The organism is Streptomyces sp. NPDC107765 (genome assembly GCF_055657085.1).
Genome location: NZ_JBVKBL010000007.1, coordinates 339,143 through 442,833, shown reverse-complemented (window position 1 = coordinate 442,833; position 103,691 = coordinate 339,143). Strand labels below are relative to the sequence as shown.

Genomic DNA, 103,691 nt, shown 5'->3' with positions numbered 1-103,691 from the left:
GCGGCGCGGGCCAGGTCGATGGAGGTCTGCGGGGTGATGGAGGACATGTCGATCAGCAGCGCGCCGCGCTGGGCGTTTTCCAGGATGCCGTCGGGTCCGTAGGCGATGGCTTCGACCTGGGGGGAGGCCGGGACCATGGTGATGACCACGTCCGCGTCGGTGACGGCTTCGGCGATCGAGCCGGCTGCGGTGCCGCCGGCCTGGGCCAGTCGCTGGAGCTTGTCGGCCTCCAGGGTGTAGCCGGTGACGGTGTAGCCGGCCTTGATCAGGTTCTCGGCCATGGGCGAGCCCATGATGCCCAGACCGATCCATGCGATCTTGGGGAGGTTGCTCACAAGGGTGCCTTTCACATGCTGGTACGTCAGTCACAGGGCCGCGCCGAAATGGCGGGCGGGAGGGTTACTTCGCCGCCCGCAGCGGTGCCGGCAGCCATGCGAAGGCACCGGCGCTGGGGCCGTCGCCCGGCTTGTACTCCAGGCCCACCCAGCCTCGGTAGCCGGCCTTCTTGAGCCGGTCGAGCAGGTCGTCGAGGTCCAGCTCGCCCGTGCCCGGGGCGCCGCGGCCGGGGTTGTCGGCGATCTGCACGTGCGCGGTCTTGGCGGTGTAGCGGTCGATGACCTCCTCGAGGTCCTCGCCGTTCATCGACAGGTGGTACAGGTCCATCAGGAACCGGGCGTTGTCCAACCCGGTCGCGGCGTTGACCGCGTCGACGATCTCGATGGCCTTCGGCGCCGAGACGATCGGGCACCTGGGGGATTCGGGCGCATTGAGCGCCTCGATCAGCAGCGTGCCCCCGACCTCACCGACCGCCCGCGCCGCGAAGACCAGATTCTCCAACGCCAGCGCATCCTGCTCCGCCGCATCCACGCCCTCGACGCGGTTGCCGTACAGGGCGTTGAAGGTCGTGCAGCCCAGCGAGCGGGCGAACTCGATCGCCACCGGCACGTTCGCCCGGAACTTCTCCGACTCCTCCCCCGGAACCGACAGCGCGCCGCGATCGGGGCCCGGCAGCTGACCGGCGTAGAAGTTCAGCCCCACCAGCTGCGTGCCAGCATCGGTCAGTGCGTCGCGCAGTGCGGCCAGCTCCGCCGCGTCCGGAACCGGGGCGTCCACCCACGGCCACCACAGCTCCACCGCCGTGAAACCCGCCGCCCGCGCGGCCGCCGGCCGCTCCAGCAACGGAAGCTCGGTGAACAGGATCGACAGATTGACGTTGAAGCGCGTGTCCGTGAAACCCATGAGGGCCGGCGCTCCTTCCGGATAGCGGATTTTAGTTTCTGCATTACGGTATGTCCGTGCTACGGGATGGTGACGAGGCCGGGCGCGCCGGTCAAGAGCGCGCCCGGTTCGCCTCCGGATCCGGCCCGGCGGCGGAACGCCGGGCCGGTCCGGCGTCAGGACTTGAGCGGCTTGATCGCGGTGGGGGCGTGCCCCGGCTCGGTCGCGATCTCTTCCCACTCGTTGACGCTGGCGATGTCGCTGCCGCTCATCGAGATGTTGGTGATCCGCTCCAGGACGGCCTCGACGACGACCGGGACGCGGTACTCGGCGGCCAGCTTCTTGGCCTCCTCGAAGGCGGCGCCCAGCTCGTTCGGGTCGGTGACCCGGATGGCCTTGCAGCCCAGGCCCTCGGCGACCTTGACGTGGTCCACGCCGTAGACACCGATCTCCGGCGAGTTGATGTTCTCGAACTCCAGGTTGACCTGGAAGTTGATGTCCAGGTTGCGCTGCGCCTGCCGGATCAGGCCCAGGTACGCGTTGTTCACCAGGACGTGGACGTAGGGGATCCTGTGCTGGGCACCGACCGCCAGCTCCTCGATCATGAACTGGAAGTCGTAGTCGCCGGAGAGGGCGACCACCGGCGCCTCGGGGTCGGCGGTGGCGACGCCCAGCGCGGCCGGGATGGTCCAGCCGAGCGGGCCGGCCTGGCCGCAGTTGATCCAGTGGCGCGGCTTGTAGACGTGCAGCATCTGCGCGCCGGCGATCTGGGACAGGCCGATGGTGGTGACGTAGCGGGTCTCCGGGCCGAAGGCCTTGTTCATCTCCTCGTAGACGCGCTGCGGCTTCATCGGGATGTTGTCGAAGTGCGTACGGCGCTGCAGCTGGGCCTTGCGCTCCTGGGTGGAGGCGGCCCACTCGCCGCGGTCGGGCAGCTTGCCGGCGGCCTTGAGCTCCTTGGCCACCTCGACGAACAACTCCAGCGCGGCCCTGGCGTCCGAGGCGATGCCGTAGTCCGGGGCGAAGATCTTGCCGATCTGGGTGGGCTCGATGTCGACGTGGACGAACTTGCGGCCCTGGGTGTAGACGTCCAGCTTGCCGGTGTGACGGTTGGCCCAGCGATTGCCGATGCCCAGGACGAAGTCCGACTCCAGGAAGTTGGCGTTGCCGTAGCGGTGCGAGGTCTGCAGACCGACCATGCCGGCGTTCAGCTCGTGGTCGTCGGCGAGGATGCCCCAGCCCATCAGGGTCGGGACGACCGGGGTGCCGGTCAGCTCGGCGAACTCGACCAGCAGGTCGGCGGCGTCGGCGTTGATGATGCCGCCGCCGGCGACGATCAGCGGGCGCTCCGACTCGTTGAGCAGCGCGAGGGCCTTCTCGATCTGCGCGCGGGTCGCGGTCGGCTTGAAGGCCGGCAGCGGCTCGTAGGTCTCCGGGTCGAAGTCGATCTCGGTGAGCTGGACGTCGATCGGCAGGTCGATCAGGACCGGGCCCGGCCGGCCGGAGCGCATCAGGTGGAAGGCCTGCTGGAAGACGCCGGGGACCTGGGCGGCCTCCATGACGGTGGTCGCGGCCTTGGTGACCGGCTTGGCGATCGAGGCGATGTCGACGGCCTGGAAGTCCTCCTTCTGGATCACCGCGGTCGGCGCCTGGCCGGTGATGCAGAGGATCGGGATGGAGTCGCCGATCGCGGAGTAGAGGCCGGTGATCATGTCCGTGCCGGCCGGGCCGGAGGTGCCGATGCAGACGCCGATGTTGCCCGGGTGGGTCCGGGTGTAGCCCTCGGCCATGTGCGAAGCGCCCTCGACGTGCCGGGCCAGCGTGTGGTCGATCCCGCCGGCGCCCTTGAGCGCGGCGTAGAAGGGGTTGATCGCGGCACCCGGCACTCCGAAGGCGTTGGTCACGCCCTCCCGCTTGAGGATCTCCACCGCGGCGCGGGCGGCTGTCATTCGAGGCATCGCGTACTCCTGCGTCGACCTGTCACGAGCGGACCCCGGCGAGAGCCGGGACACCTGATTCCGTATCGTGGAATCAATGTTTTGCTTTATGGAAGGAAGTTAGAGCGCGCCGATCGGCGCGTCAAGGGGCGCCGGGGCATCGGCGGCGAAAACGCGCAGATGGGGGCGGTGCGGCGGGCCGGTACGGCCGTGGCGAGGTGCAACGTCGAGCGCGGCGGACAGGCGGCCCCGACGACGGACGAGCCGATTCGGCGGGCGGGCAGGCAGCCGCGACGGCGGGCGAGCCGATTCGGCGGCCGGAACCTGCCACCATGGCTCTGTCGGCCCGGACGGACGGCCGGGCCCTCGCTCTCACCTGGAGGAGCAGCCCATGACTCCACAGCAGGCCCGCGACCTCGTCCGCAGCGTCTTCGGCGACGGGATCCACGCCGAGGTGACCGGCTTCCCCGGCGGCAATCTCTCCCTCGCCCTCTGCGGCAGCCGGCACTCCGCCACCGTCGACGGGCACCCCGACACCGGCTGGGCCTACACCGTCGACCCCGGCGAGGACGACGGTTTCACCGGCCACGACCAGGCGGCCGACACCCTGGAGGAGGCCCTGCGGGCCATCCACGGGACGCTGACCGACTGACCCACCCGGTCGATCTCCCGCATTTCTCCCGAGGACGGCCGGGGGCCACTCCCGGACGTCGAAAAAGGCCCCACCCTCAAAGAGAGCGGGGCCTTTGCGGCACCACGCGTCCAAGCGTCCACCGGGGCCCTGTCGGGCGGCGGCTCACCGGATGAGGCGCGCCTGGCGGATTCGCTACGCTTCGGCCGGATCTTCCTTTCCCGCAAGTCGCTCGCGGCTTGTGGCCACGAAGTCGTTGTACGCACTGATCAGTGCGCCTTCTTCTGCATGAGCGTGGGTTCCAGCTCCTCAGTGCGTAGCGCTCCGTCCTCTGCCCTGACCAGTAACCAGTCCTCGATCGCGGCGATGAAATCCGTGTTGGCTTCGCCTATGACCCAGGCGGAGGTCGTGACATCCCTCGGCCCGAAAGAGCTGATGTGGTGGCATGCGATCCGGAGGTTAACGGCCTCTCAGCGCAATTCATGGAGAACTTCTTGAGCTGCCGCAAGATCCGACGGCCCTTGGCCCGCGACACCGAAAGGCGTTTCACGTCGGGCGTAAGCGCTGTGCAGTTGGCGACTTCGCGCTCCGCCGAATGCTGCCTTCCGGGGGGCCTTATGGCGCTCGCGTGTCCGCGCCATAAGGGCTGCGGGGTCCTACCGTGTAGGCATTCCAGACCGAACCGCCCTCGGTGTTCTACCGGTTCCACCGATCCCAGCCAAGCATCGGCTCGTTATCCGATTGAACGCCTCCCCACCAATTCGGGTAGGATGATCACAGCCTCGGGGGAGCCAAGGAGCAGCACATTCTTTCCTGCCTCGTACCACTCCCCCACGGGCCGGCAAGCGTGAAATCAACATGGGGGGATCAGAAAATGAAGATGCGCGGTTTGGCAAAGAAGGGTGCTCTCGTTGCAGCGACGAGTGGCCTCCTTTTGATTTCCGGTGGCCCCGCACAGGCCTCTTCGGGTTGGGACTACAAGGGCGCCACCAATTTCTACAACGGGGGTGGCGACAGGTTCTACACCCACGACGTGTATTCGACGGGCGGCTCCCTCAAGGTCTGCATCAACACGTCCGCCACCAAGAGCCAGAGCTACGACCTGTTCGAGCACGACAGCACGGGCGCTGACGAGTACGTCACCAGCGTGAACAGCGGCGGCTGCTACACCTTCAGCAACATCGGGAAGTACGTGGACGGCGACAACGGCAAGGCCGAGTTCTACATGTTCACCTATGACCAGTCCGCTGTGAGTGTCCAGTGGTGGGACTGACGCGCGGTGACCAGATGATTCGGTGAGGTCCGCACCGAACAACGCGGTGTGCACTGAGCATCACGCATGAGACGACTGAGGGGCCGACCGGCATGTACATCGCCGGTCGGCCCCCTAGGTATTTTCGCTTGGATCCGTCGGTCGTTGTCCCCCACGCCCCTTGTTGGCGCCTCTGCGCCCTGCTGAACGCCGCGTTCCACTGGCAGGCTCTCGTCTTCTGACCGAGGGGGAGTTCATGCCGTCTGCGTGCCCGCGCTGCAAGGACCACACCCAGGTGGTGCACTGGCCGGAGTTCTACAAGTCGCTTCCGCGCGAGTCGGAGCTGAGGTCTCAGGCACCGCAACCTGCGGACTACAAGGCCCAGTTGCTGCTACCTGCCGGCGCGTGCGCGGTCGGGGCGGTGGCGCTCGTATCGGGCGCGGTCGCTGCGGGGCTCCTGCTGGTGGCCGGCGGCATCGGTGTGGGTGTGTGGCTGTGGCGGAAGTCGTCGGCAGCGGATGATGCGCGGGCGAGGTGGGCGCGGACTCTGTACTGCCGGCGGTGCCCGGTGCGGTTCCTGCCGGAGGAAGCCGTGGCCGTTTAATCCGGTAGGCGTGCTTCAGTGAGGAGAGACCCCACCCTCCGCGAAGGGCGGGCACTCTCCTCGCCGGGTCGATCCATGCACGTCCTGCGGCAGCGGTGCCCTACCGGATCGGCATCCCCGACAGCGTCCGCGCGATGACCAGCCGCTGGATCTCGCTGGTGCCTTCGAAGATCGTGTAGATCGCGGCGTCGCGGTGCATGCGCTCGACCGGGTATTCGCGGGTGAAGCCGTTGCCGCCGAGGATCTGGATGGCCTGGGCCGTGACCTTCTTGGCGGTCTCACTCGCGAACAGCTTGGACATCGAGCCCTCGGCGGAGGTGAAGGGCTTGCCCGTGGTGGCCATCCAGGAGGCGCGCCAGACCAGGAGGCGGGCCGCGTCGATCTGGGTGCGCATGTCGGCGAGTTGGAAGGCGACGCCCTGGTTGTCGATGATCGGGCGGCCGAACTGCTCGCGGGTGGTGGCGTACTCCAGCGCCACCTCGTAGGCGGCGCGGGCGGTGCCGACGGCCATGGCGCCGACGGCCGGGCGGGACGCCTCGAACGTCGCCATCGCGGCGTTCTTCACCCTCTCCCCACCCGCCTTGGCCTTCTCGCGGGCCCGGGCGAGGCGCTCGTCGAGCTTCTCCTTGCCGCCGAGCAGGCAGTGGCCGGGCACCCGGACGTCCTCCAGGACGACCTCGGCGGTGTGCGAGGCGCGGATGCCGTGCTTCTTGAACTTCTGGCCCTGACTCAGGCCGGGGGTGTTCGGCGGGACGATGAAGGAGGCGTGGCCCTTGGAACCCAGTTCGGGGTCGACGACCGCGACGACCACGTGGACGCCTGCGATACCGCCGTTGGTCGCCCAGGTCTTGGTGCCGTTGAGGACCCACTCGTCCTTGGCCTCGTCGTAGACGGCGCGGGTGCGCATCGAGGCGACGTCCGAGCCGGCGTCGGGCTCGGAGGAGCAGAAGGCGGCCACCTTGACGTCGTTGGCGTCGCCGTACATCTGCGGGACCCAGGTGCCGATCTGTTCCTCGGTGCCGTTGGCGAGGACGCCGACGGCGGCCAGGCCGGTGCCGACGATGGACAGCGCGATGCCCGCGTCGCCCCAGAAGAGCTCCTCCATGGTCATCGGGATGCCGAGGCCGGTGGGGTCGAAGAACTGCTGGGCGTAGAAGTCCAGCGAGTACAGGCCGATCTTCGCCGCCTCCTGGATGACGGGCCAGGGGGTCTCCTCGCGCTCGTCCCACTCGGCGGCGGCGGGGCGCACGACGTCCGCGGCGAAGCCGTGAATCCAGTCACGGACTTCCTTCTGCTCGTCGTTGAGCTCCATGGTGAACTCGGCCATGTCCCCTCCAGTGCAGGCATTTCTCGTGTTACTAGCGGTAACGCGAAGTGTGTTACTCGTCAGTAAGTGATGTCAACTCCCCCTGTGCCGGATTACCGGCGAAGATCGGGTGTTACGTTGCGCGAGCGCCACGGAGTCACGAGGGTGGGGAGCACGACCATGGAGAGCACCGACAACAGCGGCCGCCGGCATTCGGCGACCGAGCGCAGACGGCGGGAGCTGCTGGAGGCCGCCGAGCGCATCGTGCTGCGCGACGGCCCGGACGCCTCGATGAACGCCATCGCCGCGGAGGCGGGCATCACCAAGCCGATCCTCTACCGGCACTTCGGCGACAAGGGCGGCCTGTACCGCGCGCTGGCCGTCCGGCACACCGACGCCCTCCTGCTCAACCTGCGCACCGCGCTGGACGCATCGGTCCTGCGCCGCGACCGGGTCGAGGCCACCCTCGACGCCTATCTGCTCGCGATCGAGGCCCGTCCGCAGGTGTACCGCTTCCTGATGCACCCGGCGGAGGAGAACAGCCCGTCGGAATCCGGTTTCGACGTGGGGCGGCACGCCGCTCCGCTGCTGCGCCGGCTCGGCGAGGAGCTGGCCACCGTGATCATCGAACGGCTCGACCTCGGTCCCGGCGGCGAGGAGCGGGCCCGGGTCTGGGGCCACGGCATCGTCGGCATGATGCACGGCGCCGGCGACTGGTGGCTGCGCGAACGGCCCTGCTCCCGCGAGCAGTTGGTCCAGCACCTGACCGATCTGCTGTGGGGCCAGCTGGCCGCCCTCAAGGACCGCGAGGACAGCCCCGGGTTCTGAGGACGTACGACGAACAGAGGGGCCGGGGGCCAGAGGGCCGGACGAGGAGCCGGCCGGTCAGCGGCCGGATGTCTCCGGGTCCGCGGCCCACGGCGACCGGGCCGCGGCGCGCAGCACCCGGCGGCGGCGCAGCCCGGTGAGGTGGTCGACGTACAGACCGCCGTCGAGGTGGTCGCACTCGTGCTGCAGACAGCGGGCGAAGAAGCCGGTGCCGGTCACCGTCCGCGGCTCGCCGGACGCGCTGAAGCCGGTCACCACGGCCCGGTCGAGGCGCGGGGTGCCGGCCTCGATGCCGGGGAGCGAGAGGCACCCCTCGGGCCCGCGGATCACCGGTCCGTCGGTCTCGACGAGCCGGGGGTTGACCAGGTGGCCGAGGTGGCGGCGGTCCTCGTCGTCGGGGCAGTCGTAGACGAAGACCCGCAGCGGGACGCCGATCTGGTTGGCGGCGAGCCCGACACCGTGCGCGGCGTACATCGTGGCGAACATGTCCTCGATGAGCGCGGCCAGCTCCTCGTCGAACGCGGTGACCTCCTGACAGGGCCCCGTCAGGGCCGGATCGCCGAGCAGACGCAGCGGGCGGGGGCGGCCGGAACTGCCGGGGATGGTGCGGAGGCGCATGGGACAAGCGTACGGTCCTGGGCACCGCCGGATGTCGCCGGACGGGTGGCGGGGTTCGGGGCCGCCGCCGGATCTCGATAGGCTGATCCCCGACCGAAGCCTCCGGCCGGTCGTCGGCAACGGAGGAGGCGTTCCACCGGCAGCCGCACGCCGGGCGCCGGATGCAAGGAGGATCTAGGACGATGGCAGGCAACACGGAGCCGCTGTCGCCGCGGGCCAAGCTGGCCGTGACGGCGGGCAAGGCCGCGGCGGCGGTGTCGCGCGCGGCGGGCCGCGGCAGCGGATCGGTGATCGGTGGCCGGGTGGCGCTGAAGCTCGACCCCGACCTGCTGGCACGGCTCGCCGGGCACCTGGACGTCGTCCTGGTGTCGGCGACCAACGGCAAGACCACGACGACGCGGCTGATCGCGGAGGCGCTGCGGGCCAGCGGCCCGGTGGTCTCCAACGCGCTCGGTGCCAACATGCCGGCCGGCATCACCTCCGCCCTCGCCGGCGGCTCGGACGCCAAGTACGGCGTCATCGAGGTCGACGAGAAGTACCTCGCCGGGGTGGCGCGGGACGTCACGCCGAAGGCCATAGCGCTGCTGAACCTCTCGCGCGACCAGCTCGACCGGGCCGCCGAGACCCGGATGCTGGCGGAGAAGTGGCGCGAGGGACTGGCCGGCTCCAAGGCCCTGATCGTCGCCAACGCCGACGACCCGCTGATCGTGTGGGCGGCCTCGTCCTCCGCGAACGTGGTGTGGGTCGCGGCCGGCCAGGAGTGGAAGGACGACGCCTGGTCCTGCCCGTCGTGCGGTGGGGTGATGCAGCGGCCGGGCGACGACTGGTTCTGCGCCGAGTGCGGTTTCCGCCGCCCCACGCCGAGCTGGGCGCTCTCCGGCGACCACGTCCTGGACCCGCACGGCAGTGCCTGGCCGATCAAGCTCCAGCTTCCGGGGCGGGCCAACAAGGCCAACGCGACCACCTCCGCGGCGGTCGCCGCCGCCTTCGGGGTGCCGCCGCAGGTGGCCCTGGAGCGGATGTTCTCGGTGCAGGCGGTCGCCGGCCGCTACGACGTGGTCACGTTCCAGCAGCGTGAGCTGCGGCTGCTGCTGGCGAAGAACCCGGCCGGCTGGCTGGAGACCTTCTCGCTGATCGACCCGCCGCCGACCCCGGTGATCATGTCGGTGAACGCCCGCGGCGCGGACGGCACGGACACCTCCTGGCTGTGGGACGTCGACTACACCCGGCTGGCCGGGCACCCGATCTTCGTGCTCGGTGACCGCAAGCTGGACCTGGCGGTGCGACTGGAGGTGGCCGGCCTCGACTTCCAGGTGTGCGAGAGCCTGGACGAGGCGGTGCAGCTGGTGCCGCCCGGCCGCATCGAGGTCATCGCCAACTACACGGCCTTCCAGGACCTGCGCCGGCGCGTGGGCAACTGACGTGATCCAGCCACCCTCTCGACAAGGACGAGCACGCATGAGTGACAACAGCCTGCGCCTGGTCTGGATCTACCCGGACCTGCTGAGCACCTACGGCGACCAGGGCAACGCCCTGGTGGTGGAGCGGCGGGCGCGCCAGCGCGGTCTGGACGTCCAGCGCGTGGACGTACGCTCCGACCAGCAGATCCCCACCTCCGGCGACATCTACCTGATCGGCGGCGGTGAGGACCGGCCGCAGCGGCTGGCCTCCGAGCGGCTGATCCGCGACGGCGGTCTGAGCCGCGCGGTCTCCAACGGCGCGATCGTCTTCTCGGTGTGCGCCGGCTACCAGATCCTGGGCCACGAGTTCATCAACGACCTGGGTGAGCGGCAGCAGGGCCTGGGGCTGCTGGACGTGGTGTCCACCCGCGGCGAGGGCGAGCGCTGCGTCGGTGACGTACTCGCCGACATCGACCCGCAGTTGGGGCTGCCGCCGCTGACCGGCTTCGAGAACCACCAGGGCGTGACGCATCTGGGCGCGACCGCCCGGCCGTTCGCCAAGGTCCGGTTCGGCAAGGGCAACGGCGTCGGCGACGGCTACGAGGGCGCGTACAACGACACCGTCTTCGGCACGTACATGCACGGCCCGGTGATGGCCCGCAACCCGCACATCGCCGACCTGCTGATCAAGCTGGCGCTGGACGTGAACGCCCTGCCTCCGGTGGAGGACCGCTGGTACGAGGCGCTCCGCCAGGAGCGGATCGCCGCCGCGACCCAGCCCGCCTGAGCAAAATCTCCCTTTTCACGGCCTTTCGTACGCCCGCAGTCCGCACTGCGGGCGTACGTGTGCCCGGGGGCCCCGCGCTTGTAGGGTGAGCGGCATACAACCGGACGACGGGGTCCGGGCCCCCCGGTTACGTTGCAGAGGGTTTTCGAGCAATGCGTATTGGTGTCCTCACCTCCGGCGGCGACTGCCCCGGTCTGAACGCCGTCATCCGCTCCGTCGTCCACCGTGCCACCGCCGACCACGGCGATGAGGTGATCGGTTTCCGCGACGGCTGGAAGGGCCTGCTGGAAGCCGATTACCGCAAGCTCGACCTCGATGCCGTCGGCGGCATCCTGGCCCGCGGCGGCACCATCCTCGGGTCGTCCCGGGTGCAGCCGGCCCATCTGCGCGACGGCGTGGAGCGGGCCCGCGGCCATGTCGCCGAGCTGGGCCTGGACGCGATCATCCCGATCGGCGGCGAGGGCACGCTGAAGGCGGCGCGGCTGCTGTCGGACGCCGGGCTGCCGATCGTCGGCGTACCGAAGACCATCGACAACGACATCGCGGTCACCGACGTGACGTTCGGTTTCGACACCGCGGTGGGCGTCGCCACGGAGGCCCTGGACCGGCTCAAGACGACCGCCGAGTCCCACCAGCGGGTCATGATCGTCGAGGTGATGGGGCGGCACACCGGCTGGATCGCGCTGCACTCCGGCATGGCGGCCGGTGCGCACGCGATCGTGGTGCCGGAGCGTCCCTTCGACATCGACGAGCTCACCGCCCGGGTCTCGGCCCGCTTCGAGGCCGGCAAGAAGTTCGCCATCGTGGTGGTCGCGGAGGGCGCCAAGCCGCGCGAGGGCACCATGTCGTTCGACGTCGGCGGCAAGGACATCTACGGGCACGAGCGGTTCGCGGGCGTGGCCCGGCAGCTCTCCGTCGAGCTGGAGAACCGCCTCGGCAAGGAGGCCCGGCCGGTCATCCTCGGCCACGTCCAGCGCGGCGGCACCCCGACCGCGTACGACCGGGTGCTGGCCACCCGCTTCGGCTGGCACGCCGTCGAGGCCGCGCACCGCGGCGAGTTCGGCATGATGACCGCGCTGCGCGGCACGGACATCACGCTGGTCCCGCTGGCCGAGGCCGTGGAGACCCTGAAGACCGTGCCGGCCGCGCGCTACGACGAGGCCGAGTGCGTACTGTGACCCCGGCCACCGCGCACGGCAGCGCCGTCCGCTCCGCACGGTAGTTCCCCGCTGTACGAACCGCCCCCGGCCACGATCACGGCCGGGGGCGGTTCTACGCTTGTCGCCGGAGCATTGGTACGAATCAGGAGCGAGCGGATGGATCACAGCGGGCACGGCATGGACGGCATGCAGATGGATCTACCGCCGTTCACGCTGGGGCGGGGCCTCGCGTTCGGTGGTGATCCGGTCTTCCTCATCGGCTGCCTGCTGGCCCTCGGGCTGTACGGCTGGGCGGTCGTCCGGCTGCGGCGCCGGGGCGATGCCTGGCCGCTCGGCCGGATCGTCGCCTGGGCCCTGGGCGTGCTCACCGTGGCGCTGTCGATGTGCACCCGGCTGAACGACTACGGCATGCTGATGTTCAGCGTGCACATGGTCCAGCACATGATCGTGAGCATGCTCTCGCCGATCCTGCTGCTGCTCGGTGCGCCGGTGACGCTGGCGCTGCGGGCGCTGCCCACCGCCGGGCGCGGCCGCAAGGGCCCGCGGGAGCTGCTGGTGGCGCTGCTGCACAGCCGCTACATGCGGATCATCACGCACCCCGCCTTCACCATCCCGCTGTTCATCGCGAGCCTCTACGCGCTGTACTTCTCGCCGCTGTTCGACTTCCTGATGGAGTCCCGGGCCGGGCACATCGCGATGATGGTGCACTTCCTCGCGGTCGGCCTGGTCTTCTTCTGGCCGATCATGGGCGTCGACCCGGGGCCGCACCGGCCCGGTTACGTGATGCGGATGCTGGAGCTCTTCGCGGGCATGCCGTTCCACGCCTTCTTCGGCATCGCGCTGATGATGGCCTCCGAGCCGATGGTCGACACCTTCCTGCACCCGCCGGCCTCGCTCGGCATCGAGGCGCTGTCCGACCAGCAGGCCGCCGGCGGCATCGCCTGGGCGTTCAGCGAGATCCCGTCCGTCGTGGTGCTGATCGCGCTGGTCTTCCAGTGGTACAAGTCCGAGGAGCGGCAGTCGCAACGCGCCGACCGGGCCGCCGACCGCAACGGCGACCAGGACCTCGCCGACTACAACGCGTACCTCGCCTCGCTCAATGCGCGGGGGCGGTAGGGCCGCAAGCGGGTGGGGCGACCATCTGGCGGTACGGGCCGCGGCCGGGGACGATGGTCCCATGGCCGCGGCCCGCTGCGTTGCCGGCTCCGGGCTGCCGTGAGGAGGATGCGGGATGCCCGGATCTGTGAGGACGATGGCCGTGTGCACGGTGACCGGTCTGGTGGCCGCCACCGCCTACACCGTGGCGCTGGGCGCGAATGGCTGGCTCTGGTTCTGCTGGGTGATCCTGGCCCTGGTGACGGTCGGGGTGGTGGCGGCCCGGCCGAACTGAGGGCGCTCAGAAGCGGAAGACCGGCCCGGTGGCGGAGTGCATCATGCACGCGTTGGGGAATTCCTTCCGCCAGTTCACCGGACCGCCACGCCAGTTGCCGGTCGCGGTGACGGTGACCGGGTCGTACTCCCGGGTGCAGGCGTGCGGCTCGCCGGGCAGCGCGTCCAGATCGCCGCGTGCCCAGGTCAGCGCGTCGCAGGCGGCGGCCGCGTGGGGGTGTCTGCCGTAGATGTCCGGGCAGGCGAGCCGCACCCCGCGGATCCAGGTGTCGTGGTCGCCGGAGACGGTCAGCAGCAGCCCCTGGCCGGCGGCGGGCGGCGGCGGTTCGGTGGCGCCGGCCGGACCGGCACAGAAAGCTCCGGCCAGCACGGCGGACACGGTCGCGGCCACAGCGGCGGCGGGCACGGCGGCCCGCACGGTGCGGCGTCGGTGGTGCACGGGCATCGGTGCCTCCTGGGGAACGCTGGGGGGCTTCAGGCCACCCCGCCGGCCCCCGACACGCAAGCGGCCACGCCGCGGGGTCGCCCGTACGGTCCCGTTCCCGAGCCGTTCCGGGGCCCCCTCGGTCTGCGCCGGGCCCGCCCGGAAGAAGGTGGCCGGTGACGGAGGAGGCGGCTTCCGTCACCGGCCACCGGACCGGAGGGGGTCATCGCGAACGGGCTCTCACCCCGGGCTCCCGCACCGGGGGCGTCCCGCCCGGGCTAGCCCACGCGCTCGATGCGGGCGTGCCGGATCAGGAACTTGCCCTCCTCCCGTACCTGCTCGAACGCGGCGTTGTTGAGCAGCACACAGCTGCCCGACGTCGAGGTGACGGACACCGTCGTCGACTTGTTGTTGTCCAGGTTGGTCACCTTCAGTTTCGTGCCGGCGGGGAACTGGTCGCTGGAGGCGGCCGGTGCGCCGCCCTCGCCGGAGAGGGTGACCGTCGAGCCGGGGCAGACCACGTCGCCGCCGGCCGCGGGCGGGGCACCGGACGCGGACGGGTCGGCCGAGCCCGGCGGGGCGGCCGAGGAGCTCGGGTCGGCCGAGGAACCCGGTGGTGCCTCGGAGGCGGGCGGTGCACTGCTCTGGGGCGGCGCACCGCCCTGGGGTGGCGCACCCGCCTCGGCACCGCCGCCTCCCCCACTGCAGCCGGCGGCCTGCTGCTTGACCTGGATCTCCTTGATCACCGCCTGTCTGTTGGCGATCCGCGCCGCCGACTGGGCGTCGGGGTGGGCCTGTTGATCGGCGATGAACTTCTGGTTGTTGCTCAGGGCGGTGGCCAGTCCGTCGCAGGCCACCGACGCCTGGCTGGTGCCGGTCGTGACGATGGCGATACCACCCACCAGCGCCGCGGCGCTCACCGCGACCACGATCTTCTGTCGCCGGGTGACTCTTCTCTTGCGGGACATGTAGGGCTCCTGTCCTTGGCCCGGAAGCTGGTCCCGGGCTCGCTTGCCGGTCAGTACGGGAACCCGACTACCGGGCTCTCAGGGCAGGTGGAAAGTTGTCCGCGGATGCCAAATCCGCTGCCGGGCGTCAGCATCGATGCGCGTCGAGGTGGTTACTCCCGGCGGCGGTTGCTCCTACACTCACTGCCGCCTCGGCCGCGGAGGGAGCCGCCCGTGTTCTACCAGGTGCTCAAGTACGTCCTGTTGGGACCGCTGTTGCGGCTGGTGTTCCGGCCGCGGGTGGAGGGCCTGGAGCACGTCCCCGAGGAGGGCGCCGCGATCATCGCCGGCAACCACCTCTCGTTCGCCGACCACTTCGTGATGCCGGCGATCGTGCCGCGCCGGGTGACGTTCCTGGCCAAGTCCGAGTACTTCACCGGACCAGGGCTCAAGGGCCGGCTGACCGCGGCGTTCTTCCGCGGGGCCGGGCAGATCCCGGTGGACCGGTCCGGCGGCCGCGCCTCCCGGGCGGCGATCGCGTCGGGCCTGGCCGTGCTGCGCAAGGGCCGGCTGCTCGGGATCTATCCGGAGGGCACCCGTTCGCACGACGGCCGGCTCTACAAGGGGCGCACCGGGGTCGCCGCGATGGCCCTGCAGGCCGGGGTGCCGGTGATCCCCTGTGCCGTGATCGGCACGTTCGAGGCGCAGCCGACCGGCCGGCGGCTGCCGCGGGCCATGCGGATCACCATCCGCTTCGGCGCACCGCTGGACTTCTCCCGGTACGCCGGCCTGGCCGACGAGCGCACCGCGCTGCGTGCCGTCACCGACCGGATCATGTACGCGATCCTCTCCCTCTCCGGGCAGGAGTACGTCGACCTGTACGCCACCGAGGCCAAGGCCCGGGCCCAGGCGCACCCGCAGGTGCGCCGTCGGCGGACGACGCCGGGCACCCCGCCCGAAGCGCCCTAACGTCGCGGGTACGACGACGGGCAGCGCGGACGATGCGGCGCCGGCCGGCCGCCCGTTATTCGATCGCGCGCCCCACCCCGGGCCTCTACCGTGATCATCATGTGGCCGTGGAGAGAAGGGCGCCGTCGATGAGCGCCCGTTTGCGGGGGATGGCGCAGGAGACCGAGCGGATCGTTGCGCAGGGGAGGTACCGGGCGCCGAGCGGGCGGCCGGTGGAGATCGCGGAGCAGGTGGCGCGGGCCCGGGCCGGGACGCGGTTGTACGGGCCGGAGCCGGTCGCGGTGCCGGAGCCGGAGGACGGCGGCCGGGAGACCGTGTGCGAGGTGACGGGGGAAGGCAGCCTGACGGCGGGGCGGCGGCTGGCCGGGAGCGGTGGCGGGCCGGTCGCGGTGCTGAACTTCGCCTCGGCGCGGAATCCCGGCGGTGGGTACCTCAACGGTGCGCAGGCGCAGGAGGAGGCGCTGTGCCGGGGGTCGGCGCTGTACGCGTGCGTGCGCGAGGCGCCGGAGTTCTACGCGGCGCACCGGCGGGAACCGACTCCGTTCTACAGTGACCGGGTGATCCTCTCGCCGGGCGTGCCGGTGTTCCGGGACGATCGCGGAGTGCTGCTCGAAGTGCCGTACGAGGCGGGGTTCTTGACGGCGGCGGCGCCCAACGCGGGGGTGATCGCGCGGCAGCGGCCGGCCGAGGCGGGGCGGGTGCCGGCGGCGCTGGCCGTACGGGCGGAGCGGGTGCTGGAGGTCGCGGCGGCCGGCGGGTACCGTCAGCTGGTCCTCGGCGCCTGGGGGTGCGGGGTGTTCCGCAACGAACCCGCCGATGTGGCGCGGGCGTTCGCCGCGCAGCTGCTGGGTGCCGGCCGGTTCGCCGACCGGTTCGGCCGGGTGGTGTTCGCGGTGCTGGACCGCCGTACGGACTCCCCCACCAGGGCCGCCTTCGCCGAGGCGTTCGCGGCGTGCGCACCAGGAAGGGAAACGAGGACGGCGTGAGTGAGCACGAGACGTACACCAAGCTGATCGGGCTGCTGGAGGAGCGTGGGGCACGCTTCCGGATCTACGAGCACGCTCCGGAGGGCGCGACCGAGGCGGTGAGCGCGCTGCGCGGGAACGTGGTCGAGCAGGCCGCCAAGTGCATCGTCGTGATGGTCAAGCTCGGGAAGAAGACCAAGCGCTACGTGCTGGCGGTGGTGCCCGGTGACCGGCGGGTGGATCTCGGTGCGGTGAAGGCGCTGCTGGGCGGGTCGTACGCCGGGTTCGCGACACCGGAGGTCGCGGAGCGGCTGGCGCGCAGCGTCAGTGGCACGATCCTGCCGTTCTCCTTCGACGAGGAGCTGACGCTGGTGGTCGATCCGGCGCTGCTGGAGCAGCCGGAGATCTACTTCAACGCGGCGCGGCTGGACCGCTCGCTGGCGCTGGTGACCGAGGACTACGTGGCGATCGCGGAGCCGCGGGTGGAGCCGATCGCGGGCTGAGCCGGGGCCGGACACGGGGCGAGGGCGGCCGGGAGATTCCCGGCCGCCCTCTTCTCCTGGTGGTTCCGGTGGGTTACCGGGCTGCCGGGAGGTCGGCCTTGCCCGCCGCCGCGGCGGCCTTGGCCGGCGAGGCGGCCGGCTTCGGCGTGGCGTGCGGGGCGCAGGTCACGTCCTGGGCGTCGGTCCTGCCCTCCAGGAAGTACGCGTCGACCCGGTCGTTGATGCAGGGGTTGACCAGGCCGGTGACGCCGTGCGAACCGGCGTCCCGCTCGGTGATCAGGCGGGAGCCCGCGAACCGCTTGTGCAGCTCGACGGCGCCGTCGTAGGGCGTCGCCGCGTCACGGGTGCTCTGCACGATGAGCACGCTCGGCAGGCCCTTGCCGGTGCGGACCTCGACCGGACGCTGCTGCTTGACCGGCCAGGTGGCGCAGGGCAGGTTCATCCAGGCGTTGGCCCAGGTCATGAACGGGGCCTGCTGGTGGATGCGGGTGTTGTCGCGGTCCCACTTGCGCCAGCTGGTGGGCCACTTGGTGTCGGTGCACTCGACGGCCGTGTAGACGGCGTTGCCGTTCTCCGCGGCGATGTTGCCCGCGGTGTCCTTGAGGTCAGGACCGGCGTTCTCGATCAGCGGCTTCGGGTCGCCGGCGCGGTAGGCGCTCCAGACCTGCGCGACGGTGGCCCACATCGAGTCGTAGTAGGGCGCGTTCTGGAAGAAGCCGGTGAGCTCGGCCGGCCCGACCACGCCGCCGATGGCGTCCTTCTTGGCGGTGGCGCGCAGCTGCTCCCACGCCTTCTGGACCTTCTCGGGGGTGTCACCGATGTGGTAGGTGGCGTCGTTCTTGGCGACCCACTTCTTCCAGTCGCCCCAGCGGGTCTCGAAGGCGATGTCCTGGTCGAGGTTGGCCTGATACCAGACGCTCTCGCGGGACGGGTTGACGACGCTGTCGACGAGCATCCGGCGCACATGGCCCGGGAAGAGCGTCGCGTAGACGGCGCCGAGGTACGTGCCGTACGAGACGCCCAGGTAGTTGAGCTTCTTCTCGTGCAGCGCGGCGCGGATCACGTCGATGTCGCGGGCGGTGTTCGCGGTGGTCATGTACGGCAGCAGGGCGCCGCTGCGCTCCTTGCAGCCGTCCGCGTACTCCTTGGCGAGCTTGCGCTGGGCGCGCTTGTCCGCCTCGCTGTCCGGTACCGGGTCGGCCTTCGGGGCCTTGACGAACTCCTGCGGGTCGATGCAGGAGATCGGGGCGGAGTGGCCGACACCGCGGGGGTCGAAGCCGACGAAGTCGTACGCCTTCGCGGTCTTGGCCCACAGCGGGTTCTTGGTGGTGATGCGGTTCGGGAAGCGCATGCCCGAACCGCCCGGTCCACCGGGGTTGTAGAGGAGGGAGCCCTGGCGCTCCTCCTTGCCGCCGGTGCTGACCGCACGGTCGACAGCGATCTTGATGGTGCGGCCGTCGGGCCGGGCGTAGTCGACCGGGACGGTGACGAAACCGCACTGGACGGGCGACTTCAGACCCCAGTCGGCGGGGCAGTCCTGCCAGTCGATGCCCTGCTTGGCCGCACGCGCGGCGGCGACATGGACTCCCCGGGCCTCGGCCGAGCCCTTCTTGTGGTGTTCCCCCGCGCTGGCGGGTGTGGCTATCGCGGTGGCGAGGAGAGCCCCGGTCACCAGGGTGCCGGCGGCGCCGAGCACTGCTGATTTTCTCACGTGGTGTGTTCCCCCTGCATGGTGCGCCACTTGTGGCGGCGTTGATCACAGGCCTACGAGGGGATCCTGTCGCCTGCGTGCCCCTCCTGAACAGGTTTGACCCGCAATTCTTTACCAAGCTGTAGGTTTCCGGCCGTTGCCGGGCCGGGAGTTGACACGACGGGTGCCGGCCGGACGCCGCAAGGGAACCCTGTCTTTCCGGCCAAGCGGCGGAAGGGCCGGGCGGGCGGTGTTGCCTCCGCTGCGCGGGTCTGCCCGCGAGCGTCAACTCGTGCTGGTGAGAGGTGATGTGACGGGGTGACAGGAGCCGCTGCCAGGGGTGCCGCAGGGGGCCCGGGGGACCGCTCGGCCGGCTGCCGCAGCACCGTCGAAGGGCGAGAACGCGTCAATTGCCTTGAACCTGCCCACGAGGCATGTGCCACGCGCACACCTTCAGTAACCTTCCGTGAAGGCTCTCCCACGCAGCGCCACCCGGGAGGGCTTCGGCGTTTCCGCCCCGTCCGGAGCGCCGTCCCGTCGTCCGAGCCGTCGTCCAAGCCTCGCGAAGGAGATCCGAAGTGCCGGGTATCGATCAGGTGTTGGCCCAGGCGATGGGAATCCCGGGGGTGCTGGGGGCCGGACTGATCGACTGGACCAGCGGGCTGACGCTCGGGACGGCCGGCCAGGCACCGAACGGGGACCATGACGCGGCCGCCGCGGACACCGCCGAGGTCGTCCAGGCGGTGGCGCGCAACGCCACCTTCGACACCACCGGGGCCACCGCCTCCGCCCTGGAGGACCTGATCATCACGGCCGCCGGCAGCTACCACCTGATCCGTTTCGTGCACACCGCCTTCGACAGCCAGACCTATCTGTACCTCTGGCTGGACCGCGCGCAGGCGAATCTCGCCGTGGCCCGGATACGGCTGCGCGAGCTGGCGGCGGGGCTGGTCGCGTCCTGACGTACCCGCGCTGCCAGTTCGCACGAACGGTGAGGGAACCAGCCATGGGCCTGCCCCCGTCTCCCCCGCCCGGCCCGGCCGGGCTGCTCGACCGCTGTGCCGCCGCACGCGTCACCGGCGCGCTGCGGGGCCCGCACGGCTGTGTCTACCTGCGCGACGGTGCGGTCACCTGGGTCGAGGGGGCCGCGGCGCCCGGGATCGAGGTGCGGCTCAGCGCGGCGGGGAAGGTTCCGCCGCAGGGCTGGCGGTACGCGGTCGAGACCGCGGGGCCGGCGCGGCAGGGCGGCCGGTTCCTGGTCAGCGAGGGCTGGCTGACCCAGGGCGAGTTGGAGATCTGCCATCTCGCCGCCCTGCTCGACGCGGCGTTCTTCGCGCTGCCGCTGCCGCCGGAGACCACGTCCTTCACCCCCGGGACCGGGCACTGGCTGGGGGTCGTACGCCCGATCAGCGCGGGGGACCTCCAGCGGGCGACGGCCCGCCGCCGGGCGCTGCTGGACCGGCTGCGCCCCTGGGCGGCGGTCGACACCCAGCCCGTGGTGCCGGCCGGCCCCGGCGCTCCGGCCGGTACGACACCCCGGCAGCGACGGCTGCTCGCGTATGCCGACGGCCGGCACACCCCGTGCGAACTCGCCCGCGTGCTGGGCCAGTCCGCGTTCCTGACGCTGCTGGACATCCGCCGGCTGGCCGCGGCCGGTCTGGTCCGGATGCCGCCCGGCGGGCTCCCCCGCCGCCGGCCGGGCGCCGCACCGGCCGGGCATCCGCCACCCGGCGCCGGCGGATGCCGCACCCCCACCTGGCAACCACCGGTGCCGGAACTCCTCGACACCCGGGACCCGGACGTTGCCCTCCTTGTCCGACTGCGCACGGCGCTGGAGGAAAACCTGTGACCCCTTGCCCACGAAGACCGTGCACGGCATGAGGCGCGCCCTCGGAAGGCGGGCCGCGAAAAGGAGACTGATGACGATAGAACCCCGGATACGGGACGAACTGCTGACGCTGCGCGGTCAGGTGCGGCATTTCCACGGCGGCATGGTCGCGAGCGCGGACGGCATGGTGATCGCGCACGATCTGCCGGACATCGAGCCGGACGGGCTGGCCGCGCTGACCGCGGCGGCCATCGGGGTCGCCAAGCGGCTCACCGAGGCGACCGGGCAGGGCGCTTTCGAGGAGTCCTTGACCCGTGGCACCGACGGCTACATCGCCGCCTACTCGGCCGGCCGCCGTGCCGTGCTCACCGCCGTGACCGGCCCGGACACCAATGTGGGCCGGCTGCATCTGCAGGCCAGGAGGGCGGCCGAGCGCATCGGGGCGCTCGTCGACGCGGCCCCGCGCCGGTAGGCAGGCCCGCCGCCCGCCCCCCCTGATCCACCGCACACCGCAACATCTCCACCCATTCGAAAGGTCACCACCCCTCATGGCTCAGATGGAATCCGCCCTCTCCGACGCGATGTCGACCATCGAAGGCGCGATAGGCGTCGCCCTGGTCGACTACACCAGCGGCATGGCGCTGGCCACGCTCGGCGACAACCAGGCCCTGGACCTCAATATCGCCGCGGCCGGCAACACCGATGTCGTCCGCGCCAAGATGCGCACGATGGAGATGCTCGAACTCCAGGGCGCCATCGAGGACATGCTCATCACGCTGACCTCGCAGTACCACATCATCCGGCCGGTCACCGGCAAGAGCGGCAGCGGGCTCTTCCTCTACCTGGTGCTGGACCGCAAGCGCGCCAATCTGGCGCTGGCACGCCACCGACTGGCCCGGCTGGAGGCCGAACTGGAGGTGTGATCCTCAGCCGCCGAGCCCGCGCGCGGCCTCGTCCAGGAGGCGGCGCAGCCGTAGCCCGTCCGGGGCGACGGCCGTGGCCAGCGCGCCGGGACCGGCCAGCGGCGCCAGGACGCCCTGGGCGTCGGGCCGTTGGTCACCGGGCGGCCGGCCGCGGTGCGGCTGGTCACCGGTCGCGCCGAGCAGCCGCACCTCGGCCGGTGTGTCCTCGAACTCCGGTGTCACGACGAGGAGTTGGCCGACGGCCCGGTGGCCGCCCAGGACGGCCGAGGTGTCCCAGCCGGGGGCGCCGGGCCCGTAGGCGGTCTCCTGGTCGAGCAGGGTGTGTCCGGCGCGCCGGACGGTGAGCCGGCTGCGCAGGGCGCCGGTCGGTTCGCCGCTGCGGCCCAGGACCTGTTCCTCGCGGAGCACGAGCCGGGCGGTGGCGGCCAGTTCGACGGTCGTGGTCATCCGCAGGTCGCTGCCGGCGGCCGAGATCAGCGGCTCGGGCAGCCACTCCAGCCGGGCGCCCTCGCCCACCGTGAGGCGTACGTCGTAGTGGGCCGGCTCGCCGGTGCGGCCGGGCAGTGCGACGGTGGCCGCGGCGGCCGTGAGGTGCAGGGCGCTGCCGGCCTCGGCGGTGGCCTCGACGGCCAGCCGGTCACCGCCGAGCGGGGCGCTCATGGCGCCGACGACGCACACCCGGGCCGGGCCGCCGTGCCCGCGGAGCCGGCGCAGCGCGAACGGGCCGTCGCCGTCCAGGACGGGCAGCCGGGTGGTGCCGTCGGCACCGGCGCGGGCGACGATGCGGGCGGTGGCGCGCAGGCCGGCCGGGGACGGTGCGGCGGTCGCCGGTGCGGTCCGCGGAGGAAGGGCGAGCGTCATGCCGGGCCCGCGGTCCAGTCCGCCAGCCGGGCCCGGACCCAGTCCGACACGGGCCGCACGCCGTTCTCCGTCTTCAACGCGGTGAAGGCGACCGGGAGTTCGCCGCGCTGGGCCTTGGCGTCCCGGGCCATGCCGGCCAGGTCGACGCCGACGTACGGGGCGAGGTCGGTCTTGTTGATGACGAGCAGGTCGGCGGTGGTGACGCCGGGGCCGCCCTTGCGCGGGATGTCGTCGCCGCCCGCGACGTCGATGACGAAGATCTGGAAGTCGACCAGGCCCTTGGAGAAGGTCGCGGTGAGGTTGTCGCCGCCGGACTCGACCAGGATGAGGTCGAGCGGGCCGACGGTGTCCTCCAGGTCCTCGACGGCCTCCAGGTTGGCGGAGATGTCGTCGCGGATCGCGGTGTGCGGGCAGGCGCCGGTCTCCACCGCGGAGATCCGCTCGGCCGGCAGCACGGCCTCGCGGAGCAGGAAATCGGCGTCCTCGCGGGTGTAGATGTCGTTGGTGACCACGGCGAGGGACAGCTCGTCGCGCAGCGCGCGGCAGAGCGCGGCGACGGTGGCGGTCTTGCCGGTGCCGACCGGGCCGCCCAGGCCGATGCGCAGCGCCCGGCGGCGCCCGTCCGTCCGTACGGGTGCGGCGGCGCTGTAGGTGTGGCGTTCGGGGAAGGTCTCGTGGTGGTCGAGGTGCATGGTCACTCCGGTGGTTCGTACGGCCGCCGGGGGCGGCGCGGGTGCCGGCCGGGGCCGGGTGGGGTCAGGAGGCGAAGAGGCGGACCGGCCAGGCGGCGTGCGCTTCCGCGGTGATGTCGAGCAGCGGCGCGGACGCGGCGGGCAGCGCGTCGGCTCCTTCGGCGGCGACCCGCTGCCCGGCCGCGGCGCCCTGTTCGGCGACGTGGTCGACGTCCGGGGCCAGGTGGGCGAGCACCGCGGTCGCGTCGAACGGGTCCAGGCTGAGCAGGCGGACGGCGGCGGTGGCCGGGCCGCTGAGGCTCTCGTAGGCCACGGCGTACGCCGCGTCCTGCGGCGACAGTCCGGCGGACCGGGCGGCCAGGCCCAGGACGACGGGCTGGTGGGCGCCGCGCGGCCGGGCCGCGGCGAGCGCGTCGAGTGCGGGGTCCGGCCAGGTGGCGCGGGCCGCCCGCATCATCTGCCGGCCGAGCCGCCGGGCCACCTGCCGGAGTGCCGGTACGGGCGTGCGGGCGTCGGCGGCGTCGTCCAGGAGGAGCGGGTCGCAGCCGGCCGCGGCCGCCGCGGCGAGCGCGGCGGCGACCAGGCCCGCGGTGTGCAGCCGGCCCCGGCAGAAGCTCTCCAGGGTGGCGGCGTCCTTGATGCGCCCCGCGGCGACGGCCGGTTCGGCGCCGCCCGAGTGGGCGTGCCCTCCGGCGGGGAACCGGCCGTCGGCGAGGACGAGCAGCGCGGCGCGGCTCATCGGTGGTCCGTGGTGGTGTTCATCGGGATCTTCCTCATGGCGGGTCAGAAGAGGAAGTACCGCTGGGCCATGGGGAGTTCGGCGGCCGGGTGGGGTTCGACCACCTCGCCGTCGATGGTGACCGTGAAGGTGTCGGGGTCGACGTGGACCCGCGGCAGGGCGTCGTTGTTGCGCATGTCCGCCTTGGTGACGCCGCGGGTGGAGCGGATCGCCTGGTACGCCTTGGCCAGCGGCAGGCGCCCGGGGAGGTCGTCCTCCAGGGCCTGCGGGGAGACGAAGTTGACCGAGTTGCTGCCGGGGGCCTTGCCGGTGGCGCCGAACATCGGGCGGGGCAGGACCGGCTGCGGGGTGGGGATGGAGGCGTTGGCGTCGCCCATCTGCGCGTACGCGATCTGCCCGCCCTTGATGACCAGTTGGGGCTTGACGCCGAAGAACGCCGGGTCCCACAGGACGAGGTCGGCGAGCTTGCCGTCCTCGACGGAGCCGACGAGGTGGTCGATGCCCTGGGCGAGGGCCGCGTTGATGGTGTACTTCGCGACGTAGCGGCGGGCCCGGTGGTTGTCCGCGCCGCCGTCGCCGGCCAGGGCGCCGCGGCGCCGCTTCATCACGTGCGCGGTCTGCCAGGTGCGCAGCACGACCTCGCCGATCCGGCCCATGGCCTGGGCGTCGGAGGCCATGATCGAGATGGCACCGAGGTCGTGCAGGATGTCCTCGGCGGCGATGGTGGAGGGCCGGATCCGGGACTCGGCGAACGCCAGGTCCTCGGGGACGGCCGGGTTGAGGTGGTGGCAGACCATCAGCATGTCGAGGTGTTCCTCGACGGTGTTGACGGTGTGCGGCCGCGTGGGGTTGGTGGACGCGGGCAGCACGTTCGGCTCGGAGACCATGGCGATCATGTCGGGGGCGTGGCCGCCGCCGGCGCCCTCGACGTGGAACGCATGGAGGGAGCGGCCGGCGATGGCGGCGAGGGTGTCGCCGAGGAAGCCGGCCTCGTTCAGGGTGTCCGTGTGGATCGCGAGCTGGGCGCCGCTCTCCTCGCAGACGGTCAGGCAGGCGTCGATGACGGCGGGGGTGGCGCCCCAGTCCTCGTGGATCTTGAAGCCGAGGACGCCGGCCCGCAGCTGGTCGCGCATCGAGGCGAGGGAGGTGGTGTTGCCCTTGCCGAGCAGTCCGACGTTGACCGGGAAGGAGTCCATCGACTCCAGCAGCCGGGCGATGTGCCAGGCGCCGGGGGTGATGGTGGTGGCCTTGCTGCCCTCGGCCGGTCCGGTGCCGCCGCCGATGAGCGTGGTCACGCCGGAGGCGAGCGCCTCGTCCGCCTGCTGGGGGCAGATGAAGTGGACGTGGGTGTCGATGCCGCCGGCGGTGAGGATCTTGCCGTTGCCGGCGATGATCTCGGTCTCGGGGCCGATGACCAGGTCGGGGTGGACGCCGTCCATGGTGTCGGGGTTGCCGGCCTTGCCGAGGGCGGTGATCCGGCCGTCGCGGATGCCGACGTCGGCCTTGACGACGCCCCAGTGGTCGAGGACCACGGCACCGGTGATCACGGTGTCCGGGGCGCCCTCGGCGCGGGTGGTGCGGGACTGGCCCATCGACTCGCGGATGACCTTGCCGCCGCCGAAGACCGCCTCGTCGCCGGCCCGGCCGGGTCCGCCGGAGCGGTCCTCGGTGATCTCGATGACCAGGTCGGTGTCGGCGAGCCGGATCCGGTCGCCGGTGGTCGGGCCGAAGAGGTCGGCGTAGGCCTGACGGGTCAGCTCAGCCATCGAGGGTGCCTCCGGTCCGACCGCGCAGCCCCGGCACGATCCGCTTGCCCGCGAGGGGGACCAGCTCGACCTCGGTGGGGATGCCGGGCTCGAAGCGCACGGCGGAGCCGGCCGGGACGTTCAGCCGCTTGCCGTGCGCGGCCGCGCGGTCGAAGTCGAGACCGGGGTTGGCCTCGGCGAAGTGGTAGTGGGAGCCGACCTGGACGGGGCGGTCGGCGGCGTTGAGGACGGTCATGCGCGTGCGGGGGAGTCCTTCGTTGAGGCGTACCGGCTCGTCGGCGTGGAGGATCTGTCCCGGGATCATCGTCTGCTCTCCCACGGTCAGTTGATGGGTTCGTGGACGGTGACGAGCTTGGTGCCGTCGGGGAAGGTGGCCTCGACCTGAACGTCGTGGATCATCTCGGGCACGCCCTCCATCACCTCGTCACGGGTGAGGACCTTGCGGCCGGAGGACATCAGCTCGGCGACGGTACGGCCGTCCCGGGCGCCTTCGAGGATGTGCACGGTCAGCAGCGCGATCGACTCGGGGTGGTTGAGCCGCAACCCTCGGGCACGGCGCTTTTCGGCCACGTCTGCCGCCACATGAATCATCAAGCGTTCTTGTTCATGCGGGGTCAGTTGCATACCTTCCACCTCACTGTCTTCCCGCCCGGGCATTTGCCCAGGTCACAGGCGTGGGCACACCCGTATCGGTAGATGTATCACGCAGTAATTAAAGGGGGAGCAAACCGACTTCCAGCACTTGGCCATCCAGAGCCCCATCGGGGCAGGCTAGTTCGGCCGGATTTCGGCGGCGTAACGGCGCATGACGCGGAGGTATCGCAGCACATCGCTGGCGCATTCCTTACGCCGACGGGGCCCCCGCTCACCGATACAGACGAACCCCGGAAGCGCCGATCGCGACATACCGGGCGCACTCCGCTCTGCGAACTCCGTTGTCCGATATGCGCTCTTGACGATCTCTCAAGTGATCGCAATTCTCATGTGCGCGTCAAAACGCTCCGCACCATCCCCCCACACCTGTATCGGAGCCTTCACTGTGACCCGTTCTGCACGAATACGCCGGGCCGCGCTGGCCACCGGCTGCGTCACCGCCCTGGCCGCCACCCTCTTCACCGCGGCCGGCGCCCACGCCGACCCCGCACCGGCGGCCGCCCCGGACATCGACGTCAAGGCCGTCAAGGCCGACCTGGACCAGCTCCAGTCCATCGCCGACGCCAACGGCGGCAACCGCGCCCACGGCAAGCCCGGCCACAAGGCGTCCATCGACTTCCTCAAGGGCAAGCTGGACCAGGCCGGATTCAAGACCCAGGTCCAGGAGTTCGACAACAACGGCGCCACCGGCTACAACCTCGTCGCCGACTGGCCGGGCGGCGACGAGAGCAAGACCGTCATGGCCGGCGCCCACGTGGACTCGGTCGACGCCGGTCCCGGCATCAACGACAACGGTTCCGGCTCGGCCGGCATCCTCGAAGTCGCGCTCGCCGTCGCCAAGTCCGGCCTCAAGCCCACCCACCACCTCCGGTTCGCCTGGTTCGGCGACGAGGAGGACGGCATGGTCGGCTCGCAGTCCTACGTCAAGAAGCTCGGCGCCGACACCAAGAAGATCGACGCGTACCTGAACTTCGACATGATCGGGTCGCCGAACCCGGGCTACTTCGTCTACGACGACGACGCGCGCCTGGAGAAGGTCTTCAAGGACTGGTTCGCCGCGAAGAACATCGCCACCGAGAAGGAGACCGAGGGCGACGGGCGCTCGGACCACGCCTCCTTCAAGGACGCCGGCGTCGCGGTCGGCGGGCTCTTCTCGGGCGCGGACTACAAGAAGACCGAGAAGCAGGCGAAGGACTGGGGCGGCGAGGCGGGCAAGGCGTTCGACGCCTGCTACCACCAGTCCTGCGACACCTCGAAGAACATCGACGAGAAGGCGCTGGACACCAACACGGACGCCATCGCCGCCGCGATCTGGCAGCTCAGCTCCTGACTCCTCTCCCGGTCAGCCCACGCTGACCGTCATCTCTCGCGACCCGGTCGCCGGTCCCCGGCGGCCGGGTCGCGGTGTTCCGCGGCGATGCCGAAGCGCCGCCGTTCGCCCGGAGCGGACGACAGGGGCCGGACGGCAGAGACCGTGCTGATCACCTGCTCGTCCTCCGCGCTCTGCTCGCGCCGCCCCAGCTCTTCGAGAAGCTGCAGGTCAGCGGCGGAAACCAGCGCCACGAGCGGCTTGCCGTGGCGGGTGACGACCACCCGCTCGCCGCCGTAGACGACGCGGTTGATCAGATCCGCCAGCTCCGCCCGGGCTTGCGTCACCGGAATTTCGTAGGCCATGCTCCCATTCTAACGGGATGTACATCCTGTACATTTTCTACAGACGAAAGGGGCAGACCATGCTGCGACCGACGGCCCGCTACGTCCTTCCGGAGTTCACCGAGCGCACCACACAGGGGACGGTGACGATGGACCCGTACTCCAAGCTGCTCAGCGAGCGGATCATCTTTCTGGGAACCCCGATCGACGACACCGCCGCCAACGACGTCATGGCGCAGCTGATCCACCTCGAACACGCCGCGCCCGAGCGGGACATCTCGCTCTACATCAACTCCCCCGGCGGCTCGGTCACCGCGATGACCGCGATCTACGACACGATGCGCTTCGTGTCGTGCGACGTGGAGACCGTCTGCCTGGGGCAGGCCGCGTCCTCCGCCGCGGTGCTGCTGGCCGCCGGTGCCCCCGGCAAGCGGCTGGCGCTCCCGGGCGCCCGGGTGCTGATCCACCAGCCGTCGGTGAGCGAACCGTTCGAGGGCCAGGCCACCGACCTCTACATCCAGGCGCAGGAACTGCTGCGCAGCCGCGCCATGCTGGAGGAGATGCTGGCGCTGCACACCGGCCAGCCCCGCGAGCGGATCGCCGCGGACATCGAGCGGGACAAGATCTTCGACGCCCCCGCCGCGCAGGCGTACGGCCTGATCGACGGGCTCACCCGCAACCGCAAGCAGTCGGCCGACCAGCGCGTCGGGCGGTGAGCCCGATGTGGCCGCCGGAGACCCCGCCGCTGCCCGCCCTGACCCGCGCCGAGGGGCAGCTGATCGACTGCTATCTGGAGGCGCTCGACCTGCTGGGCCGGATCAACCCGGCCCGCGGCGACGGCACCTACCGCGCCCTGCGCGCCGCCCAGGCCCTGGTGGGCAAGGCCGCCGAACTGCGGGACGCGCTGACGCTGATGCACAACCGGGGCGAGCACGAGCTGCACGGCGAGACGCTGGCCCGGGCGCTGCGGGAGCTGGACGGGGAACGCCGGTCCGGATACGTGAGGGTGCCGCCGGCCCGGGAACCGTGATCCGACACGCGCGTCCGCGCTGCCCGGACGGCGTAGCGTCCGCACGTGCGGTAAGGGGGCGACGAATTGCGCGGGACACCGGAATTACTGCGGTTGCCGATGTTTCGCCCCAGGTCCGGGGGGTGCCGGAGGAGACCCTCAAGCCCGCAACGGGGCAAATCCCACCATTCGGCGCAACTGTGGCGCATGTCACATTCGGCATTTTCAACTCGGAATTCGGGTGGCGGGTGCGTGAGGATCCCTTCGACGACAAGACCCCGCCACAGCGACGGGGCGGTCCGGCCGGGCGCCTAATCCCGCCGCCGTGCCGGATGTCCGGTCGATGCGTGTGGATCGGCGGGAGCGGAGGACCCGAGCAGTACGGGGTCCGGGGCCCGCACGGCCCGACGGACTCCTTGGGGTGAAGCCGTGGAAGCGGCCGGGCATCTTCGCCTGCCCGAACCCGACAGGTCTTCCTTCGCAGGCGGCTGACGAAGGGTTTGCGCATGACCGTGCGCACGCATACGCCGCATCTGCTGGCCCGCGCCGGCGCCGTGTCCGCACTGGCACTGGCCACGCTCGGCGGGACCACGCTCGCCCCGGGAACCACCCCCGACGCCCAGGCCGCGACCGTCTCCGCACATGCGCTGCAGATCGCGGCCTCCAAGCGGGGCTCGCCCTACCAGTACGGGGCCATGGGGCCGTACCGCTTCGACTGTTCGGGCCTGACCGTGTACTCGTTCAAGCGCGCCGGCCGGGAACTGCCGCGGACCGCCGCGCAGCAGTACGGCCGCACCCTGCACATCCCGGCCGCCGCCCGGAAACGCGGGGACCTGGTCTTCTTCCACTCGCGCAACGGCATCTACCACGTCGGCATCTACGCCGGGCACGGCCGGATGTGGCATGCGCCCAAGGCCGGCAGCGTGGTGCGGCTGGAGAGGATCTGGAGCCGCACGGTCTCGTACGGAAGAGTGCGCTGACCTGCGGCGACGCCAGGCACCCGGTGAAGTGTCGGTGGCTCCCGGTAACTTGACGGGGTGACCTCGGAACTGAGCAAGGTGCTGACGGCCGCGGCGCGGGGCAGCTTCCCGCCCGCGGACGGTTCGGTGACGGTGCTGCCCCAGCCGTCCCCGCGGGACGTCGGCGTGGTGGCGTTCACCTGCCATGCCGTGGTGTTCGCGGACGTGGAGCCGTCCTGGGTGCACAACCGGATAGCCCCCGGCGACCTCGCCGGACCGCTCAGCCCGCCGTTCCTCACCGCGCTCGGCGAGCGGACCGGCCGCGAGGCCAACAACATCGACCTGGCCACGGTCGCCGAGGCGCTGCCCGGGCCGCCGCCGCTGGAGCTGGTGGCGACCACGGACCGCAGCCATCCGCGGATCGTACGGGCGCTGCGCCACCGCGACGAGGTGCGGGTCTGGACGACCGGGGACGGCGGGACGCTGGTCATCGGCCGGGGCGTGGCCGGCCGCTGGGAGCTGGCGGTGGAGGTCGAGGGCGCCGGCCAGGGCCGCGGCCTCGGCCGCCGGCTGGCGCACGCCGCCCGCCATCTCATACCGGCGGGCGAACGGCTCTGGGCCCAGGCCGCCCCCGGCAACGCCCGCAGCGTCCGCGCCCTGCTGGCCGCGGGGTTCGTACCGGTGGGCGCGGAGGTGCTGATGGTGCCGGTCGGCGGGCGGGGCTGAGCAGAAGCCGCTGCCCCCGTGCCGTGACGGCGGCCCTCCGTGACAGCGGCTTTCCCGTGACGGCGGCCCTCCGTGACGGCCGCGTCGTTCAGCCGATCGCGACCCGCCAGGGCAGGCTGATCCACACGGTCTTGCCGCCCGTGGCGGTCGGGGCGACAAAGAGCCGGCCGCCGGCCTCCGCGGCGAGGAAGCGGATGATGACCAGCCCCCGGCCGTTGTCCTGCTGGACCGCGGCGGGCAGCCGGCGCGGGCGGCGCGGATGACTGTCGGTGACCCCGACGCGCAGCTCCTCGTCGCGGTCCAGGCGGAGTTCGAGGGTGAAGGTCGGGGACTGGCCGAAGGTGTGCTGGACGGCGTTGGTGGCGAGTTCCGAGACGATCAGGCGGACCGCGTCGGCGGTGGTGGAACCGGCGGGCAGACCCCATTCGGTGAGCACTGCGAGGGCGTGTGCGCGGGCGAGGCGGACCGATTCCGGGGCGCTCGGCAGGGTGAGTGCGGATTCCTGGTGGTCTGCCATCGCGACGCCGTCCCTTTCCCACCGAGACCGGCTCCGGTCCGCTGACCGGGGCGCCGGCGTGCCGCTCGGGTCAACGATTCGGCCTCGGGCTTCTGCTGGAGCGCCAGACTGCCACCCGTGCCCCCGGTGTGGTGCTCGATCCAGCAACATATACAGATATCTATCGCTCGATGCGGTGAACTCTGCGACGGGAGACCGGATGTGGGAGGCCGTGCCGGTCACCCACCGTGACCGGGGATCAGGTCATCGGCGGCGCGGTGGCGACGATCGTGTCCACCGCCCGATCGACCTGACCAGCCGTCAGGTCCGCGCGGGCGGTGAGCCGCAGCCGGGAGATCCCGTCCGGAACGGACGGCGGGCGGAAGCACCCGACCGCGAGGCCGGCCGTGCGGCAGTCGGCGGCCCAGCGGACCGCGGCCTTGGGCGAGGGCGCGCGGACGGACACCACCGCGGCGTCCGGCCGTACCGCCGTCAGGCCGGCCGCGGTCAGCCGGCGGTGCAGTTCACGGGCGACCTCCCCGGCCCGGGCGGCGCGCTCGGGTTCGCGGCCGATCAGCCGCAGCGCGGCCAGCGCGCCGCCGGTCGCGGCGGGGGCCAGCCCGGTGTCGAAGATGAACGTCCGGGCGGTGTTGACCAGGTGCTCGATGACCCGGGCCGGGCCGAGCACCGCGCCGCCCTGGGAGCCGAGCGACTTGGAGAGCGTCACGGTGGCGACCACGTCGGCGTCCCCGGCCAGTCCGGCCGCCGCGAGCGCCCCCCGGCCGCCGTCGCCGAGGACCCCCAGGCCATGGGCGTCGTCGACGAGCAGCGCGGCGCCGTGCGACCGGCAGGCGGCGGCCAGTGCGGGCAGCGGTGCGGCGTCGCCGTCGACCGAGAACACCGAGTCGGTGACCACCAGCGCCCGCCCGCTGTGGCCGGCCAGAGTCCTGCGTACGGCTTCGGGGTCGGCGTGCGGGGCGACCTCGGTGCGGGCCCGGGAGAGCCGGCAGCCGTCGATGAGGGAGGCGTGGTTGCCGGCGTCGGAGACGACCAGGGTGCCGGGTGCGGTCAGCGCGGTGACCGCGGCCAGATTCGCGGCGTATCCGGACGACAGCACCAGAGCTGCCTCGAAGCCGCAGAACGCGGCGAGTTCCGCCTCCAGCCGGGCGTGGAGTTCGGTGCTGCCGGAGACCAGCCGGGAGCCGGTGGCGCCGGCGCCCCAGAGCTGCGCGGCCCCGGCCGCGGCGTGGGTGACCTCCGGATGCCGGGAGAGTCCGAGATAGTCGTTTCCGGCAAGGTCGAGCAGCGGGCAGTCGGCCGGGCGGGGGCGCAGTGCGCGGACCAGGCCGGCACGTCGGCGTTCGGCGCGGGCGGTGTCGAGCCAGTCGAAGGCCGAGCGGGGGGCGGGTCCGGCGGCGGGCGGGGGCGCGGTGTCGCGCTGCGGCGGCGCGGCGGAGTCCTGCGGCATCGGCGTCCTTCGTCGGGGGCTCGATTGTGGGCTGTCGATAGACGTTAGCGGTCGTTCCGCACGGTCACGGTGTGGCGATACACACACCCCGATCGACGCGCGTTGTGGGAATCCTCCTTGGCCGGGGGCGGGGGCGTAGGACAGGATCATCGCCATGGACCTGCTGAACACACTGGTGGACAAGGGACTGCGGCGCGAGTTGCCGACCCGTGAAGAGGCGCTGGCCGTGCTGGCGACTTCCGATGACGAACTGCTCGACGTCGTGGCCGCGGCCGGAAAGGTGCGCCGCCAGTGGTTCGGGCGGCGGGTCAAGCTCAACTACCTCGTCAACCTCAAGTCGGGCCTGTGCCCGGAGGACTGCTCGTACTGCTCGCAGCGGCTGGGGTCGAAGGCCGAGATCCTCAAGTACACCTGGCTGAAGCCCGATGACGCCTCCAAGGCGGCCGCCGCCGGGGTGGCCGGCGGCGCCAAGCGGGTGTGCCTGGTGGCCAGCGGCCGCGGCCCGACGGACAAGGACGTGGACCGGGTCTCGCAGACCATCTCCGCGATCAAGGAGCAGAACGAGGGCGTGGAGGTGTGCGCCTGTCTGGGGCTGCTCTCCGACGGCCAGGCCGAGCGGCTGCGCGCGGCGGGTGCCGATGCCTACAACCACAACCTCAACACCTCGGAAGCCACCTACGGCGACATCTGCACCACGCATGACTTCTCCGACCGGGTCTCCACCGTCCAGCAGGCCCAGGCCGCGGGCATGTCCGCCTGCTCCGGGCTGATCGCCGGTATGGGTGAGAGCGACGCCGACCTCGTCGACGTGGTGTTCGCACTGCGTGAGCTCGACCCGGACTCGGTGCCGGTCAACTTCCTGATCCCGTTCGAGGGCACCCCGCTCGCCAAGGAGTGGAACCTCACCCCGCAGCGTGCGCTGCGCATCCTGGCGATGGTGCGGTTCGTCTGCCCGGACATCGAGGTGCGGCTGGCCGGCGGCCGCGAGGTGCACCTGCGCAGTCTGCAGCCGCTGGCCCTGCACCTGGTCAACTCCATCTTCCTGGGCGACTACCTGACCAGCGAGGGGCAGGCCGGCAAGGACGACCTGGCGATGATCGAGGACGCCGGCTTCGAGGTGGAGGGCTCGGACACCACGACGCTGCCCGAGCACCGCCGGCCGTGCGGCGGGACGGCGGCCGCGGCCCCCGGGACGGACGCCGAGGCGCCCGCCGCCACGGTCCCCGCCCCGTCCGACGAGGCCCGCCGCGATCTGGTGTCGGTGCGCCGCCGCGGCGCCGGTACCGACCTCCCGCCCAATGCCTGAGCCGCTCGGCCCCCGCGAACTGCTCGCCCTGGACCGGCAGCACGTCTGGCACCCGTACGGGCCGATGCCCGGCACCGCCGCGCCGCTGCTGGTCGAGTCGGCCTCCGGCGTCCGGCTGCGGCTGGCCGAACCGGCCGAGGGGCACGACGAGTTGGTGGACGGGATGTCCTCCTGGTGGTCGGCGGTGCACGGCTACAACCACCCGGTGCTCAACGACGCCGCCCGCGGCCAGCTGGAGCGGATGAGCCATGTGATGTTCGGCGGGCTCACCCACGAGCCCGCGGTGCGGCTGGTCAAGCGGCTGGTCGACATCACGCCGGAGCCGCTGCAGCACGTCTTCCTCGCCGACTCCGGTTCGGTGTCGGTCGAGGTCGCCGTGAAGATGTGCCTGCAGTACTGGCGTTCCCTGGGAAAGCCCCGCAAACAGCGGCTGCTGACCTGGCGCGGCGGCTACCACGGCGACACCTGGCAGCCGATGTCGGTGTGCGATCCGGACGGCGGGATGCACGAGCTGTGGCAGGGGGTGCTGCCGCGGCAGGTCTTCGCGGACACCCCGCCGCCCGGTTTCGACGCCCCGGCCGACCCGGCGTACGCGGACCAGCTGCGCGAGCTGATCGGCCGGCACGCCGACGAGCTGGCGGCGGTGATCGTCGAGCCGGTGGTGCAGGGCGCGGGCGGGATGTCGTTCCACTCCCCCGAGTACCTCCGGGTGCTGCGGGAGGCCTGCGACGCGCACGACGTGCTGCTGGTGTTCGACGAGATCGCCACCGGCTTCGGCCGTACCGGTGCGCTCTTCGCCGCCGGGCACGCGGGCGTGGCGCCCGATGTGATGTGCCTCGGCAAGGCGCTGACCGGCGGTTATCTGACGCTGGCCGCGACGCTGTGCACCACGGCGGTGGCGGACGGGATCTCCCGCGGCGAACTGCCGGTGCTGGCACACGGTCCGACGTTCATGGGCAACCCGCTGGCCGCCGCGGTCGCCGACGCCTCGATCGAGCTGCTGCTGTCGCAGGACTGGGCGCAGGAGGTCAAGCGCATCGAGGCCGGACTGCGGGCCGGGCTGGCGCCCGCCGCGGACCTCCCCGGAGTGCGCGACGTCCGGGTGCTCGGCGCGATCGGCGTGGTGCAGCTCGACCACGCGGTGGACATGGCGGCCGCGACCCGGGCGGCCGTCGGTGCGGGTGTCTGGCTGCGGCCGTTCCGGGATCTGATCTACACGATGCCGCCGTACATCACCGGTGACGCCGACGTGGCGCGGATCTGCGCCGCGGTGTGCGCCGCGGCGCGCGAGGGCTGAGGACCGGGAATCCGGGACCATCCGAACGACACGGCCTTCGGCCGTTGAGGAGTGACGAAGAGATGTCGGTGTTGTTCGTGACGGGCACGGGCACGGAGATCGGCAAGACGGTGACCACGGCCGCGATCGCGGCGGCCGCGCTCGCCCGGGGCCGTTCGGTGGCGGTGCTGAAGCCGGCCCAGACCGGGGTCACCGCGGACGAGACGGGCGATGCCGCGGAGGTCGAGCGGCTGGCCGGCCCGGTCACCGCCGTGGAACTCGCCCGCTATCCCGATCCGTTGGCGCCCGCGACGGCCGCCCTGCGGGCAGGTCTGCCGCCGGTGGGGCCGGGGGAGATCGCCGAGGCCGCCGCCAAGCTGGCCGTCTCGCACGACCTGGTGCTGGTCGAGGGCGCGGGCGGGCTGCTCGTCCGGCTGGACGCACAGGGCCACACCCTCGCCGACGCGGCCCGGCTGGCGGACGCCCCCGTGCTGGTGGTCGTCCAGGCCGGGCTGGGCACCCTCAACTCCACCGCGCTGACCGCCCTGGCGCTGCGCCAGTACGGTCTCGACTCCCCCGGCATCGTCGTCGGCAGCTGGCCGGCCGACCCCGATCTGGCGTCCCGCTGCAATCTGACGGACCTTCCGGAGGCCGCCGGGGCCCCGCTGCTGGGCGTGATCCCGGAAGGCTCCGGCGCGCTGCCGCCGAGCGGCTTCCGGGCCGCGGCCCCGACGTGGCTGGCCCCGGCGCTCGGCGGCAGCAAGGCGCCTCAGAGGACCGCGACGGTCTCCGTGTTCGCGTAGCTGAACCCGTCCTCGTCGAAGTAGAAGACGCTCAGCTTCACCTTGTCGCCCTTGGCGAAGTGCGAGCCGACGGCCGGGCGCAGGGTGATCTGCGCGGTGTGGTCGGCGTAGTCGCAGACGAGGTTGGCCTTCTTGATGGTGCCGGCCGCGATCGACTCCTCGTGGCCGGTGGTGTTGAGCTTGGTGGCGTTGGCGACCAGCTGGTGGTTCATGCCCTCGTCGCAGGAGTACGTGACCTTCGCCTGCAGGCCGGGCTGGTGGAGCGTGACCTTGTTGATCGTCAGCAGGTTGGCCTTGGCCGCCGCGGACGGCGCGGCGGCCAGTGCGCCGGCGCCCAGCAGGAGCGTGGCGGCGGCGGTACCGGCGAGGCGGCGCCGGATACGGGTGGACTTGGTCGACGTCATCGACTTCATCGTGTTCCTTCCCCCTGGTGCGGTCACCGTGGTCGGGCATGGCGGAGGATTTCCGCATGCGCGGTGACTGCGACAGTTGTTCGGTTTGACGGCTGATCATACGGGATCTTCCCGGCGGAAATCGGCGAGCCGTCGCACCCGTTGGCGGGCACACTGCGGGGATGGTGGATGTCGCGTACGCGGACCGGAGCCTCGCCCAGTGGTACGACCTCCTCAACCCCTGGGGGCCGGGCGACGACTTCTACCTGGACCTGGTGATGTCCGCGGACTCCGTCCTGGACGTCGGCTGCGGTACGGGCACCCTGTTGCACCGCGCCCGGGCGCGCGGCCACCGGGGCCGGCTGTGCGGACTCGATCCGGCGGCCGGAATGCTGGAACGGGCGCGCCGGCACACCGACATCGAATGGCGCGCGGGCGACGCACTGTCACTGGCCGGCAAGAATCGTCCCGGCCCGGTCTTCGACCTGGTCGTGATGACCGGGCACGCCTTCCAATGCCTCGTGGGGGAAGGGGAGTTGCGGGGTTCGCTGGCGGCGGTCCGCGCCACGCTGGCGAAGGGCGGCCGGTTCGCCTTCGAGACCCGTAACCCGCTGGTGCGGCCCTGGGAGCGGTGGACGCCGGACCGGGCGGTCGAGGTGCGGGACGCGGACGGGGTCACGGTGCGCGTCGCCCACCGGGTCGACCTGCCGGTGCGCGGGGACGTCGTCCACTTCACGGAGACCTTCAGCGGTCCGGACGGCACCCGGCCGCAGGTGAGCCGCAGCAGTCTGCGGTTCCTCGACGCCCGGACGCTGGGTGAGCGCCTGGCCGGGGCGGGGCTCACCGTCGAGGAGCAGTACGGCGACTGGGACCGCCGCCCGCTCACCGCGGACGCCCCGGAGATCATCACCGTCTGCCGGGCCACGCCGGCCGGGACTCGCCGCGCCTTCCCCTGGGGAGACTGACAGCAGCGGGCATCGGGCAGCGCGGGAGCACCGGGGACACCGGGAACACAGGGGACACAGGAAAAAGGGGTCGTCATGAGGCAGCGCAGGGGAGTTCCGCTCGGCAGCGTCCACCATCCGGTCTTCGCCCGCTTCTACGCGACCTGCTGCGGGCCGGCCGCGGATGCGCGGGCGGGGGTGGCACGGCTCCGCAGGGAGCTGCTGACCGGGGCGACCGGCCGGGTCATCGAGGTCGGCGCGGGCACCGGGCTGAACTTCGCGCACTATCCGGGCACGGTCTCGGAGGTGGTGGCGATCGAGCCGGAGCCGACGCTGCGCCAGGTGGCGCGGGCGGCGGCGGCCCGGGCGGAGGTGCCGGTGGACCTGGTGCCGGGGGTGGCGGAGGCGCTGCCGGTGAAGAGCGAGGCGTTCGACACGGCGGTGGCGTCGCTGGTGCTGTGCTCCGTACGGGAGACCCGGCGGGCGCTGGCGGAGCTGCGGCGGGTGCTGCGGCCCGGCGGGGAACTGCGGTTCTTCGAGCACGGGCGGGCCGCGGGTCGCGGCCTGGCGGCGGTGCAGTGGTCGCTGGACCACACGGTGTGGCCGCTGCTGATGGGTGGCTGCCACACCGGCCGGGACCCGCTGGGCGAGATCCGGGCGGCCGGTTTCGAGGTGGTGCGGGTGCGGCGGCTGACGGTCCCGGAGCGGGGTCCGACGCTGCCGACCTCCCCGGCGGTGCTGGGGCTGGCCCGGCGGCCGGCGGACTGACCGCGCCGGGCCGGGCGCGCCGGGCCGGGCGCGCCGGGCCGGGCGCGCCGGGCCGGGCGCCACCGGTCGCCGGTTCCCCCGCGGGACCGGCCGGCTCGTCACAGGATCCAGGTGCGCAGTTCGTCCGCGATGGCGTGGACGTCCGCGGTGCCCTCCTTGATGAGCCGGGCGAGGTCGCGGACCCGCTCGGGCGAGGTGGTGATCTTCAGTCCGCTGGCGACGAGGTAGCCGTAGGCGACGGCGGTCGCGAACATCGCGTTCGAGCGCTCCAACGCCGGTACCTGGAGCAGGAGTTGCAGCAGCGCGGCGGCGCGGTCCGGCGGGTCGGGGTAGACGGGTACGCCGAATATCTCGGCGTCGTGGCGGCTGACCGCGGCCACCAGGGCGCCCCAGTCGGTGACCTGGGGGTCCCCGGGGGTGTGCTGTTCGGCGATCAGGAGGAGCCAGGGGAGGTCGATGCGCAGCGTCACGTCGTGCCCGGCAGTCCCTCGCGGTCCGCGGGTGCGGCGGGGCCGGGCGCGCTGCCCGCGTCCCGGCCGAATTCCTCGGCGAAGACCCGCTCGTACTGCTTCATGAAGTCGGAGGCGGCCTCGACGAAGGTCTGGCCCACCTCGCCGGCGTCGCGCAGGACGAGCTCCTCGATATAGCGGTTCATGCTCACTCCCCGCTGCAGGGCGCGCTCCCGCGCCGCTTCGGCGGTGGCCTCGTCCACCCGGACGTTCAGCTGTGTCTTCGCCACCCCTTCACGCTAGCGCGCTGGCGCTAGCACCGGCAAGCGCCACCGGTGCGCCCGGCCCGCGGTCCGCGTGCCGCTGCCGGAGGCGCCGGGGCGGATGGCGCACGATGTGATCCGTTGTGCGACCGGACCGTCCACGACCGCTCGGCCGTCAGGAGGACCACCGCCGTGTCCGTGCCCGCTCCCGTGCCGCATCTGAAGCGCAGCCTGCGGCGCTTCGACATCATGGCGATCGGCATCGCCGCCGTGATCTCCTTCGATGTGATCGGGCAGATCGCCGCCGGCGGCGGTCAGGCCGTCACCTGGATCGGGGTGATCGCGGTGGCGTTCCTGCTGCCGTACGCACTGATCTTCGCCGAGACCGGCGCCGCGTTCCCCCAGGAGGGCGGCCCCTACGTGTGGGTGGAGGTGGCGTTCGGCCGGCTGCCCGCCGTGCTCACCACGATGTTCTACTGGGTGACCAACCCGGTCTGGCTCGGCGGTTCGCTGGTGTTCCTGGCCGCCGAGGCCTGGGACGGCTTCGTCTTCCCGCTCGGCACCGGCACGGTGGCCGACTACGCCTTCAAACTGGTCTTCATCTGGATCGCGATCCTCACCGCGGTGATCTCGCTGCGCCGCGGCAAGTGGATCACCACGGCCGGTGCCGGCGCCAAGGTCCTGGCGCTGGCCTTCTTCACCGCGACGGCGGTGGCGTACGGCCTCCAGCACGGCTTCCGCGGCCTGACGACGGCCGGTTTCGCGCCCACCGCGGCCGGGTTCCTGGCACTGGTCCCGGTGCTGCTGTTCGCGTTCGTCGGGTTCGAGGCGCCGAACGCGGCCGGGGACGAGATGCTCGATCCGCGGCGCGACGTACCGGTCGCGATCGCGGTGTCCGCGGCCGTCGCCACCTGCTGCTATCTGCTGCCGGTGCTGGCCATCCTGTCCGCCGCCCCGGCCGGCCGGATCACCGGCGTCGGCGGCTTCATGGAGGCGGCCCGGCTGGTCTTCGGGATCTACGGGAGCTGGCGCGGACCGCTGCTGTCCTTCGTCGCCGTGCTGTTCGCGCTGTCGCTGCTGACGCAGGGCAGCGCCTGGATGATCGTCGCCGACCGGATGCAGGCGATGGCCGCCGCCGACGGCGGGTTCTTCACCCGGGCCCTGGGCGCCTTCCATCCGCGACTGGGCACCCCGGTCCGGATGAACCTGCTGTCCGGCGTCACCGCCACCGTCTTCATGGCGGCGGCGATGAACCTGGCGAACGGCGACGCCTCGGCGATCTTCGGCGTGGTGCTCACCGTCGCCATCACCACCCTGCTGCTGTCGTACATCGCCGTGATCCCCGCCCTGCTGGCACTCCGCCTGCGCCACCGCGCGGCCCCCCGCCCGTACCGCGTCCCGTTCGGCACCCGCGGATTCACGGTCGCCACCCTGCTCGTCTACGCCTGGATCCTGCTCGGCTGCTGGGTGGCGCTGTTCCCCGGCACGCTGGAGCACCTCGTCGGGTTCCGCTACGACTTCCGGGCCACCTGGGGCGTCTCCCGGCTCACCTTCGAGGCGTTCACCCTCGGTACGGTCGCGGTGCTGCTGGCGATCGCGGCGGCCGGCTATCTGGTGCAGCGGTGGCGGGCCCCGTCGGCGGACGACCGGACGCCCTGACGTGAACGGGCCGTGCTGTCATGGGAGTTGACCGGTCGCGACCGGCACCGATCACCGCATCGACGAGGGGGTTCCATGCCACGTCCGTTCCGCTTCGGCGTCAACATGCTCACGCTGGAGACCGGGGATTCCTGGCGCCGGAAGTGCCGCCGGGCCGAGGAGCTGGGCTATGACGTCCTGCTCGTACCGGACCACCTGGGGATGCCGGCGCCGTTCCCCGCACTGATCGCCGCGGCGGAGGCGACCGAACGTCCGCGGGTGGGCACGTTCGTGCTCAACGCGGGGTTCTGGAACCCGGCGCTGCTGGCCCGCGAGGTGGCGACCACCGACGCACTCACCGGTGGGCGGCTGGAGTTGGGGCTGGGCACCGGGTACGTCCGCGCCGAGCACGAGACCGCCGGACTGCCCTGGGGGTCGCCCCGCGAACGGGTGGACCATCTGGAGCGCACCGTCGAGGAGCTGGACCGGCTGCTGGGCGACCCGGACCAGGCGCCACGGCCGGCACAGCGGCCACGGCCGCCGCTGCTGATCGGCGGGAACGGCCCGCGGATGCTGCGGCTGGCGGCCGAGCACGCCGAGATCGCGGCCTTCACCGGCGGCCGCCAGGCACCCGGCAGACCGGAGGGCACCCTGGAGCTGATGCCCGCGGACGAACTGGCGGCGTCCGTGGCCCGCTACGAGCGGTACGCGGCCGGCCGCCCGGAGCCGGCCGAGCGCAACCTCCTCGTCCAGCAGGTGCGGAACACGAACGACCGGCGGGCGGTCGCCCGGGAGCTCGCGGACCGCGGCATCGGGCTGGACGAGGAGCAGGCGCTGGAGGTGCCGACGCTGCTGATCGGCACCCCGCGGCAGATGGCCGAGCAGCTGCGGGAGCGCCGCGAGCGGTTCGGATTCTCGTACCTCACGGTCCTGGATTCCGCGCTGGAGGAGTTCGCTCCGGTGCTGGCGGAGCTGCGCGGCAGCTGACCGTCCCGGGGTACGGAATGCGGTGGCGGGCCGGGGACCGCGGCTGCTTGGCTCTCCGCATGACCGAGACGGACATCCGGCCGGCCGCTCCCTCCGACGCCGAGGCAGTGCTCGGCTTCTGGGAGGCGGCCGCCGAGGGCACGAGCATCAGCGACGACGTGGACGGGGTGCGGCGCCTCATCGAGCGCGACCCGGAGGCACTGCTCCTGGCCGAGTCGCAGGGGACGCTGGTCGGCACGGTGATCGCCGGCTGGGACGGCTGGCGGGCCTCGCTGTACCGGCTCGCCGTGCATCCGTCCCACCGCCGGCGGGGCATCTCGAAGGCACTGCTGGCCGCGGCCGAGGAACGCTTCGTGAAGCTGGGCGGGCGGCGCGGGGACGCCATGGTGCTGGTGGCGAACGAGCGGGCCCAGCACGCCTGGGCGGCGGCGGGCTACCAGCACGAGGAGCAGTGGCGCCGCTGGACGAAACCGCTGGTCTGAGCGCCGCCGGAACCGGAATCCAGCCAGCCCGGAGCCCGTCCCGACACCTCCGGGGCGGGCTCTCCCCACAACGCCACTTTGCCGATCCTTTACCATGGTCCTTCCCGGCCACGAGCGAAAGGTGTGTGAGCGTCCAGCCATGGGCGAGCCTCCCGGTAGTCGAGCATCCCGGCGACGATGCGCGAACCTCCCCGTCCTGTACCAGCATGGGACGGAGGTGACCCGATGACCGACCTGCTCTTCCTGGGCGTGGCGCTCCTCCTGACCCTCGCCTGTGGTGTCTTCGTGGCGGCCGAGTTCTCGCTGACGACCGTCGAGCGCAGCGACCTCGAACGCGCCGCCGAGCGCGGCGAGCGCGGGGCGGAGAGCGCGCTGAAGGCGGTCCGCGGCCTGACCTTCCAGCTCTCCGGTGCCCAGCTCGGCATCACCGTCACCGGCCTGGTCATCGGCATGCTGTCCAAGCCGGCCATCGCCACCCTGCTGACGGGCCCGCTGGGAGCCGTGGGGCTGTCGCACGGGGTGGCGGAGTCGGTGGCGCTGGTCCTCGGCACCGCGCTCTCCACGGTCGTCCTGATGGTGGTCGGCGAGCTGGTCCCCAAGAACTGGGCCATCTCCCACCCGCTGGGCGTCGCCAAGAAGGTCGCGACCGCCCAGCGCGGGTTCAGCGCCGCCTTCAAGCCGTTCATCCGGCACCTCAACAACACCGCCAACCGCACCGTCCGACGGATGGGCCTGGAGCCCGCCGAGGAGCTGGCCTCGGCCCGCGGCCCGCAGGAGCTGGTCGCACTGGCCCGGCACTCGGCCAAGGAGGGCGCACTGGAGGCGGACACCGCCGAGCTGTTCGTCCGGACCCTCAACCTCGCCGACCTGACCGCGGAGAACGTCATGACCCCCCGGGTCCAGGTGGTGGCGCTGGAGGTGCAGTCCACCGCCGAGGACGTCGCCAACGTGACCCGGGCCACCGGGCTGTCCCGCTTCCCGGTCTACCGCGGCAGCCTCGACAGCGTCGTCGGCGTGGCGCACATCAAGGACGTGCTGACCGTCCCGGCCGAACGCCGGCTGCGCCACCCGGTCTCCGAGCTGCTGCGCGAACCGCTGCTGGTGCCGGCGACGCTGACCGTGGACCGGCTGCTGGACCGGCTGTCCGGCCGGCGCACGATGGCCGTGGTCATCGACGAGTACGGCGGCACGGCCGGCGTCGTCACGCTGGAGGACATCGTCGAGGAGGTCGTCGGCGAGGTACGCGACGAGCACGACCCGCTGGAGACCCCCGACCTGGCCCCGGCCGGCTCCGACGCCGAGGGCCGCAGCGCCTACCAGGCCGACGGCGGCGCCCGCACCGACCAGCTGGAACGCATCGGCCTGCGGGCCCCGGAAGGCCCGTACGAGACGCTGGCCGGACTGATCGCCACCGAGCTGGGCCGGATACCGGTCGCCGGTGACCACCTGGAAGTGGCCGGCTGGACGATGGACGTCCTGGACGCCTCCGGCCACCGCGCGGCGCGGGTGCTGCTGCACGCCCCGCTGCCGGGCAGCACCGACGAGGGGCCGGAGGCCGCCCGATGACCGCGCTCCAGCTGTTCGTGGGCCTGCTGACGCTGGTCGTCAACGCCTTCTTCGTCGGCGCCGAGTTCGCCCTGATCTCGGTGCGCCGCAGCCAGATCGAGCCGTACGCCGAACGCGGGGACCGGCGGGCGGCCAGCGTGCTGTGGGGGCTCTCCCACGTGTCGGCCCTGCTGGCCGCGGCCCAGCTCGGGATCACCCTGTGCACCCTGGTCCTGGGCGCGGTCGCCGAACCGGCCATCGCGCACCTGTTGGAACCGGTCTTCCACGCGGTGGGCATCTCGCACGCGCTGGTCCACCCGATCTCGTTCGTGATCGCCCTGAGCCTGGCCACGTACCTGCACATGCTGTTCGGCGAGATGGTGCCGAAGAACGTGGCACTTGCCGAGCCGGTACGCACCGCGCTGGCCCTCGGGCCGCCGCTGGTCGCGCTGGCCCGGGCACTGCGGCCGGTGATCTTCACGATCAACGCGTTCGCCAACGTGCTGCTCAAGCTGCTGCGGGTGGAGACCAGGAACGAGGTGGCCGCGACCTTCTCGGACGCCCAACTGGCGCGGATGGTCGAGGACTCCCGGGAGGCCGGACTCCTCGACGAGCGGGCCCAGGAACGCCTCCGGGACGCCCTGGAACTGGGCCGCCGACCGGTCCGGGACGTGATCCTCCCCGCCGAGAAGGTGGTCTCGGCCCGCATGGGCACCACCGCCGAGGAACTGGAACAGCTGGCCGCGGAATCCGGCTTCTCCCGCTTCCCGGTCCTCGACGACACCCGCCGCATCCTTGGCTACCTCCACGTCAAGGACGCGCTGGACGCCGCCGCGCGCAACGTGCCGTTCCCCGTCTCGGCCCTCCGCCCCATCGCCCGGGTCCGCGCCGCGACCCCGCTGGACGACGTCCTGACCGCCATGCGGGGCTCGCGCACCCACCTGGCGGCCGTCATCGGCGACGACGGCCGCCTGGCCGGCCTGGTCACGATGGAAGACGTCCTGCGGGAGCTCGTTCTTCAATAACCCGTCCGCGGCGCTTTGCGGTGCCGCCCACGTACCTGGCTTTCCCGCCGCGGTTGTTGTTCGCCGTTGCGCTTTGCGGCGCCCCGTACGTAGCTGGCCGTCCCGCCGCGGGTGTTTCTCGCCGTTGCGCTTTGCGGCGCCCCGCACGTGCCCGTGTGTCCCGCCGCGGGGCTTGGTCGCCGTTGCGCCTGCGGCGGGCTGGGTGGGTGTCGGGTGCGGTGACTGGCCTACGGGGCCTTGTTCGTGGACTGCTGTCGCTTTACGTCCACGAACAAGGCCCCTCCGGCCCGTCCCCTCCCGTGAGGGAGTAGGAATGCGGTGCGTGGGGGTGGGCGTTGAGGCCTGCAAGGGGGCTTGGGTACCCCTACGGGATGGTCGAACAGAACCCGTAAGGGTCGCGAGGGCCCCCTGCGGGGCCAACCCGACGGCTGGGCGAGGCATTCCCAACACCTCACACCACCAGATGCTCGCTCAACGACGCGCGCCCCCACCCACCCCCACACTCCCCCAACGGGAGGGGACGGGCCGGAGGGGCCGGTTGTGTGGACGTAAAGCGTCAGCAGTCCACACAACCGGCCCCGGAGGCCCGTCACCGCACCCACAACCAACCCAGCCCGCCGCAGGCGCAACGGCGAACAACACCCGCGGCGGGAGAGACGAGTACGTGGGAGGCGCCGCAAAGCGCAACGGCGAGCAACACCCACGGCGGGACGGCCAAGTACGTGGGGCCATATAGCATCCGCATGTGTCGTACACCAGTTTCGTAGCCATAGGTGACAGCTTCACCGAAGGAATGTCGGACGGGCTTCCCGACGGGTCCTACCGTGGTTGGGCCGACCTGCTCGCCGCGCGGCTGGCGGCGCGGACGCCGGGCTTCCGGTATGCCAACCTCGCGGTGCGCGGGAAGCTGATCGGGCAGATCCTGGACGACCAGTGCGGCCCGGCCGCGTCGATGGGCGCGGACCTCGTGACGCTGGTGGGCGGGCTCAACGACGTGCTGCGCCCGAAGTGCGACGTCGCGCGGGTGTGCGCGCAACTGGAGACCGCGGCCGAGTTGCTGGTGAAGGGCGGCGGCCGGCTCGTGCTGATGCGCAGCCCGGCCCGCCAGGGGCCCGTACTGGAGCGCTTCCGGCCGCGGATGGAGCAGCTCTTCGCGCGGATCGACGAGATCGCCGCGCGGCACGGCGCGCTGGTCGTGGACCTGTACGCGTCGAAGGCGCTGGCCGACCCGCGGATGTGGGCGGACGATCGGCTGCATCTGAACGCCGAGGGGCACCAACGGGTGGCCGAGGCGGTCTGGCAGGCGCTCGGGCTGCCCGCCGAGTCGGACTGGGACGCCCCGCTGCCGGCGGCCGCACCGCCGGGCTGGCGGGCCCGGCGGGCCGCCGACCTGCGGTTCGCGCGCGAGCACCTCGGGCCCTGGATAGGCCGGCGGCTGACCGGCCGCTCCTCGGGGGACGGCCGGACGGGCGCCCATGTGAGTCCTGAGCTGGGCACGGCCTTCTGGGTCGGCCCGGCGGACCCCACGGACCCCGGACCGGTGACCGCCTGGGGCCAGGTCGGGGCGTGACGCAGGCGCGGTCGCCGGCCACCGCACGGGCCAGAGGCGGGTCGGAGGCGGGCCGGACGCGGGCCGGCGTGCGGAATACTGCCGGGCACAAGTGCGGGCACGGGGTGGGGGTAGTGGGTGCGACCGTTGACCAAGGGCGATCCGCAGCGGATCGGGCCGTTCCGGATCGTCGGGCTGCTCGGGGGCGGCGGTATGGGCCGGGTGTATCTCGGCCGTGCGGCGGACGGGCGGACGGTGGCGGTGAAGACCGCGCGGTCCGAACTCGCCGACGACCGGGGTTTCCGGACCCGTTTCGCCCGTGAGGTGGCCGCCGCCCGGCGGGTGGGCGGCCCGTTCGTGGCGCCGGTGGTCGACGCCGCGCCCCACGACGACGTGCCGTGGATGGCGACCGACTACGTGCCGGGTGTCTCGCTGACCGATGCCGTGCACGACGGCGGGCCGTTGCCGGAGCAGGCCGTGCGGCTGCTGACGGCGGGCCTGCTGGAGGCCCTGGCGGCGGTGCACGCGCAGGGCCTGGTGCACCGCGACCTCAAGCCGTCGAACGTCCTGCTCACGGCCGAGGGGCCGCGGGTGATCGACTTCGGCATCGCGTACTCGGCCGCGGACACCGCTCTGACGATGACCGGCACCGCCCTCGGCACACCGGGGTTCATGGCGCCCGAGCAGCTCGTCATGACGGGTCCGAACGTCACGGGCGCGGCGGACGTGTTCGCGCTCGGCGGGGTGATCGTGTTCGCGGCGACCGGCGGCGGTCCGTACGGGAGCGCCGAGCCGCAGATCCTGATGTACCGCACGGTGCACGAGGAACCGCGGCTGGACGGTCTCCCGGCGGGGCTGACGGAGGTGGCGGCGGCCTGCCTGGCCAAGGAGCCGGAGCAGCGGCCCGCGCTGCCCGACCTGATGGCGCGGGTGGGCCCACCCGGCCCGTACGGCGACTGGCTGCCCGCCCCCGTCGCCGTTCAGCTCCGCCGTCTGTCCGCGCAGCTCGCCGACCCCAGGTCCCCGGACGCCCCCGTCCCGCGGCATGTGGCCCGTGGGCCGGCCGGCGTCCCGTTCGAGCAGCTGCCGACCCGTACGAGTCCGGCCGGCCCGCCGCCCCCGCCGTCGCCCGTGGGGACGCCGGCCTGGCCCGCGCACACCGCCACGCCCCCGCTGCCCGCCCCGCCGGGGCCGAGCCGGCGCCGGGTGCTCGCCGCACTGTCCGTGGCGGGGGGCCTGGCCGGCACCGGGGCGCTGGGCTGGGCGTTGTGGCCGCAGGGCGGGGACCGGGCCAGTGACGGGAAGGGCGCCGGGGGACGGCCCGCCGGCTCCCCGGAACCGGCCGGCCGGTTGCCGCAGGAGATCCGTGACAAGGGCACGGTCACCATCGGCTCGGACATCGCCTACGCGCCCATGGAGTTCGTCAGGGACGGCAGGCCCGCGGGAGTCGACGTCGATATCGCGAACGCCCTCGGCCGCGAACTGGGTGTGCGCGTCACCTTCGAGAACGCCGTCTTCGACGCACTGCTCGCCGGCCTGGCCGCGGGCCGTTTCGACCTGGTCATGTCGGCGCTGGCCGACACCAAGGACCGGCAGCAGGGGATCGCGGACGGCACGAAGACCGGCAGCGGCGTCGACCTGATCGACTATTTCCGGGCCGGGCTCGTGCTCGTCGTCCGCAAGGGCGACCCGGAGGGCATCCGCAAGCCCGCGGACCTGGCGGGCAGGACGGTCGCCGTCCAGCGTGGCTCCACGGCCCGGGACTACGTGGACGGGCTCGGCCGGAAGGTCGCCAAGGGGCTGAGGGTCCGGGAGTTCGACTCGCAGGCGGAGATCTACGACGACGTCGCCAAGGGCCGTTCCTCGGCCTGTCTGGACGACTTCCCGGTGGCGGCGCACACCGCCGCCGCTCTCTCGGGCGGCGGCGTCCTCGCCCTCGTCGGCGAGCAGATCGACCCCCTGCCCTACGGCATCGCGGTGGCCAAGAACCACCCGGCCCTGCGGGACGCGGTGCGCGGTGCCCTCGACCGCCTGATCAGGAGCGGCGAGTACGCGAAGATCCTCAAGAGGTGGTTCGTCGAGGGCGGCGCGGTGGAGCGGGCGGCCGTCAACGGGGGCAGGTAGCGGGGCCGGCCCGCACCTGTAGGAACGCACAGCCGGGACCGGGGCGCTGGCCTGCGCGAATCGCCAGTAGACTCTGACCACGTGACTGCTGTGTCTGCGAAGCCTCGCATCCCCAATGTTCTGGCCGGCCGCTACGCCTCCGCGGAGCTGGCCGTGCTCTGGTCCCCCGAGTACAAGGTCAAGCTGGAGCGGAAGCTGTGGCTCGCCGTGCTGCGTGCGCAGAAGGACCTGGGGGTGGCGGTCCCCGAGGAGGCGCTGGCCGACTACGAGCGGGTCCTGGAGGACGTCGACCTGGCGTCGATCGCCGAGCGCGAGAAGGTCACCCGGCACGACGTGAAGGCGCGGATCGAGGAGTTCAACGCGCTGGCCGGGCACGAGCAGGTCCACAAGGGCATGACCTCCCGCGACCTGACCGAGAACGTCGAGCAGCTCCAGGTGCGACTGTCGCTGGAGCTGATGCGGGACCGCACGGTCGCCGTGCTGGCGCGCCTGGGTTCGCTGGCCGGCCAGCACGCCGAACTGGTGCTGGCGGGCCGCTCGCACAACGTCGCCGCGCAGACCACGACGCTGGGCAAGCGGTTCGCGACCGCGGCGGACGAGCTGCTGGTGGCGTACGCGCGCCTGGAAGACCTGCTCTCCCGTTACCCGCTGCGCGGCATCAAGGGCCCCGTGGGGACCGCGCAGGACATGCTGGACCTGCTGGGCGGTGACGCGGCGAAGCTGGCCGAGCTGGAGCAGCGGATCGCCGCGCACCTCGGCTTCGGGCAGGCCTTCACGTCCGTCGGCCAGGTCTACCCGCGCTCGCTGGACTACGACGTGGTCACCTCGCTGGTGCAGCTGGCCGCCGCGCCCTCGTCGCTGGCGAAGACGATCCGGCTGATGGCCGGGCACGAGCTGGTCACCGAGGGCTTCAAGCCCGGCCAGGTCGGCTCGTCGGCGATGCCGCACAAGATGAACACCCGCTCCTGCGAGCGCGTCAACGGCCTGATGGTGATCCTGCGGGGCTACGCCTCGATGGCCGGTGAGCTCTCCGGTGACCAGTGGAACGAGGGCGACGTGTCCTGCTCCGTGGTGCGCCGGGTCGCCCTGCCGGACTCGTTCTTCGCGCTGGACGGGCTGCTGGAGACGTTCCTGACGGTGCTCGACGAGTTCGGCGCGTTCCCCGCCGTCGTCGCCCGTGAGCTGGACCGTTACCTGCCGTTCCTCGCCACGACGAAGGTGCTGATGGGGGCCGTCCGCGCCGGGGTGGGCCGCGAGGAGGCCCACGAGGCGATCAAGGAGAACGCGGTGGCGTCGGCGCTGGCCATGCGCGAGCAGGGCGCCGAGCGGAACGAGCTGCTGGACAAGCTGGCGGCGGACGCCCGGATTCCGCTGGACCGGGCGCAGCTGGACGCGCTGATGGCGGACAAGCTGTCGTTCACGGGTGCGGCCGCCGACCAGGTCGCGTCGGTCGTCGCCCGGATCGAGGAGATCGCCAAGCAGCACCCGGAGGCCGCCGGCTACACCCCGGGCGCGATCCTCTGACCCGGGAGCCTTGAGGTGCGCTTCACCCCGGAGGAACTGCAGGCCGCTCGTGACCGCCTCGTCCCGGACGTGGCGGCGAGCGGTCTGCGGGTCCTCTTCTGCGGGATCAACCCCGGGCTGATGTCGGCGGCGACCGGCCACCATTTCGCCCGGCCCGGCAACCGCTTCTGGCCGGTGCTGCACGCGGCCGGCTTCACGCCGCGGCGGCTGCACCCCCATGAGCAGGAGGAGCTGCTCGCGCACGGTGTCGGGATCACCAATGTCGTCGCGCGGGCGACCGCCCGGGCGGACGAGCTGACCGCGGAGGAGTTCCGTGAGGGCGGCCGGCTGCTGGCGGAGAAGGTGGCCCGGCTGCGGCCGCGCTGGCTCGCCGTCGCCGGGGTCACGGCCTACCGCGTCGCCTTCGACGACAAGCGCGCGACAGTCGGTCCGCAGGCTCGTACGCTGGGGGAAACGCGGATCTGGGCGCTGCCCAACCCCAGCGGGCTGAACGCCCATTGGACGCCGGCGACGATGGCGGAGGAGTACGGGCGGCTGCGCGCCGCGGCGTTCGCGGAGGACCAGGACGCGTAGCGGGTCCCGCCTTGCGGGACCGGGTGGCGGACAGACGGCGGGCGTTCGGCCAACCGTCATCTTGAAGGCGTGTACATGTCACCTCGGTGGCTCTACTCTGTCGCCGCCCGTGCACGCCCCCACTCTTCCGTACGGAGGCAGTCGTGCCCACTCCGTCCCCCTCGCCTTCCCCCTCCGCCGCCGGGTCCCCGGCGAACCCCCGCGGCCGCCGCTCGCGCCGCCACAAGCTCACCGCGCTCGCCGGGGCGTTCGGCCTCGCCACCGCCGGACTCGGCATCTGGGCCGGCAACGGCTTCGGGGCCGAGGCCGCCGCGGCCGGCGTGCCCAGCCCCGACCACGTGGTCGTGGTGGTCTTCGAGAACCACGCCTACCACCAGGTGCTGGGCAGCTCCAGCGCCCCGTACATCAACTCGCTGGCCTCCGGCGGCGCCAGCCTCACCGCCTCGTACGCCGAGACCCACCCCAGCCAGCCCAACTACTACGCGATGTTCTCCGGCGACACCCAGGGCGTCACCGACGACAGCTGCGTCACCCCCGGTTTCAGCTCCGCGGCCAACCTCGCCTCCGAGGTGACCGCGGCCGGCAAGTCCTGGGCGAGCTACAACGAGTCGCTGCCGTCCGAGGGCTCCACCACCTGCCGGAGCGGCAAGTACGCGCAGAAGCACAACCCCTGGTTCGGCTTCGGCAACGTGCCCACGAACACGGCGCACACCTTCGACGCGTTCCCCACGGACTTCAGCACGCTGCCGACCGTGTCGTTCGTTGTGCCGAACCTGTGCAGCGACATGCACGACTGCTCGGTCTCCACCGGCGACACCTGGCTGAAGAACCACCTCAAGAGCTACGCGGACTGGGCCAAGACCCACAACAGCCTGCTGCTGGTCACCTTCGACGAGGACAACCGCCTCAGCGGCAACCGCATCCCGACCGTCCTGTACGGCCAGCCGGTGCAGCCCGGCTCCACCTCGGGCACCACCTACAACCACTACGACGTGCTGCGCACCCTCGAGGACATGTACGGCACCTCGCACGCCGGGAAGGCCGCCGACGCCAAGGACATCACCGGCGTCTGGGCGAGCTGAGGTGTACCTCGCGGACAGCCGCGCCGCCCCCACGACGGCCGGCCCGGGCGCACGCCCGGGCCGGCCGGTCCGGGCCGCGGTCCCCGGCACCGTCCTCGTCCTGGGCACCGTCAGCCTGATCACCGACGTCTCCTCGGAGATGGTCACCGCCGTCCTGCCGCTGTACCTCGTCGCCGAACTCGGCCTGTCCCCGCTCGGGTTCGGGCTGCTGGACGGGGTGTACAACGGTGTCAGCGCGCTCGTCCGGCTGATCGGCGGGCGGGTCTCGGACCGCGGCGGGGGCGGCGGCCACAAGAGCGTCGCGGTGGTGGGATACGGCCTCTCGGCCCTGTGCAAACCGCTGTTGCTGCTCGTGCACACACTGCCGCTGATCGGTGCCGTGCTGGCCGTCGACCGCACCGGCAAGGGGCTGCGCACCGCACCGCGCGACGCGATGATCTCGCTCGCCGGCGAACCGGCGGTCCGCGGCCGGGCGTTCGGCGTGCACCGGGCGATGGACACCGCGGGCGCGCTGCTCGGCCCGCTGGTCGCCTTCCTCGTGCTGCGCGCCGCGGCCGGGGGGTACGACGCGGTGTTCACAGTCAGCGGCTGTGTGGCCGCGCTCGGCGTGGCCGTCCTGCTGCTCTTCGTCCCCGCCCGGATCCGGCCCCCCGCACCGGCCACCACCGAGGCCGCCGGCCGGCCCCCGTCCCCGGCGCGCGGCTCGCTCCCGTCGCCGGCGCACGGTCCGGCGTCGCCCAGCCCGCCGCGCGAACCCGGGTCCACCCGTCCGCGGGCCCCGGCGTCCGCCCCTCCGCTGCGGCCGTTGCTGCGGCTGCCCGCGTTGCGCCGGCTCACCGGCTGCGCCGTGCTGCTCGGCCTGACGACGGTCAGCGACTCCTTCCTCTACCTCACCCTCCAGCGCCGGCTCGGGCTGTCCGGGGCGTGGTTCCCGCTGCTGCCGCTGGGCACCGCCGCGGCCTTCCTGCTGCTGGCCGTGCCGCTGGGAGCGGTCGCGGACCGGTGGGGCCGCCGCCGGCTGTTCCTGCTCGGCCATCTCGCGCTGCTCGGCGCCTACGGGGTGCTGCTCGCGCCGTCCGCCGCCTCGCCGGTGCTGACGGGCCTGGTCCTCGTCCTGCACGGGGGCTTCTACGCGTCCACCGACGGGGTGCTCGCCGCGGCCACCGCCGACGCGGTGCCGGACGCCTGGCGCGGCAGCGGGCTGGCGGTGGTGCAGACCGGCCAGGCCGCGGCCCGCTTCGGCTGCTCGCTGGCCTTCGGCGCGGCCTGGACCGCCTGGGGCGACCGCTGGGCGCTCGCCCTCGCCGCGGCCGGTCTGGCGCTCGCCGCCGCGATCAGCGCCCGGCTGCTGCGCACCGCCCCCGGCACCGACGCCGCTCCACACCCGGCCGATGTCACCCCCACCCCTTCGGAGCCCGCACCGTGAGCCGCACCGCCCGCCTCCTGGTCCTGTTCGTCACCGTCCTCGTCCTCGGCGGGATCGCGGTCGGCGCCACCCTGCACGCCGCCGGCCGGGCCGCCGAGAAGGACCGCGCCCGGGCCGGCGGGCCCGCGGTCGCCTCCGGGACGGTACGGCTGAGCGATCCACACCGCGCGCTCTTCCGCAACATGGCCTGGGGCCCGCACCGCGACGAGATCACCGCCGTCCCGGCCGGCCGGCCCGCCGGCCCGCGCACCGCCTCCGGCGTCCGCTGCCTGCGCTTCCACGCGGCCGCCGGCACCGGCATCTGCCTGCGGGCCGTGCACGGCGAACTCCGCGACACCTACCGGGCGGTGGTCCTCGACGACCGGCTGCACGAGCGGCGCCACTACGACCTGGCCGGCACCCCGACCCGGGCCCGGGTCTCCCCCGGCGGCCACACCGTCGGCTGGACCGTCTTCGTCAGCGGCGACTCCTACGCGGGCACCGCCTTCTCCACCCGGACCTCGATCCTCGACACCCGCACCGGACACCTGGACGCCAACCTGGAGACGTACGCACTGTCCGTCGGCGGACACCGGGTGCACGCGGCCGACGTCAACATCTGGGGCGTCACCTTCGCCGACGACGACCACTTCTACGCCACCGCCGCCACCGGCGGGCAGACCTACCTCGTCCGCGGTGACCGCACCGCCCGCACCCTGCGCGCGCTGCACGCCAACGTCGAATGCCCCTCGCTGTCACCCGACGGCACCCGCATCGCGTACAAGAAGCGGGTCGCCGGCGCCGATCCGGACGCCCCCTGGCGGCTGTACGTGCTCGACCTGCGCACGCTGCACGAGACCGCGACCGGGGAGCACCGCACCATCGACGACCAGGCGGTCTGGCGGGACCGCCACACCCTGGTCTACGCGCTGCCGGGCGACTACGGCGCCGATCTGTGGACCGTCCCCGCCGACGGCTCGGGCACCCCGCACCGGCTCGCCACCGCCGCGCTCGCCCCGGCCTTCCCTCACTGACCTCCGGCCACCCGCGCCACCTCCTCCTCCCCCACCGCCACCAGCAGCTGCAACGGCAGCTCCCGGCCGCCCTGTCCGACGCCCACGCCTATCCACCGGCCCGCCACCCGCCAGCCGTACATCCGCGGCACGAAACCGCACAGGGTGTCCAGCGGCGGCCGCACCGGCAGCCCCTGCGCCGTCCGCTCCAACGCGCTTGCCAGGTCAAGGACTTGGGGATCGCCCCACCGTAAGGACAGCGCCTGCACCAGCGCGGTCAGCGCGGCCTGGAACTCCTCCTCGGCCTCCGCGAGCTCGGCGAGGTCCGCGTCCCAGAAGTCCTGACTGACCCGCAGCTCCGCGAGGTGAAAGCCCGGCCCGCTCTCGGCCGGCGCGGAACGGACCAGCTGCGCCGGGAACTCCCGCAGGCGCAACCGGTCGATGGTCGTCAGCTGCTCATCAAGCGTCATACCGTCAGTAAAGCGCGGGGGTCTGACATCTGGCCGTGCGCTCCGCGGCGGCCGGCTCCCACCGGCCCTCGGCCCCCTCGTCCGGCCTCCCGCCGCACCGGGAAGGGTCTCCCCCACCGGGAAACGTCTCCCCCACCAGGGGGAGGCAACGCCCGGTCGCACACTGGCACGATGACGGCGTGACCGCCCCGCTCGCCTCCGTCGTCCGCCGGCTCGGCCGGCCCGTCACCTACACCCGCTGGCTGCACCTGCTCATGGCCACGGTCGCCGGGGTGCTGACCGGTTTCCTGCGCGGGGGGGCGTTCCGGACCGGCGGCTGGGAGACCTGGCTGCGGATCGCTACGCTGCCGCTCCCGCTCGTCCTCGCCGCCGCGCTGGTGCCGGTGGTCCGGCGGGTCGAGGGGCTGCAGGCCCAGCTGCTGCTGACGCCGGGCCCGCACGGCCCCGAGCAGCGGGCCACGTCCGGTATCGCCACCACCCCGTCGGCCCGCTGGCGCGATCGTGCCCGTACCGCCGGATGGCTGGTGCTACGGCTGGAGACGGGCGTCGCGGTGACCGCCCTGACCATCCAACTACCTTCACTGGCAGTCGCGTTCGCCATGGCGGCGGCCGGCCGGACCAGCCACCTGAGCGGCCTGCCGGCCATCGAGACGCCCCACTGGTGGTACGGCCTGCTCGTGCCGCTCCCCCTCGTGCTGCTCCTGGCCGTGGTCCTGGGGGCGGGATCGCTGATGGCCTGTGCCGCCCGGCTGTTGCTGGGCCCCTCGGCGGCCGAACGGCTGGCCGCACTGGAGGCCCGTACGGAGCGGCTGCTGGCGCACAACCGGCTGGCCCAGGAGCTGCACGATTCGATCGGGCACGCGCTGACGGTGACCGTGGTGCAGGCGGGGGCGGCCCGCGCCGCCGGGGCACCGGAGTTCACCGACCGGGCGCTGGCCGCCATCGAGGAGACCGGACGGCAGGCGCTCGGCGATCTGGAGCGGGCCCTGGCGCTGCTGCGCGAGGACGCACCACGGCCGGCCGACCGGCCCCTGCTCACCGAGGCCGAGCGGCTGCTGGAGTCCGCCCGGGCCGCCGGCTCCACGGTCAGCGCCGAGCTCAGCGGCCCGCTGGCGGACCTGCCCGGGCCGGTCTCCCGGGAGGGGTACCGCATGGTGCAGGAGGCCCTGACGAACGTGCTGCGGCACGCGGGCCCGGTGCCGGTGTCCGTACGGATCGCGGCCGCCGGCGGTGTCCTGGAACTGGACGTCCGCAACCCGCTGCCCGCCGCCCCCGCGGGCGCCGGCAGCGGCGGCCGCGGCCTGCGCGGCATCCACGAACGCGCCACACTGCTCGGCGGCGCGGCCCGCACCGGCCCGGCGGACGGCACATGGCGGGTGAGCGTCCGCCTGCCGCTGTCCGCTTGACCGCGCCTCCCTCTAGGGTGGCTGCGTGCCGATATCCGTACTCCTGGTCGATGACGAGCCGCTGGTGCGCGCCGGGTTGCGCGCCATTCTGGAGGCACAGCCCGACATCGAGGTGACGGGTGAGGCGGCCGACGGGGCCGCCGTGGTCCCGCTGGTGCGGCAACTGCGGCCGGACGTGGTCGCCATGGACGTACGGATGCCGCTGCTGGACGGGATCGAGGCGACCCGAGCGGTGCTCCGGACGGTCACCGACCCGCCGCGGATCCTCGTCATCACCACCTTCGAGGCGGACGAGTACGTCTACGAGGCACTGCGCGCGGGTGCGGACGGTTTTCTGCTCAAGCGGTCCCGGCCGGCCGAGATCGTGCACGCGGTGCGGCTGGTCGCGGAGGGCTCCTCGCTGCTGTTCCCGGCGACGCTGCGGGCCATCGCGGCGGACCGGCTGAGCGACCGGGCCCGGGCCGAGTTCGAGCGGGCCGCGCTGACGGGTCGGGAGCGGGGGGTGCTGCGTCTGATGTGTTGCGGCCTGTCGAACGCGGAGATCGCCGCGGAGCTGGTGGTGGGGGCCGAGACGGTCAAGACGCACGTCAGCGCGGTGCTGGCCAAGCTCGGCGTCCGGGACCGCACCCAGGCCGTGATCGCCGCCTACGAGTCCGGGTTCGTGACACCGGGGACGGTCGGGTAGCGGGCGCCGGCGCCTGCCGCGGCCCCGGGCGGGGCTCGCCGCGCACCGTCCGACCGGCTACGATCCGCCACACACGGAAAGCTAGGGAGACGGACGTTGGGGCGGCTCACCGGCGGGGATCCCTCGCTGCTGCGACGGATCAACTCCGCGGTGGTGCTCGACGCGCTGCGCGCCGCGGACGCCGCCACGCTCACCCGTCTCGTCCAGGTGACGGGACTGTCGCGGCCCACGGTCGAGGGCGTGGTCGAGGGGCTCATCGAGAGCGGCCTGGTCGTCGAGGTGCCCGCCGAGGAGGGTGAGGCGCGCCGCCAGGGCCGCCCGGCCCGCCGCTTCCGGTTCCGTACCGAGGCCGGTCATCTGCTGGGCATCGAGATCGGGCCGCACCGCATCGTGGCGCTGCTGTCGGACCTGAGCGGCCGGGTGCTGGACACCGCGCAGCGCACCGTCGAGGAGGGCGCCCCGGCCGATGAGCGGCTGGACCGGGTGCGGACCGTGGTGGCCGAGCTGCTGCGGCGCACCGGCGTGCCGCGCCGGGGCTTGCGGGCCGTCGGTGTGGCCAGCCCGGGCATCGTGGAGGCGGACGGCACGGTACGGCTGGGCACCGCGCTGCCCGGCTGGACGGGGCTGCCGCTGGGTGACCGGCTGCGGCGGTCGTTCCGCTGTCCGGTGCTGGTGGAGAACGACGCCAACGCGGCGGCGGTGGCCGAGCACTGGCAGGGCGCGGCGGTCGGTTCGGACGACCTCGTCTTCGTGCTGGCGGGTCTCAGTCCGGGTGCCGGTGCGCTGATCGGCGGGCGGCTGCACCGCGGGTTCGGCGGCGCGGCCGGGGAGATCGGCGCGCTGCATCTGCTCGGGCGGGAGGCGACCCCGGAGGCGCTGCTGTCGACGACCGGGAAGCCGCTGCACCCGCTGGACGAGGCGCAGGTCGCGGCGGTGTTCGCGGCGGCCGGGCAGGGTGATGCGCGGGCCCGGGACGCGGTGGACCGGTTCATCCGGCGGCTGGTGCACGACGTCGCCGCGCTGGTGCTGGCGCTCGATCCCGAGCTGGTGGTGATCGGTGGCTGGGCGACCGGGCTGGCCGGCGTACTGGGGCCGCTGCGCGACGAGTTGGCGCGGTACTGTCTGCGGCCGCCGCGGGTCGTCCTGTCGCAGCTGGGCGAGGCGGCCGTGGCGACCGGCGCGCTGCGGCTGGCGCTCGACCACGTCGAGGGGGAACTCTTCGCGGTGGAGGGGACCGTGACGGCCCGTCGGTGAGCCGTCACCTCCCCCGGCGTACGGTCAGCCCGCGAGCAGCGCCATCGCGTCGCGCTCGCCGAACGTCAGCCGGCAGGTGTCCGCGCGGTACGTGGACACCGCGACCGCGGTCGGGCGTCCCCCGGAGACATAGCGGGTCGTGACGACCAGAACGGGCGCGCCCGGGAGCCGGTCGAGCTGCTTGGCGTCCTCGGCCCGGGCCGAGCCCAGCTCCACGGTGCGGTCCTGGCCCTCCAGCTCGCGCTCCTGGAGTGCGCGCAGCACGGCACGGGCGCGGCCGGGGGCGCTGAGCGCGGCCGCCGCGTCGTATCCGGGGACCGCTGCCGCGGGTACGTACAGCAGCTCGGCGGCGACCGGGCGGCCGTCGGTGACCCGGCTGCGGCGCACGACGTGGACCTGCTCGCCGGGGGCGGTCTCCAGCAGCCGCGCCACGTCGGCCGGGACGGTGTCGCTCTCGGCGGCGTCGACCGGCTGCCAGTCGTCGCCGGGGGCGCCGGGCCAGGTGTGCCGGACGGAGTCGACGGCGACGTCGGCGCGCGGCGGGGCGACGGTGGTGCCGACGCCGCGGCGGCGCTGGAGCCGGCCCTCCAGCTCCAGCTGTTCGAGCGCCTGCCGGAGCGTGGCCCGGGCGACCCCGAACCGGGCCGCGAGGTCGCGCTCGTTGGGCAGGACCTCACCGACCGCGAACTCCGAGTCCAGCGCCTGACTGAGCACGGTCTTGAGGTGCCAGTACTTCGGCTCCGGCACCGTGTCGAGTTGCGTGGTCCCCACCCTGTCCTCCGCACTGGCGGCTGCCCGCGGGGCAGCGCCCCCTGGGATCCGGGCCCGCACACGGCCCCCGCACGACGGGCCGTCCGCGCACCCTTTATGAGCGCTTCTTTATTAAAGGTTGTTGCAGTATCCCGACGATATGGCCGCCCCCACCCTTGGTCAAGACCAATCCCGCCACCGATTGCCGTAGCGCCGCGCGAGGAGGAGGGCCCCGAGGTGCCCGGTCTGCGGGCCACGGGGCCACGGCTCAAGAGGTGGCCAGCGCCCTGAGTTTGTCGGGATTGCGCACGAGGTACACGGTCCGGATCCGGCCGTCCTGGATGCCGAGCTGGACGAAGGTGTCCGGTACACCGTCCAGGTGCAGCAGCACGGCGAGCCCGCCGTTGAGGTCGCACAGGCGGAAATCCAGCCCGGCCGGCTGGGACTTGGCGACGCCGAGGAGGAAGCGGGCGACCTTGTCGGCGGACTCGATGATCCGCAGCGGCGCCTTGGCCTTGCCGCCGCTGTCGCCGACCAGCCGGGCGTCCGCCGCCAGCAGGCTCAGCAGCCCGGCCAGGTCGTCACCGGCCGCCGCGGCCAGGAACCGCTCGGTCAGATCGCGCTGCTGCTCCGGGTCGACCTCGTAGCGGGGCCTGCCCTCCTCGACGTGGCGCCGGGCGCGGCCCGCCAGTTGGCGCACCGCGGCCTCGCTGCGGTCGAGGACCGCGGCGATCTCCGCGTAGGGGTAGCCGAACGCCTCGCGCAGGACGAACACCGCGCGCTCCAGAGGGGAGAGCGCTTCCATGACGACGAGCACCGCGAGGGTGACGGTCTCGGCGAACACCGCCCGCTCCGCGCCGTCCGGCGGGCTCCCGGCGGCGTCCGTCGCCAGCGGCTCGGGCAGCCAGGGCCCCACGTAGGACTCCCGCCGCGACTGGACCTGGCGCAGCCGGTCGATGGCCAGCCGGGTGGTGATCCGGACGAGGAAGGCGCGCGGCTCGCGGACCTCGGCGCGGTCCGCGCCGGCCCAGCGCAGCCAGGCGTCCTGCACCACGTCCTCGGCGTCGGCCACCCGGCCGAGCATCCGGTAGGCCACCCCGAACAGAACGGGCCGGTGTTCCTCGAAGACCTCGGTCGCGGTATCGCTTCGCACCCGTCCATCCCACCCGGCGGCCGGGCCGTTGTCCAGCGGAAACGGCCCGGTGCGAGGCACACCACTGCCCCGGCGGGCCGGCACAGTCCTGGCCATCGCCCCCGCCGGCTTGCGACCATGGCCCGGGTCCGGCCGCACCCGTGGGCCGGGATGCCCCGCCACCACCCGCGAACCCCCTCGCGTTCACCGGGAGTTCGACTCCGGGGCATCGAACAGCGATACGAACGGGTCGTCAGTCAGTCGGTCGAGGCATGGAGGTTGGAGATGGCGCAGGGATCCGGCAGCGGCTGGGGGCGGCGCGCGGTGCTGCGGGGTGCGGCGGTGGGTTCCGCGGCGCTGGCGCTGCCCGCGGTCGCCGGGGCCGCGCCCGCGCCGGCCCGCGGCGGGCGGCCGAGTGCCGACTGGGGCGTGCAGGTCGGGGACGTGACGACGTCCTCCGGTCTGGTGTGGGTGCGGTCCGATCGGCCGGCCCGGATGGTGGTGCAGACCGCGGCGACCGAGTCGTTCCGCAACGCCCGCACCTGGCGCGGCCCGGTCATCGGCGCGGGCACGGACTTCACCGGCGTCACTCCGCTGCACGGCCTGCCGCCCGGCGAGCAGGTCCACTACCGGGTGCTGCTGTCCGACCCGGACGACCCGCGGCGCACCGGCGAGCCGGTGACCGGCACCTTCCGTACCGCCCCCGAGGGGCGCCGATCCGACGTGCGGTTCCTCTGGTCGGGCGATCTGGCCGGCCAGGGCTGGGGCATCAACCCGGACCGCGGCGGCTACCGCGTCTACGAGGACATGCGGCGCCGGAACCCGGACTTCTTCCTGTGCAGCGGCGACAACATCTACGCCGACAACCCGATCACCGAGCGGGTGACACTGCCGGACGGCCGGATCTGGCGGAACATCACGACCGAGGAGAAGGCGAAGGTCGCCGAGACGCTCCAGGAGTTCCGCGGCGCGTTCCGCTACAACCTGCTGGATGCGAACCTGCGCCGCTTCAACGCCCAGGTCCCGACGATCACGCAGTGGGACGACCACGAGGTGCACAACAACTGGTACCCGGGGCAACTGCTCGACGACGACCGGTACACGGAGAAGCGCACGGACGTGCTCTCCGCGCGGTCGCTGCGGGCCTTCGCCGAGTACTTCCCGATCCGTACGCTGCGGCCGGACGGCACCGGACGGGTCTACCGGGTGGTGCACCACGGTCCGCTGCTGGACGTCTTCGTGCTGGACATGCGGCGCTACCGCAACGCCAATTCGGCGGACCGGCAGACCGACGACCCGCAGGGCATCCTCGGGGCGGAGCAGCTGCGCTGGCTCAAACGTGAGCTGTCCCGCTCGCGTGCGGTGTGGAAGGTGATCGCCTCGGACATGCCGCTGGGGCTGGTCGTCCCGGACGGCAAGGCGAACTTCGAGGCGGTGGCGCAGGGCGATCCGGGCGCTCCGCTGGGGCGGGAGCTGCAGCTGGCGGAGCTGCTGCGGCACATCAAGCACGCCCGGGTGACCGGCACGGTGTGGATCACCACGGACGTGCACTACACCTCGGCCCAGCACTACGCGCCGGAGCGGGCGGCGTTCCAGGACTTCGCGCCGTTCTGGGAGTTCGTGTCGGGGCCGCTGAACGCGGGCGGTTTCCAGGCCGTGAAGCTGGATGGAACGTTCGGGCCGGAGCAGGCGTTCATCAAGGCACCGGACCGGGCGAACGTCTCCCCGGCGGAGAGTCCGCAGTACTTCGGCGAGATCGACATCGACGGGGGAAGCGGGGAGCTGACGGTGCGGTTGCGCCAGGAGGGCGGGGACGTATTGTTCAGCAAGGTGCTCCAACCCGGACGGGTAGGGCAGTAAGGACCAATGCCCCGATTGCGCCTTTTACCCGTCGGACACAATGTGTTGGCGACGAGGCAACACCTGTCGGCAAGGCTTGTGTGCATGACTGAAGCAACCTCTGCCACATCGTCCCGCCGTCACCACTGGCGGCGGGAGCTCGTCGAGCTGGCGGCGCTGTTCACCGCGGTCGCGGTGGCCGACGCGGTCGCCAACACCGTCGCGCACGGCCCGTCCGGCCCGGGGCTGCTGTGCGCCTTCGCGGTGGCCCTGCTCGCCACGGCGGGCTTCCACGTCTGGTGGTCACGGCGCCACGAACCCGCCCCGCCGCCGACCGATACCGGCGCCACGGCGCCGTCCCCGGCCGGCGTCGCCCCCCGGGCCGCCGGCCGGGAGACGACGCTGTGGCGGATGCGGACCACGGTCCGCGACGAACCGGGCAGCCTGGCCGCGCTGTGCACGGCACTGGCCACCCGGCAGGTGGACATCCTCAGCCTGCAGACCCACCCGCTGTCCGAGGGCACCGTCGACGAGTTCCTGCTGCGCGCGCCGGCCCCGCTGACGCCCGCGGAGCTCACCCGTACGGTGGCCGGCGCCGGCGGCGCCCACAGCTGGCTGGAGCGGGCCGACGCGCACGACCTCGTCGACGCGCCGACCCGGATGCTCGGGCTGGCGACCCGTACGGCCCTGGATTCCGCCGAACTCCCCTTGTCGCTGCGGCAGTTGCTGGGGCGCTGCACGATCCACTCGGTGCCCGCACGGTCGCTGACCGGGCAGCCGCTCGCCGAGCAGGTGCCCGCGGAGGGCGTGCTGGAGGACCACCTGATGAAGTTCCGTGACCCCTGGGGGGGTTCACTCACGATCGAAAGGCCGCAGTTGCCGTTCACCCCCACCGAGTTCGCCCGGGTGCGGGCGCTGGTCGAGCTGGACGCCCGGCTGGGCCAGCGGGTGCCGCCGCGGCGGGACGTGCTGACCCTGCCCGAGGGCAACGAGATCACCGTCCGCCGTGCCGGCACCTCCGATCTGGCCGCGGCCCGGGAGATGCACGACCGCTGCTCGACGCGGACCCTCGCGCTGCGCTACCACGGCCCGGTCGGGGACGCGGACCGCTACCTCGCCCATCTGCTCAGCCCGCGCTTCGGCCGCACCCTGGCGGTGGAGACCGCGTCCGGCCGGCTGGTGGCGCTCGGCCATCTGCTGTGGGACGGCGACGAGACCGAGGTCGCCCTGCTGGTCGAGGACGCCTGGCAGCAGCGCGGCATCGGCGCCGAGCTGCTGCGCCGGCTGGTGGCGATGGCGGCCGAGACCGGCTGCGACAGCGTGTACGCGATCACCCAGGCGTCCAACACCGGCATGGTGGCCGCGATGCGCGGCCTCGGCCTGCCGCTGGACTACCAGATCGAGGAGGGCACGCTGGTGATCACGGCCCGCCCGGCCGGCCCGCCCGCCCGGCCGGAGCACCGCGAGACCGTGCACATCCGGGACGCGACCGGCCGCCACTGAGGCCGGGCCACGGCCCGCGGTCCGGCCGGGTGGCGCGCGGCTCCCGGCCGGCCGCCCGCCGGGAGCCGCGAAGGCAATGACGCCGTAAAGTGACAGGAACGTATGGGCTGTTGATGGTGACGCGGCGGGCCGATCCGTACGAGGATGGTCCGCATGCCCCACACCACTACTCCCGCGAGCGGTCCACTGCCCCGCCAGGTCGCGGACGCCTACGTCGACGCGCTCGTCGAGCTGGACCCCATCATCGGCACCTACCTCGGCGTGCCCGAGAGCTCCGGCAAGCTCCCCGACTTCTCACCGACGGGCCGGGAAGCGGTGGCCCAGCTCGCCCGTACGACGCTGGAGAAGCTCGGCGAGGCGGAGGCCCGGCCGGGCGCGGAGCACCCCACCGAGAAGGTCTGCGCGCGGCTGCTGCGCGAGCGGCTGACCGCCGAGCTGGCGGTGCACGAGGCGGGCGAGGGCCTGCGGGCGGTCAGCAACCTCAGCTCGCCGCTGCACCACGTCCGCGAGGCGTTCACGCTCACTCCCTCCGAGACCGAGGAGGACTGGGCGGCGATCGCCCAGCGGCTGCGGGCGGTACCGGCCGCCCTGGAGGGCTACCGCGCCGCGCTGGACGCCGGCCGCAAGCGCGACCTGCCCGCCGGGCCGCTCCAAGTCGCCACGGTCATCGGCCAGTTGGGCGAATGGATCGGCACCGACCGCAGCTGGTTCGCCGAGTTCACCGAGCCGGGCCCGACGACGCTGCGCGCCGAGCTGACCGAGGCCGCCGAGGTGGCCACCGGCGCGCTGGTGGAGCTGCGCGACTGGTTCCGTGACGTCTACGCACCGGCCATCGCCGGCGCACCGGACGTGGTGGGCCGGGAACGCTATGCCCGTCTCGCCCGCTACTACAACGGCGCCGACGTCGACGCGGACGAGGCGTACGCGTACGGCTGGTCGGAGTTCCACCGGCTGCTGGCCGAGATGAACAAGGAGGCGGAGCGGGTGCTGCCCGGCGCGAAGACGCCGTGGGAGGCGCTGGCCTGGTGCGACGAGCACGGCGAGGCGATCGAGGGGGTCGAGGAGACCCGGCAGTGGCTGCAGTCGCTGATGGACGAGGCGATCGACGCCCTGGACGGCACGCACTTCGAGCTCGCCGAGCGGGTGCGCCGGGTGGAGTCCAAGATCGCCCCGCCCGGCAGCGCCGCCGCCCCCTACTACACCCAGCCGTCGCTGGACTTCTCCCGCCCCGGCCGCACCTGGCTCCCGACCATGGGCGAGACCCGCTTCCCGGCCTACGACCTGGTCTCGACCTGGTACCACGAGGGCGTGCCCGGCCATCACCTCCAGCTGGCGCAGTGGGCGCACGTCGCCGATTCGCTCTCCCGCTACCAGACGACGGTGGGCATCGTCAGCGCCAACGCCGAAGGCTGGGCACTGTACGCCGAGCGCCTCATGGACGAGCTGGGCTTCCTGACGACGCCGGAGCGCCGGCTGGGCTATCTGGACGCGCAGATGATGCGGGCCATCCGCGTCATCATCGACATCGGCATGCATCTGGAGCTGGAGATCCCGGCGGACTCGCCGTTCCACCCGGGCGAGCGCTGGACGCCGCAGCTGGCCCACGAGTTCCTGGCGAGCCACTGCAGCCGCCCGGCCGATTTCGTCGAGAGCGAGATCATCCGCTATCAGGGCATGGCCGGCCAGGCGATCGGCTACAAGCTCGGCGAACGCATCTGGCTCCAGGGCCGCGAGGCCGCCCGCGCCCGCCACGGCGCCGACTTCGACCTGAAGTCCTGGCACATGGCCGCCCTCTCCCAGGGCTCCCTGGGCCTGGACGACCTGCTGAGCGAACTCTCGGCACTCTGAGGGAAGTTCGCGGGGCGCCGGGGGCCGTGGCCCCCGGCGCGCTCAGCAGCCGCACTCCCCCGCGCCGACCGGGGCCGTCAGCGGGTCGGCGGGCCGGGTTTCCGTGCCCTGCCAGGTCTCGGTCGGGTAGCCCTCGCGGATCCAGTACTCGATGCCGCCGAGCATCTCCTTGACGCGGTGGCCGAGCCGGGCCAGGGCGAGGGCGGCGCGGGTGGCGCCGTCGCAGCCCGGGCCCCAGCAGTACACGACGACCGGCACCTCCGGATCGAGCAGCTGCGGGGCGTCCGCGGCGATCCGGGCGGTGGGCAGGTGGACGGCGCCGGGCACATGGCCCTGGTCCCAGGCGGCGGTGCTGCGGGAGTCGACCACGACGAAGTCCGGAGCGCCGGCCGTGAGGGCGGTGTGCACATCGGCGACGTCGGTGTGGAAGGCGAGCCGCGCGGCGAAATAGGCGGCGGCGTCGGCCGGGGCGGCGGGCGGGGTGGCGAGGACCGGACTGACGGGCGTGGGGGCGGTGGCGTCGGCCGGGGACTGCTCGGCGGGGCGGGGCTGCTGAGTGATCATGGCGATAAATCTAGGGTCCGCCGCGGCGGCCGAGAAGCGACGATCCCCGGCGGAAACCTTGCCGAGCCGGGGATTCCACTGCTAGACAGCGCAGATGACCGGATATTCCCCCGACGCCACCGACTGGCGCATCCTCGACGTCCTGCAGCGCAACGGCCGCGCGGGCTACGCCGAGCTGGCCCGCGCCGTGAACATGTCCGCCAGTGCCGTCACCGAGCGGGTCCGGCGGCTGGAGGAGGCCGGGGTGATCTCGGGGTACGCGGCGGTGGTCGACCCGGAGCGGATCGGTCTGCCGGTGCTGGCCTTCGTACGGCTCCGCTACCCGAACGGCAATTACAAGCCGTTCCATGATCTGCTGGAGACGACGCCGGAGATCCTGGAGGCGCACCACGTCACGGGCGACGACTGCTTCGTGATCAAGGTCGCGGCCCGTTCCATGAAGCATCTGGAAGAGGTGTCCGGGCGGATCGGCGCGCTCGGCGCGGTGACCACCAGCGTGGTGTATTCGTCGCCGCTGCTGCGCCGGCCGGTCGGCCACTGACCGGGGCGCCCCGCCCTCCCCCGGGGCTCAGTGCCGCACGTGGTGCCGCACCGCCGAGCCGGTGCGGGCCTTGACGACCTCCAGCTGGGCGGGGATGCGGGCCTTGAGGTCCGCGACATGGCTGACGATGCCGACGCTGCGGTCGCGTTCGCGCAGGGAGTCCAGGACGTCCAGCACCTCGTCGAGGGTCTGCTCGTCGAGGCTGCCGAAGCCCTCGTCGATGAAGAGGGTGTCCAGCCGGGTGCCGCCGGCCTCGTCGGTGACGACGTCGGCGAGCCCGAGGGCCAGCGCGAGCGAGGCGAAGAAGGTCTCGCCGCCGGAGAGGCTGGCAGTGTCCCGCTCACGGCCGGTCCAGCCGTCGATGACGTGCAGCCCGAGCCCGGAGCGGCGGGTGCCGCCGGCCCGTTCGTCGGAGTGGACGAGGGTGTAGCGGCCGGCCGACATCCGGTGCAGCCGGGCGCTGGCCGCGGCCGCGACCTGTTCGAGCCGGGCGGCGAGGACGTACGACTCCAGCCGCATCCGCCGCTCGTTCTCGCCGGACGTGCCGGCGGCCAGGGCGGCGAGCCGGGCGATGCGGTCGTGGGCGGCGCGCAGCGGGGCCAGCGCCCGGGCGTCGGCCCCGGCGCGCGCGGAGAGCCGGTCGAGTGCGGCGGCGCGGTCCTCGGCGGTGGCGTGGGCCGTGGCGGCGGTCCGCAGCCGCGCCGCCGCCTGCTGGTGCGCGGCCCGGGCGGCGTCCGGGTCCGCGGGCGGCAGGGCGGCCGCGGCGGACACCTCCGGGTCGGCCAGTTCCGCCTCGGCCGCGGCGGATTCCCGCTGCCAGTCGTCGAGCCGCTGCTGCAGGGCCCGCCACTCCTCGTCCCGCAGCAGTGCCCCGGCGACCTCCCGCGGGGTGTCGAACCCGGCGCGGTAGGCGGCGTCGGCGAGCGCGGCGTCCGCCTCCTTGAGCCGCTCGGCGCAGGAGTGCGCCGTACGGGACGCCTCGGCCGCGGCGGCCAGCCGGGCCACCTGCCGCTCCAGGTGCCCGGCCCGCTCGGCGACGCTCGCGCAGTCCGCGCGGGCCCGGGTCAACTCCTCCTCCAGCGCGGCGCGTTCGGCATCCAGTGCCTCGCGGCGGGAGGTGCGGGCGGCGGCCCGGCGCTCGGCCTGCTGCTGCTCGGTGCGGCGCCGTTCGTGCTCCCGCTCGGCGCGTTCGAGCGCCTCGCGGGCGGCGTGCAGATCGGCGCCGCGGGCGTGCTCGCGGGCCAGCTCGGCCCGCAACTCCTCGACCTGCGCGGTGAGTTCGGCCACCGGGGCGTCCCCGGCGGTGGCGGCGGCGCCGGCCAGCTCCTCCTTGGCGGACTGGCAGCGCTGCTCCGCCTGCCGGCGGCCCTCCTCGGCCCGGCGGTACGCGGCCAGCGCGGCTTCCTCGGTGGCGCGGTCGACGTGGCCGGCGCCGGCCCGGGCCGGCGCCGGGTGCTCGGTGGCGCCGCACACCACGCAGGCCGCGCCGTCCGCCAGCCCCTCCGCGAGCTCGGCGGCGATCCCGCGCAGCCGCCGGTCCTTGAGGTCGAGCCAGCGCTCATGGGCGGCCGCGGACTCCTCACGTGCGGTGAGCAACTCCCCTTCGGCGGCGCGTACTTCTTCGGTGAACCGGTCGCGCCGGCGGGCCGCGGCGAGCCGTTCGGCGGCCGGTTCCGCGCGGGCGGCGAGCTGCTCGGCGCGGGTCGCGGCCTCCTGGGCCGCCTCGATGCGCTGCTGGTGGGCGCGGCGGGCCCGGTCCCACTGGGCGAGCCACTCGTCGGCGTCCAGCAGGGTCTGCTCGTCGGCGCGGGCCTCGCGGTCCAGCGCGACCCGTTCCGCACCGATCTCGGCGGCCCGCCGCTCGGCCCGCCGGGCCGCCCCGAGCGAGCCCAGCTCCTCCCGCAACTCCCGCTCCCGGCTGGCGAGTCGGTCGCCCGCGGCGTCGGCGAGTTCCGGCGGCAGGAGGCCGCGGCATTCCGCGTCGGCGCGCCGGGCGGCGTCCAGGTCGCGTCCGGCGGCGTCGCGCAGGGCGAGCGCGGGCGCCACCTCCGCGGCGGCCCGGGCCCGGGCCAGCCTCGTGCGGGTCTCCTCCCGTTCCGCGGCCCGGGCCTGACACGCATCGGCCCGGCGGCGGGCGTCCGCGTACCGCTGCTGGAGCCGGTGCCGTTCGCGGGCCTCCGCCAGCCGGCCGGCCTCGGTCCGTTCGGTCTCCTCGGCCCGGTCCAGCGCACAGCGGGCGATGTCCAGCCGCTCCCGTGCGGTCACCCGGGCGACGGCGGCGCCGGCCAGCACCGCGTCCGCGAAGCCCGGCTCGCCCGGCCCGGGTACGTCCGACTCGGCGGGGGCGGCCCCGGTGCCGCGTCCGGCACGCCCGGCCGGGCCCGCGGTACGCCGTCCGGCGGCGCCGCCCTGGGCCGGGACCGAGGCCGCCGTACGCCGGCCGGAGTCCGCGGCGGGCAGCAGCCCCGCGAAGACGGCGGCGTCGCCGGCTTCCGCGTCCGCGGTCCCGCCGGCCGCCTGTGCCATCCGGTGCGCCAGCGCCAGCAGCCGTTCGTCGCCCGCCGCGACCTCGTCGGCGGCGGCCCGGCGGCGCGCGGTCAGCTGCTCCTCCAGCGCGGCGAACCGGCGGGTGTCGAAGAGCCGCCCCAGCAGCCGGGCGCGGGCCTCGGCGTCGGCCCGCAGGAAACGCGCGAACTCGCCCTGCGGCAACAGCACGACCTGGCAGAACTGCTCCTTGCTCATGCCCAGGAGCTGCCCGATCTCCTCCCCGATCTCCTGGTGCGAGCGGCTCAGCGCCTTCCAGTGCCCGTCGCCGCCGGCCGCCCGCTCCTGCGTTGCGGCCGGTACGAACTCCCGCAGCCGGCTCTGCGCCTTCTCCCTCGTCGTGCCGCTGCCGCGCTTCTTGGGCCGCGGCTGCTCGGGCAGCCGGGTGATCTCCAACCGCCTTTCCCCGACGGTGAGTTCGAGGACGACCTCGGTGAGGGTCAGCGGATCGGCCAGGTCGCTGCGCAGTGCCTGGCCGCTCTGCCGCGCCCCGGGCACCGACCCGTACAGCGCGAAGCAGACCGCGTCGAGGACGGAGGTCTTGCCGGCGCCGGTCGGCCCGTGCAGCAGGAACAGGCCGTCCCGGGTGAGCCGGTCGAAGTCGATGGTCTGGGTGTCGCCGAACGGCCCGAACGCGGTGACGGTCAGCCGGTGCAGCCTCATCGTGCCCCCTCGCCCGCCATCTCCTGGGCGCGCACCTCGTCGATCGCGGAGCGCAGTTCGGCCCGCTCGTGCGCGTCGGCCGCGCGACCGGACCGTACGTGCGCCACGAAGTCCTCGGCGATCTCCTGGTCGCTGCGGCCGCGCAGCCGCTGGGCGTACGAGGCCAGCGAGCGGGCCGGCCCCTCGTCGGGGTCGAAGACCAGGCTGACGAGGTGCGGGAAGCGGCGGGCCAGCCGGGCCATGGGCTCGTGCGGGCGGGCGCTGTCGGTGAGCGTCGCCTCGACCCAGGAGTCCTCGTGCCCGGCCAGTGCCGGGTCGTCGAGCAGCTGCTCCAGCGGCCCCCGGATCCGGGCCAGCGGCCGCGGGACCGGGCAGTCCACCCGCTCCGCGTGCACCGCCCCGGCCGCGTCGAGCTCGACCAGCCACATCGATTTGCGGTGCGTGGCCTCGGAGAACGAGTACGCCAGCGGGGATCCCGAGTAGCGGACCCGTTCGGTGAGGGTCTGGCAGCCGTGCAGATGGCCGAGCGCGGCGTAGTCCACGCCGTCGAACACGGCCGCGGGGACGGAGGCGACGCCGCCGACGGTGATGTCGCGTTCGCTGTCGCTGACCGCGCCGCCGGTGACGAAGGCGTGCGCCAGCACCACCGAACGGGTCCCCGCCGGCCGGCCGGCGAGGTCGGCGCGCACCGCGTCCATCGCCGCGCCCAGCACCGCCGCGTGGTCGGCCCGGGGCGCGCCGAGGGCGTCGCGGACCATGGCGGGTTCGAGGTAGGGCAGGCCGTAGAGCGCGACCGGGCCGTGCGCGTCGGGCAGCAGCACGGGGGTGCCGCAGCCGGCCGGGTCGGTGCGCAGGTGCATGCCGGCCCGCGCCATGAGTCCCGAGCCGACGCCCAGCCGGCGGGCGGAGTCGTGGTTGCCGGAGATCATCACGGTCGGGACGCCCAGCTCCGCGAGCCGGTGCAGCGCCTCGTCGAAGAGCTCGACGGCGGCGAGCGGCGGCACGGCCCGGTCGTAGATGTCACCCGCGACGAGTACGGCGTCGATCGCCCGGTCCCGCACCGTCGTGACGAGGTGATCGAGGAAGGCGCGCTGGGCGGTGAGCAGGCTGACCCGGTGGAAGGACCGGCCCAGGTGCCAGTCGGAGGTGTGCAGAAATCTCAACCGACCGCTCCGACCTGCACGTTTCCCCTCCCGGTCCGTTCTGTGCGCCGTCCGGGGTCCGCCGGCCGGCCGTGCCCAGGGTAGCCGTCGGCGGCCCGCCGTCGGCTACCGGGCTCCGGCCGCGGGCGGCGTGGCGCGGTCCGTGCAGCGGACGTCGTGGGCGGGGCGGCGGCCGGTGGTGAGGAAGGTGGTGACCGTGCGGTCGCCGCAGGCGGTGCCATTGGCGAGGTAGGCGCCGTGGCCGCCGTGGTCGAGCGTGACCAGGCGGGCGCGGTCACCGAGGGCCTGCCGCATCTTCAGGGCACCGAAGTAGGGGGTGGAGGGGTCCCGGAGGTTCTGGAGCATCAGGACGTTGGACGGGCCGTCGTCGGTGATGCGGGTGGGCCGGGCGTCCGGCGCGTCCTTCCAGAAGGAGCAGGGCGTGATGTTCACCGGCATGCCGGCGGTGAGCGGGTGGCGGGCCCGGTCGGCGGCGACCGCGCGCCGGTGGGCGGGGCCCGACGCCGGCCAGCGCACGTCGTTGCAGAGGGTCGCCATGATGGCGGTGGCGCCGGGGTCGGGCAGCGGCCGGGCGAGGTCGGCGGGCAGGTCCGGGCGGGCGGCCGGGTCCTGGGCCTGCTGGACGAGCCGGGCCAGCGGCGCGAAGAAGGTGTCGCTGTAGAGGGCGTTCTGCAGCGCCTGCCGCAGCATGTTGCCGGTCAGCGGCACGGACGGGGTGCTGGATTCCTTGGGCGCGCGGTCCAGTTTCGCGGCCAGTGCGAGGAACAGCGGGCGGACGTCCTGGGGGCGGGCGGCCAGCCGCAGGCCGTCCTTGTCGCGGGCCGGGTCGGCGGCCCAGGCCGCGAAGTCGGGGAACCGGTCGTCCGCGGCGGCCGACATGTTCGCCAGCCAGCCCCGCTCGACCCGCGCCGGGTCGGGATCGCCGCTGCTGTCCAGCACCCAACGGTCGGTGTGCTGCGGGTACTTCTGGGCGTAGACGGCGCCCACGTACGTGCCGTAGGAGACGCCCCAGGCCGAGAGTTTCCGCTCGCCGAGCGCCTGCCGGAAGCGGTCGATGTCGCGGACCTCGTTGGCGGTGGAGATGCTGCGCAGGACGGCGCCGCCGTTGCGGTGGCAGGCGTCGGCGACGCGCCGGGCGCGGGCGGCGTTGTCGGTGATGCCGCCGTCCGGGGAGGGCCAGGAGCGCAGGCTCACCAGATAGCGGTCGGCGGGCGCCAGGCCGCAGCTCGCCGTGGTGCTGCCGCCCACCCCACGCGGGTCCAGACCGACCAGGTCGTACGCCCCCGCCGTGGCCTTGCGCAGCGCCTCCCCCTTCTGCGCAAGCCGCTGCACCCCCGAGCCGCCGGGGCCGCCCGGGATCAGCAGCAGGGTGCCGCGCCGGGCCGCGGGCCGGTCGCTGCGGAGCCGGGACACCGCGACGGTCAACTGCGGGCCGTCCGGGTGCCGGTGGTCCACCGGGACGGCCAGGTCGGCGCACTCCTGCCCGGCGGGGCCGCCGGGCTGGGCACAGGGCCGCCAGGCGAGGGGCGTGGGTGCGCCGGTGGCGGCGGGGGCGGGCGGGGCGAAGCCGGTCAGGGTGGCCGCGACCGCCGTGGCGGAGAGGCTGAGGAGGAGGGCACGTCGTGAGCAACTGGTCATGGGACAAGGGTGGTGGGGACGCGCCCGGACTCCCATCCGGCAGCCACGAGACCCGAGCGGGGGTTATCCCCCGGCACCGGCGGCGCCGGCCTCGTCCCCGGCCGGGCGGTCGCCGCCGTCGCCGCGCCCGTCCCGGTGCCCGTCGCCGCGTCCCTCCGCTTCCGGGGAGCGCTCGTCTCCTTCCAGGTACCGCTCGTCGATCCGCTTCGGGCCGAACGGCCACTCCTTCTCGCGGCGGGCCCAGCAGAGGAACGCCACGACGCCCGCCGCGACCCAGGCCAGCGACCATTCGATGGGGTGCCGGCCGGGCGCGTTGCGGTCCGCGTAGCCGTAGATCACCAGCCAGCCGACGAGCGCGACGAGCCCGGGGAGCAGGTAGAGCCACATCCGGTAGGGGCGGCGCAGGGCCGGCTGGCGGCGGCGCAGCACGGTGACCGCGGCTACCTGGGCCAGCGACTGCACGATCACCATGACGGTGGTGAGCAGCTGGATGACGGTGGCCAGGTCGGTGTGCCGGCCCAGGAGGAAGCCGGCCGCCATCACCGTCCCCATGGTGAGCAGGCCGAGCACCGGGAACCGGTGGCGCGGGTGGAGGGTGCCGTACGGGCGGAAGAAGACCCGGTCGCGGGCGGCGTCGTAGGGGACCCGGGAGCCGCCGAGCAGCCCGGTGAGGACGGAGGCGACGGCGGTGACGAGGATGAGCACGGTGACGGTGCCGGCCGCGTCCCTGCCCCAGGCCCGCTCCAGCACGGCGGAGGCGACGGAGGAGGACGCCGGGGAGTGCGGGTCGAGCATCTCCCGCCAGTCGACGACGCCGAGCGTGCCGATCTGCAGCAGCAGGTAGATGGCCATGATGCCGAGGACGGCGGTGATGATCGCGCGCGGGACGGTGCGCCCGGGATCGCGGATCTCGGCGCCCATGTAGGCGACGGTGTTGTAGCCGAGGTAGTCGTAGATGCCGATGGTCAGCCCGGCCGCGAAGCCCACCCAGAAATGACCGGCCGTCAGCTCGAAGGCGTGCGCGGGGTAGCTGAAGGCGCGCTCCGGGCTGAAGTGGGTGAACGCGGCGATGATGACGAGGACGACGGCGGCGATCATCACCACCCAGAGGACGACGGTGAGCCGGGCGATGCGCTCCACCCGCCGCCACAGCAGCACCACGATGCCCACCGTGACCACGAGCCCGACGGCATCGCCCTGGCCCTGGCTCATCCCCGGCCACAGATAGCCGAGGTACTGCACGAAGCCGATCACGCCGGTGGACATGCCCAGCGGGATGAACAGCATGGCCGTCCAGACGAACAGGAACGGCATCAGCTTGCCGGTGCGGTACTGGAACGCCTGCCGCAGGTAGACGTAGCTGCCGCCGGCGCCGGGCAGCGAGGCGCCCAGTTCGGCCCAAACCAGCCCGTCCGCGAGCGCCAGGACGGCGCCGGCGAGGAATCCGATGACCGCCTGCGGTCCGCCGAAGGCGGCCACCATCAGCGGGATGGTGACGAACGGGCCGATGCCGCACATCTGGCTCATGTTGATGGCGGTGGCCTGGAACAGGCCGATCCGGCGGACGAATCCCGCCCGCTCGTCGAGGAGTTCAGGCATCGGCGGCCCCCTTCTCGTGCCGGCACGGCGGAGCCCGGGCCCCCGCCGCTCGCCGGTGCGGCACCCGTCGCCGCGCCACAGGCTGACACGCCCGGCACCGCCGCGCACCGGCACGGACCGGACTTTCCGCCGTGACCGCGGAGCTGACGTCACACCGGCCGCCGCGGCCGGCCGCCTCCCCCGTAGGCCGCGCCGCCGATCAGAGCTCCCCGTACGCCTTGCCGCCGAGCTCCAGCCGGGCCGTACCGGCCGTCGCGTCCGCGAGCCAGCCGCGGAACGCCTCCACCTCGGCCTCCGGCAGCCCCACCTCGATGCGCACCTCCGCCCCGTACGTCACCTCCCGCACCGCGCGGCCGGTGGTCCGCAGGTCGTTCTCGACCCGGCCGGCCCGCTGGTGGTCGACGGTGACCGTGGCCAGCCGGAAGCGCTGCCGGGTGACCGTGCCCAGCGCGTCCAGGGCCTCGCCGACGACGCCGCCGTAGGCGCGTATCAGCCCGCCGGCGCCGAGCTTGATGCCGCCGAAATAGCGGGTGACGACCGCGACGACGTAGCGCACCTCGCGGCGGAGCAGCATCTGCAGCATCGGGACGCCCGCGGTGCCGCCCGGCTCGCCGTCGTCGCTGGCCTTCTGCACGCCGCCGTCCGCGCCGAGGACGTACGCCCAGCAGTGGTGGCGTGCGGTGGGGTGCTCCTTGCGGATGCGCGCGAGGAAGTCCTGCGCCTCGGTCTCGTCCGCGACGGGCGCGAGCGCGCAGAGGAAGCGGGACTTGTTGATCTCGATCTCGTGGACACCCTCGCGCGCGAGCGTGCGGTACTGCTCCTGCATCGCTCCAGCCTATGCGGCCCCTGTGACAACGGGCTCCGGGCCCGGCGGCCCGCGCCGCGCGGGGCCGTCCGCCAAAAGGGCACGGGGGTCCGCCGGACGGGCGCAGTCCGCACGGCCAGGCGGCGTACCCGCCCCGTCCGCACGGTGCGTCGGGGAGACGTCGGAGCCTGCCGTGGGCAGGGTGAGGCCCGTGCGAGAGCCTCGTGTTTCCGGGGCCCCGCTCGTACGCGCAGGAACCGAACGGCGGGTTGGCGGAGGGCTGCATGGAAGAGAGCACACAGTCGGCGATGACGGCGGGCGAGCCGCTGACGGGCGAGGACATGCCCGAGCCCCCGCCGGAGGTCGTCGAGGCGGCACGCGAGGCGCCCGACCACTGGCTGGCCCTGGTGGATCTGACGTGGCAGGGCGAGGGGCCGCCGCCCCTCTGGGCGCTGATCGGGCAGTGGCGCTCCGGGCCGACCGGTGAGATCGAGGAGTGGCGGGACAACCCGGAGTACCGGCCGTCGCCGCAGATGCTGGAGTGGTCGGAGCCGGCCGACCCGGTGGACCGCGCGGTGCAGCTGGCCGCGACCGGCTACGGGCCCGGCCAGGACGTCACCGCGGCGCTGGCGCGGGCCGAGGTGTCCGTCCTGGTCACCGCGACCGGCAGCCCGCTGGCCGCCGCCTCGCCCGAGGGCACCCCGGTGATCCCGGTCTACACCTCGGAGGGCTACCTGGAGTCGGTGGGCCGGCTGCTGTACGACCGGCGTCCGGTGGCCGACCTCGTCGACCAGCTTCCTCCGGGCCATGCGCTGTACCTGAACCCGACCGGTCCGGTGAGCATGCTGGTCGACACCGAGGAACTGCGTGCCGCGCTGGCCGGGACGTCCGCGGAGGCGCCGGAGGAGGCCCGGAGCGCGGCCGCGAACGGGGCGCTGCGACCCGGCACCGCGGCCGCCGGCGCCGAACCGGTGGGCGGCGGCCGGGCGATCGGCAAGCCGGCCCGGGCCGCCACCGGCAGCACCGTCGTCGGCGCCGGACTGGCCGGCGGCACGGTCGTCCGCGCCCGCCGCTGACCGCCTCCGCCCCGCCCCACTAAAGAACCCGCCCCGCCCGCCTTCCCCTTCGGGCGGGGCGCCTGCGTCCACGGGCGCGCCCGCCGGGGCCCGGGCGGGAATCTTCCGGCGGTGCCGGCCGTTGATCCGCACGAGAACCTTCCCTGAGCAGGAGGCAGTGCGTGTACGGCGATCCCAGTACGATCCGCAGGATCCTCACCGAGCTCGGCGACACCTGGGCCGTCGTGGGCCTGTCGAACAACGACCGGCGCGCCGCGTACGGCGTCGCCGAGGTGCTGCAGCGCTACGGCAAGCGCATCGTTCCGGTGCACCCGAAGGCCGAGACGGTGCACGGCGAGCCGGGCTACCCCTCGCTCGACGCCATCCCGTTCCCGGTCGACGTGGTCGATGTGTTCGTCAACAGCGAGCTGGCGGGGCCGGTCGCCGACGAGGCGGTGGCGGCCGGCGCGAAGGCCGTCTGGTTCCAGCTCGGCGTGGTCGACGAGGCGGCCTGGAACCGCGTGCGCGATGCCGGTCTCGACATGGTCATGGACCGTTGTCCGGCCATTGAGATACCGCGTTTGGGCTGAGCCGGGCGTCCGCTAGCGTCCGTACATGAGCGAAATACGGGCCGCCGCCCCCGGGGACGCCGCCGAGCTGGTCCGGTTGCGCCGGCTGATGTTCCGGGCGATGAACGGCGAGGACCGGCCCGGCAGTTGGGAGCGCGAGGCGGAGGCGGTGGCGCACCGGCTGCTGTCCGGGCCGGAGGCGCGACTGGGTGCGTTCGTGGTGGCGGGCGACGAGGCGGCCGGTGCGCCGCATCTGGCGGCGTGTGCGGTCGGGACGGTGGAGCAGCGGCTGCCCGCGCCGGGCCACCCCACGGGCCGCTTCGGCTTCGTCTTCAACGTCTGTACCGACCCGCGCTATCGGGGCCGCGGCTATGCCCGTGCCACCACCGAGGCCCTGCTCGGCTGGTTCGCGGAGCAGGGCGTCAGCCGCGTCGATCTGCACGCCACGGACGGCGCCGAACCGCTGTACCGCAGCCTGGGGTTCCACGAGCACTCCACACCGCTGTCGCTGGACCTGCGCGCGGGCGTGCGGCGGAAGGCCGGCTGAGCGGGCGCACGGCCCGCCCGGAGGCATCCGTCCTCTCCACCCGGTGCCCTAATCCACCCGGGCCGCGAAGCCGTAGTGGAGGCCGCTGCCGGGCACCGCAAGCCCGGCAGGCAACTCTTCACCGGTCAGCGGCGGGAGGGCGACGGCGTCCCAGTCGACGGTCCGGTCGAAGTGTTCGGCGAGGTGGACGACGCGCGTCTCCTCGCCGTGCGTGTACGCGGTGAGGGTCGGCGCCCCGCTCAGCCCGCAGCCGCCGACGACCGAGAACCACTGGTCGCACGCCCAGCGCAGCTCCTCGGGGCGGGACGCGACGATCGTCGCGCGGTGCGCGGTCGAGCCGCTCCAGCCGGTGTCGTCCAGCACGTAGAAGCTGTACGGGCCGGCGCCGTGGTGCCCGGGCCCGGCGGCGCCTGCCCGGGCGAGGAGTCCGTCCGCCTCGGTCTGCCGCCGGGCGAGAGTGGAATCGTCCTCTCCGTACGCCTCGGCGGCCTCGGGGTTGAGCTCGTGCATGTTCTGCCAGAAGTCGATCTGCTGGGCCAGCCGTCCGGCCAGCAGGGTCATGGCGGGCACGTGACCGGGATGGCTGCCGAGAGCGGCGCGCAGCCAGGGTTCCTCCGGCCAGCTCTGTCCGGGGCCTTCGAGGCCCTCCGGCGCGTGCGCCGGGCCGGTGGCCGTCAGGCACAGCAGCCGCGCCAGCGCGAAGGCGGCCTCGGCAGCACCGGCCGTCGCGGCGGTCCGCAGCCGCGTCAGCCTCTCGTCGTCGATCGTCATGTACCGCAGGCTAGGCGCCGGCACCGACACCCGGGGCCGTCTTGGTCCGACCGGGGGCCGGAAGGCCGCAACTAGGCGATGCCCAGGCCGTCCAGGAGCGTGGCGCCGGGGAGTTCGGCCAGTGCCTTGCCGGGGACGATGAGCTTGCCGCGGCGGCTGCCGCTGCCGATCAGGGCGTACGGGGTGTCGGCGACGGCGGCGTCGACGAGCAGCGGCCAGCCGGCGGGCAGGCCGACGGGGGTGATGCCGCCGTATTCCATGCCGCTCTCGCCGACCGCCCGGTCCATCGGCGCGAACGACGCCTTGCGCGCGCCGAGTTGGCGGCGCACCACACCATTGACGTCGACGCGGGTGTGGGAGAGGACGACGCAGGCGGCCAGGGTGGTCTCGCCGCCGCGCTTGCCGGCGACCACCACGCAGTTCGCCGACTGCTCCAGCAGCCAGGGGCCGTAGTGCTCGACGAGCAGGGCGGTGTCCGCGATGGCCGGGTCGGTGTCGACGAAGCGGAGTTCCTCGACCGGTACGGAGCCGCTCCAGGCGCGGACCGCCGCGGCGACGGGCTCGGTCAGCAGGTCCAGGCACTCGACGGCGGGCCGGACCTCGTCAAAGGCATCCATCGGGACGGGCATGGCGCCAAGTTAACAGCCGCGGCCGGCCGCCGCGGGACCGTCTCAGCGGGCGAGCTGGATGATCACGGACATGGTCATCTCGACCGGTTCGGTTCCGTCGTTGCGATAGCCGTGCGCGACCTTGGCCTCGAACGTCGCCGAGGCGCCGGCCGGCACCGTGTGGTCGACCCCGTCGACGACGAGGGTGAGGGTGCCGGCGCGGACGTGGAGCAGTTCGACCGTGCCGGGCGGATGGGGGTCGGAGGTGCTGCCGTCGCCGGGCATCAGGCGCCAGTCCCACAGTTCGAAGGGGCCGGGTGCCTCGGCGCCGACGAGGAGCTTGGTGAAGCTGCCCGCGTCGGTGGACCACAGGCGGACCGCCTCGCCCGGCCCGACGATGCGGACCTGGGGGCCCTGTTCGTAGTCGAGGAGCGTGGTGATGCTGACGCCGAGCGCGTCGGCGATCTTGACGGTGGTTCCCACGCTCGGGTTGGTACGGGCCTGCTCGATCTGGATGATCATGCCGCGGCTGACGCCGGCGCGGGCCGCCAGGGCGTCCAGGGTGAAGCCGCGCTCGGCGCGCCAGTGCTTGAGGTTGCGGGCGAGCGACTGCGTGAGCTGGTCGAGGTCCGTCACGGTCCGTCCAAGTCGAGGCTAATAAATTAGATGCCGCAGTTCATTTTGTTGGACTACGGTGTGGTGTACTTCAGCGTCCGGTTCACTGTACTGCGAGGTTTCACCATGACAGCGGTCTTCGCCCTGGCCACCAGCCTCCTCTGGGGGCTCGCCGACTTCGGGGGCGGACTGCTCACCCGACGATTCCAGGCGCTGACCGTAGTGGTGGTCTCGCAAGCCCTGGCCGCCGTGGTGCTGGGCGCCATCGTGGTGGCGACGGGTGGCTGGCGGGAGGCCGGTCCGCAGCTGTGGTTCGCGGTCGGGGCGGGCGTCGTGGGCCCGGCCGCGATGCTCTGCTTCTACCGCGCCCTGGCGCTCGGGCCGATGGGCGTGGTCTCCCCGCTCGCCGCGCTCGGCACGGTGCTCGTACCGCTCGGCGTCGGCTTCGTGGCGGGCGAACGGCCCGGGCTGCTGCAGGGCGCCGGCATGGTCGTGGCGGTCGTCGGAGTGCTGCTGGCCGGCGGCCCGAAGATCGGCGGCGCGTCCATCGCCCGCCAGACGATCGTGCTGACGCTGGTCTCGGCGCTCGGTTTCGGTGCGGTGATGGCACTGATATCGGAGGCGTCCACGACCGTGACCGGGCTGTTCCTCGCACTCTTCGTCCAGCGGGTGTGCAATGTCGCGGTCGGCGGGGCCGCCCTGTACGCGGCGGTGCGGCGCGGCACCCCGGCGCTGCCCGAGGGCAGGTTCGCGGCCCTCAAGGGTTCGCTGCCGATGCTCGCCTTCGTGGGCATCGCGGACGTCGCCGCGAACGGCACGTACTCCCTCGCCGCCCAGCACGGCCCGGTCACCATGGCCGCGGTGCTCGCCTCGCTCTACCCCGTCGTCACCACGCTCGCCGCGCTCGGCGTCCTCAAGGAGCGGATGCGGGCCATCCAGACGGCCGGCGCCTCCCTGGCGCTGGTCGGCTCGGTGCTGCTCGCCTCCGGCGGCTGACAATCCGTCGGGCCGCGGCGCTACGCCTCCCCGGCGGGCGCCGTGATCCCGTCCGCCGCCCACTCCCCCAGCGCCAGCAGCTGCGCCGGTGTGACGCCGTCCGGGATCGGCACCGGCGCCGGGGTGCGCAGCGGCGGCTGCCAGCCCGTCGCCGGGTCCCAGCGGCGGACGACCTTGGCGGGCGCGCCGGCGACCACCGCGTGGTCGGGAACCTCACCGCGCACCACGGCGCCGGCCGCGACCACCACGTTCCGGCCCAGCCGGGCACCGGGCAGGATGACGGCACCGGTGCCGATCCAGCTGCCGGGGCCGATGCTGACCGGGTCGCTGCGCGGCCACTGCTTGCCGACCGGCACCTCGGGGTCGTCGTAACTGTGGTTGGTGGTGGTGACGTACACACCGGGGCCGAAGAAGCAGTCGTCGCCGATCGTCAGCCGGACATCGGCGATCACATGGCTGCCGCGGCCGAGGACCACGCCGTTCCCCAGCGTGAGGATCGGCTCCGGGCCGAGGTCGAGGTCCGGCATCATGCCCGCCGTGAGCGTCACGTCCTGGGCGATGATGCAGTGGTCGCCGATCTCGATCCAGGGGTCGCCGAAGACGGTGCCCTGCGGGAACGCGAGCCGGGTGCCGGTGCCGATCCGGCGGAAGCGGTACGGTCCCGGCCGGCCGGCCGTGACGGCCGCGGCCTCGCGCACCCAGCGCGCGCCGCGGTGGACGGCGCGCGACACGGCCCGGCGCCGCCAGGCCGCCAAGGACGAGAACACGTTCTGGTTGATCGGCACCCGCACACCGTACTCAGCACCCCGGGTGCCGGACCGCGCGCCGGGCTGTGATCTTCGCCCTACCGGCCGACGGCCCGGCCCCCCGGCCCGTGGGTCATCTACGGTGCTGGAGGCGCGGCGCACAAACGGCGAGGAGATCCAGGATGGCGGAACGGGCGTTGATTTCACCGGTGGGCGGCAAGGAGCCGAACGTGGATCCGACGGCGTTCACCGCCCCGACGTCCGTGGTGCTCGGCGAGGTCACCCTGGCCGCGGGCGCCAGCGTCTGGTACCACGCGGTGCTGCGGGCCGACTGCGGCCCGATCGTGCTGGGCAGCGACAGCAACATCCAGGACAACTGCACCGTCCACGTCGACCCGGGCTTCCCGGTGACCGTCGGCGACCGGGTCTCGGTCGGCCACAACGCGGTGCTGCACGGCTGCACCGTCGAGGACGACGTCCTCATCGGCATGGGCGCCACGGTCCTGAACGGCGCCCACATCGGCGCCGGCTCCCTGGTCGCCGCCCAGGCACTGGTCCCGCAGGGCATGCAGGTGCCGCCCGGCTCCCTCGTCGCCGGTGTACCGGCGAAGGTCAAGCGCGAACTGACCGCCGAGGAGCGCGAGATGATCCGGGTCAATGCGGCGATGTACCTGGAACTGGCGGCCGGGCACCGGGAAGCGATGACGGCGGACTGAGGCACGCCGGGGCGGGGGCCGCGGGGCGGGCGTGGGGACCGCGCCGCGGCCGGGGGCGTCGCGAGGGCTCGTGGAGGGCCTCGGCGACGCCGCGGAGGAACCTCAGCGGCGTCCGACGGAGGCGGCGACGGTGAGCGCCGACGACAGCAGCTCGGCGTCGAAGAGGGAGGCGTCCGCGAGGCGGTGGGCGCCTGCGTACCCGTTCATCATGAGCTTGGCGGTCCGCAGGGCCGCGGGAGACCGGCGGATCAGCGGCTTGGTCCAGCGCGTGACGGTACTGTCGAGCTGATCGGCGGGGACGACCTTGTGGAGGAGGGAGAGCTCCTGCGCGGTGACGGCGTCGAAGTTGTCGGCCGTGAGTATCAGCTCGCGCACCCGGGCGGCGCCTCCCTCGCTCAGCAGCCGCGGCATGATGCCGCCCCAGGCGGGCGGCACGCCCAGGCCCAGCTCCGGCAGCCGGAAGCGGCAGTTGTCCGCGCCGACCCGCAGATCGCAGAAGACGGCGAGCCCCACACCGGCCCCGACCACGCCGCCGTGCAGCCGCGCGATGGTCACGACATCGGTGGTCGCGAGGGCGTCACACACCCGGCGGGCCTTGTTGGCGAGCGCCCGCAGCTCCACCCCACTCGGGTCGGCCGCGAGCAGGGCGGGGAATTCCGCGCGGTCGCCGCCCAGACAGAAGTCGTCGCCCGCGCCGGAGAGGACCAGCACCCTGATGCCGGTCTCGTCGTCCAGGGCCCCCAGGACCGCGAGCAGCTCGTCGAGGATCGGTCCGGATATGGCGTTGCCGGTCTCCGGGCAGTTCAACTGCACCCGGAGGACGGGCCCTTCCTGGGACACGAGGAGGGACTTGAAGTCGTGCATCATGGCGGTTCCTTGTTCGTTGTTCCACGCTTCGTGGGAGCCCGGTCCACCGGGCGACTCAGGCACGGGCGACCGGAAGTGTGATCAGGCGGCGGAAGGCCACCCGGGACGCCCAGCCGGGCGCACCCGCGAGCCGCAGGCCGGGGAGGCGCCGGAGCAACGCGGTGAGCAGGCACTCCGCCTCCATACGGGCGAGCGCGTTGCCGAGGCAGAAGTGGATGCCGCCGCCGAAGCTGAGGTGGGGGGACCGCCGGCGGATGTCGAAGAGTTCGGGGTCCGCGTACTGACGCGGGTCGTGGTGGGCGGCGCCGACCATGAGCTGCACCATCTCGTTCTCGCGGATGGTGACCCCGGCGAGCACGGTGTCCTCCGGAGCGACCCGGCTGATCATGTGTATCGGGGCGTCGTAGCGGAGGACCTCGTCGATGGCGCCCTGTATGTGCTCGGGCCGGGTGCGCAGCCAGTCCCGTTGGCGCGGGTGCTCCAGGAGCAGGCGGACCGCCCCGGAGAGGACGTGGGCGGTGGTCTCCAGCGCGGCCAGCACCATGAACAGCGCAAGGTGGAAAACGGCCTCGTCGGCGGCCGCCCGGTCGGGTTCGAGGTCGTCCCAGACGGCGAGCCAGGACGAGACCGGGTCCGTCCCGGGATTCCTCCTGCGGTCACGGATCAGAGCGGTGAAATATTCCCGCAATTGACCGGTGGCCCGGTCGGAAAGCGCAAGCTGACTCCGGGTCGGAAACAGCTCCTGGGTGAATACCTGGTCGTGGGTGAGCGATCGCAGCAACGGGTAATCGGCCGGCGGAAGTTGCAGCCATTCGCCGATGGTTATCACCGGCAATTCGTCACTGACGAGGGCGCAGAAATCGGCTGGGCCATAGGCGAGTTCCTCGTCCAGGCGGTCGAGCAGCCGATTCACCGTACGCTCGATGGAACTCTTCATCACCGCCAGGGAATGGCGGTCGAAGACATTTCCCACCGACCGCCGCATCCGGGTGTGATCCGGCGGGTTGAGCATGGGCAGGGTGCCGCCCATCTGGCGTGATGCGGGTGCCTTCCAGCGCGCCGCATCGACCTGGCGGGCCCGCCAGCCGCTGTCCGGCACCCGCCATGCTCTGCTGCGCAGGACCTGGTGGCACAGAGCGTAAGAAGTCGCCAGGTGCCCGCCCCAAGGCGCCGGGACAATATCCCCCATTTCCCTGAGCTTCACATACCAGGGCAAGGGATTTGCCTGACCAACTCCCGTACGCAGACGGGAGAAGAGCGAAACCACGCTGCGCCGGTCAACGGGGGCAGTGGCCAGAGCGGGCTCCACAGCGACACCTTCTTCCAGAAGATCACACAGTAAACGCCAACGCTGCATACCCCCGAGCTTGAACATTCATGCGGTCAATGAACATTTACTCTGTCAGCAACGTCACACACGCCACCAGTTGAGAAACCCGCTCCACCAGCTGCCCTTCTGCGACCTGCCCTTGTCCTGCTGGGCCGACGCATCTCCCGGCCGGGGGTCGCTGCCGCCGCCCGGCGTCGCCTCACCGCGGGTGTGGCGCACCGGGGTGAAGCGGGCGGGCAGCGCGATGAGAGCGCGGTGGAACGGGCCGGGCCGCCACGTCAGGGTGTCCGCCGGCACGCCCAACTCGACGTCGGGCAGCGTGTTCAGCAGCTTCTCGATGGCCCTGATGGAGATGAGCAGCGCCGGGTCCTTGGCAGGACAGGCATGCGTTCCGGCGCCCCAGGCCAGGTGGGCCCGCTTGCTGAAGGTCTGCCGTGAGGCGGACAGGCTCGGGTCCGCGTTGGCCGCCGCGAAGCTGATCAGGACCGGCGTGCCGGCCGCCAGCTTGGTGCCGGAGACCTCCACGTCGTGCACCGGGTAGTGGGTGGCGTAGTTGGCGATCGGCGGGCTGTTCCACAGCACCTCGTTGATGGCGTCCTCGACCAGGACGCCGGCACCCTGCTGGCCGTCGGCGAACTGCTCGTCGGACAGCAGCAGGCGCAGCGCGTTGCCGATGATGTTCTGCACCGGCTCGGTGCCCGCCCCGATGAGGAGGGCCAGCTGGTGGACCATCTCCTCGTCCGACAGCTGCGACGGGTGCTGCATCAGCCAGGAGGTGATGTCCTCACCGGGGCTGGTGCGCTTCAGCGTGACCAGCTCGAAGAGCGCCCCCGCCATGGCCTCGTTGGCCCGCTCCACGTCGACGCCGTCGAAGAGGTTGGAGATGGCGCTGATCAGCCGGTCACCGAGCTCCGCGGGGCAGCCGAACAGGTCGTTGAAGACGAGCAGGGGCAGCACCTGGGCGTAGTCGCTGATCAGGTCGGCCTTGCCACGGAAGCCGAACTGGTCGATCAGGTAGGCGGCGACCCGGTCGACGTGCCGGCTCACCCGGTGCATGTCCAGGCGCGCGAAGCTGTCCGTCACGGCCTGACGCAGTTTCAGGTGGTCGGCACCGTCGGAGAACATGCAGTTCGGCCGGTACATCATCATCGGGAGCACCGGGCTGTCCAGCGGCACCCGGCCCTCGTTCAGGGCGCGCCAGCGGCGGGAGTCACGGGCGAAGGTGTCCGGGTTCTGGAGTACGTGGAGCGCGGTGGCGTAGTCGGTGACGAGTTCCGCCTCCACCCCGGGGGCGAGCTCGACGGGGGCGACGGGGCCGTACTGCCGGAGACGCTCGTAGAAACCGTGCGGGTCCGCGGCGAATTCCGGGCCGTACAGGGACGTTCTCATGCCGTCGGCATGGGCCGGGCAGCCCGGCGGCGGAGTCTCGAATTCCGAAGGAGAATGCATGCCTGAACTCCTAGTTGAGGCGGGACTGGAGATAGCGGACGAGCGCGATCAGGGAATCTGCCGAAGAACGCTGGTCCCGCGCGTCACAGTGGACAACAGGCGTCTCAGGGAGCAGGTCCAGCGCCTCGCGGATCTCGTCGACCGAATGCGCGGGGGTCCCGTCGAAGCGGTTCACGGCGATGGCGTACGGGATTCCGTAGTGTTCCACCAGGTCCATGACAGGGAAGGACTCCTCAAGACGCTGGGGGTCCACCAGGACCAGCGCCCCCAGCGCCCCGCGCGTCATGTCTTCCCACACCTGAACGAAGCGCTGCTGCCCGGGCGTTCCGAACAGATACAGGACCAGCTGGTCGCTGAGGGTGAGCCGGCCGAAGTCCATGGCGACGGTCGTCGTGGTCTTGCCCGGCGCGCCCTTCGGGTCGTCAATTCCCTGGCCGGCCTGGGTCATTACCTCTTCGGTACGCAGCGGAGGAATCTCCGACATCGTCCCGATGAACGTCGTTTTCCCCACCGCGAAGTGCCCTACCACCAGGATCTTCGCCGCGGTCTGCACTGAATTGCGCAGGTACACGCCGTCATCCAAAGCGGGCCTGGAGCCCATGCAGCACCTCCTCAAGAATTTTCCGGTCGACAAGCTGGGCGCTGGGTACGGGCGCCCGGGAACAGAGGTGGCCCTCGTGTACGAGGTCGGACACCAGAATCTTGACGACGCCCATCGGGAGCCGGGTGTGCCCGGCAATTTCGGCGATGGACAGGAAACCGCCCGAACAGAGGTCGAGTACGCTCAGCCGCTCCGGGTCGAGCGGCCTGGTGCGGGGCGGTTCCGGGTGCACGGTGACCAGGGTGATCAGCGAGAACTCCTGATCATCAAGGAGATCACGGCCGTTGGTGATGACGTACGGCCGTACTAATTCAGCTGCTTCCTGTTCCAGCTCCGGCTCGTCATCGGTCGTCATGGCTGGATATCGGCCCTCTCACGCGGCGGACTGGTCAGTGCCTTGCCGAGCTGGCCCACCAGCTGCTGCATGCGGAAGGTGATCTCTGCCATGTCGACATCGGGCGACGCCGAAACCGCAAGATAGGCGCCTTCACCGGCCGAGATCAGGAAAACCCAGCCATGGTCGAATTCCACCAGCGTCTGACGCCATTGCGGACGGACTGTGGGCGCGCCGCCGTTGCAGAAGTCGGCGACCGTACGGCTCAGTGACTGCATTCCGCTCATGGCGGCGGCGACGGTGTCGGCGTGATCCCGGCCGACGTCCTTCGAACGGGCCATGAGAAGGCCGTCGGCGGAGACGAGAATGGCATGCTGCGCTTCGGGCAATTCCAGAGCACTGTCAAGCATCCACGACAGATCGTAGTTCACTGAACCTCATGCCCTTCACTGCTTGCATCGGTGGATCGACGACCGGATTGGGTGCCGCGCTGGAATGCACCCATCACGGATGCGGCCCTTGCGCTGTCCCGGGCCGGAGTCCGGTCGTTCTCGGCTTCGGCCGGCACGATGGATATCGCGCCGCGGCGGCGGCGCTTGGGCAGCCCGCCCGCGGTGGTCTCCGGCTCCGCCGGCGCGGCGGCCGGAGCAGGCGGCGCGGCAGGGGCCGAAGGGGCCTGTCCGCGGTAGCCATGTGCGGCGACTTCAGGGGCCTGACCAGGACGATTCTCGGGCGGCAACGGTGTCGACGCGGCCACGGCAGGGCTCTCCTCCGGCTCGTGCAGGGACGTGAGCAGATCGTCGGGGAGCAGGACGACCGCGCGCACGCCGCCGTACGGAGAAGTGGAGTCGACCGAGACGCTGAAGCCGTACCGGGCGGCGAGCACACCGATGACGGTGAAACCGAACTGCGGCGGATTACCGAGGCTGGAGACGCTCGCGGAATTCTCGCTGGACAGCAGCCGGGCGGCCCGCGCCTTCTCCTCCTCATTCATGCCGACACCGGCGTCGTCGACGACGATGCAGACACCCTTGGGCACCGGCCGGATATTGATCTCGATGACCGTCTCGGGTGCCGAATAGCTGGTCGCATTGTCCAGCAGTTCGGCGAGCACCAGCGCCACCGGTTCCACGGCACGGCTCACGATGCCGAAATGGCTCTGCGACCGGATCTCGACGCGCGTGAAGTGACGAATACGTCCCTTCGCACTGCGGACCACGTCGTAGAGCGAGGCGTCCTGGCGGCGCCGGCCGAGCCAGCCGTCGCAGAGCACGGCGATGGACTGGGCCCGCCGCGCGAACTGCGAATTCATGTGGTCGATGTCGAGCAGATCCTGCAGGATCTTGTGCTCGCCATACGCCTCCTGGAGTTTGGAAATCGCCAGCTGCTGCTCACTCGCCAGACCTTGCAGGGTCCGCATGGCGGCCTTCAGAGTGGTTTTGGTGGCCTCTTCGGCCCGGTCCTTCGCCTCCTCCACGGCCTCCGCGTAGCGGTCCTCAAGATTCGCGTAGTGCTGCTTGAGTTCAACCTTCTCTTTTTTCAGCTCCGCGATCTTCATTCGTCCGCGAACAATCGCGGTTGCGGCGACAGGGGTGCCAGCGACCAATGCCCACAGCGCTGGATCCTGGAAGTATGGCGTCATAGGACTCTCTTCGGACGACGGAGCCACCGGATGTCGTATGCCGGACTGCGGTGCACAGCATCGCTCACCATCCCTGACATACGTGAACGGCCGCGCGCAGTCGCCTGCCAGAGAGCCATCAAAGGGCCGGCTAATGGCATCGTTCTCCCCGGGGGTGGCGATTTTCATAGGCCAATGCGCGGATTTCTTTTCTTGCCATAGCAGGTGACTAGCCCGTTGGCAAGTGCGATGATCTTAGCATCACGTCAACGTCCGTCGTCCAACGGCGATGTGAACTGTTATCCACCTGAAGGAGATTCAACAATGGCCCGCTTTGGGTCTATTGGGCGCCGTTGCCGGTCCCGCGGCAACCCGCTCGGCCACTTCCTGACGAACCGCTAGCAGGTCAACGGCTCCCGAGGCCGTAGCGATCGCAACGAGCGCGAGCGAAGACGGGAGGCGGCAGGTGGAGGCTGCACGCGGCATCGCGGCGGAGGCGGCGGCGAGCCCAAGGGCATGAGCGGAACGGGGCAGGCGAACTGCCCGCGCAGCCCAACTCCCGGCTGCCCGGCGCCCCCTGGTGGCGTGGACGGAAGGGGCGGCACTCAGCGGTGCGGGGCGTCGTGCACGTACGTGATCTCGCCACCGCGCACCCGGACGACACGGACGGTCATGCCGCGGTCCGTCCCGCGCAGGTAATGGGCGGTGCAGGTGGTCCGGGCGCCCTCGACCGCCCGCAGGTCCTGCGCGCAGTCGACCGAGCGCGGCCCCTTGAGGATCACCGGCAGCGACAGATGGCCCGAGATGGAGCGGGCCACCTCGTCGCGCGGTACGGCATCAGTCACGCCGTCCACCTCGCTGGTCGCGCCCCGTTCGCCCAGCCACCGCTCACCGGCCGCGAAGCTGCCCGTCAGCAGCGCCGAACCGGCCAGCAGCAGGCCGGCCGCTCGCAGATACCGCACGACTCTCCTTCCAGCGGGCACACGGACACCCGGCCGCACCCACGGCCGGGACACGCACCATTCTCACGGCCCGGCCGATCGCGGCACCACCGGGGCCCTCCGCCGTCGCGGCCGGCGCGGCCACCCTGGCGACGGGGCGCCAGGCAGGGGGCCGAGGGAGGGCGTGCACGGCGGGCGCCGACCCGATCCGCGCGGGAGTCAGGCCGCCGGTAGGTCTGGCCGGCGGTAGGTCTGGTCGGCGGTGACGTCAGGCCGACGGTACGGGACCCTGCATCTGCTCGCTGATCCAGTGCAGCGATTCGGGCATCCGCTGGATGTAGGTGTGCGCGCTGTGTACACCGTCCGGTATTTCGAACAACGTCGAGTGGATCGACCCACCCGTATAGTCCCTGATGAAGCGCTTCACATCGGGAACCGCGGCCTCCCTGCTGCCGAGTTCGAAGGCCAGATAGACCTCCGGCTCCCGCCGCGCCACCAGAACGCGCGCCAGATGGCGGGGGTCGTTGGCGCGCATCTCCGCCGGGTGCCCCCGCCACATCGGCGAATCAGGCGCGGTGTCCGGCCCGTTGACGATCGCCGCCTTGAACGTCCGCGGCTGCTTCAGCACGGCCTTGAGCGCCGCGAACCCGCCGGACGACGACCCCATGAAGGCCCAGCCGTCACGGCTGCCGTACGTACGGAAGTTGGCCCGCGCGAAGTCCGGCACGTCCTCGGTCAACCAGGTGCCCATCTTCGGCTGCCCCGGGATGTCGCTGCCGTCGTAGTACTTCCGCTCCGGGTTGAGCACCGGCATCACGACGATGAACGGGAGCGTCTTGCCCTCCCGTGACCACTCCGCGATCCGTTCCTCCAGCGCGAACGGCGCCCCCGCCCAGTAGTTGAAGGGATAGCCGTACGCACCCGGTAGAGCGATCAGCACCGGAAAGCCGCTCTTGGCGTACCGGGGCTGCTGGTACTGCGGCGGCACCCACGCCCAGATGTCGCCGGTGAACCCGGACTTCCGGCCGTGCCACCTCGTCTTGACGACCTGGGTGCCGTCGTCCCCCGTCGTACGGAAGGGCGTGAAGAGCGAGCGCGGCTCGCGCGGCGGCACCACCCGGGGCGCCCCGTTGATCGCGTCCGCGGCACGGGCCGGTAACCGTGGGACCCCCGACGCATCGACGGTGTCCACCCCACCGCCACAACCGGCCAGGACCGCCATGGCCACCACACTTGTCGCAGCGCTGAGGAACACGCGCTTCATCGGGATGATCTCCTCGGTCCTGGGCGCCGGCCGGGGACAGTCACATCGCCACCACGGCGAACCACGGCACCCGTCGAAAGACCCCATTTTACGTTCGCGCCGCGAGCCCCCGGCGCCCGCCCCGCCCCATATGACCTGCACGTCCCCTCTCCCGCCTCCAGGGGGCGGCCCGCCACGTCAAAGCCACCACCCTGGTTTCCCTCGTTCGGTAAGGCCGCTCCGTGTTTACCGGACGGTCGGTTCTGGCATCGTGGAGAGCTGGATCGCACGGGCGCGACCGCCGTGCCGTACCGAGCAAGGGCGCGACGCCGCGCCGTAGTTGGGATGACCGATGACCGCGTGGCCGGATCGCCCGCCCCTTCCCGCCGTGGTGGGACGGGCCGTTGAGCACCAGCAGCTGACCGGACTGCTGGACACCACTCCGCTGGTGACCCTCACCGGACCCGCCGGGGTGGGCAAGAGCGTGCTGGCCCGCGCCGTCCTGGAGGAGCACACCGCCCGGCACGACGGCGCGGTGGTCCGGGTGGGCTGCTGGGACGGCCTGGCCGACGGGGGCGTCACCGACGCCCTGTTGCGCGCGGCGGGCCTCCCCGACGCCGCCACCACCCGCGAGGCCGCCCGCGCCCTCGCCCTCCGCACCGCGCACCCCTGCGTCAGCAACCGGGGCCCCGGACGGACCGGGCGGCGGGCGGGGCGTGGGGAACAGTCGGAGCGAACGGAGCGGGGTGAGCGTGCGGGCGCGGCGGACCGTACGAACCCGAGGCCCGGGACAGAGCAGCCGCGCCGGCCAGAGCAGTCACGCCGGCCAGAACGGCCGGAACAGCCAGGCCGGCCAGAACGGCCAGATCAGCCAAAGCCCTCAACTCCCTTTCCATTCCCGGGCGATGCGTCCCTCAAGGCGCTCACCGCGCACTGCCGGCGGCACCGCTTGACGCTGCTGCTGGACGACTGCGACCCGGTGCTCGACGAGTGCGCACAACTGGTCCACCGGCTGCTGCGGGCCGACCCCGGGTTGCGGATCGTGGCGACCGCACGCCGTCCGCTGGGGCTCCCCGAGGAGCGGGTCGCGGCGATCGCCCCGCTGCCGGTGACGCTCGGCGAGGGCATCGCCGGGCCGGCCGTCGAGCTCCTGGCCACCCGTACCGGACCCGCGGCGCCGGAGCTGCTGGTGACGGTGTGCCAGGCGCTGGAGGGCTCGCCCCTGGCGATCGCCCTGGCCGCGCACCAACTCGACCGGATGTCGCTGCCACAACTCGCCGTCCAGGTGGGCGCCGACGGTGCGCTGTTCTACTCGGGGCCGGCGGCGACCGTACGGCACACCTCGCTCTACGCCGCGCACGCCGCCGGCTACGCCCTCTGCTCGCCCACCGACCGACGGGTCTGGGCCAGGCTCTCGGTCCTCCCCGGTGATTTCGACCCGTGGCTCGCCGGCTGCGTCTGCAGCAGCAGTGACGTTCCTGCAGCGGCCGTCGACGGCGCGCTGGAGCGGCTGCGCAGGGCCTCGGTGGTCGAATGCGTACGGGACGCGGGCGGGGCACATCCCGATACCGGGGTCGCACTGCCGCCCCGTTACCGACTCCCGCGCGCCGCCCGCGACTTCGGGCAGTCGCAACTGCGCGAGGCGGGTGAGGAGCCCGCGGCCCGGCGCCGGTTCCGGCAGGCGTGCGCGGCAGTGGCAGCCGAGGCCCAGATCGCCTGGCAGGGACCGAACCAGCAGGTCGCGGTACGTCTCGTCGAGGACGAACAGCACAACCTCGACGCGGCGCTGACCCATCCCCCACAGGACGCCGAGGACGCCCTCGCCGCCTTGGAGATCGCGGTCTCCCTGTGGTTCCACTGGGCGGCCTGCGGCTACCGGCAAGAGGGGCGGGCCCATCTGCACCGGCTGCTGCTGCTCTCCCGCGACGACACCGCGCTACGGGCCCGGGCGCTGTGGCTGGCCGGCTATCTGGCGGCACAGGAACATGCCACCGCCACTGCGGAGGGCCTGCTCGACCAGGCGTGGCGGGCGGCCGTGATGCACGCCGACTCCGACGGACTGGCCCGGATCGCACATGCCCACGCCGTACTGGCCCTGTACCGCCAGGACGCCGCGACGGCCGTGGGATGTCTGGAGGAGGCCGCCCGGCACCACTCCCGGGACCCGTGGTTCGGCCCGGGCCCGGCGCACAGTTGGGCGCTGCTCGCGATCGCCCTGGCACCGCACGACCCGGCGCGCGCCAAGACGGCGACTCACCGCGCCTGGGAGGCCCGGCACTCCGACGGCGACTTCTGGCTCCACTCGACGCTCCTCTACGCCCATGCCCTGGCCGAACGGACCCACGGCGATCCGGCAGCGGCACTACGGGCCTGCCGCAAGGCCCTGGCGGCCAAGAAACTCGTCGGCGACCCCCTGTTCATCACCGGCGCCCGTCACCTGCTCACCGGCCTGCGCCGCGCGGTACGCAACGGCAGTGCACCACCCGACCCCAAAGCGGGCGAACCATGGTGGCAGCACCGCCACCCCACGGGACGGGACAGAAACCCGGAGGGGAACCGGGACCGCCGGGCCGGGGATTACGCGGGGTGAAAGCAGGGTGAGCGCGAGGTGAGCGCATTGAGCGTGGCGAGCCTGGTGAACGCCGTGAACTTGGTGAGCCTGTGGTCGCGTCCACCGGACGCCGCGAGGGACACGATGTTCACGAGGAGCACCAGGGCACGAGGAGCACCAGGCACGATGGTCACGGTGAGTAAAAACACGCTCGCTTTCGGGATGCGACAGGGTGGGTCCGGTCGCATCCTGGGGGCATGAAGCGTGCCCCCGTGATCGTCCATCCGCCGTCCTCCGGCGGCCGCCGTGTGACGCTCTACGGTCAGGATCTGGGACGGGCGCTGCGCCCCGGTGACGTGGCCGCGAAACTGCGCCGCGCCGGTTTCTGCACCACCAAGTTCGTGTGGGACGACACCGGAGTCTTTGAATGGCGTGCCGGCGGCCCCGACATCTGGCTGATGCCGTGAGGCCCTCACAAGCCTGCTAGGTCACCGCAAGCCTGCTATTAAGCAGACCTACGTGAGCAAAGTCCCACAAGCCAGCGGGATTCAAGCGGTCACCCAGTGGCTCAGTCGCTCAGTCGACCGTAGCGGCGACCCGCGTCTCCTCCGCCTCGCGGGCCGCGGCCGCCTTCTTCGCCCGGACCTTCATGAGCAGGAACGAGCCGATGCCGAAGAGCACGGCGGCCACCAGCCCCCACGTCGAGAACCGCTTGAGCCACGGCTCGGCGACCAGGCCCACGGTGTAGATCAGTGCGGTCGTACCACCGGCCCAGATGATGCCGCCGAGCACGTTGGCGATCAGGAACTTCCAGTACGGCATCTTCAGTACGCCGGCGAGCGGACCGGCGAAGATGCGCAGCAGCGCGATGAAGCGACCGAAGAAGACCGCCCACATGCCCCACTTGTCGAACTTCGACTCCGCCATCGCGACATGGTCCGGGCCGAAGTGCTTGGGGAACTTACGGCCGGCCCACTGCAACAGGGGCTGACCCCCCTTGCGACCGATCAGATAGCCGATGGAGTCACCGACGATCGCGCCGACAGAGGCACAGGCACCCAGGACGAACGGATTGATGTGGTCCTGGGTCGCGGCGAGGATCGCGGCGCTGACCAGGACGATCTCGCCGGGCAGCGGAATTCCGAGGCTCTCCAGCCCGATGACCACCCCCACCAGGAGATAGACGCTCACGGCCGGTACGGTCTCGAGCCACTCCTGGATGTGCACCGACGATTCCTCCGCTGTTGAGGGCCCCCGTGGGCCGTGGCTCCGTGTCCATGACACCGGTGCCGGTCGATCCCCTGACGCGCCGCAGGGCGCCCGGGCAGCGTACTCGATCGCTCCGTCCGAGAGCCGAATCCGCGTGCGGTCAGCGACATCCGGCTCGCGGCGCACCGAGCCCCATGAAGGCGAGCCGAAGGAGCGCGAGCCCCGTGACGGAAGGAACGGAGTAAACGGAAGAAACAGGTACCCGCCAAGGACGGAAAGGGCCGGAGCGGGTACCCGTGAAGCGCGAAGCGGAATCCGCTATGCCGAATCAGCTCTCCGCATCAGCTGTTCGGCCGCAAGGTCCACACGATGCTCATCTCACCCGTAACCGCGCCGTCCTCGCGCGATATCGCCACGTTGACGGGGAACTCCGGGCGCCCCCCGGCGTCGAGCTCGGCGATCACCTCGGCCACCGACCGGCCCAGCTCTGCGGTCGCGGTCACCGGCCCCATGGCGAGCTTCTTGTAGCCGATCTCCGCACGCACGGCGAGCGGCACCGCCCTGCCGAGGTGACTGCCGAACGCGGCCATCACGATGGCCCCGCTTGCAGACTCGGCGAGGGTGAACATCGCTCCGGCGTGCGGCCCGCCCACGTGGTTGTGGAAGTCGGACTGGTCGGGCATGCGGACCACGGCGCGCTCGGCACTGGTCTCGGTGAACTCAAGGTTCAGCGTACGGACCATCGGCACGGAGGCCGCCATCATTTCGCCGATCGACGGCAGGGTCTCAGAAGACATACGAGCTATGTTACCTAGCGGTAGCTTAGTTGTGAAGACCCCGATCAAGCCCGCCCCCACACCAGCTAGCCCCCGCATCCACCACCCCCAAACCCGCCCCGCCCTCCCCATGACCCCCTCGACGCCCACCCCTCCCTGCCCCTCGCTCCCGCTCCCGTCATTCCGCCCGCCTCCCACCCCCTCCCCCCATATCGTTGACACCCATGCGGCCAGGACAACTACACAACGCGAGGACGCGCCCCAGCTGGGCGGGACGTAACTATCTGCTCCTCACCGGAGCCACAGTGATCGCGAACCTCGGCAGCTCTGGCGCACTGATCGCCACCGCCTTCGCGGTCCTCGCCGCCGGCGGATCCGCCACCGACGTGGGACTGGTCGCCGCCGCCCGCACGATCCCCCTCGTCCTCTTCCTGCTGATCGGCGGCGCGGTCGCCGACCGACTCCCCCGCCATCACGTCATGGTCGCCGCGAACGCCCTCAGCTGTATCTCGCAGGGTTTGTTCGCGCTGCTCGTCCTGACCGGAGAACCACGCCTGTGGCAGATGGCCGTATTGGCCGCACTCGGCGGCACCGGGCAGGCCTTCTTCGCCCCGGCCTCCGAGGGCATGCTGCTCGCCAGCGTCTCCGGGGAGCAGGCGGGCCGCGCGTTCGCGGTGTTCCGCATGGGTATGAGCGGCGCGAACATCGGCGGCGCGGCGCTCGGCGGCGCGCTGGTCGCCGCGGTGGGCCCCGGCTGGGTACTGGCCGTCGACTCCGCCGCGTTCGCCCTGGCCGGGGCGCTACGCGCCTTCCTCGACGTCCGCGGCATCCCCGAACGGGCCGCGGGCGGCGGAATCCTCCACGATCTGCGGGACGGCTGGCGCGAAGTGGCATCGCGACCGTGGTTGTGGGCGGTGGTGGTGCAGTTCTCCATCGTCAACGCGGTGGTGTCGGCAGCCGAGGCCGTCTACGGCCCACTGGTCGCCGAAGAGCATCTGGGCGGCCCGGGTCCGTGGGGCCTGGCACTGGCCGCCTTCGGCGCGGGCACAGCACTCGGCGCCCTCCTCATGACCCGCATCAAACCGCGCCGCCTCCTGCTGACCGGCGCACTGTGCGTCTTCCCGCTCGCCCTCCCGTCCGCCGCACTCGCCATCCCCCTGCCGGCCCCCGGCCTCACCGCCCTCATGTTCGGCACCGGCATCGCGATCGAGGTCTTCTCGGTGACGTGGATGATGGCCCTGCATCAGGAGATCCCCGAGGAGAAATTCTCGCGAGTCTCTTCCTACGACTGGCTGGGCTCGGTCTCCATGATCCCCCTGGCCACCGCCCTCGCCGGCCCTGTCCAGAACCTCATAGGCCGCACCGCCGCCCTCTGGTCCTGCTCAGCCCTGATCGCCCTCCTCACCGCCGCCGTCCTCTGCGTCCCCGACATCCGCCACCTCACCCGCCATAACACCCCACCCCTGTCACCTACGCCCTCCACTCCCTCCCCTCACCCTCCCACTCCAGTCACTGAAAGTGATAAAATCACGGGAACTAATCACGCTCCGTAATCGTTGCCGGAGATAGAGGAGGCACACACGGCCCAGCCCCAAGGCGAAAGGCACAGACGCAGGACCCAACCCCAAGCCCCCAGCCAGGCCCCACCAAACAACCACCAAAAGCGAGGCGCCAGAAGGCGCCAATCGCGGTGCTAACCAAAACCCCGCAATGAGGCCGCCGACCGCCGTGGGGGGACGGATGGCAAGGGCGGCGGACCGGGAAGGCGAGCGGAAGACGGACCAACGGACCGACCGTCGCCACTAACCGCCACCCCTACCCGCCCTGCCCCACCCGTCGCCACCCCGTCCGTCAACTGTCCGTCAACCAACGTTGCCGCTGACCTGCACCTCACCGCTTGGTCCCTCGCCGTGAGGTCCCTCACGGCGAGGCCGCTCACCGCGGTCAGCCGACGCTGAAGGCTCCAGCCGGCGGCACCGGAGACGCCACCGCCTCGGCATCCCGTACGGGTCGCGCATCGGCGATCAGGCGCCGAAGCGCGGTACCGTGCTCGACCCGCGCCGGGAAGGCGTCCGCGGCTGTGCGCCGGGTCAGCTGCGCAATCGGGAGCTCCACATGCGAGGCGACCAGGACGACGTTGCCGAACCGGCGGCCTCGGAGCACCGAGGGCTCAGCGATGAGCGCCAGATGCTCGAAGACCGTGCCGAAGTTGGCGAGTTGGCTGCGGAGGAAGTCGAAGGGTGCGCTGTCGGCGAGATTCGCGATGTAGCGGCCGTCTGTCCGCAGCACCCGGTCGGCGGCCCGTGCGTACTCGACCGAGGTGAGATGGGCCGGCACCCGCGAGCCGCCGAAGACATCGGCCACGATCACATCGGCGCTCGCTTCGGGCGCCTCCTCGAGCGCCGTACGAGCGTCCTGCGCTCGGACGGCGATACCGCCGAGACCGCTGCCCTCAGGGAGCGGTAGGGCTTCGGTCACCAGGGCGAGCAGACCCCGGTCGGCTTCGATCACGTTTTGGCGGGAGTGCGGACGGGTGGCGGCCAGGTAGCGGGGCAAGGTCATGGCCCCGCCTCCGAGGTGCAGCACATCGAGCGGCTGCCCGGGGGCGGCGAGCTCGTCCAGGACGTGGGCGAGGCGACGCACGTACTCGAATTCCAGGTGCGTGGGCGCATCAAGGTCGACGTACGACTGCGGGGCGCCGTCCACGGTCAGCAGCCAGGCGCGCGGCCGGTCGACGTCCGGCAGCAACTTGGCGGTTCCGTGATCCACGGACCGGGTGACGGGTATCGGCTCGGGTGCTTCGTCCACCGTTCTATTGTGCCGGGCCGGGGGCTGGTGCCTGGCGGGTGTGCCGGGCCGGGGGCTGGTGCCTGGCGGGTGTGCCGGGCCAGTGCTTTGCGCCTGGCGGGTGGGGGCTGGGCCGGCGGGCCGGTGGTTTGTGAGGGGCCGCTTGCCCCTGACGCGACCCCATGCCCTTTATTGACCGTTTTGCAACGGTACGGTACTTACCAGTCTGTTCATGCATGCCAGGGTCGTCCTGGGTGGTCGTGCCGGGCTGCGTGGCTGCGCCTCGTGTACGTAGTTGTGGTGCCGCGCCCCGTACTCGCAGGGTTGTCGGGAGTACGGGGCGCGGCTTGGGCGGGGTGGCGCGGTCAGGTGGTGAGGGTGCGGACCGTGCCGGCGCCGATGGTGCGGCCGCCCTCGCGGATGGCGAAGCCGAGGCCGGGCTCCAGGGGGACGTCGCGGCCGAGTTCGACCGTGACCGTCACCGTCTCACCCGGGCGCGCGATGCCGCGCTCGCCGAGGTCGAGGTTGCCGACCACGTCCGCGGTGCGGATGTAGAACTGCGGGCGGTAGCCGGTGGAGATCGGCGTACGGCGGCCGCCTTCCTCGGTGGAGAGCACGTACACCTCGGCGGTGAAACGGCGCCGCGGTGTGACGCTGCCGGGCGCGGCGACCACGTGGCCGCGGCGTACCTGGTCGCGGTGCATCCCGCGGAGCAGCAGCGCGACGTTGTCCCCGGCCTCGGCGGATTCCATCGGCTTGCCGAAGGTCTCCAGGCCGGTGACCGTGGTCTCGGTGTCCGCGCCGAGCACGGCGACCCGGTCGCCGACCCGTACGCTGCCGCGCTCGATGGCTCCCGTGACGACCGTGCCGCGCCCGGTGATGGTGAGGACGTTCTCCACCGGGAGCAGGAACGGCGCGTCGACATAGCGTTCGGGCGTCGGCACGTAGGTGTCGACGGCGTCGAGCAGCGCCTCGATGGCCTCCGTCCAGCGCGGGTCGCCCTCGAGGGCGCGCAGGCCGGAGACGCGTACGACGGGTACGTGCTCGCCGTCGTAGCCGTGCGCGCTCAGCAGCTCGCGGGCCTCCAGCTCCACCAGGTCGGTGAGTTCCGGGTCGCCGGCGTCGGCCTTGTTGAGGGCGACGACGATGTGGCGCACACCGACCTGTTTGGCGAGGAGTACGTGCTCGGCGGTCTGCGGCATGATCCCGTCGACGGCGGAGACGACGAGGATGGCGCCGTCGAGTTGGGCCGCGCCGGTAACCATGTTCTTGATGAAGTCGGCGTGGCCGGGCATGTCGACGTGGGCGTAGTGGCGGGTGCCGGTCTCGTACTCGACGTGCGAGATGTTGATGGTGATGCCGCGGGCGGCCTCCTCCGGGGCGCGGTCGATCCGGTCGAACGGCACGAAGGTGCCGGTGCCGCGGTCGCTGAGGACCTTGGTGATGGCCGCGGTGAGGGTGGTCTTGCCGTGGTCGACGTGGCCCATGGTGCCGATGTTCAGGTGCGGCTTGGTGCGCACGTATGCCGTCTTGGGCATGGTTTTCTTCCTCGCAAGGATGCGGTGAGAACGGCGACTTGGCGCCGTGGGGACCCCTGGGCCGGGCCGACCCTCCCCCTGCGGGGTCCGCCGGACGATCCGGAGAGGGTCAGCTTCGTGCGCCGTCGAAGGCGGCAGCGGTAGCCAGGGTGGTTGCTGCGGAGATGGCCTTGGTGGGCATCGGTGCAGCGGCCCGGGTGGGTGCTACGGCGAGGAAGTTGGCGGCAGCCTTCAGCTCGTCCGCGACTGCGGACGTGAGCGACAGGAAGGCGTACCGGGACATGCGTCATATGGTGCCGGGTGGTTGCCGTGACGTCGAACGATTTATCAGGTGCCGGTCGGTTACGCTCCCGGGATGGTCGCCCCTGCCGCCTCTGGCCATGGCTTCGCCGCTCGCTGTGCGCGGATGGTGTGTTCTCCGTGGTTGCGGCTGGCGTTGTTGTTCGTCCTGTTGGCCGGTGGTGCGGTGGCGATGCTGCGCTGGGAGCCGCAGCGTCTTTTGTCGGGCGGTTGGTCGGCGCAGTTGTCCGGGGCGACCGCGATGGTGGTGTTCGCGGTGGCGTACGGCCTGTGCACAACGGTTTTTGTTCCGCGTCCGGTCCTGAATCTCGCTGCGGGAGCGCTTTTCGGCAGTGTGGCGGGGTTGGCTGCGGCGCTCACCGGTACGGTGCTGGGGGCCGGGCTGGCGTTCGGGCTGGGGCGACTGCTGGGCCAGAAAGCCTTGCGGCCGTTGTTGCGGGCGCGCTGGCTGGCGGCGGCCGACCAGCAGCTGAGTGAGCACGGCTTCCGCTCGATGATGGCGGTCCGGCTGTTCCCCGGGCTGCCGTTCTCTGCGGCCAACTACTGTGCTGCGGTTTCTCGTATGGGCTGGTGCCCTTTTCTTCTGGCCACGGCACTCGGCAGCCTTCCGAATACGGCGGCCTACGCCGTGGCCGGTGCCCGGGCGGCGACGCCGTCGTCGCCTGTGTTCCTGTTGGCGATGGCTTTTCTCGCACTCAGTGCTTTGGGGCCGCTGATGGTGGCGTGGCGCAAGCGGGAGGCATTGCGCGGGCGCTGAGGGCGGCGGGGTGAGCAGCGTTGGTGTGTGGGTGAGCACCGTTTGTGCGTGGCGCTCATCGATCTCGGTACCTCGGTGTTCGGGACGGAGTTGTGCGCGGCGCCTGTGAGGCGATGGCGCTGTTTCCCGGCGTTTCCCGTTCGGGAGTACCCGTTCTCGAGTACCCGATTGTGAGCGCCCGTTCGGGAGTATTCGTTCGGGAGTGACGGTTAACGGTGGTCTGTTGGTGGGCTGCTGATGGGGCGAGGGTGGGGAGCGGTGGGAGGCGTGTGGGGGGTGGAGTGGGAGGGGACAAGTGCCGGCCCGGGCGGGCGGCGGGGGCCGGCGTATCGCGGGGTTTGGGACGTCGTACCGGAAACAACATCGGGAGGGCGGGGAACCAGTCGGGCCGGCCGGGGCCGGTGGTGGTGCCTGTAGGGGAATGGGCCGGTGAGGATAACTGGTCGTAACGGGTCGCAACGGGTCAGGAACTCAGGTGGTATTGGGTCCATGGCTGTGGAGCCTGCGCGTGGTCCTCGTGGGTGGGGGCGAGGGTGCCCCAGGGGGCGAGGGCGTTGTCCCATTCGGTAGAGAGGGCGGCGGTGACGTCGGGGACGGATTCCGCCGAGGGCATCGTGCCGGTTTGCCAGGCGGTGGCCATGGGGTGCGCGTGAGGTGTGGCGTTCCAGGCGGCCGTTTGTTGGGCGGGGATGGTGTATTCGCTTTCGTGGACGTCGCCGGGGCCTCGGCGGTGGCGTCCCGCGTGGGTTTCCGTCGGGCCCGGGTAGAACCGCCCCTGGGCGGAGAGTTGTTGGGCACGGGTAACCAGGCGGGTGAGGTCGAGCCCGAATTCGGCGGCGAGTTCACGGAGATCGACGCCGGTCTGCCAGCTACCGATGAGGACCGCGTCCATGGCCGGGGACCAATTCTGGTCGGACGGCCCCGATGCGCTGCCGGGGCCGGTGCCGCCTTCGCGGGTGGGGCCGGTGCTGCGGGGCGCGGCGGCGGGGTTGTGGTGGGCGTATTCGGCAGAGTTGTCCGGGGTCGGTGGGTTCTCTTCCGGTTCGCGGGGTGGCGCGGTGGGGACGGCTGCGGCGAGCAGTTCCTCGGCGACGGCCCGGGCGTCGTCCTTGCCCACCGTGCGTCGGGCGATGCGCACTTCCCGCTCGTTCAGTCCGAAAAGTCCGGCCACGGCGCCGGTGCTGCCCACTGTGACCGCGAATGCCGCCAGAACTCGTGACCGGTCGGCCTGGGCCTCGTCAAGTCGGGCCTGCGCCTCCCGCACGCGTTCGTCGCCCAGGCAAAACGCCTCTGCCAGTACGGCGTTGCGGTCCCACAACTCTCTAGGATCCATACCCGTTCAACGCATCTTGGGCAGAGGTGTCCCGACCTGCCGTAGCAAAGCACCCCAAAGCACCCATCGAATCACCAGATGAAAATCACCCCGCAGGGGCCGAGGTGGGGAGCTCGCGAAAGCACCGGATGGCGTAATGCCTGGCCACGCGGTTGAGGTCGCGTGCAGCGTGGATTGTCAGTGGCTTGGCCTAGTGTCGTGATCAGTGAGATTTTCATCGCGGGCGTCGCGGCCGCATGGTGCGTTGTTCCGCAAGGCCTTGCTCTGTGCGGTGCGTTGCTTGCGGTGATTGTATTCAGGGGGGACACATGAGGAGTCGTTGTTCACTGAGGTGCTCCAAGAGGCGCTCGAAGGCTGTACGAGCCGTCGGTGTGCGGCAGGGTGAGGGTGCACTGGCCGTCGATATGCGGCCGGGTGCGCTGAGGGGCGATCACCACTGGGAGGTGGTGGAGCGGTTTCGGCAGCGGGGGGGTGCGCATTGGTGTGAGCATTCTGCATCTTGATGCGTGGGTCGGGGTCGTTGATCGCGTGGTGAAGTTCCGTGAGCGTGGTCAGGCGGCCCGGGGGTCGCTGGACGAGGCCATACGCTTCTTCGGGTTCGACAAGCCGGTCACCGTTTAGGCGCCGCCTGCCTCCGACTCGGAGGGTGTGGAGCAGACGCGGCGGGGGCTCAGGGAGCCGGAGGGGCGGCGACTGGGCCAGTGGGGTGTTCCGCGGCGTGTGGCAGGGGTTCGTCGAGGTGGGGCAGCCCGATCGGGTTGGGGAAGGGCAGCACGTCCGCGGCGAGGACGCGGCGGGCGACGACGTCCAGAGCGTGCAGCAGCGCTTCCGCCTCCGCTTCGGGCAGCGCGTGCAGCATGCGGCCGGCCAGCCGGTCGGTGGCGTTCTCGATGCGTTCACGTTCTTGCAGGCCGTGTTCGGTGGCGTGGCCGTCTGCGTCGACGAGGTCTCGGGAGCGAAGGCGGTCCGAGGCGGCCGACCATTCCTCCTCGCTCCAGCCTCGGTCCTCCCGGATGGTGTCCTTGGGGACGCGGCCGGAGGCGGCGGCCAGGACGAGGGCTTCGCAGCCGTCGAGTCCCTCGTCGGCGAGTACGGCGAGATGCGCATCGCCGCGGAACTCGCGCAGGGCGGTGACCAGTTGCCAGAGCTGCTCGACGGGGTCGGCGTGGTCGCAGAGTGCGCGGTTGGCGGCGAAGAGGGGGCGCGCGGTGGCCGGTGCCTCGTCGACGAGTGTGTGGAGCGGGGGCAGGAGGTCGGTGGTGCGGTGTTCCAGCTCGGGGTCGATCCGGCGCAAGGCCTGGGCGGCGCGGCTGCCGCGTTCGTCGAGGATGTGCGCCGGACCGGCCACGCTCCAGGCGGCGGGCAGCGCCCGGGCCACCATTCCGGGCGCGAAGACGCCCAGTACGGCCGTGGCGGCGGCGGGTTCGACGGCACCCAGCGGAGCGGTACGGGCGGCGAAATAGCCCATCCAGAAGCCCTTGAGGCCGAGGTCCTTGCCCAGGGCACGGCACTTCTCGTCGAAATAGCAGACCGCGTGCAGGGGCTCGGTCACCAGCCAAAGCGATCGCGCATGCAGCTCCATGCCCCGCACGGTACCGCCGCGTCGGATCCGGCGCAGCGTGTGGACGCGCAAGGTGGGCGAGCGAGGTGGGGGCGTGCGGTGTGGGGCGTCGGGCTTTTCTCGGGTGGGCCGGGGCATGTCTCAACAGATCTCTGCCGACCGTCGTCACCCGTTGGCTGCTCCGCGGGTTCTTGCCAACGCTGTGACGGGCACCAACGGGGAGGGGGCCGGGTGCACCGGGACCGTGCCGTTGCGGGCGCAGCCGGGTCGTGCCGTTGCGGCGGAGAAGGCGCTCGATGCGGCGTATGGGGAGGCTAGAGGGGGTGCGCGGAGGAGGGTGAGGGGTGTGGGGTGGGGCCCGCCGGGCGCTCCGGCTTGTTGGGGGCCTGGAGTGAGCTGCGGTCGGGGGTGGGGGCCTGGTCTCAGGGGGTGGGGTGGCCGGCTGCGCCGAAGCCGGATTGCCAGGTCCACAGGTGGGTGCAGTTGGGGCACTGCAGGTGGAGCACGCTGCCCTTGTTGGAGAGGAGGTAGCGCCAGTGGGTCGTGCAGGTGCGGCCGTCGAGGCAGGTTCCGCAGCCATGGTGGTCCTCGCAGCGGGGGCACGGGATCCAGGCGCGGCGGCCGATGTCGGCGGTGGGGTCCAGCGGCAGCATGCTCAGCCCTGCTCGGGGGGCGGCAGCACGTGGGCGGCGACCAGCATGTCGTAGGTGGCCTGCTGATCGGCGTCCAGGTCCGAGTAGAGGAGCCGGTGGGCTGCCGCCTCGTCCTCCATCACCGTGAGGGGGTCCCACGTGTCGCCCAGCGCCGCGACGACTTCGGCCCGCCGCCGGGCTTCGTGGGCGGTGAGGTCGAACTCGAAGATCTCGGACGGCTCGGCTATGTGGTCGTCCGTGGTGTTGCGGTCGTTCATGGTGCGCGTCCATACCACTTGCGGATGATTCGGATGTGTCTATCAAGTGGGGCGGCACTGAGGAAGCGTCAGAGGGAGGAGCGGTGGCTTATAGGGTGATTTGGAGGCATATCTAGGGCCATGCCTGCGGTCGGTCGGTGGGGTGGTGGGGGGGTGGGGAGGGGCTTCGGTTGGGTGGGTAGGCGGGAGTCGGGAGTGGGGGTCCGGTGGGGCGTGGAGGGATGAGGTGGCAGGAGACTGCCGTGGTGTCGGGGACGGGGAGGTGTTCGGGGCTGATGGGTGCCGTTCGGGCCGTCGGTGGGGGTGGGCGTGGGGCGGTGTCATGGGGCGGCTGGCGGGGGTGCGGGGAGGCGTCGTACGGCGACGGCTGCGGCGTCGTCGCTCAGCTTGCCGCGGGTATGCGCCAGCAGATCCGCTCGCAGGTGCCGCAGAAGCTGGTGCGGGCTGCAGCTGCTCCAGGCGCCGGCGCGCTCGGCGAGTGGATAGAAGGCGCCCTGGGGGTCCCGGGCCTCGGTCACGCCGTCCGTGTAGAGAAGCAGGAGATCGCCCGGCTCGCACGGGAACGTCTCGACCTCGTAGGCGGGGGCGCCCGGCAAGCCGCCCAGACCGATGGGCAGCGCCGGCCGCTCGGGGTGGAGGGTGAGGGCCGCCCCGTCGCGTAGGAGCAGGGCGGGGGGATGGCCGCAGGTGATGGTGTGGAGTACGGGCGCGTGGTCGGGGATGTCCAGCAGTACGACGGTGGCGAACGTCTCTTCGGGGTCGGGGAGGCCGTGGCCCGGGTCGGGACCGGGAGCGTCGGCGGGCGCGAAGTCGGGGATGGGGCTGGCGGAGAGTTCCGGCGACGGGGTAGGGGCAGGTGTCCCGCCAGAGGCGGGATGAGGGGCACGGGAAGGGGCGGAGCTCGTGGCAGGCGTGGGGGGCGGGGCAGGGTTGGATGTCGGGGCAGGCATGGGGGTCGGGGCGGAGGTGGAGGTCGGGGCAGGGGCAGGGGTGGTGCCTGGTGCAG

Annotated in this window: 107 protein-coding genes (1 of these 107 cut by a window edge); 55 read left to right on the top strand and 52 right to left on the bottom strand. The window is 72.4% G+C overall.

What is annotated here, in order from left to right:
* The 3 genes from ACZ7MX_RS20290 to gcl form a co-directional block, all read right to left on the bottom strand.
* A partial coding sequence (locus ACZ7MX_RS20290) for an NAD(P)-binding domain-containing protein (RefSeq protein WP_472133963.1) occupies positions 1-335 on the bottom strand: 335 nt, incomplete at its 3' end.
* Between the two features lie 64 nt (positions 336-399).
* Entirely contained in the window at positions 400-1,239 is an 840-nt protein-coding gene (locus ACZ7MX_RS20285; RefSeq protein WP_472133961.1) for a TIM barrel protein, read from the bottom strand.
* A gap of 155 nt (positions 1,240-1,394) precedes the next feature.
* On the bottom strand, positions 1,395-3,176 hold the full coding sequence (gene gcl, locus ACZ7MX_RS20280) for a glyoxylate carboligase (protein WP_472133958.1): 1,782 nt from the start codon (positions 3,174-3,176) through the stop codon (positions 1,395-1,397).
* 370 nt (positions 3,177-3,546) lie between these two features.
* Here gcl and ACZ7MX_RS20275 point away from each other — a divergent pair, with 370 nt between their 5' ends.
* The 3 genes from ACZ7MX_RS20275 (at position 3,547) to ACZ7MX_RS20265 (ending at position 5,642) form a co-directional block, all read left to right on the top strand.
* On the top strand, positions 3,547-3,807 hold the full coding sequence (locus ACZ7MX_RS20275; protein ID WP_467575336.1) for a hypothetical protein: 261 nt from the start codon (positions 3,547-3,549) through the stop codon (positions 3,805-3,807).
* Between the two features lie 913 nt (positions 3,808-4,720).
* Complete coding sequence (locus ACZ7MX_RS20270) at positions 4,721-5,059, top strand: hypothetical protein (RefSeq protein ID WP_472133956.1); 339 nt, start codon at positions 4,721-4,723, stop codon at positions 5,057-5,059.
* A gap of 235 nt (positions 5,060-5,294) precedes the next feature.
* Positions 5,295-5,642 (top strand): hypothetical protein, encoded by a 348-nt coding sequence (locus ACZ7MX_RS20265; RefSeq protein ID WP_158795147.1) that lies wholly within the window; start codon positions 5,295-5,297, stop codon positions 5,640-5,642.
* A gap of 100 nt (positions 5,643-5,742) precedes the next feature.
* Here the strand turns inward: ACZ7MX_RS20265 and ACZ7MX_RS20260 are convergent, their stop codons facing one another.
* Entirely contained in the window at positions 5,743-6,969 is a 1,227-nt protein-coding gene (locus ACZ7MX_RS20260; protein WP_472133954.1) for an acyl-CoA dehydrogenase family protein, read from the bottom strand.
* Positions 6,970-7,128: 159 nt separating this feature from the next.
* On the opposite strand from ACZ7MX_RS20260, the gene ACZ7MX_RS20255 reads away from it, so the two are divergent.
* Positions 7,129-7,776, top strand: a complete 648-nt coding sequence (locus tag ACZ7MX_RS20255) for a TetR/AcrR family transcriptional regulator (protein ID WP_472133952.1) — start codon at positions 7,129-7,131, stop codon at positions 7,774-7,776.
* 57 nt (positions 7,777-7,833) lie between these two features.
* Here the strand turns inward: ACZ7MX_RS20255 and def are convergent, their stop codons facing one another.
* On the bottom strand, positions 7,834-8,394 hold the full coding sequence (gene def, locus ACZ7MX_RS20250; protein WP_472133950.1) for a peptide deformylase: 561 nt from the start codon (positions 8,392-8,394) through the stop codon (positions 7,834-7,836).
* A gap of 182 nt (positions 8,395-8,576) precedes the next feature.
* Here def and ACZ7MX_RS20245 point away from each other — a divergent pair, with 182 nt between their 5' ends.
* The 5 genes from ACZ7MX_RS20245 to ACZ7MX_RS20225 all read left to right on the top strand — a co-directional run bounded on the left by ACZ7MX_RS20245 (position 8,577) and on the right by ACZ7MX_RS20225 (position 13,131).
* Positions 8,577-9,815 carry a MurT ligase domain-containing protein gene (locus tag ACZ7MX_RS20245; protein ID WP_472133948.1) on the top strand — a complete coding sequence of 413 codons (1,239 nt, stop codon included), beginning with the start codon at positions 8,577-8,579 and terminating at the stop codon, positions 9,813-9,815.
* 37 nt (positions 9,816-9,852) lie between these two features.
* The gene (locus ACZ7MX_RS20240; protein WP_472133946.1) at positions 9,853-10,581 is read left to right on the top strand and encodes a type 1 glutamine amidotransferase; all 729 of its coding nucleotides are present in this window, start codon (positions 9,853-9,855) and stop codon (positions 10,579-10,581) included.
* 152 nt (positions 10,582-10,733) lie between these two features.
* A complete protein-coding gene (locus ACZ7MX_RS20235) occupies positions 10,734-11,759 on the top strand; it encodes a 6-phosphofructokinase (protein WP_385859745.1) in 1,026 nt (341 codons plus the stop codon).
* Between the two features lie 138 nt (positions 11,760-11,897).
* Complete coding sequence (locus ACZ7MX_RS20230; protein WP_472133944.1) at positions 11,898-12,857, top strand: cytochrome c oxidase assembly protein; 960 nt, start codon at positions 11,898-11,900, stop codon at positions 12,855-12,857.
* Between the two features lie 115 nt (positions 12,858-12,972).
* A complete protein-coding gene (locus tag ACZ7MX_RS20225) occupies positions 12,973-13,131 on the top strand; it encodes a hypothetical protein (RefSeq protein WP_472133942.1) in 159 nt (52 codons plus the stop codon).
* A gap of 6 nt (positions 13,132-13,137) precedes the next feature.
* Here ACZ7MX_RS20225 and ACZ7MX_RS20220 read toward each other — a convergent pair whose 3' ends face one another.
* Both ACZ7MX_RS20220 and ACZ7MX_RS20215 read right to left on the bottom strand, forming a co-directional pair.
* The gene (locus tag ACZ7MX_RS20220; RefSeq protein WP_472133940.1) at positions 13,138-13,575 is read right to left on the bottom strand and encodes an SSI family serine proteinase inhibitor; all 438 of its coding nucleotides are present in this window, start codon (positions 13,573-13,575) and stop codon (positions 13,138-13,140) included.
* A 257-nt stretch (positions 13,576-13,832) separates the two neighbouring features.
* On the bottom strand, positions 13,833-14,522 hold the full coding sequence (locus tag ACZ7MX_RS20215) for a hypothetical protein (RefSeq protein ID WP_472133938.1): 690 nt from the start codon (positions 14,520-14,522) through the stop codon (positions 13,833-13,835).
* Positions 14,523-14,735: 213 nt separating this feature from the next.
* Between ACZ7MX_RS20215 and ACZ7MX_RS20210 the strand changes: the two genes are divergently transcribed.
* From ACZ7MX_RS20210 to ACZ7MX_RS20200, 3 genes are all read left to right on the top strand, one after another.
* On the top strand, positions 14,736-15,470 hold the full coding sequence (locus ACZ7MX_RS20210) for a lysophospholipid acyltransferase family protein (protein ID WP_472133936.1): 735 nt from the start codon (positions 14,736-14,738) through the stop codon (positions 15,468-15,470).
* A 128-nt stretch (positions 15,471-15,598) separates the two neighbouring features.
* Positions 15,599-16,456: a TIGR02452 family protein gene (locus ACZ7MX_RS20205; protein ID WP_472133934.1), complete on the top strand. Its 858-nt coding sequence runs from the start codon at positions 15,599-15,601 to the stop codon at positions 16,454-16,456.
* Positions 16,453-16,938, top strand: coding sequence for a YbaK/EbsC family protein (locus tag ACZ7MX_RS20200; RefSeq protein WP_472133932.1), 486 nt, complete (start codon positions 16,453-16,455; stop codon positions 16,936-16,938). The genes ACZ7MX_RS20205 and ACZ7MX_RS20200 overlap by 4 nt, the downstream gene beginning before the upstream one ends.
* Before the next feature lie 73 nt (positions 16,939-17,011).
* Here the strand turns inward: ACZ7MX_RS20200 and ACZ7MX_RS20195 are convergent, their stop codons facing one another.
* Entirely contained in the window at positions 17,012-18,649 is a 1,638-nt protein-coding gene (locus tag ACZ7MX_RS20195; protein WP_472133930.1) for an alpha/beta hydrolase, read from the bottom strand.
* A gap of 557 nt (positions 18,650-19,206) precedes the next feature.
* Between ACZ7MX_RS20195 and ACZ7MX_RS20190 the strand changes: the two genes are divergently transcribed.
* The 4 genes from ACZ7MX_RS20190 to ACZ7MX_RS20175 all read left to right on the top strand — a co-directional run bounded on the left by ACZ7MX_RS20190 (position 19,207) and on the right by ACZ7MX_RS20175 (position 21,379).
* Positions 19,207-19,590, top strand: coding sequence for a hypothetical protein (locus ACZ7MX_RS20190; RefSeq protein WP_472133928.1), 384 nt, complete (start codon positions 19,207-19,209; stop codon positions 19,588-19,590).
* 44 nt (positions 19,591-19,634) lie between these two features.
* Positions 19,635-20,477 (top strand): hypothetical protein, encoded by an 843-nt coding sequence (locus ACZ7MX_RS20185; RefSeq protein WP_472133926.1) that lies wholly within the window; start codon positions 19,635-19,637, stop codon positions 20,475-20,477.
* Positions 20,478-20,547: 70 nt separating this feature from the next.
* Positions 20,548-20,928, top strand: a complete 381-nt coding sequence (locus ACZ7MX_RS20180; RefSeq protein ID WP_030810731.1) for a roadblock/LC7 domain-containing protein — start codon at positions 20,548-20,550, stop codon at positions 20,926-20,928.
* A gap of 76 nt (positions 20,929-21,004) precedes the next feature.
* Positions 21,005-21,379, top strand: a complete 375-nt coding sequence (locus ACZ7MX_RS20175; protein ID WP_472133924.1) for a roadblock/LC7 domain-containing protein — start codon at positions 21,005-21,007, stop codon at positions 21,377-21,379.
* Between the two features lie 3 nt (positions 21,380-21,382).
* Here ACZ7MX_RS20175 and ACZ7MX_RS20170 read toward each other — a convergent pair whose 3' ends face one another.
* The 6 genes from ACZ7MX_RS20170 to ACZ7MX_RS20145 all read right to left on the bottom strand — a co-directional run bounded on the left by ACZ7MX_RS20170 (position 21,383) and on the right by ACZ7MX_RS20145 (position 26,061).
* Positions 21,383-22,240 carry an urease accessory protein UreD gene (locus ACZ7MX_RS20170; protein ID WP_472133922.1) on the bottom strand — a complete coding sequence of 286 codons (858 nt, stop codon included), beginning with the start codon at positions 22,238-22,240 and terminating at the stop codon, positions 21,383-21,385.
* On the bottom strand, positions 22,237-22,932 hold the full coding sequence (ureG, locus tag ACZ7MX_RS20165) for an urease accessory protein UreG (RefSeq protein WP_472133994.1): 696 nt from the start codon (positions 22,930-22,932) through the stop codon (positions 22,237-22,239). The genes ACZ7MX_RS20170 and ureG overlap by 4 nt, the downstream gene beginning before the upstream one ends.
* A 64-nt stretch (positions 22,933-22,996) precedes the next feature.
* On the bottom strand, positions 22,997-23,671 hold the full coding sequence (locus ACZ7MX_RS20160) for an urease accessory protein UreF (protein ID WP_472133920.1): 675 nt from the start codon (positions 23,669-23,671) through the stop codon (positions 22,997-22,999).
* A 44-nt stretch (positions 23,672-23,715) separates the two neighbouring features.
* On the bottom strand, positions 23,716-25,437 hold the full coding sequence (locus ACZ7MX_RS20155; protein ID WP_472133918.1) for an urease subunit alpha: 1,722 nt from the start codon (positions 25,435-25,437) through the stop codon (positions 23,716-23,718).
* A complete protein-coding gene (locus tag ACZ7MX_RS20150; protein WP_472133992.1) occupies positions 25,430-25,741 on the bottom strand; it encodes an urease subunit beta in 312 nt (103 codons plus the stop codon). Before ACZ7MX_RS20150 ends, ACZ7MX_RS20155 begins: the two co-directional genes overlap by 8 nt.
* 17 nt (positions 25,742-25,758) lie before the next feature.
* Positions 25,759-26,061, bottom strand: a complete 303-nt coding sequence (locus ACZ7MX_RS20145; RefSeq protein WP_362145338.1) for an urease subunit gamma — start codon at positions 26,059-26,061, stop codon at positions 25,759-25,761.
* Positions 26,062-26,476: 415 nt separating this feature from the next.
* Here ACZ7MX_RS20145 and ACZ7MX_RS20140 point away from each other — a divergent pair, with 415 nt between their 5' ends.
* Complete coding sequence (locus ACZ7MX_RS20140; protein WP_472133916.1) at positions 26,477-27,421, top strand: M28 family metallopeptidase; 945 nt, start codon at positions 26,477-26,479, stop codon at positions 27,419-27,421.
* A 29-nt stretch (positions 27,422-27,450) separates the two neighbouring features.
* Here ACZ7MX_RS20140 and ACZ7MX_RS20135 read toward each other — a convergent pair whose 3' ends face one another.
* Positions 27,451-27,765: a type II toxin-antitoxin system Phd/YefM family antitoxin gene (locus ACZ7MX_RS20135; RefSeq protein ID WP_472133914.1), complete on the bottom strand. Its 315-nt coding sequence runs from the start codon at positions 27,763-27,765 to the stop codon at positions 27,451-27,453.
* 59 nt (positions 27,766-27,824) lie between these two features.
* Here ACZ7MX_RS20135 and ACZ7MX_RS20130 point away from each other — a divergent pair, with 59 nt between their 5' ends.
* The 4 genes from ACZ7MX_RS20130 (at position 27,825) to ACZ7MX_RS20115 (ending at position 30,438) form a co-directional block, all read left to right on the top strand.
* Positions 27,825-28,460, top strand: coding sequence for an ATP-dependent Clp protease proteolytic subunit (locus ACZ7MX_RS20130; RefSeq protein ID WP_472133912.1), 636 nt, complete (start codon positions 27,825-27,827; stop codon positions 28,458-28,460).
* A 5-nt stretch (positions 28,461-28,465) separates the two neighbouring features.
* Positions 28,466-28,774, top strand: coding sequence for a hypothetical protein (locus tag ACZ7MX_RS20125; RefSeq protein WP_472133990.1), 309 nt, complete (start codon positions 28,466-28,468; stop codon positions 28,772-28,774).
* Between the two features lie 485 nt (positions 28,775-29,259).
* Positions 29,260-29,733: a C40 family peptidase gene (locus ACZ7MX_RS20120; protein WP_472133910.1), complete on the top strand. Its 474-nt coding sequence runs from the start codon at positions 29,260-29,262 to the stop codon at positions 29,731-29,733.
* A gap of 57 nt (positions 29,734-29,790) precedes the next feature.
* Entirely contained in the window at positions 29,791-30,438 is a 648-nt protein-coding gene (locus ACZ7MX_RS20115) for a GNAT family N-acetyltransferase (protein ID WP_472133908.1), read from the top strand.
* Between the two features lie 88 nt (positions 30,439-30,526).
* Here ACZ7MX_RS20115 and ACZ7MX_RS20110 read toward each other — a convergent pair whose 3' ends face one another.
* A complete protein-coding gene (locus tag ACZ7MX_RS20110; RefSeq protein ID WP_472133906.1) occupies positions 30,527-30,955 on the bottom strand; it encodes an ATP-binding protein in 429 nt (142 codons plus the stop codon).
* Positions 30,956-31,193: 238 nt separating this feature from the next.
* Positions 31,194-32,402 (bottom strand): 8-amino-7-oxononanoate synthase, encoded by a 1,209-nt coding sequence (locus tag ACZ7MX_RS20105; protein WP_472133904.1) that lies wholly within the window; start codon positions 32,400-32,402, stop codon positions 31,194-31,196.
* Between the two features lie 154 nt (positions 32,403-32,556).
* On the opposite strand from ACZ7MX_RS20105, the gene bioB reads away from it, so the two are divergent.
* From bioB to bioD, 3 genes are all read left to right on the top strand, one after another.
* Positions 32,557-33,708 (top strand): biotin synthase BioB, encoded by a 1,152-nt coding sequence (gene bioB, locus ACZ7MX_RS20100; RefSeq protein ID WP_472133902.1) that lies wholly within the window; start codon positions 32,557-32,559, stop codon positions 33,706-33,708.
* Positions 33,701-35,005: an adenosylmethionine--8-amino-7-oxononanoate transaminase gene (locus ACZ7MX_RS20095; protein WP_472133900.1), complete on the top strand. Its 1,305-nt coding sequence runs from the start codon at positions 33,701-33,703 to the stop codon at positions 35,003-35,005. The genes bioB and ACZ7MX_RS20095 overlap by 8 nt, the downstream gene beginning before the upstream one ends.
* A 62-nt stretch (positions 35,006-35,067) precedes the next feature.
* Complete coding sequence (bioD, locus tag ACZ7MX_RS20090; protein ID WP_472133899.1) at positions 35,068-35,787, top strand: dethiobiotin synthase; 720 nt, start codon at positions 35,068-35,070, stop codon at positions 35,785-35,787.
* Here bioD and ACZ7MX_RS20085 read toward each other — a convergent pair.
* Positions 35,754-36,191 carry a hypothetical protein gene (locus tag ACZ7MX_RS20085; protein ID WP_472133897.1) on the bottom strand — a complete coding sequence of 146 codons (438 nt, stop codon included), beginning with the start codon at positions 36,189-36,191 and terminating at the stop codon, positions 35,754-35,756. The genes bioD and ACZ7MX_RS20085 overlap by 34 nt on opposite strands.
* A gap of 170 nt (positions 36,192-36,361) precedes the next feature.
* Between ACZ7MX_RS20085 and ACZ7MX_RS20080 the strand changes: the two genes are divergently transcribed.
* Positions 36,362-37,144, top strand: coding sequence for a class I SAM-dependent methyltransferase (locus ACZ7MX_RS20080; protein WP_472133895.1), 783 nt, complete (start codon positions 36,362-36,364; stop codon positions 37,142-37,144).
* Positions 37,145-37,219: 75 nt separating this feature from the next.
* On the top strand, positions 37,220-37,891 hold the full coding sequence (locus ACZ7MX_RS20075; protein WP_472133893.1) for a class I SAM-dependent methyltransferase: 672 nt from the start codon (positions 37,220-37,222) through the stop codon (positions 37,889-37,891).
* Between the two features lie 98 nt (positions 37,892-37,989).
* On the opposite strand, the gene ACZ7MX_RS20070 is transcribed toward ACZ7MX_RS20075, so the two are convergent.
* Positions 37,990-38,361, bottom strand: coding sequence for a fic family toxin-antitoxin system, toxin component (locus tag ACZ7MX_RS20070; RefSeq protein ID WP_472133891.1), 372 nt, complete (start codon positions 38,359-38,361; stop codon positions 37,990-37,992).
* Entirely contained in the window at positions 38,358-38,630 is a 273-nt protein-coding gene (locus ACZ7MX_RS20065) for a toxin-antitoxin system HicB family antitoxin (protein WP_472133889.1), read from the bottom strand. Before ACZ7MX_RS20065 ends, ACZ7MX_RS20070 begins: the two co-directional genes overlap by 4 nt.
* A 165-nt stretch (positions 38,631-38,795) precedes the next feature.
* On the opposite strand from ACZ7MX_RS20065, the gene ACZ7MX_RS20060 reads away from it, so the two are divergent.
* From ACZ7MX_RS20060 to ACZ7MX_RS20005, 12 genes are all read left to right on the top strand, one after another.
* A complete protein-coding gene (locus ACZ7MX_RS20060) occupies positions 38,796-40,262 on the top strand; it encodes an APC family permease (RefSeq protein WP_472133887.1) in 1,467 nt (488 codons plus the stop codon).
* Positions 40,263-40,337: 75 nt separating this feature from the next.
* The gene (locus ACZ7MX_RS20055) at positions 40,338-41,228 is read left to right on the top strand and encodes an LLM class F420-dependent oxidoreductase (protein ID WP_472133886.1); all 891 of its coding nucleotides are present in this window, start codon (positions 40,338-40,340) and stop codon (positions 41,226-41,228) included.
* Between the two features lie 59 nt (positions 41,229-41,287).
* Complete coding sequence (locus ACZ7MX_RS20050) at positions 41,288-41,710, top strand: GNAT family N-acetyltransferase (RefSeq protein WP_472133884.1); 423 nt, start codon at positions 41,288-41,290, stop codon at positions 41,708-41,710.
* Positions 41,711-41,935: 225 nt separating this feature from the next.
* The gene (locus tag ACZ7MX_RS20045; protein WP_472133882.1) at positions 41,936-43,276 is read left to right on the top strand and encodes a hemolysin family protein; all 1,341 of its coding nucleotides are present in this window, start codon (positions 41,936-41,938) and stop codon (positions 43,274-43,276) included.
* Positions 43,273-44,280, top strand: coding sequence for a hemolysin family protein (locus ACZ7MX_RS20040; RefSeq protein WP_472133880.1), 1,008 nt, complete (start codon positions 43,273-43,275; stop codon positions 44,278-44,280). Before ACZ7MX_RS20045 ends, ACZ7MX_RS20040 begins: the two co-directional genes overlap by 4 nt.
* Positions 44,281-45,025: 745 nt before the next feature.
* On the top strand, positions 45,026-45,850 hold the full coding sequence (locus ACZ7MX_RS20035) for an SGNH/GDSL hydrolase family protein (protein WP_472133878.1): 825 nt from the start codon (positions 45,026-45,028) through the stop codon (positions 45,848-45,850).
* A gap of 117 nt (positions 45,851-45,967) precedes the next feature.
* Positions 45,968-47,953 (top strand): protein kinase domain-containing protein, encoded by a 1,986-nt coding sequence (locus tag ACZ7MX_RS20030; protein ID WP_472133876.1) that lies wholly within the window; start codon positions 45,968-45,970, stop codon positions 47,951-47,953.
* Between the two features lie 90 nt (positions 47,954-48,043).
* Positions 48,044-49,477, top strand: a complete 1,434-nt coding sequence (gene purB, locus ACZ7MX_RS20025) for an adenylosuccinate lyase (protein ID WP_472133988.1) — start codon at positions 48,044-48,046, stop codon at positions 49,475-49,477.
* Positions 49,478-49,492: 15 nt separating this feature from the next.
* Positions 49,493-50,050: a G/U mismatch-specific DNA glycosylase gene (gene mug, locus ACZ7MX_RS20020; RefSeq protein WP_472133874.1), complete on the top strand. Its 558-nt coding sequence runs from the start codon at positions 49,493-49,495 to the stop codon at positions 50,048-50,050.
* A 143-nt stretch (positions 50,051-50,193) separates the two neighbouring features.
* Positions 50,194-51,132, top strand: a complete 939-nt coding sequence (locus ACZ7MX_RS20015; protein WP_472133872.1) for an alkaline phosphatase family protein — start codon at positions 50,194-50,196, stop codon at positions 51,130-51,132.
* 1 nt (position 51,133) lies between these two features.
* The gene (locus ACZ7MX_RS20010) at positions 51,134-52,558 is read left to right on the top strand and encodes an MFS transporter (RefSeq protein WP_472133871.1); all 1,425 of its coding nucleotides are present in this window, start codon (positions 51,134-51,136) and stop codon (positions 52,556-52,558) included.
* Positions 52,555-53,571, top strand: a complete 1,017-nt coding sequence (locus tag ACZ7MX_RS20005) for a TolB family protein (RefSeq protein ID WP_472133869.1) — start codon at positions 52,555-52,557, stop codon at positions 53,569-53,571. The genes ACZ7MX_RS20010 and ACZ7MX_RS20005 overlap by 4 nt, the downstream gene beginning before the upstream one ends.
* Here ACZ7MX_RS20005 and ACZ7MX_RS20000 read toward each other — a convergent pair.
* Positions 53,565-54,020: a hypothetical protein gene (locus ACZ7MX_RS20000; protein ID WP_472133867.1), complete on the bottom strand. Its 456-nt coding sequence runs from the start codon at positions 54,018-54,020 to the stop codon at positions 53,565-53,567. The two genes, ACZ7MX_RS20005 and ACZ7MX_RS20000, sit on opposite strands and share 7 nt — an antisense overlap.
* A gap of 179 nt (positions 54,021-54,199) precedes the next feature.
* On the opposite strand from ACZ7MX_RS20000, the gene ACZ7MX_RS19995 reads away from it, so the two are divergent.
* From ACZ7MX_RS19995 to ACZ7MX_RS19985, 3 genes are all read left to right on the top strand, one after another.
* Positions 54,200-55,426, top strand: a complete 1,227-nt coding sequence (locus tag ACZ7MX_RS19995) for a sensor histidine kinase (RefSeq protein WP_472133866.1) — start codon at positions 54,200-54,202, stop codon at positions 55,424-55,426.
* Between the two features lie 25 nt (positions 55,427-55,451).
* On the top strand, positions 55,452-56,111 hold the full coding sequence (locus tag ACZ7MX_RS19990) for a response regulator transcription factor (RefSeq protein WP_472133865.1): 660 nt from the start codon (positions 55,452-55,454) through the stop codon (positions 56,109-56,111).
* A gap of 96 nt (positions 56,112-56,207) precedes the next feature.
* Entirely contained in the window at positions 56,208-57,365 is a 1,158-nt protein-coding gene (locus ACZ7MX_RS19985) for an ROK family protein (RefSeq protein WP_472133864.1), read from the top strand.
* A gap of 24 nt (positions 57,366-57,389) precedes the next feature.
* On the opposite strand, the gene ACZ7MX_RS19980 is transcribed toward ACZ7MX_RS19985, so the two are convergent.
* Positions 57,390-58,136, bottom strand: coding sequence for a GntR family transcriptional regulator (locus ACZ7MX_RS19980; protein WP_472133863.1), 747 nt, complete (start codon positions 58,134-58,136; stop codon positions 57,390-57,392).
* A 247-nt stretch (positions 58,137-58,383) separates the two neighbouring features.
* Positions 58,384-59,268 (bottom strand): RNA polymerase sigma-70 factor, encoded by an 885-nt coding sequence (locus ACZ7MX_RS19975; RefSeq protein ID WP_472133862.1) that lies wholly within the window; start codon positions 59,266-59,268, stop codon positions 58,384-58,386.
* A 264-nt stretch (positions 59,269-59,532) separates the two neighbouring features.
* Between ACZ7MX_RS19975 and ACZ7MX_RS19970 the strand changes: the two genes are divergently transcribed.
* From ACZ7MX_RS19970 to ACZ7MX_RS19960, 3 genes are all read left to right on the top strand, one after another.
* Positions 59,533-61,107 (top strand): alkaline phosphatase D family protein, encoded by a 1,575-nt coding sequence (locus ACZ7MX_RS19970; RefSeq protein WP_472133860.1) that lies wholly within the window; start codon positions 59,533-59,535, stop codon positions 61,105-61,107.
* An 84-nt stretch (positions 61,108-61,191) separates the two neighbouring features.
* Complete coding sequence (locus tag ACZ7MX_RS19965; protein ID WP_472133859.1) at positions 61,192-62,589, top strand: GNAT family N-acetyltransferase; 1,398 nt, start codon at positions 61,192-61,194, stop codon at positions 62,587-62,589.
* Positions 62,590-62,742: 153 nt separating this feature from the next.
* The gene (locus ACZ7MX_RS19960) at positions 62,743-64,437 is read left to right on the top strand and encodes a DUF885 domain-containing protein (RefSeq protein ID WP_472133858.1); all 1,695 of its coding nucleotides are present in this window, start codon (positions 62,743-62,745) and stop codon (positions 64,435-64,437) included.
* 42 nt (positions 64,438-64,479) lie between these two features.
* Here the strand turns inward: ACZ7MX_RS19960 and ACZ7MX_RS19955 are convergent, their stop codons facing one another.
* On the bottom strand, positions 64,480-65,001 hold the full coding sequence (locus tag ACZ7MX_RS19955; RefSeq protein WP_472133856.1) for a rhodanese-like domain-containing protein: 522 nt from the start codon (positions 64,999-65,001) through the stop codon (positions 64,480-64,482).
* 94 nt (positions 65,002-65,095) lie between these two features.
* Between ACZ7MX_RS19955 and ACZ7MX_RS19950 the strand changes: the two genes are divergently transcribed.
* Positions 65,096-65,542 carry an Lrp/AsnC family transcriptional regulator gene (locus ACZ7MX_RS19950; protein ID WP_201810976.1) on the top strand — a complete coding sequence of 149 codons (447 nt, stop codon included), beginning with the start codon at positions 65,096-65,098 and terminating at the stop codon, positions 65,540-65,542.
* A 27-nt stretch (positions 65,543-65,569) separates the two neighbouring features.
* Here ACZ7MX_RS19950 and ACZ7MX_RS19945 read toward each other — a convergent pair whose 3' ends face one another.
* From ACZ7MX_RS19945 to ACZ7MX_RS19925, 5 genes are all read right to left on the bottom strand, one after another.
* The gene (locus tag ACZ7MX_RS19945; protein ID WP_472133854.1) at positions 65,570-68,749 is read right to left on the bottom strand and encodes an AAA family ATPase; all 3,180 of its coding nucleotides are present in this window, start codon (positions 68,747-68,749) and stop codon (positions 65,570-65,572) included.
* On the bottom strand, positions 68,746-69,912 hold the full coding sequence (locus tag ACZ7MX_RS19940; protein ID WP_472133852.1) for an exonuclease SbcCD subunit D: 1,167 nt from the start codon (positions 69,910-69,912) through the stop codon (positions 68,746-68,748). The genes ACZ7MX_RS19945 and ACZ7MX_RS19940 overlap by 4 nt, the downstream gene beginning before the upstream one ends.
* A gap of 105 nt (positions 69,913-70,017) precedes the next feature.
* Positions 70,018-71,550 (bottom strand): alpha/beta hydrolase, encoded by a 1,533-nt coding sequence (locus tag ACZ7MX_RS19935; RefSeq protein WP_472133850.1) that lies wholly within the window; start codon positions 71,548-71,550, stop codon positions 70,018-70,020.
* Positions 71,551-71,613: 63 nt separating this feature from the next.
* Positions 71,614-73,149, bottom strand: a complete 1,536-nt coding sequence (locus tag ACZ7MX_RS19930; RefSeq protein WP_472133849.1) for an APC family permease — start codon at positions 73,147-73,149, stop codon at positions 71,614-71,616.
* A 199-nt stretch (positions 73,150-73,348) separates the two neighbouring features.
* On the bottom strand, positions 73,349-73,975 hold the full coding sequence (locus ACZ7MX_RS19925) for a YigZ family protein (RefSeq protein WP_472133847.1): 627 nt from the start codon (positions 73,973-73,975) through the stop codon (positions 73,349-73,351).
* 263 nt (positions 73,976-74,238) lie between these two features.
* On the opposite strand from ACZ7MX_RS19925, the gene ACZ7MX_RS19920 reads away from it, so the two are divergent.
* From ACZ7MX_RS19920 to ACZ7MX_RS19910, 3 genes are all read left to right on the top strand, one after another.
* Positions 74,239-75,030, top strand: coding sequence for a type VII secretion system-associated protein (locus ACZ7MX_RS19920; RefSeq protein WP_472133845.1), 792 nt, complete (start codon positions 74,239-74,241; stop codon positions 75,028-75,030).
* Between the two features lie 161 nt (positions 75,031-75,191).
* Complete coding sequence (locus ACZ7MX_RS19915; RefSeq protein ID WP_472133843.1) at positions 75,192-75,599, top strand: CoA-binding protein; 408 nt, start codon at positions 75,192-75,194, stop codon at positions 75,597-75,599.
* Between the two features lie 25 nt (positions 75,600-75,624).
* Positions 75,625-76,125, top strand: a complete 501-nt coding sequence (locus ACZ7MX_RS19910; RefSeq protein WP_472133841.1) for a GNAT family N-acetyltransferase — start codon at positions 75,625-75,627, stop codon at positions 76,123-76,125.
* Positions 76,126-76,173: 48 nt separating this feature from the next.
* Here ACZ7MX_RS19910 and ACZ7MX_RS19905 read toward each other — a convergent pair whose 3' ends face one another.
* The 3 genes from ACZ7MX_RS19905 to ACZ7MX_RS19895 all read right to left on the bottom strand — a co-directional run bounded on the left by ACZ7MX_RS19905 (position 76,174) and on the right by ACZ7MX_RS19895 (position 78,140).
* Positions 76,174-76,896, bottom strand: coding sequence for a hypothetical protein (locus tag ACZ7MX_RS19905; RefSeq protein WP_472133840.1), 723 nt, complete (start codon positions 76,894-76,896; stop codon positions 76,174-76,176).
* A 71-nt stretch (positions 76,897-76,967) separates the two neighbouring features.
* Positions 76,968-77,525 (bottom strand): YbaK/EbsC family protein, encoded by a 558-nt coding sequence (locus ACZ7MX_RS19900; protein WP_472133838.1) that lies wholly within the window; start codon positions 77,523-77,525, stop codon positions 76,968-76,970.
* A 42-nt stretch (positions 77,526-77,567) separates the two neighbouring features.
* Complete coding sequence (locus tag ACZ7MX_RS19895) at positions 77,568-78,140, bottom strand: helix-turn-helix domain-containing protein (protein ID WP_472133836.1); 573 nt, start codon at positions 78,138-78,140, stop codon at positions 77,568-77,570.
* A gap of 105 nt (positions 78,141-78,245) precedes the next feature.
* On the opposite strand from ACZ7MX_RS19895, the gene ACZ7MX_RS19890 reads away from it, so the two are divergent.
* Complete coding sequence (locus ACZ7MX_RS19890; protein WP_472133835.1) at positions 78,246-79,115, top strand: EamA family transporter; 870 nt, start codon at positions 78,246-78,248, stop codon at positions 79,113-79,115.
* A 20-nt stretch (positions 79,116-79,135) separates the two neighbouring features.
* Here ACZ7MX_RS19890 and ACZ7MX_RS19885 read toward each other — a convergent pair whose 3' ends face one another.
* Positions 79,136-79,906: an acyltransferase gene (locus tag ACZ7MX_RS19885; RefSeq protein WP_472133833.1), complete on the bottom strand. Its 771-nt coding sequence runs from the start codon at positions 79,904-79,906 to the stop codon at positions 79,136-79,138.
* A 137-nt stretch (positions 79,907-80,043) separates the two neighbouring features.
* Between ACZ7MX_RS19885 and ACZ7MX_RS19880 the strand changes: the two genes are divergently transcribed.
* Entirely contained in the window at positions 80,044-80,577 is a 534-nt protein-coding gene (locus ACZ7MX_RS19880; RefSeq protein WP_472133831.1) for a gamma carbonic anhydrase family protein, read from the top strand.
* A gap of 102 nt (positions 80,578-80,679) precedes the next feature.
* Here the strand turns inward: ACZ7MX_RS19880 and ACZ7MX_RS19875 are convergent, their stop codons facing one another.
* From ACZ7MX_RS19875 to ACZ7MX_RS19835, 9 genes are all read right to left on the bottom strand, one after another.
* A complete protein-coding gene (locus ACZ7MX_RS19875; protein WP_472133829.1) occupies positions 80,680-81,444 on the bottom strand; it encodes an enoyl-CoA hydratase/isomerase family protein in 765 nt (254 codons plus the stop codon).
* Positions 81,445-81,499: 55 nt separating this feature from the next.
* Positions 81,500-82,543 (bottom strand): cytochrome P450, encoded by a 1,044-nt coding sequence (locus ACZ7MX_RS19870; RefSeq protein WP_472133828.1) that lies wholly within the window; start codon positions 82,541-82,543, stop codon positions 81,500-81,502.
* Positions 82,544-82,855: 312 nt separating this feature from the next.
* A complete protein-coding gene (locus tag ACZ7MX_RS19865; protein ID WP_472133826.1) occupies positions 82,856-84,223 on the bottom strand; it encodes a cytochrome P450 in 1,368 nt (455 codons plus the stop codon).
* 10 nt (positions 84,224-84,233) lie between these two features.
* The gene (locus ACZ7MX_RS19860) at positions 84,234-84,824 is read right to left on the bottom strand and encodes a GTP-binding protein (RefSeq protein ID WP_030413585.1); all 591 of its coding nucleotides are present in this window, start codon (positions 84,822-84,824) and stop codon (positions 84,234-84,236) included.
* On the bottom strand, positions 84,799-85,179 hold the full coding sequence (locus tag ACZ7MX_RS19855) for a DUF742 domain-containing protein (protein WP_030413584.1): 381 nt from the start codon (positions 85,177-85,179) through the stop codon (positions 84,799-84,801). Before ACZ7MX_RS19855 ends, ACZ7MX_RS19860 begins: the two co-directional genes overlap by 26 nt.
* Entirely contained in the window at positions 85,176-85,589 is a 414-nt protein-coding gene (locus tag ACZ7MX_RS19850; RefSeq protein WP_030413583.1) for a roadblock/LC7 domain-containing protein, read from the bottom strand. Before ACZ7MX_RS19850 ends, ACZ7MX_RS19855 begins: the two co-directional genes overlap by 4 nt.
* Positions 85,586-86,800: an ATP-binding protein gene (locus tag ACZ7MX_RS19845; RefSeq protein ID WP_472133823.1), complete on the bottom strand. Its 1,215-nt coding sequence runs from the start codon at positions 86,798-86,800 to the stop codon at positions 85,586-85,588. Before ACZ7MX_RS19845 ends, ACZ7MX_RS19850 begins: the two co-directional genes overlap by 4 nt.
* Positions 86,801-87,384: 584 nt before the next feature.
* Entirely contained in the window at positions 87,385-87,741 is a 357-nt protein-coding gene (locus ACZ7MX_RS19840; protein WP_472133821.1) for a DUF4333 domain-containing protein, read from the bottom strand.
* 247 nt (positions 87,742-87,988) lie between these two features.
* Positions 87,989-88,984 (bottom strand): alpha/beta hydrolase, encoded by a 996-nt coding sequence (locus tag ACZ7MX_RS19835; RefSeq protein WP_472133819.1) that lies wholly within the window; start codon positions 88,982-88,984, stop codon positions 87,989-87,991.
* A gap of 331 nt (positions 88,985-89,315) precedes the next feature.
* Between ACZ7MX_RS19835 and ACZ7MX_RS19830 the strand changes: the two genes are divergently transcribed.
* The gene (locus tag ACZ7MX_RS19830) at positions 89,316-91,553 is read left to right on the top strand and encodes an AAA family ATPase (protein ID WP_472133817.1); all 2,238 of its coding nucleotides are present in this window, start codon (positions 89,316-89,318) and stop codon (positions 91,551-91,553) included.
* 218 nt (positions 91,554-91,771) lie between these two features.
* A complete protein-coding gene (locus tag ACZ7MX_RS19825) occupies positions 91,772-91,981 on the top strand; it encodes a hypothetical protein (protein ID WP_472133814.1) in 210 nt (69 codons plus the stop codon).
* Between the two features lie 109 nt (positions 91,982-92,090).
* Here the strand turns inward: ACZ7MX_RS19825 and ACZ7MX_RS19820 are convergent, their stop codons facing one another.
* Together ACZ7MX_RS19820 and ACZ7MX_RS19815 are read right to left on the bottom strand one after the other, a co-directional pair.
* The gene (locus ACZ7MX_RS19820; RefSeq protein ID WP_472133812.1) at positions 92,091-92,741 is read right to left on the bottom strand and encodes a DedA family protein; all 651 of its coding nucleotides are present in this window, start codon (positions 92,739-92,741) and stop codon (positions 92,091-92,093) included.
* Between the two features lie 323 nt (positions 92,742-93,064).
* The gene (locus ACZ7MX_RS19815; protein ID WP_472133810.1) at positions 93,065-93,520 is read right to left on the bottom strand and encodes a DUF4442 domain-containing protein; all 456 of its coding nucleotides are present in this window, start codon (positions 93,518-93,520) and stop codon (positions 93,065-93,067) included.
* A gap of 203 nt (positions 93,521-93,723) precedes the next feature.
* Here ACZ7MX_RS19815 and ACZ7MX_RS19810 point away from each other — a divergent pair, with 203 nt between their 5' ends.
* Entirely contained in the window at positions 93,724-95,052 is a 1,329-nt protein-coding gene (locus tag ACZ7MX_RS19810; RefSeq protein WP_472133808.1) for an MFS transporter, read from the top strand.
* A gap of 391 nt (positions 95,053-95,443) precedes the next feature.
* Here the strand turns inward: ACZ7MX_RS19810 and ACZ7MX_RS19805 are convergent, their stop codons facing one another.
* The 3 genes from ACZ7MX_RS19805 to ACZ7MX_RS19795 all read right to left on the bottom strand — a co-directional run bounded on the left by ACZ7MX_RS19805 (position 95,444) and on the right by ACZ7MX_RS19795 (position 98,107).
* Positions 95,444-96,307 carry a spermidine synthase gene (locus tag ACZ7MX_RS19805; protein ID WP_472133806.1) on the bottom strand — a complete coding sequence of 288 codons (864 nt, stop codon included), beginning with the start codon at positions 96,305-96,307 and terminating at the stop codon, positions 95,444-95,446.
* A 344-nt stretch (positions 96,308-96,651) separates the two neighbouring features.
* The gene (tuf, locus tag ACZ7MX_RS19800; protein WP_472133804.1) at positions 96,652-97,824 is read right to left on the bottom strand and encodes an elongation factor Tu; all 1,173 of its coding nucleotides are present in this window, start codon (positions 97,822-97,824) and stop codon (positions 96,652-96,654) included.
* Positions 97,825-97,933: 109 nt separating this feature from the next.
* Positions 97,934-98,107, bottom strand: a complete 174-nt coding sequence (locus ACZ7MX_RS19795; RefSeq protein ID WP_472133802.1) for a hypothetical protein — start codon at positions 98,105-98,107, stop codon at positions 97,934-97,936.
* Between the two features lie 72 nt (positions 98,108-98,179).
* Between ACZ7MX_RS19795 and ACZ7MX_RS19790 the strand changes: the two genes are divergently transcribed.
* Positions 98,180-98,881, top strand: a complete 702-nt coding sequence (locus tag ACZ7MX_RS19790) for a TVP38/TMEM64 family protein (RefSeq protein ID WP_472133800.1) — start codon at positions 98,180-98,182, stop codon at positions 98,879-98,881.
* A gap of 463 nt (positions 98,882-99,344) precedes the next feature.
* Here ACZ7MX_RS19790 and ACZ7MX_RS19785 read toward each other — a convergent pair whose 3' ends face one another.
* Positions 99,345-100,214 (bottom strand): hypothetical protein, encoded by an 870-nt coding sequence (locus tag ACZ7MX_RS19785; RefSeq protein WP_472133798.1) that lies wholly within the window; start codon positions 100,212-100,214, stop codon positions 99,345-99,347.
* 483 nt (positions 100,215-100,697) lie between these two features.
* Between ACZ7MX_RS19785 and ACZ7MX_RS19780 the strand changes: the two genes are divergently transcribed.
* On the top strand, positions 100,698-100,835 hold the full coding sequence (locus ACZ7MX_RS19780; RefSeq protein ID WP_472133796.1) for a hypothetical protein: 138 nt from the start codon (positions 100,698-100,700) through the stop codon (positions 100,833-100,835).
* A gap of 49 nt (positions 100,836-100,884) precedes the next feature.
* Here ACZ7MX_RS19780 and ACZ7MX_RS19775 read toward each other — a convergent pair whose 3' ends face one another.
* The 4 genes from ACZ7MX_RS19775 to ACZ7MX_RS19760 form a co-directional block, all read right to left on the bottom strand.
* On the bottom strand, positions 100,885-101,796 hold the full coding sequence (locus ACZ7MX_RS19775; protein WP_472133794.1) for an SCO6745 family protein: 912 nt from the start codon (positions 101,794-101,796) through the stop codon (positions 100,885-100,887).
* A 401-nt stretch (positions 101,797-102,197) separates the two neighbouring features.
* Positions 102,198-102,428, bottom strand: coding sequence for a hypothetical protein (locus ACZ7MX_RS19770; protein ID WP_472133792.1), 231 nt, complete (start codon positions 102,426-102,428; stop codon positions 102,198-102,200).
* 2 nt (positions 102,429-102,430) lie between these two features.
* Positions 102,431-102,685, bottom strand: a complete 255-nt coding sequence (locus ACZ7MX_RS19765; protein WP_472133790.1) for a DUF6400 family protein — start codon at positions 102,683-102,685, stop codon at positions 102,431-102,433.
* Positions 102,686-103,005: 320 nt separating this feature from the next.
* On the bottom strand, positions 103,006-103,691 hold the 3' portion of the coding sequence (locus ACZ7MX_RS19760) for a SpoIIE family protein phosphatase (protein ID WP_472133788.1). The gene runs 988 nt beyond the window's last position; only the last 686 of its 1,674 coding nucleotides appear in the window; its start codon lies off the right edge, out of view; its stop codon occupies positions 103,006-103,008.

Excerpts from the sequence above, each read along its gene's own strand:
- ACZ7MX_RS20120 (WP_472133910.1), top strand. The coding sequence starts at position 29,260 with ATGACCGTGCGCACGCATACGCCGCATCTGCTGGCCCGCGCCGGCGCC.
- ACZ7MX_RS20220 (WP_472133940.1), bottom strand. The coding sequence starts at position 13,575 with ATGCCCGTGCACCACCGACGCCGCACCGTGCGGGCCGCCGTGCCCGCC.
- ACZ7MX_RS19960 (WP_472133858.1), top strand. The coding sequence starts at position 62,743 with ATGCCCCACACCACTACTCCCGCGAGCGGTCCACTGCCCCGCCAGGTC.
- ACZ7MX_RS20185 (WP_472133926.1), top strand. The coding sequence starts at position 19,635 with ATGGGCCTGCCCCCGTCTCCCCCGCCCGGCCCGGCCGGGCTGCTCGAC.
- ACZ7MX_RS19920 (WP_472133845.1), top strand. The coding sequence starts at position 74,239 with ATGGAAGAGAGCACACAGTCGGCGATGACGGCGGGCGAGCCGCTGACG.
- ACZ7MX_RS20135 (WP_472133914.1), bottom strand. The coding sequence starts at position 27,765 with ATGGCCTACGAAATTCCGGTGACGCAAGCCCGGGCGGAGCTGGCGGAT.
- ACZ7MX_RS19790 (WP_472133800.1), top strand. The coding sequence starts at position 98,180 with ATGGTCGCCCCTGCCGCCTCTGGCCATGGCTTCGCCGCTCGCTGTGCG.
- ACZ7MX_RS19890 (WP_472133835.1), top strand. The coding sequence starts at position 78,246 with ATGACAGCGGTCTTCGCCCTGGCCACCAGCCTCCTCTGGGGGCTCGCC.
- ACZ7MX_RS19905 (WP_472133840.1), bottom strand. The coding sequence starts at position 76,896 with ATGACGATCGACGACGAGAGGCTGACGCGGCTGCGGACCGCCGCGACG.
- ACZ7MX_RS19875 (WP_472133829.1), bottom strand. The coding sequence starts at position 81,444 with ATGATGCACGACTTCAAGTCCCTCCTCGTGTCCCAGGAAGGGCCCGTC.
- ACZ7MX_RS19810 (WP_472133808.1), top strand. The coding sequence starts at position 93,724 with ATGCGGCCAGGACAACTACACAACGCGAGGACGCGCCCCAGCTGGGCG.
- ACZ7MX_RS19855 (WP_030413584.1), bottom strand. The coding sequence starts at position 85,179 with ATGACGACCGATGACGAGCCGGAGCTGGAACAGGAAGCAGCTGAATTA.
- ACZ7MX_RS19900 (WP_472133838.1), bottom strand. The coding sequence starts at position 77,525 with ATGCCCGTCCCGATGGATGCCTTTGACGAGGTCCGGCCCGCCGTCGAG.
- ACZ7MX_RS19770 (WP_472133792.1), bottom strand. The coding sequence starts at position 102,428 with ATGCTGCCGCTGGACCCCACCGCCGACATCGGCCGCCGCGCCTGGATC.
- ACZ7MX_RS19775 (WP_472133794.1), bottom strand. The coding sequence starts at position 101,796 with ATGGAGCTGCATGCGCGATCGCTTTGGCTGGTGACCGAGCCCCTGCAC.
- ACZ7MX_RS20080 (WP_472133895.1), top strand. The coding sequence starts at position 36,362 with ATGGTGGATGTCGCGTACGCGGACCGGAGCCTCGCCCAGTGGTACGAC.
- ACZ7MX_RS19865 (WP_472133826.1), bottom strand. The coding sequence starts at position 84,223 with ATGCATTCTCCTTCGGAATTCGAGACTCCGCCGCCGGGCTGCCCGGCC.
- ACZ7MX_RS20235 (WP_385859745.1), top strand. The coding sequence starts at position 10,734 with ATGCGTATTGGTGTCCTCACCTCCGGCGGCGACTGCCCCGGTCTGAAC.
- ACZ7MX_RS19910 (WP_472133841.1), top strand. The coding sequence starts at position 75,625 with ATGAGCGAAATACGGGCCGCCGCCCCCGGGGACGCCGCCGAGCTGGTC.
- ACZ7MX_RS20125 (WP_472133990.1), top strand. The coding sequence starts at position 28,466 with ATGTGGCCGCCGGAGACCCCGCCGCTGCCCGCCCTGACCCGCGCCGAG.
- ACZ7MX_RS20110 (WP_472133906.1), bottom strand. The coding sequence starts at position 30,955 with ATGGCAGACCACCAGGAATCCGCACTCACCCTGCCGAGCGCCCCGGAA.
- ACZ7MX_RS20260 (WP_472133954.1), bottom strand. The coding sequence starts at position 6,969 with ATGGCCGAGTTCACCATGGAGCTCAACGACGAGCAGAAGGAAGTCCGT.
- ACZ7MX_RS20160 (WP_472133920.1), bottom strand. The coding sequence starts at position 23,671 with ATGAGCCGCGCCGCGCTGCTCGTCCTCGCCGACGGCCGGTTCCCCGCC.
- ACZ7MX_RS20170 (WP_472133922.1), bottom strand. The coding sequence starts at position 22,240 with ATGACGCTCGCCCTTCCTCCGCGGACCGCACCGGCGACCGCCGCACCG.
- ACZ7MX_RS20045 (WP_472133882.1), top strand. The coding sequence starts at position 41,936 with ATGACCGACCTGCTCTTCCTGGGCGTGGCGCTCCTCCTGACCCTCGCC.
- ACZ7MX_RS20055 (WP_472133886.1), top strand. The coding sequence starts at position 40,338 with ATGCCACGTCCGTTCCGCTTCGGCGTCAACATGCTCACGCTGGAGACC.
- ACZ7MX_RS19925 (WP_472133847.1), bottom strand. The coding sequence starts at position 73,975 with ATGCAGGAGCAGTACCGCACGCTCGCGCGCGAGGGTGTCCACGAGATC.
- ACZ7MX_RS19880 (WP_472133831.1), top strand. The coding sequence starts at position 80,044 with ATGGCGGAACGGGCGTTGATTTCACCGGTGGGCGGCAAGGAGCCGAAC.
- ACZ7MX_RS19825 (WP_472133814.1), top strand. The coding sequence starts at position 91,772 with ATGAAGCGTGCCCCCGTGATCGTCCATCCGCCGTCCTCCGGCGGCCGC.
- ACZ7MX_RS20230 (WP_472133944.1), top strand. The coding sequence starts at position 11,898 with ATGGATCACAGCGGGCACGGCATGGACGGCATGCAGATGGATCTACCG.
- ACZ7MX_RS19815 (WP_472133810.1), bottom strand. The coding sequence starts at position 93,520 with ATGTCTTCTGAGACCCTGCCGTCGATCGGCGAAATGATGGCGGCCTCC.
- ACZ7MX_RS20130 (WP_472133912.1), top strand. The coding sequence starts at position 27,825 with ATGCTGCGACCGACGGCCCGCTACGTCCTTCCGGAGTTCACCGAGCGC.
- ACZ7MX_RS20095 (WP_472133900.1), top strand. The coding sequence starts at position 33,701 with ATGCCTGAGCCGCTCGGCCCCCGCGAACTGCTCGCCCTGGACCGGCAG.
- ACZ7MX_RS19830 (WP_472133817.1), top strand. The coding sequence starts at position 89,316 with ATGACCGCGTGGCCGGATCGCCCGCCCCTTCCCGCCGTGGTGGGACGG.
- tuf (WP_472133804.1), bottom strand. The coding sequence starts at position 97,824 with ATGCCCAAGACGGCATACGTGCGCACCAAGCCGCACCTGAACATCGGC.
- ACZ7MX_RS20275 (WP_467575336.1), top strand. The coding sequence starts at position 3,547 with ATGACTCCACAGCAGGCCCGCGACCTCGTCCGCAGCGTCTTCGGCGAC.
- gcl (WP_472133958.1), bottom strand. The coding sequence starts at position 3,176 with ATGCCTCGAATGACAGCCGCCCGCGCCGCGGTGGAGATCCTCAAGCGG.
- ACZ7MX_RS19835 (WP_472133819.1), bottom strand. The coding sequence starts at position 88,984 with ATGAAGCGCGTGTTCCTCAGCGCTGCGACAAGTGTGGTGGCCATGGCG.
- ACZ7MX_RS19795 (WP_472133802.1), bottom strand. The coding sequence starts at position 98,107 with ATGTCCCGGTACGCCTTCCTGTCGCTCACGTCCGCAGTCGCGGACGAG.
- bioB (WP_472133902.1), top strand. The coding sequence starts at position 32,557 with ATGGACCTGCTGAACACACTGGTGGACAAGGGACTGCGGCGCGAGTTG.
- ACZ7MX_RS20215 (WP_472133938.1), bottom strand. The coding sequence starts at position 14,522 with ATGTCCCGCAAGAGAAGAGTCACCCGGCGACAGAAGATCGTGGTCGCG.
- ACZ7MX_RS19955 (WP_472133856.1), bottom strand. The coding sequence starts at position 65,001 with ATGATCACTCAGCAGCCCCGCCCCGCCGAGCAGTCCCCGGCCGACGCC.
- ACZ7MX_RS20255 (WP_472133952.1), top strand. The coding sequence starts at position 7,129 with ATGGAGAGCACCGACAACAGCGGCCGCCGGCATTCGGCGACCGAGCGC.
- ACZ7MX_RS20145 (WP_362145338.1), bottom strand. The coding sequence starts at position 26,061 with ATGCAACTGACCCCGCATGAACAAGAACGCTTGATGATTCATGTGGCG.
- ACZ7MX_RS20085 (WP_472133897.1), bottom strand. The coding sequence starts at position 36,191 with ATGACGTCGACCAAGTCCACCCGTATCCGGCGCCGCCTCGCCGGTACC.
- ACZ7MX_RS19935 (WP_472133850.1), bottom strand. The coding sequence starts at position 71,550 with ATGACCAGTTGCTCACGACGTGCCCTCCTCCTCAGCCTCTCCGCCACG.
- ACZ7MX_RS20285 (WP_472133961.1), bottom strand. The coding sequence starts at position 1,239 with ATGGGTTTCACGGACACGCGCTTCAACGTCAATCTGTCGATCCTGTTC.
- ACZ7MX_RS20240 (WP_472133946.1), top strand. The coding sequence starts at position 9,853 with ATGAGTGACAACAGCCTGCGCCTGGTCTGGATCTACCCGGACCTGCTG.
- def (WP_472133950.1), bottom strand. The coding sequence starts at position 8,394 with ATGCGCCTCCGCACCATCCCCGGCAGTTCCGGCCGCCCCCGCCCGCTG.
- ureG (WP_472133994.1), bottom strand. The coding sequence starts at position 22,932 with ATGCACCTCGACCACCACGAGACCTTCCCCGAACGCCACACCTACAGC.
- bioD (WP_472133899.1), top strand. The coding sequence starts at position 35,068 with ATGTCGGTGTTGTTCGTGACGGGCACGGGCACGGAGATCGGCAAGACG.
- ACZ7MX_RS20245 (WP_472133948.1), top strand. The coding sequence starts at position 8,577 with ATGGCAGGCAACACGGAGCCGCTGTCGCCGCGGGCCAAGCTGGCCGTG.
- ACZ7MX_RS19845 (WP_472133823.1), bottom strand. The coding sequence starts at position 86,800 with ATGACGCCATACTTCCAGGATCCAGCGCTGTGGGCATTGGTCGCTGGC.
- ACZ7MX_RS19785 (WP_472133798.1), bottom strand. The coding sequence starts at position 100,214 with ATGGATCCTAGAGAGTTGTGGGACCGCAACGCCGTACTGGCAGAGGCG.
- ACZ7MX_RS20175 (WP_472133924.1), top strand. The coding sequence starts at position 21,005 with ATGGCTCAGATGGAATCCGCCCTCTCCGACGCGATGTCGACCATCGAA.
- ACZ7MX_RS20155 (WP_472133918.1), bottom strand. The coding sequence starts at position 25,437 with ATGGCTGAGCTGACCCGTCAGGCCTACGCCGACCTCTTCGGCCCGACC.
- ACZ7MX_RS20205 (WP_472133934.1), top strand. The coding sequence starts at position 15,599 with ATGAGCGCCCGTTTGCGGGGGATGGCGCAGGAGACCGAGCGGATCGTT.
- ACZ7MX_RS20105 (WP_472133904.1), bottom strand. The coding sequence starts at position 32,402 with ATGCCGCAGGACTCCGCCGCGCCGCCGCAGCGCGACACCGCGCCCCCG.
- ACZ7MX_RS19930 (WP_472133849.1), bottom strand. The coding sequence starts at position 73,149 with ATGCCTGAACTCCTCGACGAGCGGGCGGGATTCGTCCGCCGGATCGGC.
- ACZ7MX_RS20180 (WP_030810731.1), top strand. The coding sequence starts at position 20,548 with ATGACGATAGAACCCCGGATACGGGACGAACTGCTGACGCTGCGCGGT.
- ACZ7MX_RS20000 (WP_472133867.1), bottom strand. The coding sequence starts at position 54,020 with ATGACGCTTGATGAGCAGCTGACGACCATCGACCGGTTGCGCCTGCGG.
- ACZ7MX_RS19765 (WP_472133790.1), bottom strand. The coding sequence starts at position 102,685 with ATGAACGACCGCAACACCACGGACGACCACATAGCCGAGCCGTCCGAG.
- ACZ7MX_RS19950 (WP_201810976.1), top strand. The coding sequence starts at position 65,096 with ATGACCGGATATTCCCCCGACGCCACCGACTGGCGCATCCTCGACGTC.
- ACZ7MX_RS19860 (WP_030413585.1), bottom strand. The coding sequence starts at position 84,824 with ATGGGCTCCAGGCCCGCTTTGGATGACGGCGTGTACCTGCGCAATTCA.
- ACZ7MX_RS20265 (WP_158795147.1), top strand. The coding sequence starts at position 5,295 with ATGCCGTCTGCGTGCCCGCGCTGCAAGGACCACACCCAGGTGGTGCAC.
- ACZ7MX_RS20075 (WP_472133893.1), top strand. The coding sequence starts at position 37,220 with ATGAGGCAGCGCAGGGGAGTTCCGCTCGGCAGCGTCCACCATCCGGTC.
- ACZ7MX_RS20050 (WP_472133884.1), top strand. The coding sequence starts at position 41,288 with ATGACCGAGACGGACATCCGGCCGGCCGCTCCCTCCGACGCCGAGGCA.
- ACZ7MX_RS20225 (WP_472133942.1), top strand. The coding sequence starts at position 12,973 with ATGCCCGGATCTGTGAGGACGATGGCCGTGTGCACGGTGACCGGTCTG.
- ACZ7MX_RS19945 (WP_472133854.1), bottom strand. The coding sequence starts at position 68,749 with ATGAGGCTGCACCGGCTGACCGTCACCGCGTTCGGGCCGTTCGGCGAC.
- ACZ7MX_RS19965 (WP_472133859.1), top strand. The coding sequence starts at position 61,192 with ATGACTGAAGCAACCTCTGCCACATCGTCCCGCCGTCACCACTGGCGG.
- ACZ7MX_RS20040 (WP_472133880.1), top strand. The coding sequence starts at position 43,273 with ATGACCGCGCTCCAGCTGTTCGTGGGCCTGCTGACGCTGGTCGTCAAC.
- ACZ7MX_RS19970 (WP_472133860.1), top strand. The coding sequence starts at position 59,533 with ATGGCGCAGGGATCCGGCAGCGGCTGGGGGCGGCGCGCGGTGCTGCGG.
- ACZ7MX_RS20150 (WP_472133992.1), bottom strand. The coding sequence starts at position 25,741 with ATGATCCCGGGACAGATCCTCCACGCCGACGAGCCGGTACGCCTCAAC.